General features: G+C 44.5%; 109 protein-coding genes, 4 pseudogenes, 1 riboswitch and 1 other annotated feature (1 of these 115 running past the window's edge). Of the genes and pseudogenes, 42 read left to right on the top strand and 71 right to left on the bottom strand.

The genetic code is table 11. The features are described from left to right. From CVD19_RS15005 to CVD19_RS14985, 5 genes are all read left to right on the top strand, one after another. Positions 1-802 carry the 3' portion of an NAD(P)/FAD-dependent oxidoreductase gene (locus tag CVD19_RS15005; RefSeq protein WP_101582719.1) on the top strand. 362 nt of this gene lie to the left of the window's left edge, so 802 of the gene's 1,164 nt are visible here — the last part of the coding sequence; its start codon lies beyond the left edge, outside the window; its stop codon occupies positions 800-802. Continuing rightward, the gene (locus CVD19_RS15000) at positions 802-1,704 is read left to right on the top strand and encodes an RNA polymerase sigma-70 factor (RefSeq protein WP_180953640.1); all 903 of its coding nucleotides are present in this window, start codon (positions 802-804) and stop codon (positions 1,702-1,704) included. Before CVD19_RS15005 ends, CVD19_RS15000 begins: the two co-directional genes overlap by 1 nt. 103 nt (positions 1,705-1,807) lie before the next feature. Beyond that, positions 1,808-2,182, top strand: a complete 375-nt coding sequence (locus CVD19_RS14995; protein WP_101582713.1) for a hypothetical protein — start codon at positions 1,808-1,810, stop codon at positions 2,180-2,182. A gap of 698 nt (positions 2,183-2,880) precedes the next feature. Next, positions 2,881-3,651: a mechanosensitive ion channel family protein gene (locus CVD19_RS14990; protein WP_257985154.1), complete on the top strand. Its 771-nt coding sequence runs from the start codon at positions 2,881-2,883 to the stop codon at positions 3,649-3,651. Between the two features lie 216 nt (positions 3,652-3,867). Next, positions 3,868-4,170 (top strand): hypothetical protein, encoded by a 303-nt coding sequence (locus CVD19_RS14985; protein ID WP_257985153.1) that lies wholly within the window; start codon positions 3,868-3,870, stop codon positions 4,168-4,170. Positions 4,171-4,471: 301 nt separating this feature from the next. On the opposite strand, the gene CVD19_RS14980 is transcribed toward CVD19_RS14985, so the two are convergent. Next, positions 4,472-4,696, bottom strand: coding sequence for a sulfurtransferase TusA family protein (locus CVD19_RS14980; RefSeq protein WP_101582710.1), 225 nt, complete (start codon positions 4,694-4,696; stop codon positions 4,472-4,474). 12 nt (positions 4,697-4,708) lie between these two features. Further along, positions 4,709-5,776, bottom strand: coding sequence for a YeeE/YedE family protein (locus CVD19_RS14975; RefSeq protein WP_180953639.1), 1,068 nt, complete (start codon positions 5,774-5,776; stop codon positions 4,709-4,711). 393 nt (positions 5,777-6,169) lie between these two features. Between CVD19_RS14975 and CVD19_RS14970 the strand changes: the two genes are divergently transcribed. From CVD19_RS14970 to CVD19_RS24810, 6 genes and pseudogenes are all read left to right on the top strand, one after another. Next, a complete protein-coding gene (locus CVD19_RS14970; protein WP_101582706.1) occupies positions 6,170-6,430 on the top strand; it encodes a metal-sensitive transcriptional regulator in 261 nt (86 codons plus the stop codon). Positions 6,431-6,600: 170 nt separating this feature from the next. Further along, a pseudogene (locus CVD19_RS14965) lies at positions 6,601-7,022 on the top strand (DsrE/DsrF/DrsH-like family protein). After that, entirely contained in the window at positions 7,006-7,140 is a 135-nt protein-coding gene (locus CVD19_RS25525) for a hypothetical protein (protein ID WP_257985152.1), read from the top strand. Before CVD19_RS14965 ends, CVD19_RS25525 begins: the two are co-directional and overlap by 17 nt. A gap of 403 nt (positions 7,141-7,543) precedes the next feature. Next, positions 7,544-8,122, top strand: a complete 579-nt coding sequence (locus CVD19_RS14960) for a cupin domain-containing protein (RefSeq protein ID WP_101582703.1) — start codon at positions 7,544-7,546, stop codon at positions 8,120-8,122. A 395-nt stretch (positions 8,123-8,517) separates the two neighbouring features. Next, positions 8,518-9,698: pseudogene (locus CVD19_RS14955) on the top strand (oxalate decarboxylase family bicupin). 117 nt (positions 9,699-9,815) lie between these two features. Beyond that, entirely contained in the window at positions 9,816-9,989 is a 174-nt protein-coding gene (locus tag CVD19_RS24810; protein WP_180953638.1) for a hypothetical protein, read from the top strand. A 388-nt stretch (positions 9,990-10,377) separates the two neighbouring features. On the opposite strand, the pseudogene CVD19_RS14950 reads toward CVD19_RS24810, so the two are convergent. Next, positions 10,378-11,058 (bottom strand): annotated as a pseudogene (locus CVD19_RS14950) (DUF421 domain-containing protein); the annotation flags it as partial. An 808-nt stretch (positions 11,059-11,866) separates the two neighbouring features. Between CVD19_RS14950 and fdhA the strand changes: the two are divergent. Together fdhA and CVD19_RS14940 are read left to right on the top strand one after the other, a co-directional pair. Next, positions 11,867-13,084 (top strand): formaldehyde dehydrogenase, glutathione-independent, encoded by a 1,218-nt coding sequence (gene fdhA, locus CVD19_RS14945; protein ID WP_101582697.1) that lies wholly within the window; start codon positions 11,867-11,869, stop codon positions 13,082-13,084. A 1,374-nt stretch (positions 13,085-14,458) separates the two neighbouring features. Beyond that, positions 14,459-14,722: a hypothetical protein gene (locus CVD19_RS14940; protein WP_101582695.1), complete on the top strand. Its 264-nt coding sequence runs from the start codon at positions 14,459-14,461 to the stop codon at positions 14,720-14,722. 797 nt (positions 14,723-15,519) lie between these two features. On the opposite strand, the gene CVD19_RS14935 is transcribed toward CVD19_RS14940, so the two are convergent. Both CVD19_RS14935 and CVD19_RS14930 read right to left on the bottom strand, forming a co-directional pair. After that, a complete protein-coding gene (locus CVD19_RS14935) occupies positions 15,520-16,011 on the bottom strand; it encodes a staygreen family protein (RefSeq protein WP_101582691.1) in 492 nt (163 codons plus the stop codon). A 211-nt stretch (positions 16,012-16,222) separates the two neighbouring features. Then, positions 16,223-16,996 carry a hypothetical protein gene (locus CVD19_RS14930; RefSeq protein WP_101582688.1) on the bottom strand — a complete coding sequence of 258 codons (774 nt, stop codon included), beginning with the start codon at positions 16,994-16,996 and terminating at the stop codon, positions 16,223-16,225. A gap of 235 nt (positions 16,997-17,231) precedes the next feature. On the opposite strand from CVD19_RS14930, the gene CVD19_RS14925 reads away from it, so the two are divergent. The 3 genes from CVD19_RS14925 (at position 17,232) to CVD19_RS14915 (ending at position 19,368) form a co-directional block, all read left to right on the top strand. Next, positions 17,232-17,789 (top strand): bifunctional transcriptional activator/DNA repair enzyme AdaA, encoded by a 558-nt coding sequence (locus tag CVD19_RS14925; protein WP_101582685.1) that lies wholly within the window; start codon positions 17,232-17,234, stop codon positions 17,787-17,789. Positions 17,790-17,965: 176 nt separating this feature from the next. Next, positions 17,966-18,868, top strand: coding sequence for a DNA-3-methyladenine glycosylase family protein (locus tag CVD19_RS14920; RefSeq protein ID WP_101582682.1), 903 nt, complete (start codon positions 17,966-17,968; stop codon positions 18,866-18,868). Then, positions 18,868-19,368 (top strand): methylated-DNA--[protein]-cysteine S-methyltransferase, encoded by a 501-nt coding sequence (locus tag CVD19_RS14915; protein WP_142383537.1) that lies wholly within the window; start codon positions 18,868-18,870, stop codon positions 19,366-19,368. Before CVD19_RS14920 ends, CVD19_RS14915 begins: the two co-directional genes overlap by 1 nt. Positions 19,369-19,716: 348 nt before the next feature. On the opposite strand, the gene parC is transcribed toward CVD19_RS14915, so the two are convergent. Both parC and parE read right to left on the bottom strand, forming a co-directional pair. Further along, a complete protein-coding gene (gene parC / locus CVD19_RS14910; protein WP_101582680.1) occupies positions 19,717-22,173 on the bottom strand; it encodes a DNA topoisomerase IV subunit A in 2,457 nt (818 codons plus the stop codon). Then, positions 22,170-24,149, bottom strand: coding sequence for a DNA topoisomerase IV subunit B (gene parE / locus CVD19_RS14905; protein WP_101582678.1), 1,980 nt, complete (start codon positions 24,147-24,149; stop codon positions 22,170-22,172). The genes parC and parE overlap by 4 nt, the downstream gene beginning before the upstream one ends. A gap of 377 nt (positions 24,150-24,526) precedes the next feature. Here parE and CVD19_RS14900 point away from each other — a divergent pair, with 377 nt between their 5' ends. Further along, positions 24,527-25,942, top strand: a complete 1,416-nt coding sequence (locus CVD19_RS14900) for a S8 family peptidase (protein ID WP_101582675.1) — start codon at positions 24,527-24,529, stop codon at positions 25,940-25,942. Between the two features lie 45 nt (positions 25,943-25,987). Here CVD19_RS14900 and helD read toward each other — a convergent pair whose 3' ends face one another. From helD to CVD19_RS14875, 5 genes are all read right to left on the bottom strand, one after another. Beyond that, positions 25,988-28,306 (bottom strand): RNA polymerase recycling motor HelD, encoded by a 2,319-nt coding sequence (gene helD / locus CVD19_RS14895; RefSeq protein WP_101582672.1) that lies wholly within the window; start codon positions 28,304-28,306, stop codon positions 25,988-25,990. A 263-nt stretch (positions 28,307-28,569) separates the two neighbouring features. Further along, entirely contained in the window at positions 28,570-28,977 is a 408-nt protein-coding gene (locus CVD19_RS14890; protein WP_180953646.1) for a CoA-binding protein, read from the bottom strand. Between the two features lie 156 nt (positions 28,978-29,133). Continuing rightward, positions 29,134-30,867, bottom strand: a complete 1,734-nt coding sequence (locus CVD19_RS14885) for a glycosyl hydrolase family 18 protein (protein WP_101582666.1) — start codon at positions 30,865-30,867, stop codon at positions 29,134-29,136. Between the two features lie 131 nt (positions 30,868-30,998). Beyond that, on the bottom strand, positions 30,999-32,180 hold the full coding sequence (gene chrA, locus CVD19_RS14880; protein WP_101582664.1) for a chromate efflux transporter: 1,182 nt from the start codon (positions 32,178-32,180) through the stop codon (positions 30,999-31,001). Positions 32,181-32,287: 107 nt separating this feature from the next. After that, positions 32,288-33,724, bottom strand: coding sequence for a phospholipase D family protein (locus CVD19_RS14875; protein ID WP_257985151.1), 1,437 nt, complete (start codon positions 33,722-33,724; stop codon positions 32,288-32,290). A 182-nt stretch (positions 33,725-33,906) separates the two neighbouring features. On the opposite strand from CVD19_RS14875, the gene CVD19_RS14870 reads away from it, so the two are divergent. Continuing rightward, entirely contained in the window at positions 33,907-34,194 is a 288-nt protein-coding gene (locus CVD19_RS14870) for a hypothetical protein (RefSeq protein ID WP_101582660.1), read from the top strand. A 46-nt stretch (positions 34,195-34,240) separates the two neighbouring features. Here the strand turns inward: CVD19_RS14870 and CVD19_RS14865 are convergent, their stop codons facing one another. Beyond that, positions 34,241-34,567 carry a DUF3243 domain-containing protein gene (locus CVD19_RS14865; RefSeq protein ID WP_101582656.1) on the bottom strand — a complete coding sequence of 109 codons (327 nt, stop codon included), beginning with the start codon at positions 34,565-34,567 and terminating at the stop codon, positions 34,241-34,243. A gap of 322 nt (positions 34,568-34,889) precedes the next feature. Here CVD19_RS14865 and plsY point away from each other — a divergent pair, with 322 nt between their 5' ends. Next, entirely contained in the window at positions 34,890-35,474 is a 585-nt protein-coding gene (gene plsY / locus CVD19_RS14860; RefSeq protein WP_374702894.1) for a glycerol-3-phosphate 1-O-acyltransferase PlsY, read from the top strand. Between the two features lie 131 nt (positions 35,475-35,605). Beyond that, a complete protein-coding gene (locus CVD19_RS14855) occupies positions 35,606-35,794 on the top strand; it encodes a hypothetical protein (RefSeq protein ID WP_101582652.1) in 189 nt (62 codons plus the stop codon). A gap of 130 nt (positions 35,795-35,924) precedes the next feature. Here the strand turns inward: CVD19_RS14855 and CVD19_RS24805 are convergent, their stop codons facing one another. Continuing rightward, a complete protein-coding gene (locus CVD19_RS24805) occupies positions 35,925-36,065 on the bottom strand; it encodes a hypothetical protein (RefSeq protein ID WP_180953637.1) in 141 nt (46 codons plus the stop codon). A 335-nt stretch (positions 36,066-36,400) separates the two neighbouring features. Here CVD19_RS24805 and CVD19_RS14850 point away from each other — a divergent pair, with 335 nt between their 5' ends. Continuing rightward, complete coding sequence (locus tag CVD19_RS14850) at positions 36,401-37,561, top strand: CapA family protein (RefSeq protein WP_101582649.1); 1,161 nt, start codon at positions 36,401-36,403, stop codon at positions 37,559-37,561. A gap of 175 nt (positions 37,562-37,736) precedes the next feature. Next, a complete protein-coding gene (locus tag CVD19_RS14845; RefSeq protein WP_101582647.1) occupies positions 37,737-38,030 on the top strand; it encodes a HesB/YadR/YfhF family protein in 294 nt (97 codons plus the stop codon). A 47-nt stretch (positions 38,031-38,077) separates the two neighbouring features. On the opposite strand, the gene CVD19_RS14840 is transcribed toward CVD19_RS14845, so the two are convergent. The 8 genes from CVD19_RS14840 to acnA form a co-directional block, all read right to left on the bottom strand. Further along, on the bottom strand, positions 38,078-38,368 hold the full coding sequence (locus CVD19_RS14840; RefSeq protein WP_101582644.1) for a hypothetical protein: 291 nt from the start codon (positions 38,366-38,368) through the stop codon (positions 38,078-38,080). A 6-nt stretch (positions 38,369-38,374) separates the two neighbouring features. After that, entirely contained in the window at positions 38,375-38,812 is a 438-nt protein-coding gene (locus CVD19_RS14835; RefSeq protein WP_101582642.1) for an acyl-CoA thioesterase, read from the bottom strand. A gap of 2 nt (positions 38,813-38,814) precedes the next feature. Beyond that, complete coding sequence (locus CVD19_RS14830) at positions 38,815-41,139, bottom strand: AAA family ATPase (protein ID WP_101582638.1); 2,325 nt, start codon at positions 41,137-41,139, stop codon at positions 38,815-38,817. A gap of 119 nt (positions 41,140-41,258) precedes the next feature. Further along, positions 41,259-41,498 carry a small acid-soluble spore protein Tlp gene (tlp, locus tag CVD19_RS14825; RefSeq protein ID WP_101582636.1) on the bottom strand — a complete coding sequence of 80 codons (240 nt, stop codon included), beginning with the start codon at positions 41,496-41,498 and terminating at the stop codon, positions 41,259-41,261. Between the two features lie 140 nt (positions 41,499-41,638). Continuing rightward, complete coding sequence (locus CVD19_RS14820; RefSeq protein WP_101582633.1) at positions 41,639-41,782, bottom strand: acid-soluble spore protein N; 144 nt, start codon at positions 41,780-41,782, stop codon at positions 41,639-41,641. 66 nt (positions 41,783-41,848) lie between these two features. After that, the gene (locus tag CVD19_RS14815; protein WP_101582630.1) at positions 41,849-41,980 is read right to left on the bottom strand and encodes an FbpB family small basic protein; all 132 of its coding nucleotides are present in this window, start codon (positions 41,978-41,980) and stop codon (positions 41,849-41,851) included. Between the two features lie 211 nt (positions 41,981-42,191). Then, positions 42,192-42,671: a redoxin domain-containing protein gene (locus CVD19_RS14810; protein WP_257985150.1), complete on the bottom strand. Its 480-nt coding sequence runs from the start codon at positions 42,669-42,671 to the stop codon at positions 42,192-42,194. Between the two features lie 467 nt (positions 42,672-43,138). Then, entirely contained in the window at positions 43,139-45,847 is a 2,709-nt protein-coding gene (acnA, locus tag CVD19_RS14805) for an aconitate hydratase AcnA (protein WP_101582626.1), read from the bottom strand. 329 nt (positions 45,848-46,176) lie between these two features. On the opposite strand from acnA, the pseudogene sspO reads away from it, so the two are divergent. Then, positions 46,177-46,325: pseudogene (gene sspO, locus CVD19_RS14800) on the top strand (small acid-soluble spore protein O). A 47-nt stretch (positions 46,326-46,372) separates the two neighbouring features. Here sspO and CVD19_RS14795 read toward each other — a convergent pair. Further along, a complete protein-coding gene (locus CVD19_RS14795) occupies positions 46,373-46,630 on the bottom strand; it encodes a hypothetical protein (RefSeq protein ID WP_101582623.1) in 258 nt (85 codons plus the stop codon). Positions 46,631-46,750: 120 nt separating this feature from the next. Between CVD19_RS14795 and CVD19_RS14790 the strand changes: the two genes are divergently transcribed. Then, positions 46,751-46,894, top strand: a complete 144-nt coding sequence (locus tag CVD19_RS14790; protein WP_101582621.1) for a small acid-soluble spore protein P — start codon at positions 46,751-46,753, stop codon at positions 46,892-46,894. Positions 46,895-46,946: 52 nt separating this feature from the next. On the opposite strand, the gene CVD19_RS14785 is transcribed toward CVD19_RS14790, so the two are convergent. After that, the gene (locus CVD19_RS14785) at positions 46,947-48,416 is read right to left on the bottom strand and encodes a sensor domain-containing diguanylate cyclase (protein ID WP_101582619.1); all 1,470 of its coding nucleotides are present in this window, start codon (positions 48,414-48,416) and stop codon (positions 46,947-46,949) included. A 174-nt stretch (positions 48,417-48,590) separates the two neighbouring features. Next, positions 48,591-50,000: an L-seryl-tRNA(Sec) selenium transferase gene (gene selA / locus CVD19_RS14780; protein ID WP_101582617.1), complete on the bottom strand. Its 1,410-nt coding sequence runs from the start codon at positions 49,998-50,000 to the stop codon at positions 48,591-48,593. A 230-nt stretch (positions 50,001-50,230) separates the two neighbouring features. Between selA and CVD19_RS14775 the strand changes: the two genes are divergently transcribed. After that, positions 50,231-50,506 carry a YqhV family protein gene (locus CVD19_RS14775; RefSeq protein WP_101582614.1) on the top strand — a complete coding sequence of 92 codons (276 nt, stop codon included), beginning with the start codon at positions 50,231-50,233 and terminating at the stop codon, positions 50,504-50,506. Positions 50,507-50,549: 43 nt separating this feature from the next. Here the strand turns inward: CVD19_RS14775 and CVD19_RS14770 are convergent, their stop codons facing one another. The 3 genes from CVD19_RS14770 to CVD19_RS14760 are packed head-to-tail and all read right to left on the bottom strand — an operon-like array spanning position 50,550 to position 53,141. Further along, positions 50,550-51,314, bottom strand: coding sequence for an ATP-binding cassette domain-containing protein (locus tag CVD19_RS14770; RefSeq protein ID WP_101582612.1), 765 nt, complete (start codon positions 51,312-51,314; stop codon positions 50,550-50,552). 49 nt (positions 51,315-51,363) lie between these two features. Then, positions 51,364-52,128 carry an ABC transporter permease subunit gene (locus tag CVD19_RS14765; RefSeq protein WP_101582610.1) on the bottom strand — a complete coding sequence of 255 codons (765 nt, stop codon included), beginning with the start codon at positions 52,126-52,128 and terminating at the stop codon, positions 51,364-51,366. 17 nt (positions 52,129-52,145) lie between these two features. Further along, positions 52,146-53,141 (bottom strand): sulfonate ABC transporter substrate-binding protein, encoded by a 996-nt coding sequence (locus CVD19_RS14760; protein ID WP_257985149.1) that lies wholly within the window; start codon positions 53,139-53,141, stop codon positions 52,146-52,148. A gap of 169 nt (positions 53,142-53,310) precedes the next feature. Here CVD19_RS14760 and CVD19_RS14755 point away from each other — a divergent pair, with 169 nt between their 5' ends. Beyond that, positions 53,311-53,811, top strand: a complete 501-nt coding sequence (locus tag CVD19_RS14755) for a DUF3231 family protein (protein WP_101582609.1) — start codon at positions 53,311-53,313, stop codon at positions 53,809-53,811. A 74-nt stretch (positions 53,812-53,885) separates the two neighbouring features. Next, positions 53,886-55,097, top strand: coding sequence for an MFS transporter (locus CVD19_RS14750; protein ID WP_101582855.1), 1,212 nt, complete (start codon positions 53,886-53,888; stop codon positions 55,095-55,097). A 6-nt stretch (positions 55,098-55,103) separates the two neighbouring features. Here CVD19_RS14750 and CVD19_RS14745 read toward each other — a convergent pair whose 3' ends face one another. Beyond that, a complete protein-coding gene (locus CVD19_RS14745; protein WP_101582607.1) occupies positions 55,104-55,715 on the bottom strand; it encodes a YitT family protein in 612 nt (203 codons plus the stop codon). 177 nt (positions 55,716-55,892) lie between these two features. Next, entirely contained in the window at positions 55,893-56,126 is a 234-nt protein-coding gene (locus CVD19_RS25900) for an Rdx family protein (RefSeq protein ID WP_374702893.1), read from the bottom strand. 119 nt (positions 56,127-56,245) lie between these two features. Here CVD19_RS25900 and selD point away from each other — a divergent pair, with 119 nt between their 5' ends. After that, complete coding sequence (gene selD / locus CVD19_RS14735) at positions 56,246-57,313, top strand: selenide, water dikinase SelD (protein ID WP_180953636.1); 1,068 nt, start codon at positions 56,246-56,248, stop codon at positions 57,311-57,313. Positions 57,314-57,401: 88 nt separating this feature from the next. On the opposite strand, the gene CVD19_RS14730 is transcribed toward selD, so the two are convergent. The 3 genes from CVD19_RS14730 to CVD19_RS14720 all read right to left on the bottom strand — a co-directional run bounded on the left by CVD19_RS14730 (position 57,402) and on the right by CVD19_RS14720 (position 60,649). Continuing rightward, complete coding sequence (locus tag CVD19_RS14730) at positions 57,402-58,214, bottom strand: YitT family protein (protein ID WP_101582601.1); 813 nt, start codon at positions 58,212-58,214, stop codon at positions 57,402-57,404. Between the two features lie 151 nt (positions 58,215-58,365). Continuing rightward, positions 58,366-59,325, bottom strand: a complete 960-nt coding sequence (locus CVD19_RS14725; protein ID WP_101582599.1) for an L-threonine 3-dehydrogenase — start codon at positions 59,323-59,325, stop codon at positions 58,366-58,368. A 133-nt stretch (positions 59,326-59,458) separates the two neighbouring features. Continuing rightward, complete coding sequence (locus tag CVD19_RS14720) at positions 59,459-60,649, bottom strand: glycine C-acetyltransferase (protein WP_101582597.1); 1,191 nt, start codon at positions 60,647-60,649, stop codon at positions 59,459-59,461. A 259-nt stretch (positions 60,650-60,908) separates the two neighbouring features. Between CVD19_RS14720 and CVD19_RS24800 the strand changes: the two genes are divergently transcribed. Next, the gene (locus CVD19_RS24800; protein WP_180953635.1) at positions 60,909-61,067 is read left to right on the top strand and encodes a hypothetical protein; all 159 of its coding nucleotides are present in this window, start codon (positions 60,909-60,911) and stop codon (positions 61,065-61,067) included. 353 nt (positions 61,068-61,420) lie between these two features. Next, entirely contained in the window at positions 61,421-62,656 is a 1,236-nt protein-coding gene (gene arcA, locus CVD19_RS14715; RefSeq protein ID WP_101582595.1) for an arginine deiminase, read from the top strand. 44 nt (positions 62,657-62,700) lie between these two features. Here arcA and CVD19_RS14710 read toward each other — a convergent pair whose 3' ends face one another. The 3 genes from CVD19_RS14710 to CVD19_RS14700 form a co-directional block, all read right to left on the bottom strand. After that, on the bottom strand, positions 62,701-62,985 hold the full coding sequence (locus CVD19_RS14710; protein ID WP_101582593.1) for an AbrB/MazE/SpoVT family DNA-binding domain-containing protein: 285 nt from the start codon (positions 62,983-62,985) through the stop codon (positions 62,701-62,703). Positions 62,986-63,139: 154 nt separating this feature from the next. Then, positions 63,140-64,570: a proline--tRNA ligase gene (gene proS, locus CVD19_RS14705; protein WP_101582851.1), complete on the bottom strand. Its 1,431-nt coding sequence runs from the start codon at positions 64,568-64,570 to the stop codon at positions 63,140-63,142. 54 nt (positions 64,571-64,624) lie between these two features. Further along, positions 64,625-64,841 (bottom strand) — a binding site (T-box leader). An 85-nt stretch (positions 64,842-64,926) separates the two neighbouring features. After that, complete coding sequence (locus CVD19_RS14700) at positions 64,927-66,126, bottom strand: alanyl-tRNA editing protein (RefSeq protein ID WP_101582592.1); 1,200 nt, start codon at positions 66,124-66,126, stop codon at positions 64,927-64,929. A gap of 178 nt (positions 66,127-66,304) precedes the next feature. On the opposite strand from CVD19_RS14700, the gene CVD19_RS14695 reads away from it, so the two are divergent. The 5 genes from CVD19_RS14695 (at position 66,305) to CVD19_RS25510 (ending at position 71,306) form a co-directional block, all read left to right on the top strand. Further along, positions 66,305-67,864 (top strand): ABC-F family ATP-binding cassette domain-containing protein, encoded by a 1,560-nt coding sequence (locus CVD19_RS14695; protein WP_101582591.1) that lies wholly within the window; start codon positions 66,305-66,307, stop codon positions 67,862-67,864. 158 nt (positions 67,865-68,022) lie between these two features. After that, positions 68,023-68,910, top strand: coding sequence for a putative selenate ABC transporter substrate-binding protein (locus CVD19_RS14690; RefSeq protein ID WP_101582589.1), 888 nt, complete (start codon positions 68,023-68,025; stop codon positions 68,908-68,910). Positions 68,911-68,919: 9 nt separating this feature from the next. Then, a complete protein-coding gene (locus CVD19_RS14685) occupies positions 68,920-69,672 on the top strand; it encodes a phosphonate ABC transporter ATP-binding protein (RefSeq protein ID WP_101582588.1) in 753 nt (250 codons plus the stop codon). After that, positions 69,673-70,473 (top strand): PhnE/PtxC family ABC transporter permease, encoded by an 801-nt coding sequence (locus CVD19_RS25515; RefSeq protein ID WP_180953634.1) that lies wholly within the window; start codon positions 69,673-69,675, stop codon positions 70,471-70,473. Next, positions 70,470-71,306: a PhnE/PtxC family ABC transporter permease gene (locus CVD19_RS25510; protein WP_180953633.1), complete on the top strand. Its 837-nt coding sequence runs from the start codon at positions 70,470-70,472 to the stop codon at positions 71,304-71,306. The genes CVD19_RS25515 and CVD19_RS25510 overlap by 4 nt, the downstream gene beginning before the upstream one ends. 620 nt (positions 71,307-71,926) lie before the next feature. On the opposite strand, the gene thiE is transcribed toward CVD19_RS25510, so the two are convergent. Genes thiE through CVD19_RS14660 form a run of 4 tightly spaced genes read right to left on the bottom strand, consistent with a single transcriptional unit; the run spans position 71,927 to position 74,999 of the window. Then, complete coding sequence (gene thiE / locus CVD19_RS14675; protein WP_101582586.1) at positions 71,927-72,586, bottom strand: thiamine phosphate synthase; 660 nt, start codon at positions 72,584-72,586, stop codon at positions 71,927-71,929. Then, positions 72,586-73,401 (bottom strand): bifunctional hydroxymethylpyrimidine kinase/phosphomethylpyrimidine kinase, encoded by an 816-nt coding sequence (thiD, locus tag CVD19_RS14670; RefSeq protein WP_101582585.1) that lies wholly within the window; start codon positions 73,399-73,401, stop codon positions 72,586-72,588. Before thiD ends, thiE begins: the two co-directional genes overlap by 1 nt. Before the next feature lie 12 nt (positions 73,402-73,413). After that, positions 73,414-74,220 (bottom strand): hydroxyethylthiazole kinase, encoded by an 807-nt coding sequence (gene thiM / locus CVD19_RS14665; RefSeq protein ID WP_257985148.1) that lies wholly within the window; start codon positions 74,218-74,220, stop codon positions 73,414-73,416. A gap of 17 nt (positions 74,221-74,237) precedes the next feature. Then, positions 74,238-74,999 (bottom strand): 3-oxoacyl-ACP reductase, encoded by a 762-nt coding sequence (locus tag CVD19_RS14660; RefSeq protein ID WP_101582582.1) that lies wholly within the window; start codon positions 74,997-74,999, stop codon positions 74,238-74,240. 74 nt (positions 75,000-75,073) lie between these two features. Then, a riboswitch (TPP riboswitch) is annotated at positions 75,074-75,184 on the bottom strand. 270 nt (positions 75,185-75,454) lie between these two features. Here CVD19_RS14660 and CVD19_RS14655 point away from each other — a divergent pair. Further along, positions 75,455-76,522, top strand: a complete 1,068-nt coding sequence (locus tag CVD19_RS14655; protein ID WP_101582580.1) for an AI-2E family transporter — start codon at positions 75,455-75,457, stop codon at positions 76,520-76,522. A 317-nt stretch (positions 76,523-76,839) separates the two neighbouring features. Here the strand turns inward: CVD19_RS14655 and CVD19_RS14650 are convergent, their stop codons facing one another. From CVD19_RS14650 to CVD19_RS24785, 8 genes are all read right to left on the bottom strand, one after another. Continuing rightward, positions 76,840-77,319 (bottom strand): GNAT family N-acetyltransferase, encoded by a 480-nt coding sequence (locus tag CVD19_RS14650; protein WP_101582578.1) that lies wholly within the window; start codon positions 77,317-77,319, stop codon positions 76,840-76,842. Further along, entirely contained in the window at positions 77,319-77,855 is a 537-nt protein-coding gene (locus tag CVD19_RS14645) for a GNAT family N-acetyltransferase (protein ID WP_101582576.1), read from the bottom strand. Before CVD19_RS14645 ends, CVD19_RS14650 begins: the two co-directional genes overlap by 1 nt. Positions 77,856-77,982: 127 nt before the next feature. Beyond that, positions 77,983-79,185, bottom strand: a complete 1,203-nt coding sequence (locus CVD19_RS14640; RefSeq protein WP_101582574.1) for an MFS transporter — start codon at positions 79,183-79,185, stop codon at positions 77,983-77,985. Between the two features lie 78 nt (positions 79,186-79,263). After that, entirely contained in the window at positions 79,264-82,761 is a 3,498-nt protein-coding gene (locus CVD19_RS14635) for a hypothetical protein (RefSeq protein ID WP_101582572.1), read from the bottom strand. A 537-nt stretch (positions 82,762-83,298) separates the two neighbouring features. Next, a complete protein-coding gene (locus CVD19_RS14630) occupies positions 83,299-84,015 on the bottom strand; it encodes a 3-ketoacyl-ACP reductase (protein ID WP_101582571.1) in 717 nt (238 codons plus the stop codon). A gap of 172 nt (positions 84,016-84,187) precedes the next feature. Continuing rightward, complete coding sequence (locus tag CVD19_RS14625) at positions 84,188-84,859, bottom strand: GNAT family acetyltransferase (RefSeq protein WP_101582570.1); 672 nt, start codon at positions 84,857-84,859, stop codon at positions 84,188-84,190. Positions 84,860-84,881: 22 nt separating this feature from the next. Next, positions 84,882-85,754, bottom strand: a complete 873-nt coding sequence (locus CVD19_RS14620; protein WP_101582569.1) for a carbon-nitrogen hydrolase family protein — start codon at positions 85,752-85,754, stop codon at positions 84,882-84,884. A gap of 148 nt (positions 85,755-85,902) precedes the next feature. Further along, a complete protein-coding gene (locus tag CVD19_RS24785) occupies positions 85,903-86,046 on the bottom strand; it encodes a hypothetical protein (RefSeq protein ID WP_180953632.1) in 144 nt (47 codons plus the stop codon). A gap of 189 nt (positions 86,047-86,235) precedes the next feature. Here CVD19_RS24785 and CVD19_RS14615 point away from each other — a divergent pair, with 189 nt between their 5' ends. From CVD19_RS14615 to CVD19_RS14605, 3 genes are all read left to right on the top strand, one after another. After that, complete coding sequence (locus tag CVD19_RS14615; RefSeq protein ID WP_101582568.1) at positions 86,236-87,459, top strand: MFS transporter; 1,224 nt, start codon at positions 86,236-86,238, stop codon at positions 87,457-87,459. Between the two features lie 115 nt (positions 87,460-87,574). Further along, a complete protein-coding gene (locus tag CVD19_RS14610) occupies positions 87,575-87,865 on the top strand; it encodes a hypothetical protein (RefSeq protein WP_101582567.1) in 291 nt (96 codons plus the stop codon). Between the two features lie 228 nt (positions 87,866-88,093). Then, the gene (locus CVD19_RS14605; RefSeq protein WP_308314873.1) at positions 88,094-88,771 is read left to right on the top strand and encodes an SDR family oxidoreductase; all 678 of its coding nucleotides are present in this window, start codon (positions 88,094-88,096) and stop codon (positions 88,769-88,771) included. A 73-nt stretch (positions 88,772-88,844) separates the two neighbouring features. Here the strand turns inward: CVD19_RS14605 and CVD19_RS24240 are convergent, their stop codons facing one another. From CVD19_RS24240 to CVD19_RS14575, 8 genes are all read right to left on the bottom strand, one after another. Continuing rightward, the gene (locus CVD19_RS24240) at positions 88,845-88,991 is read right to left on the bottom strand and encodes a lmo0937 family membrane protein (RefSeq protein ID WP_142383536.1); all 147 of its coding nucleotides are present in this window, start codon (positions 88,989-88,991) and stop codon (positions 88,845-88,847) included. A 77-nt stretch (positions 88,992-89,068) separates the two neighbouring features. Then, the gene (locus CVD19_RS14600) at positions 89,069-90,397 is read right to left on the bottom strand and encodes an MATE family efflux transporter (protein ID WP_257985147.1); all 1,329 of its coding nucleotides are present in this window, start codon (positions 90,395-90,397) and stop codon (positions 89,069-89,071) included. Between the two features lie 343 nt (positions 90,398-90,740). Then, positions 90,741-91,541 carry a formate dehydrogenase accessory sulfurtransferase FdhD gene (gene fdhD, locus CVD19_RS14595; protein WP_101582564.1) on the bottom strand — a complete coding sequence of 267 codons (801 nt, stop codon included), beginning with the start codon at positions 91,539-91,541 and terminating at the stop codon, positions 90,741-90,743. Positions 91,542-91,647: 106 nt separating this feature from the next. Further along, the gene (locus CVD19_RS24780; RefSeq protein ID WP_180953631.1) at positions 91,648-91,788 is read right to left on the bottom strand and encodes a hypothetical protein; all 141 of its coding nucleotides are present in this window, start codon (positions 91,786-91,788) and stop codon (positions 91,648-91,650) included. A 20-nt stretch (positions 91,789-91,808) separates the two neighbouring features. Further along, positions 91,809-92,048 carry a heavy-metal-associated domain-containing protein gene (locus CVD19_RS14590; protein WP_101582563.1) on the bottom strand — a complete coding sequence of 80 codons (240 nt, stop codon included), beginning with the start codon at positions 92,046-92,048 and terminating at the stop codon, positions 91,809-91,811. Between the two features lie 16 nt (positions 92,049-92,064). Next, positions 92,065-92,562, bottom strand: a complete 498-nt coding sequence (locus CVD19_RS14585) for a DUF1641 domain-containing protein (protein WP_101582562.1) — start codon at positions 92,560-92,562, stop codon at positions 92,065-92,067. Next, entirely contained in the window at positions 92,537-95,518 is a 2,982-nt protein-coding gene (fdhF, locus tag CVD19_RS14580; RefSeq protein WP_101582561.1) for a formate dehydrogenase subunit alpha, read from the bottom strand. Before fdhF ends, CVD19_RS14585 begins: the two co-directional genes overlap by 26 nt. 40 nt (positions 95,519-95,558) lie before the next feature. Beyond that, positions 95,559-96,341 (bottom strand): formate/nitrite transporter family protein, encoded by a 783-nt coding sequence (locus CVD19_RS14575; RefSeq protein WP_101582560.1) that lies wholly within the window; start codon positions 96,339-96,341, stop codon positions 95,559-95,561. A gap of 102 nt (positions 96,342-96,443) precedes the next feature. Here CVD19_RS14575 and CVD19_RS14570 point away from each other — a divergent pair, with 102 nt between their 5' ends. After that, positions 96,444-96,662, top strand: a complete 219-nt coding sequence (locus CVD19_RS14570; protein ID WP_257985146.1) for a hypothetical protein — start codon at positions 96,444-96,446, stop codon at positions 96,660-96,662. Positions 96,663-96,866: 204 nt separating this feature from the next. On the opposite strand, the gene CVD19_RS14565 is transcribed toward CVD19_RS14570, so the two are convergent. The 15 genes from CVD19_RS14565 to CVD19_RS14495 form a co-directional block, all read right to left on the bottom strand. Further along, complete coding sequence (locus CVD19_RS14565; protein ID WP_180953630.1) at positions 96,867-97,652, bottom strand: serine hydrolase; 786 nt, start codon at positions 97,650-97,652, stop codon at positions 96,867-96,869. Between the two features lie 11 nt (positions 97,653-97,663). Further along, complete coding sequence (locus tag CVD19_RS14560) at positions 97,664-98,677, bottom strand: ABC transporter ATP-binding protein (protein WP_101582558.1); 1,014 nt, start codon at positions 98,675-98,677, stop codon at positions 97,664-97,666. A gap of 3 nt (positions 98,678-98,680) precedes the next feature. Beyond that, positions 98,681-99,607: a C40 family peptidase gene (locus CVD19_RS14555; RefSeq protein ID WP_101582557.1), complete on the bottom strand. Its 927-nt coding sequence runs from the start codon at positions 99,605-99,607 to the stop codon at positions 98,681-98,683. Further along, positions 99,597-100,700 (bottom strand): dipeptide epimerase, encoded by a 1,104-nt coding sequence (locus CVD19_RS14550; protein ID WP_101582845.1) that lies wholly within the window; start codon positions 100,698-100,700, stop codon positions 99,597-99,599. Before CVD19_RS14550 ends, CVD19_RS14555 begins: the two co-directional genes overlap by 11 nt. A 14-nt stretch (positions 100,701-100,714) precedes the next feature. Beyond that, positions 100,715-101,635, bottom strand: a complete 921-nt coding sequence (locus CVD19_RS14545) for a S66 peptidase family protein (RefSeq protein WP_101582556.1) — start codon at positions 101,633-101,635, stop codon at positions 100,715-100,717. A gap of 357 nt (positions 101,636-101,992) precedes the next feature. After that, on the bottom strand, positions 101,993-103,624 hold the full coding sequence (locus CVD19_RS14540; RefSeq protein WP_101582555.1) for a peptide ABC transporter substrate-binding protein: 1,632 nt from the start codon (positions 103,622-103,624) through the stop codon (positions 101,993-101,995). Between the two features lie 152 nt (positions 103,625-103,776). After that, positions 103,777-104,775: an ABC transporter ATP-binding protein gene (locus CVD19_RS14535; protein ID WP_101582554.1), complete on the bottom strand. Its 999-nt coding sequence runs from the start codon at positions 104,773-104,775 to the stop codon at positions 103,777-103,779. Positions 104,776-104,780: 5 nt separating this feature from the next. Beyond that, a complete protein-coding gene (locus tag CVD19_RS14530; protein WP_101582553.1) occupies positions 104,781-105,734 on the bottom strand; it encodes an ABC transporter permease in 954 nt (317 codons plus the stop codon). Then, positions 105,734-106,666 (bottom strand): ABC transporter permease, encoded by a 933-nt coding sequence (locus CVD19_RS14525; protein ID WP_101582552.1) that lies wholly within the window; start codon positions 106,664-106,666, stop codon positions 105,734-105,736. Before CVD19_RS14525 ends, CVD19_RS14530 begins: the two co-directional genes overlap by 1 nt. Before the next feature lie 12 nt (positions 106,667-106,678). After that, the gene (locus tag CVD19_RS14520) at positions 106,679-107,503 is read right to left on the bottom strand and encodes a M55 family metallopeptidase (protein WP_101582551.1); all 825 of its coding nucleotides are present in this window, start codon (positions 107,501-107,503) and stop codon (positions 106,679-106,681) included. A gap of 207 nt (positions 107,504-107,710) precedes the next feature. After that, complete coding sequence (locus tag CVD19_RS14515) at positions 107,711-109,066, bottom strand: aspartate kinase (protein ID WP_101582550.1); 1,356 nt, start codon at positions 109,064-109,066, stop codon at positions 107,711-107,713. A 128-nt stretch (positions 109,067-109,194) separates the two neighbouring features. Next, on the bottom strand, positions 109,195-110,187 hold the full coding sequence (locus CVD19_RS14510; RefSeq protein WP_101582549.1) for a GGDEF domain-containing protein: 993 nt from the start codon (positions 110,185-110,187) through the stop codon (positions 109,195-109,197). 15 nt (positions 110,188-110,202) lie between these two features. Then, positions 110,203-110,925, bottom strand: a complete 723-nt coding sequence (locus CVD19_RS14505) for an EAL domain-containing protein (protein ID WP_257985156.1) — start codon at positions 110,923-110,925, stop codon at positions 110,203-110,205. A gap of 210 nt (positions 110,926-111,135) precedes the next feature. Beyond that, entirely contained in the window at positions 111,136-111,834 is a 699-nt protein-coding gene (locus CVD19_RS14500; RefSeq protein ID WP_101582547.1) for a TerC family protein, read from the bottom strand. Positions 111,835-112,040: 206 nt separating this feature from the next. Then, complete coding sequence (locus tag CVD19_RS14495; protein ID WP_101582546.1) at positions 112,041-112,661, bottom strand: NUDIX hydrolase; 621 nt, start codon at positions 112,659-112,661, stop codon at positions 112,041-112,043. 178 nt (positions 112,662-112,839) lie between these two features. Here CVD19_RS14495 and CVD19_RS14490 point away from each other — a divergent pair, with 178 nt between their 5' ends. Both CVD19_RS14490 and CVD19_RS14485 read left to right on the top strand, forming a co-directional pair. After that, positions 112,840-113,628 carry an HAD family hydrolase gene (locus CVD19_RS14490; RefSeq protein WP_101582545.1) on the top strand — a complete coding sequence of 263 codons (789 nt, stop codon included), beginning with the start codon at positions 112,840-112,842 and terminating at the stop codon, positions 113,626-113,628. A gap of 118 nt (positions 113,629-113,746) precedes the next feature. Then, positions 113,747-114,847, top strand: coding sequence for an AbrB family transcriptional regulator (locus CVD19_RS14485; protein WP_257985145.1), 1,101 nt, complete (start codon positions 113,747-113,749; stop codon positions 114,845-114,847). Positions 114,848-115,343 lie beyond the last annotated feature (496 nt).

Raw genomic sequence — 115,343 nt, 5'->3', positions numbered from 1 at the left:
TCATTCAGATTGTGGAGGAATTTCCCTCAGCAACCTGGACAGCGCACAACGTATTCGGCAGCATTTATTGGGGATGCTGGGTTCCTCCAGGCATACAATTCGATTGGTAATCGCCGGAAGTGGAATAACGGGTATTGAAACCGCAGCTGAAGTATCGGCATGGTTGAAAGAAGAAACTAAAAAAGCAGGATTTAAGCACGAAAATGTTGAAGTATTTCTCATTAATCATAAACAGAGATTATTAATGGAAGCTCCATTAAAAGTGAGCGAAAGGCTTGAGCAAAGGTTAATAAACCGGGGTATTACAGTAATTCACAATAAAAAGGCAGAAAAATTTCTAAATGGTAAAGTCTATTTTTCTGACAAGACTATACTTGAAGTGGATGCCTGCATTTGGACCGTGGGATTACAGCCCCATCCTACCCTTATCAACATAGGCCTTCCCCTCAACGAAGAAGGAAAAATAAACGTGGATTCCAGGTACCGCTTAGCCGATAGTGAAAATATATATGCCATTGGAGACTGCGTTCATGTGGTTGACCCTACTAGTGGAAAAGCGGCTGCAATGAGCTGCAAAGAAGCGATTTCCCAAGCACAGCGACTTGCTAAAATTATGCGTGCGCAAATCCAAGGACACCATTCAGCCGCACATCAAAACTACCCTGATTTTCTTTGTATCGGACTAGGTCCAAACGATAGTTTTGTATTGGCGCAAAAATGGGGCATGGATTTTGCATTCTCAGGTAAATTGGCACAAAAAATACGAGAGTATACATGGAATGTTGGCAGCATTGTGCATTAATGATGGAAGGAGCAAAAGGTATGGTGTTACAGGATCTCTATTGCCAATATAAGCCTCTTTTATTTACGATAGCCTATAGAATGCTCGGTACTGTCTCTGACGCAGAAGACATCGTTCATGATGTGTATATACAGGCAAGTGAAAAAACAATTGAGCATATAGAAAAAAAGAAAGCTTACCTTTGTAAAATGGTTACAAACAAATGTATAGATCATTTAAAATCAGCCAGAAACAATCGGCAAGTCTATACTGGCCCCTGGCTGCCGGAACCATTGATTTTACAAGAAAATGATCCAATTCATGAAGTAATAAAAGAAGAAGGAGTATCATTTGCAATTCTGTTGCTGTTTGAAAAACTGAAACCAATGGAGCGGGCCGTTTTCATTCTTAGGGAAGTACTGGACTACGATTATCCGGCAATTTCTCAAATTTTGAATTGTAGCGTTCCTAATTGCAGAAAAATATTAAGCAGGGTTAAAAATAAATTTCCACTTATTACAGAAGAATTGAAGCCAGCATTTGATCCAAAAAAAGATGAAATTATACAGACATTCGTAATTGCCCTGCAGCAGGGGAACATTCAGACGATAGAACAATTATTGTATCAAGATGTTACACTGTATTCTGACGGTGGCGGAAAAGTATATGCTGCTTTGAAGCCTGTATTTTCCAAAGGACTTGTCATTCGTTTTATCAACAACTTAATGTCTCAAAATCGTAATGCCGAGGAACCAGCCATTGTACAAATGGTCAATGTAAACGGGCAAGCCGGCCTGCTGGTAATGGGAGCGGACCAAGTCAAAACGGTCATTTGTTTTCATGTAAAAGACGGTCGAATTTCTGATATCTATATTGTAAGGAATCCAGATAAACTAACACATGTATCATTTAAAGGTTTATAATGAATCTAATGCACACTCTAAACAATCGCGGACTCAGCGTGAAACTTTATTAGAATTTGTGCGTATAATGATAATAATTTAATATAACAGGAGTTGAAAGTTATTGTTCCTCGCAGAGCTCCAGTTAGAGGAGAAAATTGCCTTTCTTGAATTAGCTGCTCTAATTGCTAAAATTGACGGAAATTTGTCTATATATGAAAGTCCAATTATAAACAAGTATAAAAAGGAAATGGGCCTTGAGAATTATAAAATAAAGGGCCTGGTCATTGACAAAATTTTAGGGCTATTCAGAAGTGAACGTGCCAAAAATATTGTCCTGACTGAAATCTTTCGGCTGATCTTTTCAGATGGTGTTTTTAGTGAGGCAGAGAAAGAATCCGTCCGCTTAATAAAGAAGCATTTCGGATTTGACTCAAATGAATTTGAAAACTTAAAGGATTGGATTGGAAAAATAAAAGAATTGTCCATTCCAAGGTAGGATTCCGGCAAATTTCTTGAAGTGTTCTGAGTAATTATTGATTACCCTGGGCTTACCCAAAACTGGGTAGTCTTTTTTATTTTTTCCTCGATAATTTCTTCAACTGGCCGCAATGTCTGTAATATTCGCAAATCCGGGATGGGTAATTTTAACCTTTCACAATTGTTTGAAGTAAATAATTGTCGATAATCTAAGACTTTTGTTGTATTCAAATATATCGTTTATGTAGTTATTATATGAGGATGTATTGGTTTGAATTGCAGGTGTTCAGAAGTTATATTTTTGAACTTACCCTCGATCCTTCTAAGAGCTCTCACTGCTAAAAGTAATATATGAAGAAAGAAGGTAATGTAATGTTAATAAAGTCATCTATCATGGCTTTTTTACCCACGGGGCTGGACTATGATATGTTAAAAAATTTAGGGATTTCCATAGGGATTTTATTGATATTTATTCTTTTTAGAAACATATTTACAAAATATTTGTTTCAATTGATTGTAAAATTATCAAGGAAAACACCCACTGAATTCTTGACACAGATATGTTTAAGCTTTGAACGTCCTTTAGGATGGGCGTTCATTATTGTAGGCCTATACGTAGCTATGGATTATTTTCCTTTTATCGAGCAACATAATACGTTATTTTTAAAGTTTTTGCGGTCGATGGTCATTGTTTTAATTACATGGGGCTTATTCAATTTGTCATCTCCTACCTCAGGGATTTTAATCAGTGTTAACCAAAAAATGAACAACAAAATTGATTTAATTTTGCTTCCGTTCATTTCCAGGACAATCCGTGTCATTCTTATTGCTATCAGTATCAGTATTATTGGGCAGGAATTTGATTATGACGTCAATGGGTTGGTAGCAGGGCTCGGATTAGGGGGACTTGCATTTGCTTTAGCTGCAAAAGAGGCTGTAGGGAATCTCATCGGCGGAATCGTCATTGTTACAGAAAAACCTTTTTCAATTGGAGATTGGATCCTAACTCCGAGCGTCGAAGGGACAGTAGAAGATATTAACTTCAGGAGCACGAAAATCCGGACTTTCAGTCAGGCTCTCGTTACCGTTCCAAATTCAACCCTTGCAAACGAACCCATTACCAATTGGAGCCGTATGGGGAAAAGACGAATCACTTTCCATTTGGGGCTTAACTATAAAACCTCCAAGGTACAAATCCAAAGAGTCGTTAACCGGATTGAATACTTGTTGAGGACTCATGAAGAAGTCCATCCGGATACAATCATGGTCGCATTCGATCATTATAATGACAGCAGCCTAGATATCCTTTTGTACTTTTTCACGAATACTACGGTTTGGGGAGAACACGTTAAAATCAAACATGAAATAAACTTGGAGATTATGGGGATTTTAGAGGATGAGGGAGTAGAAGTCGCGTTTCCAAGCCGAACCATTTACGTATCTCCAGAATCTAATGAATTGGTGCAAACAATGGGTTCTTTTGATTGAAATCAGAATTAGATCCAAGGAAAAATATATTTAAATTTAACTTATTCTAATAATTAATGAACCTCTAGTCCAATAACATGTTATTGTGTATTGGCATAGGTGGTTTGTCTGATTTAATGCTGTCAAACAATACGTTATTGATTCAAAAGACAAAAAGCACAGAAATGCAGTACTATACAGGCCAACATTTATTAATATTTGTATAAGGTTCGTTACATGGATGCACAAGTTCAGCATACCCGAATAAAATGGGATTGTGATATTCAACTATATTTTGAAAAGGATGTTGATATTATGTATCCCACTTACACCATGCCACATGATCTTAAACAAGAAACCTTATCCAGGGTCCAACCATGGGTACAGTATGGTTTATATGAAGCTCAAAAAACATCTTTTCCCCATGCAATGACAGAAGTAGCAGCTATTGCCTATCTGATGGGTAAAGGATACGATCCAAGGTTGGCCCGTCAAATGGTCGAATCATGGGAAGTTGATGAAATGTTTTATCCGAGATAAGTTAATCATGTTGAGCAAGAGTCATTTGAGATATGGATTTTTCGTCAGGATATTCTTATTAATAAAATAGAAGCAACAGTTAATAAAAATCATTTTTTAGATAAAGGACAAATTAGAAACTACATCACACAACTTGTGTCGCTAAAGAACTATTTTTAGTTTTAAGAAATCGCTCTGAATGTCTTCCAAATTTTGTTTTCAATCCAATGTCCGACAAAACCCATAATGTTATGGGTTATATTTTACACAGGAATAAATAAAAGACCTGCACAAGTTTATCATGCAGGTCTTTATGTCATTACTATTTCTTCTGGATGGCAATCTCCCAGGCAGCCTCGCCGAGCTGTTCATAACCAGTAACTGTATGACCGGCTTCCGCAGCCCAGCGTGGCAGGCTTTCGGTCGCCTGTGTGCAGTCAAATTGGATAACCAGCTCATCGCCTGAGTTCAGTTCTTCCATAACTTGTTTTGCTTCAACCAATGGGAAAGGGCATACCTTGCCCATTACTTCCAATGTTTTTTTCATATTGCATTCCTCCTAAGCAGTAATAGCTGGATTCGCCGCTGCATTGCGCCTTTTGGCATGCGGGCGGACGAATACGAAATAAGATGCAGTCCATGTGCCTAAAATGATGAATACAAGGGAAACCCAACCCTGCCATGTCATCATCGCAGTCATGACCAGACCGTTACCGATCGAGCAGCCCCCAGCAAGGGATGCCCCGAAGCCCATAAGATTTCCGCCAATGAAACTTGTGATGCCAGTTTTTGCATCCGGCATACGAAAACGGAATTCGCGGCTTGCTTTTGCGGCAAAGAAAGAGCCCAAGAATATTCCAAGTACGAGGAAAACGCCCCAATTTAACATAGTGACATCTCCACCTACCAGGTATTGAAGAATGTTAGCGGAAGGAGTGGTGATCCCTAATCCGGCCATCCTTCCGGTTGCTTCACTAAGAGGCCATGCCAGGATTGCGATAAGTCCAACCAGCAAAGCAGTGAAAAACGGGTGCCAGCGCTTTTCGAACAATAGATGCGCAAGCCCTGTCCGTTTTGGTTTCATAGAAGGTATGACGACCTTTGGCTTCTTTAGTTCTTTTGCCACAACACCTATGACAAGTAAAGCAAATACAGCGATAAAGATCCAAACCGGTAATCCTGTGCTTTCCGCCATGGAGTTTGAAGGTGCCTGTACGGATTGAATCGCAGTATTAAGCGGCATTAAAGGACCGGTTTTCATAATTGCCGCCATGGTCATATAGCCGAAAAGGGCAATCCAGCTGCCAAGCAGGCCTTCACCTGCACGGTACCAGGTTCCTGTTGCACATCCCCCGGCAAAAACGATTCCGATTCCGAAAATAAACGAACCAACAACAACAGCAATCCAAGGGAATGCCCCTGCTGAAAATTGGATCAGGCCAAGCTCAATCAATGAATATACCCCCACACTCTGTACAGCGATGGCGATAAGAAGGGCATAAAACATCCGGTTATCTTTTGCAATATACATATCCCTGAATCCGCCTGTGAGGCAGAATCGGCCTCTTTGCATAACAAAACCGAGGAGTCCCCCACAAAGCAAACCAGTTAAAATCATCTGTATCATCATAATCCTCCTTAATATCCAAGTAAACAGATAAGGATTATGATAATACGTCTTTGGTTATTAGTCAAATGATTAAGCATGGTAATTTTCTCTTATTTTAGAAACGACAAGTGGAGTTGAAAACTATGCTGAAATTTATCGACTATGTGAACGATAAAATAGTGTATTTTGCTTACGATTAATTCAAGTCATGTAGTGATTCAATAAATATCCCTTATGCTTATCCTTAAACGTTTCTATCAAGAGATCCCCGAGGAGAATGTGCACCTGGTTGCTTCTGACAAACTCGATTGCATTTAGGCTTTCGCTTCTTGGTGTCTAAGGGATTTAAGGTGTCCAGTTATATGCTGACAAAATGTCCTTGCAAAAAAAATAATCGGAGGGTTAAAGATAATGGACTATGATGATGGTGTAAAAAATCGCCTAAAACGTATTGACGGTCAGATTAAAGGTATCCTGGCTATGATGGAGCAGGGAAAGGATTGCCGTGACATCGTCACACAATTGTCTGCAGCCAGAAGTGCCATTAACCGTACTATGGGTCTCATTGTTAGTAAGAACCTAGAACACTGTGTGCGAGAAAGTGTTGAAAAAGGCGAGTCAACAGAACATCTTGTAAAAGAAGCAGTTGAACTGCTGATCAAGAGCAGATAACGAGTTCGTCAACCTTGGATTCCCAAGGCTGAAGGACTTTTTATTAAACCAATAATATACCCACTACCCGTACGGGTAGTTTCTATAAATCTTAAACTATTCAAACTTGGAGGAAATAAGTATGACTGAACAAAAGCAAAAAACCACTATTGTATTATTTAGCGGTGATTATGATAAGGCATGGCTGCCTATATTACGCAAATGGAGCAGCTGCCTACGACCATGACGTCACTATTTTTCATACCTTTTGGGGGTTGAATGCCCTTCGTACAGATGAACAAGTTCCAGTTAAAAAGGGATTTCTTGAAAAAATGTTTGGTAAAATGATGCCTCGTGGGGCCGACAAGATGGGATTGTCCAAAATGAATTTCGCCGGTATGGGTCCTAAAATGATTAAAGAAGTTATTTAAAAGCATAATGCTATGACCCTTCCCCAGCTGATTGAAATGGCACAAGAACAGGGAGTGAATTTAATCGCTTGTACGATGACATGGATCTACTCGGGCTGCAACAGGAAGAATCACTGGATGGACTCGAATATGCAGGTGTCGCAGCATACTTGGGAGAAGCATCAGATGGAAATGTTAATTAATTTATTTAACAAGGCGGCATGGATGCGTGGCATTCACAAGGAGGACAGCGTGATGAAAAACATAACACCAAAAGATGTTGAAGAATTAATGACCAAAAGAAGCAGCTCGAGTAATTGAAATAAATGAATTAGTCGGGTATTTCCTGCATGTAAAATTACAGTATATCGTTCGGGTGAACTAACTAAAATCGGTTTACCGAAACCGATAATTGGTGGTTGGCATGATTGATGATCATCTTCTAAAAGAACTTGCAGAAGATATCGAAGCTACGTTGATAAGTGTACTGGATAGAAGCAAATAAACCTAGAAAGAGCAGCGGCAAAATCTTAGCTCTTTTCTATTGCCCTTTGTGTGGTGGTTGAGTTATTCAACCATAATGAACTCTTTTTAACTTGAGTCCAATATACATTAAAAGTTTCAGGCTAACCAGGATTCCTTTAATAAGTCACCCTAAAGCTAAGTACGTTCCTGTAACAATACGCATAAGATACTTTATCATTGTTATGAAGGGGTTGAAAAAATGTACTATGCTGCTTTTATGTCTCCATTCCCATATCATTATCAAAATGGCTATTATGTTAATGTACCTATGTATAATTATGTGAGGCAGCCTGACTCCTGGACTATTCCTAATGATGCTAACAGATTGGGGTTTTATGAATCATCAAATGAAAGAAATAAAATTCAGTTAAAAGATTATGGTCCGAACCCATTTGTTGTGAATATCAATGAGGCAACGAAGCAAAACAATACTTTTCGTACTGCTTTATGGACTGGAAGTCATCTGCAAGTAACCTTGATGAGTCTTAAAATTGGTGAGGATATTGGCTTAGAAATGCACCCTAACCTTGACCAATTTTTACGCGTTGAACAAGGTCAGGGTATTGTTCAAATGGGGAAGAGAAAAGATAATTTAAATTTTGTAAGAAAAGTCTACGATGATTCTGCCATTATGGTACCGGCCGGAACATGGCACAATGTAACTAATACAGGTAATATCCCTTTAAAACTATATTCAATATATGCTCCTCCACAGCATCCATTTGGTACGGTTCATATAACTAAAGAAGATGCACTGGCTGCAGAAAGCAGAGACTAGTCTGGTTATTGTTGGACTATGACAAACTAGTATCGGGGCTGGCGGAAATCCATATGGAAGCAATGTCTCAGTTAATCAAGACGTCAAAATGATGGAAGACGTCCAAGAAGCAGTTGAACCTAAGCCCTAACGTACTGCTACCGTTGAAGAATGGGTACGGAAAGGGAATCAATGAATCACTAGGAGCTAATGAATTAACTTTTGATTAGCTCTTCTTGTGTTTTATTTAAACTTCTTTAAAAACCTGCTTGAATGGTTCCAGAGGACAAAAATAGGTATTGAAACGTCGTGGTTGATAAATGCTCTTGTGGTTAATTTACTAATTCTCGGGACAGGGACATAGCCCATGCGATTAAGAAATTTCCTATACGTTTCATTAATGGGGTGCATGCTTGATGAAAAACCGATCGATAATTCTAGCTGACGGTCGCGTGCCACAGCCTATCCGACCTGATGGTGCAGGAGCGATTGATGCGGGGCCTTCATAATATTATGAGGGATATTCAAAATCCTGATATGCTCGTTCCACCTATAACTGACGCTGGATTGGTTCCTAATTTAAGGTTCTCATTCTCAGACACTTCCATGGTATTAAAACATGGTGGATGGTCCCGGGAGATACTGTCAGAGAACTGCCGATAGCGACCACTCTTGCGGAGTGAATATGAGCTTAACGGCGGGCGGAGTACGCGAACTCCATTGGCATAAATAAGCCGAATGGTCATATATATGCTGTTGGGACGGGCACGGATCACCGCGGTGGACCAACATGGCCGAAATTTCATTGCTGACGTTGGCCCAGGTGATCTTTGGTACTTTCCTCCAGGTATCCCACATTCCATTCAAGGGTTGCAACATTGCGAATTTCTGCTCGTCTTCGATGACGGAAACTTTTCCGATCTTTCGACCCTATCCATTTCCGATTGGTTTGCACATACTCCAAAAGAGGTTCTTTCGGCTAATTTCGGAGTGCCAGAGAGTGCTTTTAACTCGATTCCTTCTCAACAGGTATATATCTCTCAGGGAGAGGTTCCAGGTCCACTGGAAAATCAGGAAGTCCAGTCACCCTTCGGAGTAGTTCCTTTAACCTTCAAGCACGAGTTGTTGAAACAAACAGCCTTCAGGACTCCTGGTGGTAGTGTACGACTCTTCAAACTTCCCAATTTAAAAAACAATCGCGGCAGCACTCGTTGAGATTGAGCCGGGTGGAATGAGGGAGCTTCATTGGCATCCCAATAACGATGAGTGGCAGTATTACCTTACCGGTCAAGCCCGAATGACTGTATTTATCGGAAACGATACTGCCCGTACATTTGATTATAGAGCTGGCGATGTCGGATATGTCCCCTTTGCTACTGGACACTATATTCAAAACACGGGTACTGAAACGTTATGGTTTTTAGAAATGTTCAAAAGCGACCGATATGAAGACGTGTCGCTGAATCAATGGATGGCATTGACTCCTAAAGAATTAGTTCAAAGTAACTGAAATGTTGGATCAGAATTAAACGCTTCTTTACGCAAGCAGAAGTGGCCTGTTGTGAAATATTCAGGTTCCTCATACAATCTTAGATAAGAAGCACTAGATTGAATACGGTGTTATTGTTTTGATACATTGACATATTCCAAAAATCGACCTGCTCAACCGAAACATGGTAGCATTTAGTTTGATTGCGCTGTAGAGGTGATAACTATGTACAAGACAATTTACGACTATGCAGATGAGATAACACAAGCTGTTATAAAAGCGAGAGGGGAAGCTATTAATGGTGAAAAAGAATTAATAGAAACTTACCTTAGTGATGAAGCTGTTACTAAATTATATAAAAAAATATTTAGAGTTCTATCTGACCCCTTTAACAGTTAATGAGGTAATAGTGGAGGAATGATTTCCTCCCACCATCGAACTTTGTCAACTACATTTAAAAAGTGAACTGTATTTGGTTTTGATTCGCCGTCAGTGGGCTGTGGAACCGGAATATTATGGTTCTTCAAGTCTCGGATGTCGTCTCGCTGACGGATCGGTCACGATTGTTTGCTGGTTCTGCCGATTCTTTACATGGGATCGCTTTTCTTATTGAGGAACATTTGTTTTATCAAAAGTCTAATGTTGGTTTCGAGCATAACTAAAGAACTGAGGAGTGATTGGATGTTTTCACTTTAAAATGGCACCTGTAAAATTTATGATGATGTTGTTTGGATGAGTAAATCTTCACGCTACTACATCAATGTGTTTTCCGGTATGGGAGATTTGTTTTATCATCATAAAGATCGACAGTTAACTCACGATTTGAATCAACTTGAGCCATGAAAACAGTTTCAACTGTTACACCACGCTTTTCAAGTTCAATTTTAAGCCATTCCCTGTTAACCTCCGCTTTTGCAAGCGCGTCATCCAATATTTGGCCATCCATAATAACAGTTTGGGACATTTTTTCAGTTGAGACTCTCATATTCACAGTCTTTGGAGTTAAAGGTTGGTTCTCTTTTTTCAAAAGAACACTAAGCTGTCCGTTTGGCTCTAGTATTGCACACTCTACATCAGCTGCTTTAAACACATTATTCTGCCTCAGTAAAGAGTTTAATTCATCTATAGTATAATGTTCCTTTTTTAAATTATCTTCCATGATTTTTCCATCTTTGATAAAAAGCGTTTCTTTACCTGCCGCAAACTCCCGAAATTTTTTGCTTTTTAAAGAAATAACGTCTACTAAATAGGTAATGCCCCCAAACAGTACAATTCCGATAATACCGTGGAGAAGATTTTTCTCAAGGCCCATCATTACTTCAGCCGCAATGCTACCGATTGTAATACCTGATACATATTCAAAAAAGGAAAGTTGTGAAATTTGTTTTTTTCCTGTTAATTTTGTGATTAAAAATAAAATAGCTATAAATACAATGGAACGGATGCAAACATCTAGCCAGGTTATCATTTTGTCACCTCTTATTTATCTCGCTTTTTCTAGCTCTGGTTGAACCGAAAAATTCCCAGGGTGTCTAAATCGAACCCAGTAGGTGTAGTGACTTGTGCATAATTACACATTCTGAATTAATTTGTTCACTTATGATTGCTGTATTGTCAATAATTGGTGGGCTATGTTAGGCTTTTACCGTGACCAAGCTTTTCTTTTATTGTCTGTACATAAGAAGTAAATATGTGAATAAGAACGTAGAAAACAGTAAACTAATTATGATTTCATACCGTAGAAAAAACCTACTCAAATAATCGATTCAAATTTGCTTTTCCTTATCCAAGCGAATCTGAGGCTGTAGAAGTTGTGTTGGCCTGAAGTTTGACAATGTTAGGCGTAATTCGTTGCCAAAAGCTACACTGCGAGAGAAAGCAGAGCGACAACTTTACCTTGGATATATACAGATACCGTATGTCACAATATCCGTAACTGCAGGGACTCCTTTTGTCAGCGTTCCGTTTTATCAAAAGCAATCGCCTTCAAGGCTACTGCTTGTTCAAGGTAACAAGTGCTATTTGTAGGAGTGGGAACAGGGGCTGAGAGCGAACACCTTCCATATGATGATCTTAAAGTGACAGCAGATATGGTTCGTACATTTGCTGCCTTTCCTATTTTTTATCAAATATTTGGGGTGCTACTCGACTAAATATCTAAAAAATCTACAAAATCTCTATTTGTAATATTTTGAATAAATAGTATAATAAATCATAGAGTGAAAACGCTTACAAAAACTTGTTGCACCATTATTTTTTGGGAGTGTGATTTTTGTATGGCTGGAAATCGTGCTGTAGTCTATGTTAAACCAGGAGAAGTAGAAGTAAGGGATATTAGTTATCCGGAATTGGTTCTACGCGATGGCCCTGGAGTGAATCCATTGAACGTTGGCAGAAAGTGTAATCATGGTGTTATTTTGAAGGTTGTAACAACTAACATCTGTGGAAGCGACCAGCATATGGTAAGGGGAAGGACAACAGCACCGAGTGGTTTAGTTTTAGGCCATGAAATCACAGGAGAGGTTATTGAAGTAGGAAGCGATGTTGAATTCATTAGAAAGGGAGACTTAGTTTCCGTTCCTTTTAACATTGCTTGTGGCCGTTGTAGAAGCTGTAAAGAACTGAACACACATGTGTGTGAAAACGTGAATCCGGATCGTGCAGGATCAGCGTATGGATACGTAGATATGGGAGGCTGGGTTGGCGGTCAATCCGAATATGTAATGGTTCCATATGCAGATTTCCAGCTTTTGAAGTTCCCGGATAAAGACCAAGCCATGGAAAAGATTCTTGATTTGACTATGTTGTCTGATATTTTCCCGACAGGTTTTCATGGTGCCTTTTCTGCTGGGGTAAAACCAGGTGCAACGGTTTATATAGCAGGTGCCGGTCCTGTTGGGTTAGCCGCAGCGCATTCAGCCCAGCTATTAGGGGCATCCAGAGTTATTGTAGGTGATCTGGTAGAAGAACGTTTGGCCCAAGCCCGCAGCTTCGGCTGTGAAACAGTGAATTTACGTGAACATGCAAATCTTGGTGAACAAATTGATCAACTATTGGGATCACCTGAAGTTGATTGCGCTGTAGACTGCGTTGGTTTCGAAGCGCATGGGCATGGTGAAGGATCAGGTGAGGCTCCTGCAACCGTATTGAACTCAGTAATGGAAGTCACCAGAGCAGGGGGAAGATTAGGTATTCCTGGACTGTATGTAACTGGAGACCCAGGAGCAGTTGACGATGATGCCAAACACGGCACATTAAAGATCCGCTTGGGATTAGGCTGGGCGAAGGCTCATACATTTGTTACTGGGCAAACACCAGTTATGAAATATCACAGGGATCTAATGAATGCTATTTTAAGTGGCAGGGCGCAAATCGCCAAAGCTGTTAACGCTACATTAATCTCATTGGATGAAGCTCCAAGTGGATATGCGGAGTTTGACCGTGGAGCATCGAAAAAATTTGTCATCGATCCTCATGGCATGGTGAGAAATTAATTTTAAAATATTTTAGTATTAAAGAAGCTGTTCTGAGGGCAGCTTCTTTTTTTGTGCGACGGGCAGTCGTACCTCGTGCAGGAAACCTGCACGGAATGAGTTGTTAAAGGTTGGAGTACGTTATTTCGGTAAACACGACTCCCTAATCCCAGAAAACTTGTTTTCACGAAGGTGAAACGCTTTCCACTAGAGTGCTGATACAACTAGTTAAGATTAATCTAGGGCATCACCGTGAGGAGATGTGGAAAATCGAGAGACCGCATACCCAAATGCAAAAAGTATGAAGCACGGCGGCAGGATAAGTTGGCGACTATGCGAATATAATGGGAAGTCCTCTACGAATAGTAGTGGTTTTCTGCCCCATGAATCAGCCGGGTAGAAAACCACTTATCAAGTGATGGTGCTGGGCATGTTTAGAAGGAAAGTACGGTGACCCCGTGAGATCTCCTTTCTGACCGCAAGGACATCGCATCTATAAGAGTAATTCGAAGTCATGGATGTGGATGGAGAAGTTTTTTGTTCAACTATGATTTCGAACAGCATTTAGGTTATTTGATAATTATCTGTATATGGCCACACAAAAGTGCCACCTCTGCCATTTTTCAGTGCCACATCGGACAGATTCCAGTGCCACCTCTGCCATAGAGAGAGCCACCCATGAAAGCTCTAACGGACAAGACGTGCACTTTACTTGGAGAGGCGGGCATGATAGCCTAGTTGGCTCAGCCAGCCCTCATGGATGCTGGCTTTTTGGCTGGGGATCCATGCCCGTAGAGGCTCCATGTAAAGTGACAATCTGTCATCAATGACTATTTGCAGAACCCCTTATATTGGTGGCTCTGCCGTTGGCACTAGTGGCACTCAACTTTGGCATAAGTGGCACAAAGTCATGGCAATATACATTATCTTCATTCTTTTGGAGTCGGACCAAAATTCGGCTTCTTTTTATGACCCTTTTCTATCCTCCAAATAATGCGGTTTATATCGGTATTTATTCTCTTCCTGTAAACCTTAATACTTTCCAACCATTAGCCTTTAAATATTCGAAATTACATTCCCAAAGATGAAAAAAGCTGAGTGTCATTTGGAAAGCGAGCGGTTAAGGAATTGTTTGTTCTTTTGAATTACGTTGCCGAACACAATGATGTTCATGCATGATAGTGAGGATGAAATAAACGCTACTATGGCATTAAGGTATAGCAAAATCAAGTGGATAGAATATACTGAACAAATAAATCATAATAACGATCGTAAATTTGCCTGACAAACCGCTAAAGCAAAATGACCAAAAATTTGCCAAATGACAGATACTTTGTTCATAACAGGTTGCAACCAGTTTTCGTGTCTGCTCGGTGAAGAAAAAGGAGGAAACAAATGATGTGTCAGGGTTGTAATAATGTCACTAGAACATTAAGTGACAAATTCGTATTTATCCTCTCAGAAACACTATTGGAAGAATGTAATGGTCTTGGTGCTGGTGTGCTTTTTACCGCGGAATTTGATGGAGGAATTGCATATAAGGTGACATGGGATCAGAAGGTGGAGGGTGTAGAACATGAGCACTCCATCTATACTTACCGTCAGATTCAACAAGCAATTCATGCAGGAAAATTTATCGTCATAAATAATATTGCATAATTAAAATGACAGTATTTTGTTAATTGAGGCCAGGAAGTTAGTTCTGAAAAACACACAGACTGATGGTCATGGATTTAAAAGGGTAATGGTTTTCAGGCGGTGGAAAGAACGAAAAGTAGGCCAGCACGAAAGCGTGCTAGCTTACTTTTTCAGCCTATTTACATTTGAAAGCTCGTCACTAAAAGGGGAATGGCAAAGAGAAATAATCATTTATTAGTTTACATAATATAAATTCTAGGAAGTTCTATATATGAAATCACCAAGTGTCTCATAAGTTGAGTAAACTTAAGATAGTGAGATAAAATTAAAATTGTCGCATTTCTGGAATGAATTTTTTCCTTTTCCTATAACAAACGTTCTTATTTGCTCAGCAACCATTATTTAAAGAAATTTTATTATGGCAGTTGTTTTAACTATCTCATTTGTAGATTTACTCACATTTCGATCGATCTCGTTTGCGATTCAGGTACAGTTTTCTTTTTATACAATTTTGCTGAGTATATCTTCATAAATTCTCCTGTGACAGTTTACTTAATCCTTATCATTATAGATTTGTTAACATAATATTATTATGCGCTTACTTTTTGTTTCGCCAATTTCTGCTTGTATTTCAGGAATGTTTGGCTCCGGCCACTTTTGAATTCGTGCTTACTTACCCTGCATCATCTTTTTGTCAGATAACACGCCGGGCTCGCCATTGGACAGGGAAAGATTATTGCTCCCCTCCCCTTTCTGGCTGATTTGCGGCTGATGCGTCATTAATATTGCGGTTGAATTGTTACAAAAACAAACACAGGCTATACCTGTGTTTGGGGAACAACTTGTTTAAAAGCAGCTGTTAAATATTTTCGCGGTGTTCCAAAATAACCGATTTGGTTGAATTCCGGATAGCTCGATTCGAACTGAACATAGATTGGTGAATCGAGCAGCCATGGATAGTAACTGAACAGGGATTTATCACCGAAAATAATTCCTGTTAAAGCAAGATCCAATTCTCGTTTGAAAATCATGTACCGGATCCGGGAATATTTTTCATCGAATTCCCCGCTGTTGATATATACCTTGCCAAGCAGCAGGTATTCACCGTTTCTTGTTATCCACTCGGCCAGGACTTCGTCACGAATATTTGGATTTACCGCATCAAAATCATATACATTCCCGATACTTAAGAACAGTTCTTTAGTCTTGTCAGAAAAGGTAAGAGAATACTTTCTTTTATCGACAGGCTCGAACGCTGTGGCAGGCGGGATATATTTTATCTTTAAATTCTCAGGAAGAAATTTGCTCATCGCAAGACGCTCCTTTCGTCATCGAATCTTTGGACAACGAGGATTCCCCGAGCGGTACGCCATTTCCTCCCCTGCTGTCACAAAGTTTCAACCTGATTTCACAGCCGGCTGTTTCATAACATCATCAGCGATGGTAACCGGCGGATATAGAGCTCATTTATCCCTTTGTTACTATAACCTATGTTCTTGACCCGATTTGCGTTACACTTGCCTATTTGTTCTTTCGGGGCAGCATTTTCTTCAATGTTGCGTCGATTAAATTCCATTTCCCGTTTTCAAAATTCCATGTAGATTGTAAGTAGGCTATTCCATCAGCGTTGTAAGCCCCGCTTACCCGCTGGACACCCTTCAGCCCATATTGATTGCCACTGACCTTTACGGGTTTTAAAGTTCCGTAAGGTAAAACCATTAGTTCAGTAGGTTCATTCAATTTTCCGTTATGGTACAGGCCTATCCTGTCGTAATCCGCTTTTCGGCTGCTCAAGTCGAATGTATAGGCTTCCCCTGTCTCGTCGATTTTCAGGCTTGCTTTATAGCCATCGTCAAACTGGCTTGTTGTAGCCAGAGGTTCTGGCACAGTGAGGTCAGTTACGGTAAAATCTTTAAGTGAATACAAATAAAAATTCGACAATCCTCCGCTTCCGCCAGTAGGAATGTCAACAAACAGGTCTTTGATTTTGTCATGCTTAAGGTCTTTAAAAGTTATTTTAGGCTCGTAGCCACCTTCCAGGTCTATACGATACATTTTCCTGTCAGAAGCGCTGATTTCCAAAAACACTTCTTTTAAGAACAACGCTCCTTCATCAAAAGGAATTCCTTTTAAATAAACAGTATCTTTAAGGCCATCACCGGTTACATCCACCCGTTTTTTGGAAATTGTCTTGATCCCAGGTTTTTGTTCCTGCTCAACTGCATAGACCCCAGTTATGGCTGATGCAGACATGAAGAAGAATGCAGCAATGGCCAACAAAAATTCTTTTTTCATAAAGCTCCCCCTTACATGCAGTATTTTAATTTACGTTGCCCATTTTTGGAAAAAACATGCAAGTATTCACTGCGAATCTGAATTGAGGGCAATGAACAGCTAAAATATAAAAAGATTTGCATTTTGAAAAAGTGAGCAATATTAAAAGATTGATTGACAATGAAAAATTAAATAGCAAGATTCAGAATGAAAATAGTGATATTCATATGTTAAAAAAGAGTTAGGTGGTGAAGATATGAACGAAGATTTTATGTGGGAGGCTGTTGAAAGATGTGATTCAAAATACGATGGCCTGTTCTTCTATGCAGTAAAAACGACCAACATCTTTTGCAGGCCATCTTGTAAATCAAGAACTCCTGATCGGAAAAATGTCTTGTTCTTCAAAATGTCCAGAGAGGCTATCAATCACGGTTTTCGTCCTTGCAAACGATGCCGGCCGGATTTGCACGAGCTTCCAGACGAAAGAGAGGTTGTAGCTGGAGCGCGCGACATTATAGAAAAGGAGTACTCCTCACCTATTACCCTGGAGAAGCTGTCAAAGGAAGTCGGCATGAGCAAATATTATCTCCAACGAACATTTAAAGAAAAAGTTGGATTAACTCCTAATCAGTATATAGCCAGGATGCGGCTGACAAAGTCCAAGGAATTATTAAAAGAGTCGTCGTTATCGATTTTGCAAATTGCCTATGAGGTCGGGTATCGAAGTTCATCCCACTTCAACGTCATGTTTCGTCAACATTATGGCTGTTCACCAACTGACTACCGGAAAATCTGCCACAGAGAAAACATATAGGTTCTTACTACCGGAATCCAGCCTTGCCATATCATCGTTTGTGCGATATTGAGGGCAGTTTCTTGCATAAATCGTTTTGTGGTGGCATGATTACCTGGCTGACAGAATTTTTACGGAAGTTTTTCAAGGATGGGCATTAACAAGCAAAAAAATATAACGGGGGCCGTTTCAGTATCATGAAAATAACAGATCAGGGTAACAAGGTCCTAATCCAGGCAGATGATATTAACTTTAAAGAATACCTCATTTATTTGGACCGAAACCCTAATGAAATTCTTCATCATATTAAGGACAGGACTATATCAAAAGTTGCAATGCTGAATCATGAACCGGTCATTTTCCAAGTCCAGCAGGACAGCAATGGTCTGGCTGTTTCTTTTCCTCGCATTGTGCCTAGTGTTGAAGCACGGAATGCAACCGCCCTCTATACCGTTGAATGGCTGGACCTCGACCGTAATCTTGAGCCTTTTTATGATATGGCACGTACAGACCCAATCCTTCAGCATGTCGTCGAGCGGTTTAAAGGGCATCGGCTTGTTGGCGTGCCCGATTTATTCGAGGCGCTCTGCTGGGCAATCATGGGCCAGCAGGTCAGCCTGCATGTTGCCTATTTGTTGAAAAAACGTTTTGTTGAGACCTTTGGGCAGTCAGTGGCATTTGAAGGAACACTTTATTGGTTATTCCCAACATTCGAACACATTGCCAAATTAACAGTACATGACCTCACCTCTCTTAAATTCACACAGAAAAAGGCCGAGTATATTATTGGTATCGCCCAGCGAATGGCATACGGGCAATTATCCAAAGAATCTTTATTACAGCGCGGCAATATAGGAGAAATGGAGAAATACTTAACGGAAATCAGGGGAATAGGAAACTGGACAGCCAACTATGTCATGATGAGGTGCCTCCGGCAGCAAGATGCATTTCCACTGGCAGATGCCGGATTGCACAACGCTCTAAAAAGAATACTCCACCTGGAGAAAAAACCTGGTTTGGATGAAATCAATGCATGGTCCGGCAATTGGTCCGGATGGAAAGCTTACGCAACTTTTTATTTATGGAGGTCGTTATTGTAATGATATACACAGGTTATTACAAATCACCGATCGGGCTGATCGAAATTGAAGCATCAGACCGGGGTTTATTATCTTTGTTGTTCACTTCCAATCCCCGGCAGGATGACTCAAACGATCATCCCATCATCAATCAGGCAATCATGCAATTAGATGAATACTTTAAAGGAAGCCGCACGGATTTCTCCCTTCAACTTGAAACACATGGAACGGATTTTCAAAAACAAGTCTGGCAGACACTAAAAGGGATTCCTTTTGCACAGACCTATTCTTACAGTGAAATTGCGGCTATGCTGGGAAAAGAAAAGGCAGTGAGGGCGGTCGGCAATGCGAATAGCAAAAACAAGATTTTCATTGTGATTCCCTGTCACCGCGTGCTTGGGTCCAAAGGACAGCTGACAGGCTATACGGGAGAATTATGGCGCAAAGAGTGGCTTTTAAACCATGAGAAAAATATTGCAAATTCCCCTATAGGTGAGGTGTTAAGCAGCACATCAAAGTAGCATCTTCCAATGATGTTACTTTGAAATAACAAATGGCGCTGGGGATTGGTAGTTTCGCTTAATCGGGCTCGATATTCGCGTAAGTAATTGTTTTTTCGCTTAATTAGTTGCTTCTTCGCTTAATTCATGCCCGTTTTCGCTTAATTAATAGTGCCTGGGTTGATTCACGTGTGGTGATTAACAAAAAATGTAAGTTTTTATGTTTATTCCGGAAAGAATGTCCTCTATTAAGATTTTGTAAGCAAAAACCCCGATCAACCATGGTGGTGATCGGGGTTTTGTTCTGTCCGTGCATAAAGCTGCACTAGCCATTGTTCTGCCTCTTGATGAAGCCCAATGTTTTGAACATCATGAACCATTGTTCGCTGGTTCAGTTGGATCAGCTAGTTTCTCGACTGTCCACAAACCAGTAATCTTTCCGGTTTCACTTTCATCTACAAGGAAGGAGCCGTTTGAGTAACGGTCGCTAAATCTCAGCTCTGCTGCCGGGAAGGATACCGCCTGGGCCTTTTCGGTTTGGACAAATACCAGGTCTTCCCCTTTGACTACTTCAAAGCCGGTCACGCGGTGCGGATTTGATTTCAGCTCCCTTAGCATGACAACACCCCGCTTGGCCCGGGATGATTTCTCGAATTCGGAGAGCTTCATCCTCTTGGCTGCACCACGCTGGGTTGTGATAATCACAGACTGCTTTACTGGATCGTCGATTACTTTCCCGCCGATCACGAAGTCTCCCTCTTTCAGGTTCATCCCTTTGACACCAGCGGCTCTTATGCCAATCGGTGCAGCCTCCTCTTCATTGAACCAGAGTGCATACCCAAGATTGCTGGCCATAATGATGTCTTTTGTGCCATCTGTCACATGAACGTCGACGACCTCGTCACCACTTTTGACATTGATTGCAGTCAAAGCCTTGGAGTAACGCTGCGCTTTGTATTGTCTTAATTCGGTTTTCTTGACCATGCCGTTCTTTGTCACAAACAGGAGATAGGCATCCTGTTCAAAATCTGTCACAGGAACCGCTTTTATGATTTGCTCATCCCGCTCAATCGGCACAAGGTTGGCGACATGCTGGCCAAGATCCTTCCAGCGGATGTCAGGAAGCTCATGCACTGGCAGATATAAATAATTTCCTTTGCTGGTGAACAGCAGCAGCACATTCGTTGTGTTCATATTAAGCTGCGCCTGGAGCCGGTCGGTATCCTTCATCGCAAAGTCCAGGCCGTTTGAGGCGGCAAACGAACGCTGGCTGGTCCGCTTCACGTATCCATCCTTTGTCACAGTGACGATGACATCTTCGTTGCCGACAAGCACTTCAAGATTTATTTTGATCTCCTCGATCTCAGCCTCGATTTTGGTCCGGCGTCCGTCTGCAAATCGCTTACGGACGTCCTTCAATTCTTTTTTAATGACAGAAAATAATTTTTTCTCACTGTCGAGTATCGCTGCCAGTTCGTCAATTTTCTTTGCAAGCTCCTCAGATTCGGCCCTGAGGGCAGTGATATCGGTATTTGTCAATCGATAAAGCTGCAAAGAAACAATCGCTTCAGCCTGTGGTTCTGTGAACGCGAATTCCTTGATCAAATTATCTTTCGCGTCACGCTTGTCCTTTGAAGCCCTGATCGTGGCGATGACCTGATCGAGAATCGACAGTGCCTTCATCAATCCTTCGACGATATGCTGCCTTTCTCTCGCTTTTTGCAGATCATACTGTGAACGCTTGGTCACGACTTCCTTCTGGTGCTCGATGTATGCGTCCAGAAGCTCAGCAAGTCCCATCAGTTTGGGCCGCTTTTTATGGATGGCCACCATATTAAAGTTATAAGTCACCTGCAGGTCGCTGTTTTTATAAAGATAATTCAGCACTCCAGCGGCATCGGCATCTTTTTTAAGCTCTACCACAATACGAAGGCCCGTACGGTCCGTTTCATCCCTGACTTCGGCGATTCCTTCCACTTTACGGTCGAGGCGGAATTCATCAATTCTTTTTACCAGGTTTGCTTTGTTTACTTCATAAGGGATTTCCGTTACAACAATTTGCTGTTTGCTGCCCCGGATATCTTCAATTTCGGCTTTGCCGCGGATGATGATTTTGCCTTTGCCTGTCTGGTAGGCTTTAAGGATTCCATCAACCCCCTGGATGATCCCGCCAGTAGGGAAATCAGGTCCCTTAATGACTGTCATCAAGTCTTCAATCGTACATTCAGGCTTGTCCATTCGCATGATGACACCGTCAATCACTTCCTCCAGTGAATGGGGCGGGATATCGGTCGCGTACCCTGCAGATATTCCTGTAGAACCATTGACGAGCAGGTTCGGAAACATGGCCGGCAGTACAGTTGGCTCCTTGGAGGTGTCATCGAAATTCGGTATGAAATCAACCGTTTTCTTGTCAATGTCCCTTAACAGCTCCGATGATATCGCAGACAGCCTGGCCTCCGTGTAACGCATTGCCGCCGGCGGGTCACCATCGATGCTTCCGTTGTTTCCGTGCATTTCGACGAGCAGGTTGCGGACCTTCCACTCCTGGCTCATCCGCACCATCGCATCATAAACAGAGCTGTCGCCGTGCGGGTGGTAGTTACCGATTACGTTTCCGACGGTTTTCGCAGATTTCCTGAATCCTTTTTCGTGCGTGTTACCTTCAACATGCATTGCGTAAAGAATCCTGCGCTGCACCGGTTTCAGTCCGTCCCTTGCATCAGGCAGCGCACGTTCCTGGATAATGTATTTACTATAACGCCCAAACCGGTCTCCTAGTACATCTTCTAAAGGGAGGTCACGAAATTGCTCTACTGAGCTCATAGGTCAGTTACCTCCTCTGTCACAAAAATATTTTCATTTTCGAGAATATTGCCTTCCTCTTCAAGCCCAAAGGCCACATTTGATTCAATCCACTTGCGCCGGGGCTCTACTTTATCGCCCATCAGCGTGGTAACCCTTCGTTCAGCGCGCGCAGTATCATCAATCCGGACGCGGATCAATGTCCGGGTGTCAGGATTCATCGTTGTTTCCCAGAGCTGGTCGGCATTCATTTCGCCAAGACCTTTATAGCGCTGGATCATATAGCCCTTTCCCACTTTCTTGATTGCTGCCTGGAGTTCTTCGTCACTCCAGGAATACTCGATTACTTCTTTCTTTCCACTGCCTTTGCTGACTTTATAAAGCGGAGGCAAGGCAATGAAAACTTTGCCGGCTTCCACCAGCGGCTTCATGTAGCGGTAAAAGAAGGTCAACAGCAGTACCTGGATATGGGCTCCGTCTGTATCGGCATCGGTCATGATCACAATTTTATCGTAATTTACGTCTTCAAGACTGAAGTCGGTGCCTACCCCTGCTCCAATCGCATGGATAATCGTATTGATCTCTTCGTTTTTAAAAATGTCCTGAAGTTTGGCTTTCTCCGTATTGATGACTTTTCCACGCAAAGGAAGGACGGCCTGGAATTTGCGGTCGCGCCCCTGCTTCGCGGATCCTCCGGCGGAATCACCCTCAACGAGATACAATTCATTTTTAGAAGGATTTTTTGACTGGGCTGGAGTAAGCTTTCCTGAAAGCATGGCATCAGAGCGTTTTTTCTTTTTGCCGCTGCGCGCATCCTCGCGTGCTTTTCGGGCTGCTTCCCGCGCCTGGTAGGCTTTGATTGCTTTACGAATTAACAGGGAGCTGATATCAGGGTTTTCTTCCAAAAAGTAAGATAGTTGTTCAGATACGACCGAATCCACGGCGGAGCGGGCTTCACTCGTTCCTAGCTTTCCTTTTGTCTGGCCCTCGAATTGAAGCAGCTCTTCAGGAATCCGGACCGATACGATACCGGCTAGCCCTTCACGAATGTCAGCCCCTTCAGGATTTTTGTCCTTTTCTTTTAACAAGCCGACTTTCCTGGCATATTCATTGAACACCCTTGTCATCGCCGTTTTAGCACCGGCTTCATGTGTTCCTCCGTCCTTGGTGCGCACATTATTGACAAAAGAAAGGACGTTTTCGGAGTATCCGTCATTAAATTGGAAAGCAAAATCAACTTCAATGCCCCCAAATGCAGACTCGAAGCTGACAACAGGGTGCAACACATCTTTTTCTTCATTTAAATACTCAACAAACGCCTGGATTCCCGTCTCAAAGTGGAAAACATCCTTCACATTATGGCGTTCATCGATGATTTCGATTTTTAGTCCTTTTAGAAGGAATGCCGATTCCCGCAGGCGTTCTGACAGCGTGTCATAGTTGTAAGTGAGTGTGGAGAAAATCTCCGGATCCGGTTTGAAATGGATCGTCGTCCCAGTCTGGTTTGTTTTTCCGGTTTTCTCAAGAGTGGTAACCGGCTTCCCGCCGTTTGCGAACCGCTGCTCATATATGAAACCGTCCCTTTTTATCGTTACAACAAGCCACTCTGAAAGGGCGTTCACCACCGAAGCACCTACGCCATGGAGCCCTCCGCTCGTTTTATACCCACCCTGCCCGAATTTTCCCCCGGCATGGAGCACAGTAAGAATGACTTCAGGCGTAGGTTTTCCGAGCTTATGCATTCCGGTCGGCATGCCCCGCCCTTTATCCTGGACGCTGATCGAATTGTCCTTGTGTATTTTAACAATGATATGGTTGCCGAATCCTCCAAGAGCCTCGTCCACCGAGTTGTCAACGATCTCATAAACAAGGTGGTGAAGGCCTCTAGTATCAGTGCTGCCTATATACATCCCCGGCCTTTTACGGACCGCTTCAAGGCCCTCGAGGACCTGGATGGCATCATCGTTGTAATCAAAAGCTTGCAGATTTCGTGCCACAATAATACCCCTTTCATAACTAACAGACGAGCATTGACATTTTTATCTATGTTGTCAATGATTTGTTTAACTATTCGTTTCAAGGACATATGAATCCTTTAAAAAAACAACAATTAAATGAATGGAACGTTTGTTCTCGCAGTATATTTTACCACATCTTGAAAAGACGTCTATGCTTAATTGTAGCGATTTATAAAGATTTGGCAAATTGATTTTCTAAATTTGTAATAAATCGTAACGATTTTGGGTACGATTTTTCGGGATTCTCCAGTGGATATGTTATTTTTTGCCGCAATAAGGATTCCAGACATTCCCTTCGTTAAATTCCCCCCTGCTTTTGCAAGCTAATGACAAGAAGAACATAACGGGGTGGAAACATGGGAAAAAACAGAGCTTATTTACTTGCGGGTGTGCTCGTTATACTGGTTATTGCCGCGTCGTCACTCCTTTTCAAGGAAGAAGACGCGGGGGAAGACTGGGAGAGTGGCGCGACAGTCCAATCAGGTGAGCAAATCGCCAGGCTACAAAACAATTCAGGGAACCTGGTAAATATGAGCGTCAATAACATACAGAATGGAGAAAATATTAAAAACAGATTAAACCAAAATCCAGAAATCAAGGCCATTTACCATAACAAAAGAGATGCAAGCCACTATTATGACCATGAAGCGGCAGTCGATTTTATCGAAGAGCCGACTTCTGACGAATTGGATGACATAACAAACGACATTAACGGAAAAGTGGTCAAACGCCTGAATTCGACATATATTTTCCGGTCCGAAAGCCTTGATACTCCCGCCCTGCTTGATTATTTTAACACAAGGCCGAATGTCGAGTTTGCTGAAGCTAACTTTATTCTTATGCAAAATGATATAAAGATGCCCAATGACGTGTATTACAGGGAAAAATATCAGTGGAACCTGCCTGCCATCGAAACCGAAAAGGGCTGGAACATATCCAGGGGCAACAAGCGTATTGAAATCGCGATTGTGGACACTGGGGTTGACCTGGATCACCCCGATTTAAAAAACAGGCTTGTAAAAGGATATAATGTCCTGGAAAACAACAGTCATCCGGATGATGATAATGGCCATGGTACCCATGTTGCAGGAATTATTGCCTCTGAAACGAATAACAAGGAGGGAATCGCCGGAATTACCTGGTTTAATAAGATTATGCCTATTAAAGCAATGGGTGCAGAAGGATATGGGAGCACATTTGACATCGCCAGGGGATTGTTCTGGGCGGTAGACCATGGAGCTGACGTCATCAACCTCAGCCTTGGCAATTACCAGCGTTCGGAGGTTCTTGAGGAAGCTATCCGGTATGCTTATAAACACAATGTGGTATTGGTGGCGGCTGCAGGGAATGACAATTCAAGCCAGCCAACATATCCTGCTTCTTATCCGGAAGTGCTTAGTGTCTCAGCGCTTAATTTTGACGGCAAAAGGGCAGACTTTTCCAACTACGGCGATTATATCGATGTCGCGGCTCCAGGTGTTTATATTCCAAGCACTTATTTCAAAAAACAGTATGCTGCCCTCTCTGGGACTTCAATGGCGGCGCCTCATGTTGCTGGCCTGGCCGGCCTGATCCTGTCAGCAAATTCCGAGCTTTCAAACAGAGAAGTGATGAAAATCATCAAAAACTCTGCAATTGACATGGGCGGCCGTGGACCAGACAATGATTTCGGGTCTGGGCTGATCGATGTCAACAACTCGTTAAAATCAGCAGAAGACAGCAAATCCCGGCGACAAAAATTCAGGGAAAGGCTGCGGGATTTATTTCAGTAAAAAAAGCGCTCTTCCGGAGTTGAAGGAAGAGCGCTTTGGTTTTGCCTATAAAACCTCATAGGAATCTTCTTTGACGTCAGCCAGCAGTGGTGTCAAGCTTTGTTCCGCAAAGAGATGGAGCTCATGCATCGCCCTGGTGCAAGCAGTATAAAACAGCTTTCGTTCGCTTTCCTTTGAATACCGGGATGAATCAAAAATGAGGACAGCATCAAATTCGATTCCTTTTGCAAGATAAGCGGGAATCACCGTAATTCCGCTTTCATAGTTAAGGGTCCCTTTTTCGATCAGACGTGCGTCAAATTCCCTTTTTATTGCTTCATAAGCCTTTTTGCTTTCTTCTGCCGTTTTGCAGATGACCGCGATCGTATTGTGGCCTGTGATTTGGAGAAGCTTGATGCGGCGGCTCACATTAGCGATTAAATCAGCCCGATTTTCAGAAACTGCAATCGTTGGTTTGCTGCCACTTCTGTTAAACGGTTCTATTTGCTCGCCACCCTGGATCAGCTGCCTCGTAAATTCTACAATTGGCTTTGTAGAGCGATATGTTTTCGTTAGAATATACGTTTCCTTATCATCATAATCGAGCCCTTCACCGGATAAAATCGACTCCGATCCAGCCGGGCCTGAATAAATAGCCTGGTTCAAGTCGCCAAGAAGAGTCATTTTGCTATACGGAAAAAGCATCCTGATGAACGCGAATTGAAATGGAGTATAATCCTGGGCCTCGTCGATGAACACATGGCGGATCGCTGTATTCGATTTTCTCCCTTCTATCAAATCCTGCATATAAATCAATGGAGTCGCATCTTCGTAAGGTAGCAGACCTTCGATTAAATTTTTTATAGTAAGGGTTCCAATTTCCTGCCATTTCTCGGGAAGCATTTTGTCAGTTATTTCAAATACCCTGAGATAGGTTGATTTTATGTCAAGGAAATGCAATTTTTTCACAGAGGAAATGAGTGGCTTGAATCGTTTATTGACAACCATTTCAGCCAGAATTCGCTGTTCCCTGTCAAAATCGTCAAACGTGTCCTGGCTAAACCTGTTTTTCTCGAGAAGGTGATTGAAAGCCTCCATATACTCTTCTTTTTCCAACAGCTGGATCTCATTTTCGACCCATTCCTTCGTCCTTTCCTGCTTTGCCAGCTTCCTCAATTCCTTTAAAAGCCACTCTTTCACCAGCTGAATCCGGTTGGGAATCGAAATATCAGCATTCAGAGAGTAAAAGTATGTTGACAGTTCTTCTTTGCTGACCAGCACCCGCTTCCTGAATCTAATATCTTTAAACATCAGGCCCTCCACGGACAAATGCCCGACGTATTGATCAATCAGTTTTTTAAATTCGAGGGAGGTCTTGAACCGGATACTTTCAATTCTTGTTTCATAGTTTTCATCTACTGTGTCAGCAAGCAGGTATTCCATTTGGCTGAACGGATCCTCGACATCGTAATCGCTGCCGAGACGAGAATTCAGGAACTCCTGAAAGGTAGCCTGCTGCATATTTTCTTCACCCAGCTCCGGCAGGACTGTGGCTACGTAACTGTTGAAAAGCGGATTAGGAGAGAAAAGCATGATATTTTCGGACTTAATGATGTTCCGGTACCTGTACAGCAAATATGCGACCCGCTGCATTGCAGCAGAGGTCTTGCCGCTTCCGGCAACGCCATGGACAACGACCAGCTGGTTCTTTTCGTTCCTGATGATCTGGTTCTGTTCCCTCTGGATCGTCGCTACAATCGATTTCATTTGGGCATCTGCATTGTTGCCGAGCACTTCCTGTAGCATTTCATCACGGATTGTAACACCTGTATCAAACATCGCTTTAATATTGGAGTTGCGAATCACGAATTGCCTTTTTAAAGCCATCTCGCCCTTAATTGTTTCAGTCCGGGTTTCATACTGTGCCGGCCCTGGTCCATAATCGTAATACATGCTGGAAATCGGGGCGCGCCAGTCATAAATGAGGAAATTTTCATCAGATTCGTCCATGAAAGATGAGATGCCCAGATAAATCATTTCCGCTGATGCTTGCCCTTCTTCCGCGAAGTCAATCCTTCCAAAGTAGGGTGCATTCCGAAGCCTGTCAAGTGTCCGCAGCTGTTTATCGATCTGGGTATGGGTGCGTTCCCTCTCTGAAAGCAATTCTGCCTGTTGTTTCATGCTGGCAAATGTTTCGATAACATCGTCCAGTTCCTCCAGGTTCACAGTGACATCTTCCCAGAATGTTTTTCTGAGGTGGAGCGTATCCGATCCTACTTTGCTGGCATACTTCTGCAGTCTTTGCTGTTTTCTTCCGATTTCGTTTACAATGGCATTGACCCTTTGCTGTTCCTGTTGAAGCTCATTATTGGTTGTTTCACCCATCAAGACCACTCCCAAGAAAAAATAAGTCATCGTATTTGACATTTGCATACATATATGATAATGTTATTATAGGTAATTATATATGTATGCATTTTTCGATCAAAAAAATGCACAGACTATGTCTCATAGTACCACGCACTTGCCTGACAATCAAGTGTATTTTTTATGCCCAAAATCGGCCTCCATGCTGCCTTTCAATCATATCTTCTCCTTTTCTAATATTTTACAAAAAAAACGCGGGAGCGAATATCCCGCGGTACATGTTATTTCGTCAACGCATGCTCTACCTTTATGCAGCGGTCCATGATGACTGTATAACCCTTTTCTTTTAAAAATTCGTATGCCTCTTCGTTGGCGAGACCCAGCTGGGCCCAGAATACATCCGCATCGATTTCAGCAAATTCTTTTGCGACACCTGGCAAATATTCGGATCGGCGGAATACGTTGACAATGTCGATATGTCCCTCGATTTCTTTAAGTGATGCGGCAGATTTTACACCAAGGATTTCATCAGCTGTCGGATTGACCGGTATAATTTCATACCCTGCATCCTGCATTGCTTTTGAAACCATATAGGAAGTACGCTCCGGATTATCGCTCAATCCTACAACAGCAATCCTTTTTGCTTTTTTTAATATTTTCCCGATCTCTTCCCTGCTTGGATTTTCAATTGCCATAAAAACCACTCCTCAAGATAAGGTGCTTTCATCCCTATTTTACCCTATGAATATGATTTGAGGCAGAAATATGCCTGTTTGTTAGTCTGACTTGTATATGGGGCGGGTTTTCGAAAAAAACGACAACCATCTGGATTTTTTTCCTGATGGCTATTTTTTGGTCACTGTGCTTCCATCCGGTACCTGGAGGGCAACCCATGCGGACTGGTCAGCAAAATAACGGGACCATGTTGCAATCCCTGCCAGCTCATAGACTTGTGCCAGCTCTGCCCTTTTTTGTAAGGAAAGCTCGTCTTCAAGCCATATCTTATAGGTCACATTCTCATTTTCAACAAAGAGCTCAGCATAATTCTGGCCGCTTTCTGTATCGTACACTGGCTTTATTTTGTTGTCAGACAGCCATTTTTTTGCTTTTTCCATAGCCATTGCTTCAGAAGTCACTTGCATGCTGCCATCTTGCGCCTGCTGCTCCTTCCACAGTCTTGCAAACAGCGGCACGCCAAGGATTAACCGTTCATTTGGGACAACTTTAAGCAGCTCGGCAAGGTTTTCTTCGACCCATGGAAGGCTTGATACGCTTCCGGCCACCTGTGAAGTCCCCCAATGCTCATCGTAGGCCATCACTATCAAATAATCGACAACCTCGGCAAGCTTTTCACGCTCATAAAAGGCGGACCAATTGCCGCTGCTCGACATAAATGTAATATCCATGGAAACAATCAAGCCTGCTTGATGAAAATACGGAGTAGCCTCTCTCACAAATTGGGTGACTAGTGGCCCATCCTCTTTGTTTACATTTTCTATATCCAGGTTTATGCCGTCAAGATGGAACATTTCGCTGTAATGAAGCAGTTGCCGGATGATCTTTTGCCTTGTTTCATAGTCCTTGAATGCTTCATGGGTCATGACAGGGTCAAACGAATTGCTGAACAGGCCCCAAATCTGGTATCCCCGCTGCTTTGCCCATTGCACATACTCAGGAGAGCCCATATTTTTTACATTCCCATCAGAAGATGATAAATGGAACCATGTTGGTGAAACGACATTCACCCCCGGCATCTCCGGCAATGTTCCAGGATCCGGGTTCTTTGTGTACACTGCCTCCCATGTTAAATGGATGGGTCCTTTTATTTTCGGGAGAGTTATGCTGTTTTGTGCATGTTTGATAGAAATTTTAGTTGAATCACCATGTTGGATTAATTCCTTCTCCATATACCCGGCAACACCGTCTTTCCTCCTGATAAAATAGTAGTCTTCTTTTTCGCCTTCTATAAAGATAGTTTCATTGTTTTTAAGCTGGGCAGTGTAAGATGATTGAAGGCTGGGGCTCTTACGGAGCCTGAGTTTTTCTTTATTTATGTCTTTTGGCGTGATTTTCCCGGACTGAAGCTGTTCCCCGTCGCGGTTGATCCAGACGGCATTCGTTCCTTCTATAATTTCATACTGGATCGGATAAAAGCTTAAAATGGGATCAAGCGCCACATACAGGCTGCCATCCTTCGCCTTTAAAGGCGGAACCTGTAATTGTACCGGATTTTGATTAACGAAATAGGTCAAAGAATCGGTTGGCATCTGCACCACTTTGTCAGAAGTGGTAATAATGAGGGAGTTTGACTTGTTGTCAAAAAATATTGTTTCATCCAGCTTTGTCATGAAATTAAGTGGAACATACACCGAATTGCCCTCGATAACAGCGTTTCCGGCCTGTTTGCCCTTGTAGATAACCGGATTTTCTCCTTTAAAGTAATTCTCTTTCACTGATGAAGCAAATGGATAGAAAACAATCAAAATACTAATTATGATTAATAGAAAAGTGGCTGATAAGCCAGCTAAAATAAACCTTCTTTGGACCACCCTGTTTCTTTTATCAACAACTTGAACCATCGTTTTTCCCCCTTGAAACTATCGTACTCAAACCCGCTGTCAAAGAGAAGGAAAACTTTTTAATATTTATGACGATGTTTTATCTGTCAAAGTTGCAGAAAAAGTAGATTTGATCAGTCGATGAAGGCATCCTAAAAAAGCAGTAATCCCCCGCTTGCTCCAAGCAGCGCGATCAGCCATGGCGGGAGTTTCCAAAAATGAATGAGCCCGAACAAGACTGCACCAAATGCAAAGTCGGCCGGGCTGCGGACGGTGCTGGTAAAAATCGGGTCATATAGGGCGGCCAGCAGTATTCCAACAACTGAAGCATTGACTCCGGCCAGAGCCCGTTGTACAGAGCCCTTCTGCCTTAACATCCCCCAAAAAGGAAGGGCTGCCATGATCAACAGGAAGCCGGGCAGGAATATCCCGGCCGTAGCAATTATGGCCCCCTTCCACCCTCCAATAACCATCCCGAGATATGAAGCAAAAGTGAACAGCGGCCCTGGTACAGCCTGGGCAGCCCCGTATCCCGCAAGGAAAGCCTCTTCACTGATCAGGCCCTCGGGAACAAGCTCCCGCTCCAGCAATGGCAGGACAACATGCCCGCCCCCAAACACAAGTGCCCCGCTCCTGTAAAAGCTGTCAAAAAGGGTTATTTCTATCATGTTGCCTGTCTTTCCGGCAAAAGGAAGTATTAAAAAAATGGCTAAAAACAAACCAAGTGCAAGCAAACCTGATTTCTGTTTTATTGGAACTGCTATTTTGACTGGCACTGGGCCAGCATTTCTTTTTAAAAACATCAAGCCAGCAATGCCAGCGATAATAATTACCAGGATTTGTGTCAAATTCGTTTGCCATAACAGTACAGCTGATGCTGAGGCGACTGCGATGGATGCAGTTGCTCTTTCTGACGCAAGATTTTTACCCATCCCAAGGACGGCCTGCAGCACCACCACTACCGCAACAATTTTCAATCCATGAAGCCAGCCGCTGCCTGCAAAATGAAATTCGTTTATAAATAAAGCAAACACAGTCAACGCAACGGCCGAGGGCAGGGTGAATCCGGCAAAAGATATGAGACCCCCGATAATCCCTCCTCGCATAATCCCGATCCCCATTCCAACCTGGCTGCTTGCAGGTCCGGGCAGGAACTGGCATAAAGCTACTAAATCACTGTATGTCCGTTCATCGACCCATTTTCTTTTCTGCACATACTCATTGTGAAAATAGCCAAGGTGGGCAACAGGGCCTCCAAATGAAGTCAAGCCGAGCTTCAATGAAACAAGGAATATCTGGGCCAGCAGTGAACGGCGATTATATTTATCAGCCAATGAAGAGCCCCCTATTTTTTACGTTTCTTTTCATTTTAGCAAATAGCCTATGTTGTTTGCATATTAAAATACAGTAAAGGATAAACAACGCCTGGCCTACTGGCCTGTCAAAAGGTTGTAAACTGGAAAATATTTTGCAGCCAATAACCAATATATTTTATCGGTGTCAGTGTGTTTTGATTTTCCTTGTAGTGTACAGTGAATTTGCCGCCCTTATTGTTCCATAGCCGGGTAAAATACTGACCTACATCCTGCATGACAGGTGCAGTTGAAGGGCCCCATATTTTTACATCGGTCTCAAGATTGTAATCGTCCAGATTCCGTCTTGTGAAGTTCGCTGATCCGCCAATTACTACGTCCTCGTTATCTCTTTGAAAATAAATGAGCTTGGAATGGTATTGTTCCTTGCCTGTGTTATACCAGCGGATGTGAAGGTTATCATTTCCCCGTTCGATTAATTCAGCAGCAACAGGTATATTCGGCAGCCCTGCTTTTTGCGTGCCGAACGCATTAGTATTCGGGTCAAGAATGATATTGACAGTAGCGCCTCTCTGTCCTGCTGCATCCATTGCCTCAATCACGTCACGGTCTGCGAGGTAAAACATCCCAACCCATATGGTATCTCCTTCAGCAGATTTGTCGATTTCTCTCAAAATATGCTTCTGGATCTTCCCTTCTGTAAGTACCTGTACGTTCAGTTCTCCAGTCTTTGGAACCCCTTTTAATGCCGGCAGCCTCCCGCTTTCTGATAAGTCCAGCGCAGCCTGCTCTGACGTTAAAAGATCGCCAATCACAGTACCCCCCATCTCAAAGGCGATATTGGAATTGAACCCGCTTTCGTCATGTGGATTCGCCGAGGATACAATTGCCGTTTTATCAGAAATAAATACCTTCCGGTGGTTTGCTTTTAAATTGAGCAGCTCCAAACAAGCCCTTACAGTGACATCCGGGGCATTTTCAGCAAGCGGATTGGGAAGCCACCCTTTGCCAGACTGCCCAAACCATTGAAAAAAGATTCTCCAAAATCCAGAGTAAATCGGATTGGAATCCCGCAAAGGTTCCAGGTTTGTATAAACTACATTGAAACCTTCTTTTTCAAATCGTTCAAGATGGCTGGTCTTGTGGGAACCATATGTGATATTGATTTCGTCCGTAATGATCCAGACATCCAAATTCTTGTGTTTTTGTTTTTGCGTAATCAATGCGTTGGCAATGGTATCAGTTATTTTAGGGTAGTCTCCGTCTTGCTTGTAGTAAGCATTAAACAGGAACATATCAAGTACGATGAATTTATCTGCTTCCGTTATGGCAGAATTGATCCTTTCAAAAATTTCATGCTCCATTTTTAGCTTGCCATTATCATCCATATAAGTCAGGTCGGAGAGGAAACGGACATGATCGGTGGTATGGACTGTTCCTTCGTACGACAGACCGGGAGGAAGCTCTTTGAGTGCATGAACCATTATGTTGGAACTGACCAATAAAATGAGGAACAACGGAACCATTACTCTTTTTTTCTTTACAACCCTGTTAATGGCTAGCAAACAACTTCCTCCCTTTCGCAGCTTTTACTATATTAATAGACGTTCAAAGCAACTCATAAACCAGGCAGGGAAATTGCCGTGCCTTTCAAGCTTTAGGTTCGACAGATCAAGGCAGAAGAAAATATACGGATTGGCTTCAGGAATTGGGAGAAACTAAAGGATAGCAGAAAGGAGAATTCAGAATGGAATGGAAAATCGATGAAATCATTGAAGGCATGCCCGATTTTACGAGCCATGAAGAAGCGCTCGACTGGTTCACGAATCAATATAAGGACAGGTTTTTATTGCGGACGAGCGATATTATCGAAGGTACACGGGTTTACTTTTATCATTTCGTTAAGGATTTTGAAGTGTATGAACAATATATGGACAGTCTTGCCAATAATGAGGAAATTATCAGCGCGACCCCTTTTCATAGCTACTCAACTATTGAAATCAGCGAGGATGGGCAAATCAGCATCACCATTTAATGGCCAAGGGCAAAGCGTAACGATGCTTTGCCCTCGTTTCCGGCATTTAGTCGATAAGCTTGATCAGCATATGTGACAGCATGTGCCTTTCTTCCTCGGACCCCGCTTTCCACAGCTCTTGCAACAGCTTTTCCTCCCGGTTCTGAGGCTCTACTTTTGCTGCCAGATAGTCCCCCACTTTTTGGGCAGCGTTTGCAAGCTGTTCTTCGCTTAATCCCATTGATTTTCCCATCGAAACTTTAGAGCCAAGATATTCTTTAAATTTTTCAAAGTTTGCCAGAATCTCTTCCTTCTGCCCTGCGCTAATGTTTTCGAGCTTATGGTTTAACTTTTCGGCGGCATTACCATCCAAGGAATTCATATTGTGTTCCATCCTGAATCTGTCCTCCTGTAAATATTTTGGCCGTGCATTCACCCCATTCCCCGTCTGGGTAAAATAAAACATGAACGCCGGCCGACATTTTAGCAAACCTGTATTACCGTGGGAATTTGCTATTATTAACAGGGTATATGCTATAATTCATCATGGAGAATTTATGATTTCATGGTAAAATAAAATGAAAAATGCATGCTCGTTAACAGCAAGTCGATACACCATATTGGACATGTTGGTTGATATACATAATGAGACGAGGATTAGTGGGGCATGCTTTCCATGGATGAGGCATTAATAGTTGGATGAAGGGGAAATCATTATGCTGGATGAAGGACTGGTTGTACTGTTGGCTTATTTGCTCGGATCGATTCCTTCGGGATTGATAGTGGGCAAATTATTTTATGGAAAAGATATTCGTGAACATGGAAGCGGCAATCTCGGGGGAACCAATACGTTCAGGACACTTGGGGTTAAAGCGGGAATTGCGGTGACACTTGCAGATATTCTAAAAGGCACTCTTGCTGCTTGCCTCCCACTGCTGCTCGATGCGGACATGCACAGGCTGCTTGCCGGCATATTTGCGGTGATTGGCCATATGTACCCGGTGTTTGCCGGCTTCCGCGGAGGTAAGGCTGTTGCCACCTCGGGCGGCATACTGCTTGCATATGAACCGCTGTTATTCATATTCATGCTGACATTCTTTTTCATTGGTTTATATACAACAAAATATGTTTCGCTATCTTCGATTCTTACCGCGGTTGCAACATTTATCTATTCCCTGTTCACCAGGGATTTGGCCCTGATTTCAGTGGTATCCGTACTGGCCATCTTTGTTATCTATCGGCACAGGGCAAACCTGAAAAGGATTCGCGATAAAACCGAACCAAAGATCAAATGGTTATAACAAAAAGGCCTCCATCTATTTGGAGGCCTTTATCAATTGAATTCAACAGATTGTCATAAAACCCAGCTCAAAATTTGATAAGAATTGGTAAAATAATTATTAAGAAATAATCGGGAAAGAAGGTAGTTTGCATGGAAAAAATAAAATCAAAAACCGAGAACTATCTTTTCTCAACCACAGTATCGGAGGATGAATTTCTTATAGAATTTTTCCCGTATCAAACAGATCCAGCCCCCAACGAGCGTCCCCTCAAGGTTACAAAATCGGTGGATGAGCTTCTGGATTTCCTTGAAGAAACAGAAAAAAACCTGTCGGAATAGAAAAAAGATCCAGTATTAACTTGTTTTTTAACTTATTGTCATCAGATTTTGCCGAAAAAACAGCGGATACTTTAGGTAACCGCTGTTTTTATTGTATGCCGCCAGAATCTGAAATGTTTCTGGTCCGGTTTCACACCTTCAACAGCTGAAACCGCCCGGACCCGAAAACATCTTTTACATAGTCCAGCTTTGTATTCTCGAAATAAACCTTGTCCTTTTCGTTTATCAGGATCGATATGTCCTCAATTTCAAAAGTACGGTCTTCAGGCAACGGCTGCTCTTCCAGAGACAGCTTAAGCTGAGGGCCTCCTCAGCCGATGCCCATTGCAACCCGGACATACAGTTGTTCTTCCTCGTTCTGCTTTTCTTTTTTGAGCGCCTGTTCAAGAATATTATAGGCGCTCCCGGTTAATTTAAACATAAACTCACCTCGCTGATTGCCTTCACTAATGTTATACCCAATATACATCATGCCGACACAAATACAAAATAATAGATTTTGCGACAGAATTAAGAAAAATTTATCACAATTCATCCATTTTGCACCAAAAATATAATATATTATCCTTAGGGGCTTGGAAAGAGTCCCGTCCAAAGGAGAAAGCAATGAATACCAACAAGACCATAATTCTGACCGTTATCAGTTTTGTTTTAATTTTGTCGGCGGCAGCCCTTGTTTATAGCATGTACAGAGAATCGGCAGTACAAGTTGATGCCAAAGCGAGAAACCCCGTCTTCCATCAAGGGCGCAGCCTGTCGGTAAGTGGAAAGCATGCAGAGGAAAAAGTGGCGATTGCGGCAATCGGTGATATCCTGATCCACGATACAGTTTACATGGATGCCCAAACAAATAATGGTTATGATTTTAAGCCGATGCTCGCACACGTAAAAGAAGAGCTCCTTAAGCCTGACCTGCTTCTGGCCAACCAGGAAACAGTCCTTGGGGGCGTAGAGCTCGGGCTATCGGGCTATCCGACATTTAACAGCCCCCGCGAGGTAGGTGACGCACTTATCGACGCGGGAGTCGACATCGTTTCGACCGCCAACAACCATACGCTCGATAAGTCTGAACGAGGAATACAAAGCGCTATACGGTATCTGGACAGCACAGGCCTGCCGTATGTGGGTGCTTTTAAAAATGAAGATGACAGAAAAACCTTAAGGATCCTGAATAAAAATGGTGTCAGAATTGCTTTCCTGTCTTATACGTACGGGACAAACGGGATTCCTGTCCCGGAGGGCAAGGATTTTCTCGTCAACCTCATTGACAAAGGCATCATGCAGGAGGAAATCACCCGTGCCAGACAAGAGGCGGATGTCATAGTGATGAGCATTCACTGGGGCAACGAATATCAGCGCCAGCCGAATGACTATCAGCGGGAGCTCGCCCATTTCCTTGTCGACCAGGGAGTAGACGTCATTTTTGGCCATCATCCCCATGTGCTGCAGCCTATTGAATGGATGGAAACAGTTGACGGCAGACAGGCCCTGGTTGTCTTTTCATTAGGAAACTTTTTATCAGGGCAAGTCAGGGATTATAAAGATATAGGAGGGATGGCTTCAGTTGAGATCACGAAGCATATTGGACCAAATGGCAACAGAATAACGCTTTCCAACCCACAATTTATGCCAACGTATGTAGCCAGCCACAGACAAAGAAATTATCAGGTTGTCCCCCTCCAGGATGCCGGCATGTTCGGAATGCCCAACGCAGAAGCAAAGTACGGGGAAATCATGCTGCACATGACCAGCCAGTTGAATAGATAAGTAAAGACTCTCCACATTTGCCGAAGAGTTTTTTCCGTCAACAGGAAACAGGTTATAGCGCATGAAAATGGCCCTTTTATGAAAACTTAACAAAGGGCTTTTGCAGCAGAAAGTTCGACATACCTTATATATATCTTCTATAATTAAATTATCGCAACTTGGAGGGAGTCCTATCATGAAAATTGTAGTAAGTGATGAGGCAGCGGCCTGGTATGAAAATGAAATGGACCTGGAAAAAGGCAGCTATGTCCGTTTTTTTGCCCGCTACGGTGGCTGCAGCACCGTTCAGCAGGGATTTTCACTCGGTGTCTCGAATGAAGAGCCTGCCGATATAGGTGCGAAGTCCGAGAAAAACGGCATAACCTACTATATTGAGGAAAAAGACATGTGGTATTTTGACAATCATGACCTAGAGGTAGGTTTTAATAAGGCTGCAAACGAACCCGTTTTCAATTATGCAAACCATTAAGTATCGCTATAGAAAAAGCAGTCGCCGCCGCGCCTGCTTTTTTGTTTTTACCAAATATGGTCGTCCAGTCCTTCACTTCTTAAGATTTCCTTCTGCCTCTCACCCAGCAGGTCAAAATGTGGATAGCCGTTTTTCCTCTGATGGATCCATTCAGGCTTGAGGCCATAATGTTTTCCCCATTCAATCAGCTTTGACAGGTCGTTGCAGCCTGCCTTCGTAACAGTTTTGCAGCCTGGGAAACGGTCGTCCAGCCAGTAATGCGTCAGAAAAGCAATCTCACCCTTTTCCATTTTCTTCTTCCAGTCATTCAGTTGATCCCTTGAGATCCCGAAGGCCATGTCCAGTTACCCCCGGCCATCTTCTGGCTGTCGTTTCGCACGGTTATATGCTTCATGCCAGTCTGGGAAGCACCTCTTGATGGAAATCGGCCGGAAGCTCTCCTTTTTCACGCAAACATGCTTCGACATCCCAGTGAGTGACAATTCTCCCGCTTCATTATATATCTCATATCCATAACACACACGCATGCCATCGTACTCGGCAATCCACGTTTTTATCGTCGTTTTTTCACCATATCTTACGGGTTTTTTATATGAAGCTTGAATATCGATCACCGGTGAAATGACCCCTTCCTCCTCCATCCGGGCATAGTTAAAGCCAAGGTCTTCAATCAGTTTTGTGCGCCCAAGCTCCATCCAGATTAAATAATTTGCATGATAGACAACGCCCATCTGGTCTGTTTCGGCATAGCGGACTTCAATTTCTTTAGTTGAAATGTGCATCATTATTCCCCTTTTTTCACTTTATTGAACGCAGACTGAAAATCTGCTTTTTCCAGGAAAACCGCATCATCAGTCAGACTGGGTGCCGCAGCCTCGGACATTAGCCGGAATGCCTGTGCCTGTATGGCCTCGTCAATCACATTGGTTGCAAATCGCCCATTGCCGCTTGTGTCGGTTACTTGCAACATAGTGGTCAGGTAATCCTTTGCCTCTGGAGTGATTTGATATTGGTAACCGGCAGCGTAATTTTCCATGATTAGCAGCAGTTCTTCTGGAGAGTAATCCAGATAATGGAAAAACTTTTTAAAACGTGACCGCAGGCCGGGATTGCTTTCGAGAAGGTTCTCCATTTCTTTCGGATAACCCGCAAGGATGACGACAAGGTTTTCGTTATGCTTTGTCATTTCATCAACTAGGGTATCAATGACCTCCTTGCCAAAATCACCTGAACTGTGTCCAAGCAGCGAATAGGCTTCATCTATAAACAGCACTCCGCCGAGGGCCTCGCGAATTTTTTTCTTCGTTTTAATCGCTGTTTGCCCAACATAGGCGGCGACAAAATCCGACCGGCTTCCGACGATTAAATGGCCCCGTTTGAGCATGCCGCATTCCTTAAGAAGACCTGAATATATTTGCGCTACGGTTGTTTTCCCTGTTCCGGGATTTCCGGTAAAAACAGCATGCAATTGGATTGGGACAGCTGGAAACCCCTTCTCCCTTCTAAGCTGCTGCATCCTGGCAAAAGAGGCAAGTGAAGTGACTTCCTCCTTCACATTTTCAAGACCGACCAGACGGCCGAGCTGCCCGGTATAGTCAAAAGGACGTGATTCCTCAGAGGCAAAATCTTCTTTTTCAAGGAGCGTATAGGCGGTGAAATTTTCTCCCTCTGTTCCCTTTGCCCCCTTGTTAAAAATTGCTTCGCGCACGAGATTGATTACGGTCCGTGCGTTGCCAAACGTGTCATCGACGCGCTCTTTTTCAATTCGTTTCTCAAGCTCCAGCTTGGCGTCCCCACTAAGCACATAATCATTGTCAAGCGCAGCCTGCTCTGCTATTGATAGAAGCTGCCCATTTGTATAATCAGGAAGCTCAAACTGGTTCGAGTTCGGAAACCGGCTTCGGAGGCCTTGATTCGCATCAAGGAACTGGCGCATTTCCTCCGGATACCCTGCCAGAATGACTGCAAATTTTCCACCGTATTCACTCCCGGTCATCAGTGAAACCAATGTGTCAATTGCGGTCTGGCCGTAATCATTGCCTGACTGGCCTTCCCTTTTTAGGCTGTAGGCTTCATCAATGAACAGAACCCCGCCAAGGGCTCTTTCGACGGCCTTCCGGACATTTTCCTCCGTTTGGCCAACGTACGCCCCGACAAGCTGTGACCGGTCAGTTTCGATTACCTCCTTGCTTGGAAGCACTCCGAGTTGATGATAAATTTTTGCGAACAATCTGGCGAGCGAAGTTTTTCCGGTTCCCGGATTTCCGGTCAGAATCATATTAAGGCTAAGCTCATCCTTTGTTTGAAACCCAAGCGACTTTCTTTTTTTCTGGTAAAGCAGAAAGCGGTAAAAAGCGTTGACCCTGTCCTTCACCTGGTCAAGCCCGACCATTTTTTTTAAGTCTTCAGGCGGGTCTGTCTCTGTCGTGTCTGCATTCTCCTCTGCATTGAATTCGCTAGACCACGATGACTTGATTTCCTCAAGCCTTAGCAGGTGAAGCTTCATCTCTTCAAAATGGACCGAAGTATGGAATACACCGGATATGGACTGTTCGTATTCCTTTGCCGCTTTCAAAAGGGATGCAGTTTGTTCGATTCCGTCCTTAAGCAATCCAATCAGGGAATCGTACTTGTCTGTTGTATCGTTGTCCGAGCCGGCCTTATGCTGTTCCAATTGATCCAGATGATCCTCGGCGCTGTTTAAGAATTGCCGGCAGATATCAATATATTGTTCTGCCGTTTTCCGTTTCGCCGCCCTATTGTCCGTTTCCCTGATAGGCGGGAAAGCGAGGGTTTCGAAAAGTGCCGCTTTGCTTTTCCATTCATTTTGCGCTAGAAAGCTATTCGCACGCTTGTTTTCAGGGTCCAATACCAGTGCCTTTTCCATCCAGCCAACGACATTCTCTTTTTTCATGCTTTTTGCAGAAAGGGAGAGTGCCGCAAGAGAAAGCAATTGGGACAGTTCCCTCGGGTAGACGGATTCTGGAAGGGATTTTATATATGAAAATAGCAGTCCTTCATCAGCAATAACTCCATGGCTGTCCAATTCTTGCTCCCATTTCAGGATCTGCTTCACCACATCTTCTTTATTCAGTTGAAAAAGTTCCATTTCTTATCACTTCTTTAAATATTATTTATCCTGATCCCATAACAGTTATCTTACCATAACTAATGCCCTGAATTGAAAAAACCCGCCTCAAGCGGCGGGAATCATGTCATTAATATCGATTAAGGCTGGTTGTGCCGGGCATTAAACTCATCTCTTACTTCTTGTCGCAGGGATTCCAGGCTTTCCTGGCGCCTTTCATTTTTGGCTTCAATCTGTGCGCGCTCCTCTGGTGAGGAAAACTGCAAAGATTCCTCCGCTTCTTCCATATTTTCTATGGTATGCACAATCATCGATTGCAGTTTTTCAACATTGTCACTTCTGTCATCCGGCTTCGGAGTCAAGTTCTTACCGCCTGCCATTTTGATGCCTCCTTTTGTAAAAATACAGAGTTAGTTTGCTTCTGCTGCAAAAAAATATGACTGTGGAACACATGGAAAGAAATTTTCACCGAAGTAAAGCTAAAAACCCGCCACATATTGGGCGGGTTTGCGCAATTATTTCATTCACCTTTAGTCTGGATCACCTGTGCGTGTTCACCTGATGTGTCCTGCATTTTTTTTCCTTTGTTTCCGCCGAACCCTCTAGGTTGTGTTCCGAGGTGGCTTGGAACAAAATGCTTGCTGTCTCGCTTTGGATTTCCCATATAAACTCCCCCTTTGACCATAGTTTTTCCTGGCCATGGAGGAAACATTAATGGAAAAGACTGAAATTATTCAGCTTTGCCAAGCCGTTTTTGTTCAAGTCGGGCTTCAAGCTTTTCCATAGCGGCACGATCGTTTAAAATCTGGCGTTTATTTTCCAAAACAAGTTCTTCAAAAGAACGTTTTCGCGGCTTTCTCATTAGGGCTCACCTTCCTTTAATATCATTGTAACAGTTATTATGTCCGGAAACGGTTTCAATTATTACAACTTTTTGAAAATTATAACCTAAATGTCTTTACCCCGATGTAAAATGGATTTCACGAGTAAAATTTTAACAATATGGACTTTCAGCAACGGACACCCAGCACAATAATTAATTAAAAAAGACACCAGGGCTTAGCCTGATGCCATTACTTCAGCTTATGAACGTATTCTTCCATTTGTTCCAATGTCATCGAGCCATTGTGCTTTTGGCGGATTATTCCTTGTTCATCGATAAAAAAACTGGTCGGAATCGAAAAAATTGAATATGCCTTACTCACTTGTTCAGATTCGTCAAGCAAAACGGGGAAAGTTAACCCATGTTCAGCTACATATCCCGCAACGTCATTTTTAGGGTCCATATTAACGGCAAGAATTTCGATTTCTCCGTTCATTTTTGTATATAGCTCTTGCATGGCCGGCATTTCAGCTTTACATGGTCCACACCAGGTCGCCCAGAAGTTCAGCATAACCTTCCTGCCTTTATAATCAGACAGATCCACTGCCTTGCCAGATAGGTCGGACAGGGTGAAATTCGGAGCTGATGCGCCGATTTCAACTAATTTGGCATTACTTGAGGCTACCAGCGTGTCGTCCTTTCCCATTGCCTGCACAATGACTATAGTCAACAAGACAACGAGGACGGCAACAGGTACAATTTTTTTGATGATGGTGTTCCCCCTTCTGTTATGTAATCGACCTTAGCAGTATTTTAACCTAAATAATGAGATAAAATAAAGTTGATAAGATATTAAAACCGGGCCGAAATGTGACAAAACAGCAAACAGTGTACATAACACACCGTATATAGCGGGAGAATTTGCCTGACCAGCTTCAAATCACCACAAAAGAAAGATCCGAAGAATCCCAGGGAAGTAAACAAAAAAAGCTGGTCTCCAGAGCGGCCGGCAATTTTTTTCGATATTATTTGTGAAATGACCATTTTGACCTATTCTTCTCTCTTCAGTCTTCCAGCTTCCTTTAAGGCCTTTTTCAACAGAAGCTCAATCTGCGCGATCCAATGGAATATTTTTCTTTTGTTGGATAAAGATAAAAAAAGCAAGCCCCTATGCAGCTGCATAGGGCTTGCTTTTTTTCACGCTTTTAATTTTTCCCGGAGAACCATTTGGAGTATTCCGCCGTGGCGGTAGTAATCTATTTCCACCTCTGAGTCAAACCGGACAAGCGCCTCGAACGTCCTCTTGTTTCCGGATTCGTCTGTCGCAGTAACTGTGACGATGTCGCGAGGGCGTACACTTTCATCAACTTGAACATCAAATGTTTCTTTTCCTGTAAGGCCGAGTGTTTCTGCGCTCTCACCTTGCTTGAATTGCAGCGGAAGCACGCCCATCAGCACAAGGTTTGAACGATGGATACGCTCGAAGCTTTCGGCGATGACGGTCTTGATGCCAAGCAGGTTAGTTCCTTTCGCGGCCCAGTCGCGGGAAGATCCCATGCCGTAATCTTTACCTGCAATAACCATTAAACCTGTTCCCTGGTCTTTATACTTCATGCAGGCATCATAAATGGACATGACTTCGCTGGTTGGCCAGTAGGTGGTGAAGCCACCCTCTGTGCCAGGAGCGATCTGGTTGCGGATACGGATATTGGCAAATGTGCCGCGCATCATTACTTCATGGTTGCCGCGGCGGGAACCATAAGAGTTGAAGTCACGTGGTTCCACACCTTTTTCGCGCAAATATTTTCCTGCAGGTGTATCTTTGCCGATGGCCCCTGCCGGTGAAATATGGTCGGTTGTTACTGAATCACCGAACTTGCCGACAACCCGCAATCCGGTCAAGGGCGCGACTTGACCCGGATCAGGTGTCAAGCCTTCGAAGAATGGCGGATTTGCAATGTAAGTTGAATCGTCATCCCATGTATAAAGAGGCTCGTTGCTAGTCTGGATCTCGTTCCAACGCTCGTTGTCGCTGAATACATGCTCATATTCCCTGCGGAACAGTTCAGGTGTCACGACTTTGTTAACCACTTCATTTACCTCGGAAGTAGAAGGCCAAATATCCTTGAAATATACTTCATTGCCATTCCTGTCTCTGCCGATACAATCGTTCTGAAGATCAATGTCCACTGTTCCGGCAAGCGCGTATGCTACAACAAGCGGTGGAGAAGCAAGGTAGTTAGCCTTGACAAGGGGGTGAATCCGCCCTTCAAAGTTTCGGTTCCCTGAAAGGACAGAAGTCACAAGCAAGTCGTTTTCAGCAACTGATTTCTCGATCTCAGGCCGCAACGGTCCTGAGTTCCCGATGCATGTCGTACAGCCGTAGCCAACAAGGTTGAATCCAATCGCTTCTAAATATGGAAGCAAACCTGAATCGCGAAGGTAACCAGTAACAACCTTGGAGCCTGGTGCCAATGAAGTTTTAACGAATTTAGGAACTTCCATGCCGAGTTCCACTGCCTTTTTAGCCACTAATCCGGCACCGACCAGCACATACGGGTTGGAGGTGTTCGTGCAGCTCGTAATTGCAGCGATTGCAATTGAGCCGGTTTTCATTGTTGTCTTATCGCCGTTTGCGAATTCGACAACCGCCTCTTTATTGATTTCTTTTTTACCGAGGCCAAACCCCTGATTTCCGATTGGTGCAGTTAAAGCATCGTTAAAAGATTGTTTCATTTGTGAAAGCGGGATTAAATCCTGCGGCCGCTTAGGGCCGGACAGATTGGCTTCAATCTCGGAAAGATTGATTTCAACAACATCCGTGTAAACAGGATCCAAATCCGGATTAAAGAACAATCCATTTTCTTTGCAATATGCTTCGACAACTTTAATATGTTCCTCAGGACGTCCAGTGAGGCGTAAATATTCAATTGCTTCATCATCCACCGGGAAGAATCCGCAAGTTGCTCCATACTCAGGCGCCATGTTGGCAACGGTTGCCCGGTCGGCAAGGGGCAGCGTTACTACTCCCGGCCCGAAAAATTCGACGAATTTACCAACAACCCCTTTGCTGCGAAGGACTTGGGTTACTTTCAAAGCTAAATCAGTCGCAGTCGATCCGTTAGGCATATCGCCTGTCAGCTTGACACCAATGACTTCAGGGACCGGGAAGTATGAAGGCTGCCCCAGCATTCCTGCTTCAGCTTCAATACCGCCGACACCCCAGCCGAGAACACCGATACCGTTGATCATCGTCGTATGGGAGTCGGTTCCTACGAGTGAATCAGGGAATGTTTCGAACTCACCATCAGCATTTTCCACGGCGTGGACAACGCTTGCAAGATACTCAAGGTTAACCTGGTGCACAATGCCAGTTGCAGGAGGAACTGCCCGGTAGTTGTCGAATGCCTTTTGGGCCCAGCTTAAAAACTGGTAACGTTCAGCGTTCCTTTCAAATTCCAGTTCCATATTGACAGTAAGTGAATCAGGCGTTCCGTACTTATCAACCTGGACAGAGTGGTCGATTACGAGGTCGACTGGTTTTTCGGGATTGATTTTGTCTGGATCTCCGCCCAAATCTGCCATCGCCTTGCGCAATGAGGCAAGATCAACAACGGCTGGAACACCAGTGAAGTCCTGGAGAATGACCCGCGAAGGCTTGAATGGCACATCAATTTCCTTTACTCCGGAAGTCCCCCATTTTGCGAGATTTTCAACATGCTCTTTTGTAATGACACGGCCGTCCAATTGGCGGAGGACAGATTCAAGCAGTACCTTTACTGAGTAAGGAAGCTTGGAAACTTGCCCTGCACCCGCTTCTTCCAAAGCGGAAAGACGGTAAAAATGATAGCGTTTCCCGTCAATTTCAAACGAACTGCGGGCGTTAAAAACATCATTCGTTGACATATGTTTACCCCCTTCTTTCGTAAACATCATAAACTAAATATAAGTAATTGTCGAAAAGTTTGAATTCTTTGCCATCCGAACTTTTCTCACAATTCTAATCTTAATATAACCTTCTAGATAAGTAAATAACAAGAAAGTTATTGTCCTTGATAAGTATATCTTATAGATTTATATTTTCATAACGTGCAGATGTACCAAACAAAGGTTTTTATGTCATTCAGAACTTCGTTTAGTTTCCCGGTCTCCGACGGGATTGTTATGGCAGCAAAATTATTTAGGGGAATTCATGCTCCCTATATGGAAAAAGTAGCAGCACGGAGGTGAGAAAATTGGCAAAACGGAAGGCCAATCATGTTATCCCGGGAATGAACTCCGCGAGCTCCCAGGGAAAAGGTGCGGGATTTAACGAGGAGCTGTCAAATGAGCCGCTCACAGAAGCCCAAAGCAAAACAACAAAAAGCGGAAGAAAAATCAGTGAATTAAATAGAAGCGGAGGGTTGCCCCTTCCGCTTCACTTATTTCATATTATGCATGGTTTACTTCGGCGACAATCCGGCGCAAATCGTTCTGGAACCTTTCCAGCTGTTCACGCTGATGTTCGGATGCTACTTCAAGGGCGTTTTCAATTTGTTGGAACGCCTCGTTTACTTCATTTTTCAAGTGTTTCAGCTGGTGCCCGTAGCTCGCGCTGTCACGGACGATATCAACATAAAGGCCCTGTGCTTCCTCATACCCCTGCTGGGCTGCCTGAAAAGCCTGCTGTTTGTCTTTGTTGTAAGGCATTTGTATTCCTCCTGGATATTTGAAAAAAACTGTACCTATAAAATGCGCCGAACAGAAAGAATATATACAGTATAAAATTTCAGCTGCATACAAACATAATAAATAGGAGGGAAATGTGAAATGAACAAAAATAACCAGAGGGACATGCATAAAAACGCACCTAAAGGTGACAATCCCAGCCAACCGGCACCACTCAGCGGCTCACACAAGGTGAAGAACAGGAACCATAGCCGCCAAAAGCATAATTCCGGCCACGATATGTAGTGAGTCTGCAGCAATAAGAGGAGGCCACCTGATCGCGGCCTCCTGATCCATCCTACGAGCTCAAATTACAATGCTCCAACTGCCCAGCCCGGTTCCTGCCTGTGTGCTTAGCATGGTATAACGAGCGGTCGGCGAGTGAAATTAGTTCACCCGGCAAAGAATCCTGCTCGGGAATGAAACTTGCGACACCAATGCTGATCGTCAAATAAGGTGAAATTTCAGACACGGAATGTGGAATCCGCAGGGACTCAATTTCCCTTCGGAGAATTTCTGCTACTCTTGACGCTCCTGCCAAATTCGTCTCCGGCAGTATGACGGCAAATTCCTCTCCCCCGTACCTTGCGGAATAATCCCCTGGGCGCAGCAATTTTTCGTTTATTGTTTTGGCGACCATAATGAGTGCGTTGTCGCCTTGCTGGTGCCCGTAGGTGTCGTTGTACAATTTGAAATAGTCGATGTCTATTAACAGCAGCCCCAGCCATTCATTGTTCCGTGCAGCCCGGCGGAATTCGCGTTCGAGCGTTTCATCAAAGGAACGGCGGTTCGGGATGCCTGACAGCCCGTCAAGCTGGGATAGATTTTGAAGAATTTTGTTTGCTTCCTTCAATTTTTGTTCTACCTGTTTAGTTTTCGTAATATCATGGACCACGCCCAAAATGGCAGGCTTATTGTTAAACTCGATCAACGTGCTCCTGATCTCCCCTACCATCTCCACCCCTTTTCTGTTAATGAAACGGTATTCAGATTTTGAATTGTTAACGGGTGTATTTTGGAAAAGCATCATTAAATGGTATGCGACTTTTTCTTTGTCGTCCTCGTGTAAAAAATCAAACACAGTTTTACCTGCTATTTCCTCTATGCTTTCGGCTCCGGCGTAACGAAGGCCCGCCTGGTTTACGAATTCTATTTGGTCTTTGGAATGGACAAAAACAATCTGCGGAGACAGTTCGACCAGATTCCGGTATCTTCCGAGATTGTCCATCGTCTCTTTTTTATGTTCATGCGAACCTGTTATATCATTGGCCAGCCCAATGCACCCTGTAATCTCTCCATTGATGACCACGGGACATGCATTCACCCAAGTCGTTCTCTTGCTTCCCTCCATGCCAATTAAAGTTGTTTCGAAGTTCACCGATTTTCCTTTAAGTATTTCTTTATATTGAATTGCTGCCTCTTCAAGTTCGTCCCGGGCGATAAATGGTGCTAACGTCGACCCGATTATTTCGAATTTACTGTATCCAAGCAGTCTCTCTGCTGAATCATTTAGATCGACGATATGGCCCTGTGCGTCAAGGATGAAGCCGGCACAACGATTATATTCGAAAAGGGACTGATATTTTTCACGTTGTTGAACAAGGTTTAGAGAACTGACGGGACCAGAATCGATTATCGGAGATGCTGGAAGCCTGGCTTCCTCCCTATGGGGAGTTGTTCTGCCAAATGATTTGATATAGTTAAACAGGACATGGAATAAAAGTAATGAAAAAAACGCCAGCATGTATATAAATAAGTCACGTATCATTACGTTACCCCCTTTTCAAAAAAATACAAAAAAAGGAAAAATTCTAAGCTTCATTCAGTCCTTTGTACCTATTATATTTGTTACGATTGTGTCAAATTTATGATGATAGTGATTAATTAAACACTGTTTCGTTCATAAAATGACGATGCCCTTATAAAATGTGATAATTACGTATCACTCGTTCATCTTAAGGGCGGACAAAATCAATTCTTCTTCCTCTGGTGAAACCGTCCGCAAATCAAAATGCAGTTCATGCCTTTGGATCCTGCAAACGATCGACGGGGAAAAATCCGTGCGCAGCCTTGCAGCCAACTGCTCGGCTGTTATTGAATGATGCGAAACTACCGCGATGAAAGCAGGAAGTTCTACATCAGGCATTGTCCCGCCGCCAACCTGGCTTGTCCCGGACTCCGTTCTGGCATCATAGGAATCCGACAGGCCGGTAAGCCGTTTGACAAAGTTTTCAGTCCTGTTTTTAAGCTCATTGGGAGTCGCAAGCAAATCTCTGACGGTCGGGATATTCTCCAATCCTGGCCTGCCTTTGAAATAATCCATTAATGTCCCTTCAAGGGCTGCAAGTGTCATCTTGTCCACCCGGACTACCCTGGCAAGCTGGTGCTTTTTCAGCTTGTCGACCAATATTTTTTTACCGGCGATGATTCCTGCCTGCGGCCCACCGAGCAGCTTGTCCCCGCTGAACGAGACAATGTCCGCCCCCATCTTCAGCACTTCGCTTACAACCGGCTCATCTCCTATGCCGTGCCGGCGGAAATCATGCAGCACACCACTTCCGAGGTCTTCATAAAAAATGGTTTGTTCATGCTTGCCCGCTAATCGGGCCAATTCGTCCGTCTCTACAGATTTAGTAAAACCGATTACTTTGAAATTACTTGTATGTACCTTGAGGATCATCGCTGTTTCTTCGTTGATGGCATCTTCATAATCGGATAAATGGGTTTTATTTGTCGTGCCAATCTCCACAAGCTTGGCGCCACTTTCTTCCATAATAGAGGAAATCCTGAAAGATCCTCCGATTTCAACGAGTTGGCCGCGGGAAACGACCACTTCTTTATTTTTGGCAAGGGCAGTTAAAATAAGGAACACGGCGGCAGCATTGTTATTGACTACCATGGCTGACTCTGCCCCGGTTATCTGCTTCAGGAGTGATTCAACATGGCTGTGCCGTGATCCGCGCTCACCTTCTTCCAGCCTGTATTCGAGGTTTGAATAGTTTTGTGCTGTTTCAATGACATGCCGAATGGCCCTGTCACTCAACCGGGCGCGTCCGAGATTCGTATGTAAAATGGTTCCTGTCGCATTTATAACCCGCTTTAAAGTGTAGCTAAGCTGAATGTTCAATGCAGATTCAATTTTTATGAAAAGGGCATCTTCGAAAGCAGCATTTCCCGGCTTTGGACCTGTCCAGCTCCCAGCTGAAATTGATGTTCTTACCTGGCTGAGGACATCTTTTACCACATTCGTTAAATGGCTGGAATCCACTCCTGCACCGTCCATCAGCTTTTTGAAGCGGGGATTTTTTTGCAGCTCGTGAACTGGCGGTATTAATCTTAATAACTGCTTCAATGCTTTACCTCCCAAAACTGTTGTCCGTGACTATTATATCATTTTAGTTATGAGAAAATCGAAACACATAAATAAAAAGATGATCATTATCGGCTGAAAAGTAAAGTGCGGACTGCCATGCTTTATGGCGGGAACTTGAGACCCATTTAAAAAAAGTGGGCGGTCTTGTCCTTGACTGGCCGATTCGAGCATATAATGGTCATGAAGATGGAATCGTACAGGAGGAGCGCATGTTCACAATACTGGAAAAAGCAGTCCTTGGAATGGCAGTCTTAAGGTTATTATCAGGCAGCATAGAAATTTTTGCGGCATTATTAATGATTAAATTGAATGATATTGAAAAAGCCCTCATTGTAAACAGTTCACTTGCTTTTGTGGGGCCGATTATCCTTATAGTCACCACATCGATCGGTCTGTTGGGGCTGGCTGATAAAATTTCTTTTATTAAAATGTTCTGGATATTCCTCGGTGTCGGCTTTATCTTGTATGGCGTAAAGAGCGGTTAATCATTCCTTTATGAAGCGCGGGTTTTGACGGCCATTCTTTTCATCAATTTTCCGCTGCAAGCTGCAAATCGTTATCCTTGTTCCGTTTCAAAATATGATCCAGGATTTCTTCAACGAATACGGCAAAACCGGATGACGCCCTCTGCCGGGGCCTGGGCAAGTTAATCGGTACGTCCAGCACAACCGAACCTTCCTCAATGATGAAGACGCGGTCCGCAAGCGCAACGGCTTCCTCCACATCATGGGTGACTAATAGGGTAGTGATTTTTCGTAAATTCCACAGGGATTCTATCAATGCCTGCATTTCGAGCCTTGTCAATGCGTCGAGTGCGCCGAGAGGTTCATCAAGCAAAAGCAGTTCAGGTTCATGGACAAGCGCCCTGGCGAGAGCCACGCGCTGTTTCTGTCCGCCTGAAAGGGTTGCTGGCCAGTGTCTGCCACGGTCTTCAAGACCGACACTTTTTAATGCCGAAACTGCCTTCTCTTTCCAGTTGCCTGCCAGTCCAAGGCCTACATTGGCGATGACGTGTTTCCACGGAAGAAGGCGGCCATCCTGGAACATGATCCTGGCAGCTTTATTTAAGCTTTTCAATTGCTTGCCATCAATGAAAATGGTTCCACCGTCCACTTTTTCAAGGCCGGCAATCAGTCGCAGCAGGGTGCTCTTTCCGCACCCGCTTTTGCCGACAATCGCAACAAATTCTCCTTGTAAAATTTTAAGATCGATATTTTTCAGGACTGCACGGTCTTCATATGATTTCCAAATTCCTTGCAATTGAACATGTATGCCAGTGGATCCAGAGCACATTCCTTTACCCTCCTTATGGTTGAAAATGCGATAATAGTCTCTCTTGCCGCTAATTGTTCCACACAAGCCATCTCCTTTCCAGGAAACGTGCAATCACATCGGACAGTTTCCCGAATAAAGCATACAACACAATGCTTAAAACAATGATATCCATTTGCATGAATTCCCTCGCATTCATGGCCATATAGCCGATCCCGGCATGGGCTGAAATGGTTTCGGCCACAATCAGTGTCAGCCACATGACTCCAAGGGAAAAACGGATACCAACCAATACTGATGACAACGCTCCTGGCAGGATGATTTTAAAGAATAACCCCGAACCATTTAAACCGTATGCTTTCCCCATTTCTATAAGCGACTTGTCAACGGATTTGATCCCATGGTAGGTATTGATATACACAGGGAAAAGCACTCCGAGAGACACAAGGAATATTTTTGAAATTTCATCAATTCCAAACCATAAAATAACGAGTGGAATCATCGCCAAATGGGGTATGTTCCTAAGCATCTGGATGGAAGTGTCAAACAAAAGCTCCGATGTGCGCGATATTCCGTTAAACAACCCTAATAAAAAGCCGATTGTCCCCCCGATTAAAAAACCGGTAACGGCCCTTTTCAAGCTTATCGCAATATGGCCAAACAGTTCTCCCGTTTGATACAACACGATGGCGGCCTTGAAAACATCGATTGGTGCCGGAAGAATCCGCGCCGGAATAATTCCCTTCCTCGATAATACTTGCCAGGTGACCAGAAGGAGCAGCGGTATGCCCCAGGATACCAGTTGTTTTCCGATTCCTTTTATGGCAGTCTTCACTGGATGCCCTCCTTTCTTCACTTCGGCATAGCTTCATGAACATCGATTTTTTTCGGGATGATTTTCAGTGTGGCAAACAAATCAGCAATTTGCTGCTGTTCGCCGATTATTTCTTCATTAATTTTTTCAACACCGTAAACACGCCGGTCAATCGCTTGTGCAACGGATTTTTCATCAAGCTTCAACGCTGGAGCGAGCAATTTTACAAGAGCGTCGTGATTCGAATTTGCCCAGTCAGATGAATTGTCTACTTCCTCTATAATGGCTTCAAGAACCGGTTTGTGGTGCTTGGCAAACTGTTCATGGGCCAAAAAGAAGTCCCTGTCTGTAGTGATGCCTTCCCCGTTCACAAGAAGCCTGGCATCTGAATTGATTTCCGTGGCAGCCACGAACGGATCCCATACCGCCCATGCGTCGATATTTCCCTGTTCAAACGCCACCCTCGCATCTCCAGGCTGTAAAAATGCAGGAGTTATATCACTGTAAGACAGGCTGGCCTGCTTAAGCGCCTTCACAACGAGATAATGGGAGCTCGATCCATTCGCAAACCCAATTTTCTTTCCTTTTAAATCCTCCAGTGACTTTATAGGCGAATCCTTTGGCACAAGTATCCCGCTTCCTTCTAATTTCGAATTCCCGGCTGCCACATAAACGAACGGCGCCCCCGCCGCCTGCGAGAATATAGGCGGCGTGTTCCCGGTCCTGCCGAAATCGATGCTGCCTGCATTTAAAGCCTCAACCAGTGGCGGTCCTGCCTGAAATTCTTTCCATTCAACTGAATAGCCCATTTTTTTCAGCCGCTTTTCGAGCGTTCCCAACGATTTCAAAATTAAAAGCGGACAATTTTTCTGGTACCCGATCCGGACTGCATGTTCAGCATCAGTGGTTTCATCTTTTGACCCGATGGTGTCCGAGTTTGATTTTTGATCGCTGCAGGCAGCCAACAGCAACCCGCCAATTAAAAAGATACAACATAGTTTAACAAGCATTCTTAATCGCTTTTTATCGGCCATCTTGTACCAGTCCTTTAGATTTTTTGATATATTAAAATATTCCAGTCCGTAATAGCCTATGACTGTTAAAAAGGTTCGTTCATGTCCCTGCCCAAATTTTATTTGGAGTAATAATTTCGCAATCGCAACAAACACTATCAAAGAGAAATTTTTCAGGAGGGAAAAACAAATGGGAGTTTTAAGCGGAAATCCGCAAGATGAGCCACTACACTCAGGAGAAGTGTTCGCATTATGGTCACATTTACTATCGACAAAGGGTTTTCTCGTAACACTGCAGATATTTACCAATCACACCGGCGACCATGATTTGAAAATATTTTTAGGAGATCTGTCGGAAAATTGCATTAAGCAGGAGGAACAGCAGGTTGAGGCGATCCTGTCACAGAACGGGATCCGCATTCCCCCGGCGCCCCCTGCCAGGCCAGAGGTCCAGCTAGAGGATATACCGGCCGGTGCAAGGTTCAACGATCCTGAAATTGCTTCAATGGTAGCTAAAGATTTGATGGCAGGCAAAATCCTGTCCAGCTATATCACTGGAATTTCAATACGTGAAGACATTGCTGCGATGTATGAAGAGTTTTATACGAAGAAAAGTGAATATGGCGCAAAACTTTTAAAAATAAACAAGGAAAAAGGCTGGCTGGTTCCTCCTCCATTAATGGTGAAATGAAAAAGGTTCCAGAAATGAAGCCATCATTAATTATGAAGGATGTGTGATAGAAGTTGGCTTCTCAAAATAAGGGAATGGCGATTGCAGCGATCGGGTCGATCCCGTTAATCATGACGCTGGGCAACTCGATGCTGATTCCGATATTGCCCGCTATGAAATCAGAATTGCAGCTTTCACAGCTTCAAGTCAGTTTAACAATTACTGTCTTTTCAATTGCCGCAGCATTGTCCATACCGGTGCTCGGTTATCTATCTGACCGTCTGTCCCGAAAGGCAATCATCATACCTGCCGTTATTCTGTATGGTGCCGGAGCGTTGCTTGCAGGCTTCGGTGCGTCCATGTTTGAGTCCTATGGAGTGATTTTGACCGGACGTACACTGCAGGGCATCGGGGCGGCCGGTACTGCACCACTTGCGATGGCGCTCACTGGCGATCTGTTCAAAGGAGGCGAAGAGAGCCGGGTATTGGGGATTGTAGAAGCATCGAACGGGATGGGTAAAGTGTTATCTCCGATACTTGGGTCATTGCTTGCTCTCATTACTTGGTACGCCCCGTTTTTTGCGTTTCCGATCTTTTGTATTTTGTCAATATTGCTGACTTGGTTTTTCGTGCACGAAAAAAAGATCAAAAAAGAACAGCCGCCGTTCGCGAATTATGTGCACGGCTTGGCCAGTGTGTTCAAAGAACAAGGACGCTGGCTTTTTACAACCTATTTAGCCGGGGCTACTTGTTTATTCACCCTGTTCGGGATCCTCTTTTATCTATCGGACGTGCTGGAACAATCATATAAGATTGACGGGGTAATTAAAGGGATGATTCTCGCGATTCCTCTACTTATAATGGGCATCACTTCTTATATTACTGGTGCAAAGATTGGAAAAAACATGTACCAGATGAAACGCCTGATTGTTTTGGGATTTGTCTTGATGACTATTTCATATGCCTTGCTGACAATGACGGAAAAACTGGTTCCTTTTCTGTTTGTATTGACGCTCAGCAGCATTGGATCAGGCCTGGTCCTCCCGTGCATCAACAGCCTTATCACCGGCTCTGTCGGAAAGGAAAAGCGCGGGTTTGTCACATCTTTGTATGGGTCTGTCCGGTTTTTGGGGGTTGCGATTGGCCCTCCGATTTTCACAAGGCTGATGGAATGGTCACGGCCAGGCATGTTTTTTGTCATTGCCGCCTGGACACTTGTCGTAGGCCTTCTGGCGTTAACAATGATCCATGTTGCTAAGGATGAAGGGAACAAGAAAAAAGGGCGGGTTCATTATAAGTACGTTTAGAGCCGCTCATTTCTTTCTCCAGCCAAGCGTATAGACCTGGTAAAAATCGATTCCGCACACATAGTCGACCATTTTTGTGGATATCCACTGGCTTAACAGGGCCTGAAAAATGATATCCCAGCTGATGACGGACGCTGTAAGGATGAAAATGAATCCATTGATCAAAAATAACGGCTTGCCTGGCAGTGTGTTTCTAGAGGATGAGATGATTAGGGCGATCACGCCGACGCCCCCATTTGAAACACCCTGCCTTAACAGGAGCCCTATACCCGTCCCGAGAAATATCGAACCGAGCAGCAGGTCGACCCAGATAATCCTATCAGGGAGATGCAATACCTGCTGGAAAAGATAAATGGAAAAGGAGGTTGCAGTTATGGACACCATCGTCCATAACGCAACCCGGTTCCCTAAAAATCTGACTGCCAGAACGAGCATGGAAAAATTCACGATCCATAGGGCGATGCCCATATTGAGCCCAACCAGGTGATTCAGGAGTACGGCAATTCCCCCTGCACCTCCTGAGGGAATGGCGTGCGGAAACAAAAAGACTCCCATCCCAAATCCCTGAATGGTGCCTCCCGCCAGAACTATGCTGTTTTTTCTGAAAAAACCTTTCATTCATATCAGTCCGCCATTTCAGTGCAATATGCTTGGAGCCCTTATAAAAATTTGGATAAGCTGCCCCTTTAAATCTATTCAAGCTGTTTTTTTATTATGTGCTTTTGTTGAACAAGCCATATATGAAATGTAAAAAAGCGCCGGGCTTGCAGCCAGGCGCTTTCAATCCATATTGGATTATTCCATTTTCGAGATGATTTCTTCAGAAGCCGGGAATACGCCAGTATCCAGCTTGGAGTAAACCTTCTCCCCGTTGACGGTTACCTCGAAGGCTCCTCCGGAAATCGGAACCAGCTCCATGTTTTCGATATTTGAACGGAAATGGGTGAATAAATCTTCCGCGAGACCCGCGGCTTTTGGTGCGTAGTTTCACATCATGCAAAATTCGATTTTTACCTTGTACTTGCTCATAGTTGGACTCCTTCCGATATTTGCGTTTTTCAAGGTAATTTTAGTGCAAACTGTGAGGGCAGGCAAACATAATGGTTCAATAGAGATGCTTTTCTAAATAATAAAGAGTATACTTGGTTATGGAGGTGGAGAAATTGAGCGAGCAAGAAAAAATTCGCCTGACAACATTGTCAACAAAAGCCGGCTGAGGCTGTAAAATAAGTCCAGAGGACCTGACGCAAGTTTTGCGTCTTTTACCAAAGCAGGAACCAATACCTGAATTGCTGGTCGGCCACGAAACATCTGATGATGCCGGAGTTTACAAGCTGTCCGAGTCAGTGGCATTGATCCAGACTGTTGATTATTTTACACCGATCGTCGACGATCCATACATGTTCGGCCAGATTGCCGCAGCAAATGCATTGAGCGATGTATATGCGATGGGCGGGGATCCGAAAACGGTCCTTAATATTGTCGGTTATCCTGTGAAGAAACTGGGGCCTGATATGCTCGCAGAAATTCTTCGCGGTGCCGGTGATAAAGTGAAGGAATCAGGGGCGGTCACTGTTGGCGGACACTCAGTTGATGACCAGGAGCCGAAATTCGGCCTGTCCGTGACTGGCATAGCCCACCCGGATAAAATCTGGAAGAATGTCGGCGCCAAGCCTGGTGATGTGCTTGTTTTGTCAAAGCCAATCGGAGTCGGCATCCTGACAACAGGAATTAAACGCGGCGCGGTGACGGAGGAGCAGGAGCTTGCAGTAACAGAAACGATGGCATTGTTAAATAAATCTGCAGCCGAGGCCTTGAAGGATTTTAATCCAAATGCAGTAACAGATGTGACTGGATTTGGATTGCTCGGCCATGGCAGCGAGATGGCCCGGGGCAGTAATGTAAGCCTTGAAATCAGCTTTTCAAGTGTTCCGGTTCTGGACGGAACTTTTGAGCTAGCCGCTCAAGGCATAGTGCCTGGCGGATCAAAGTCTAACCATAAGTGGCTCGAGAATGAAGTTGCCTACGAAGAAATTTCTTTTGAGGGACAGCTTGTGCTGTGTGATGCAATTACATCCGGAGGCCTGTTGGTGGCAATCGATAGTTCTGAAGCAGGTCAATATGTGGAAAAGCTCCATCGAAATGGCCTGGCTCAAGCAGCCATTGTGGGCAAGGTTACAGAGAAAAAGGACAAACTCATTTATGTAAAAAGATAAGGTGAAATCATTGCGATTTCACCTTTTTCCGTGTGCAACAGCCTGGATTTCCCCGGCATTTGCACTCGTTTTTACTTAAGTTCTGAGGTCAAGTTTGCGGTTTGTAAAACAATCCCATTACTTCTATTGTTTCAGTTATATTTACAAAGGCTGAAGGATCAACTTCTGCAATTAATGATTTAACCTCTGCCAGCTCATACCTGGAAATGACGGTCAACAGCACATTCCGCTTTTCGTTTGAGTAGCCTCCTACTCCATCCAGTACGGTCATGCCGCGGTAAACATTCGTCAGCAGATGCTGCCGCAGCTCTTCACCTTTTTCAGTGATAATCATCAATGTCAGTTTAACATGATGAGTGTACACAGCATCAATCACCTTGCCAGTGACAAATATCGATACCATTGTATTCAAAGCCGAATCCCAGTTAAAGAGAAAGCCGCTTATGATTACCACCACTGCGTTCATGCCTGAAAGCAGCGCTCCAAGCGGGAAATCCCTTTTCCTCGCCACCAGCATTCCAATAATGTCAAATCCTCCAGTGGAACCAGCACATCTGAAGACCAGGCCGATGCCGAGCCCCGCCACCACTCCGCCGAAAATAGACGATAAAATGGGGTTGTCTGCGACAGGAAACACTGGGAAAACGTACAATCCAACGGAAATAACGAGGACAGATAAAATGGAATTCCTGATGAATTTCCTGCCCAGCTTCATATATCCAATGATCAGCAAAGGAAAATTAAGCAGAAAGTTCGCAATCCCAGTATCCAATGGTGTAACCATTCCAATGATCATTGAGATTCCGCTCATCCCGCTGCTTAGCACTTCGTGAGGGATCAAAAACAAGTTAAAGGCAATGGCAACGATGAGTGATCCAATGATGACTCCAAAAACCTGCATTTTTATCTCCTCCCCGTTCGAAACTCATATATAAAGAGAATACCGACTCTTGATTGATAAGTAAATTTAATAGTTTTTTATAATAATTAAAAGAAATCTGTTATTTTTCAGCAGGAAAAAGGACAGAACATTATTCTGTCCCCCTGCCCTTTTATTTGGCTGTCTGCCCAAGTTTCAGCTTCAGCTTCTCAAGCATGTCGGCTGTCATTTTTTGCAAATCATATTTTGTGTTGAAGCCCCACTGTTTTGTTGCTTCAGATGAATCGATTGAATTTGGCCAGCTGTCCGCGATACGCTGCCGGACAGGGTCTATTTCATAATCAATCGTAAACCCGGGCACGTGCTTCCTGATTTCAGCTGCTATTTGCCCAGGCTCAAAACTCATCGCAGTAACATTAAAGGAATTGCGGTGCTTCAGCCTTGTTGGATCAGCTTCCATCAGCTGCACGATCGCCTCCAGCGCATCCGGCATATACATCATATCCATAAAGGTGCCTTTGCCAATGTATGAAGTGTAGCTGCCGTTCTTCACTGCTTCATAGAAAATTTTTACAGCATAATCGGTTGTGCCGCCCCCTGGAGGCGCGACGTATGAAATCAATCCTGGGAATCTCAAGCCTCTTGTATCGACTCCAAACCGGTGAAAATAGTAATCGGCAAGCAGCTCGCCAGCTACTTTATTTACCCCGTACATCGTTGTTGGCCGCTGCAGTGTATCCTGTGGTGTGTTGTCTTTTGGTGTGGTTGGACCGAAAGCCCCAATTGAGCTAGGGGTGAAGAATTGGCAATTAAACTCTCTTGCTGCCTCAAGGGCATTCATTAAGCCGCCCATGTTCAGGTTCCATGCCATGACAGGGTTCGATTCTGCAGTTGCAGAAAGCAGGGCTGCCATATGGATGATTGTATCTGCCTTATGCTTCTGTGCCTGCTCGCACATTGCCCCGGCATCGGTAACATCAAGGATTTCAAACGGGCCGGATTGTGCCGCTTCACTATCATTTGAGCGGATGTCTGTTGCCAGCACATTTTCTGAGCCGTACAAGTGCCTTAGTTTTACTGTCAATTCCGAACCGATCTGGCCAAGAGCCCCAGTGATCAAAATTCTTTTCATGATCCCCACTTCCTCCAAATTTATCCATAAACTCATCCGTTGCCCATAAGCTTGGAGCAATTGTGCTGCTGAGCTACATTCTCGTGAACTGGAAAACTTGTAATATGGCTTACTGTCTGGCAACGGGGATTTATCAGATAATTCCCATTTCCTTGCCCACTTTTTCGTAAACGGCAAGCGCCCGGTCAAGCATTTCTTTCGTATGTGCAGCAGATGGCATATTCCTGACCCTTCCTGTTCCGGCTGGCACCGTTGGAAACACAATTGCTTTTGCATACACGCCCTCTTCATTTAGGCGTTTGCTGAATTGCTGTGTGTTCACCTCATCGCCGATAATGCAAGGGGTAATCGGCGTTTCACTTTGGCCGGTATCAAAGCCAAGCTGCTGGAGGCCTTGTTTTAAGTATTTCGAGTTGTCCCATAGTCGTTCATTCAGCTCAGTGCTTTCCGAAAGAATTTCTATAGCCTTGATGCTGGCAGCCACGTCGGCAGGTGTCAATGAGGTAGAGAACAAGAATGGACGGCTTCTTACTTTCAGCCAGTCTATTAACTGCTTTTTCCCGGCAACATAGCCGCCTACCACCCCAATTGCTTTAGACAACGTGCCAATCTGGAAATCGATTTTGTCCGACAGCCCAAAATGTTTCACCGTTCCTGCACCGCCCCCCAGGACTCCTGATCCGTGCGCGTCATCGACATAAGTGATCAAATCGAACTCCTCGGCAATTTTAACAATTTCCGGAAGCTTTGCAATATCTCCGTCCATGGAGAAAACGCCGTCAGTGATGACCATAATTTTATTATATTGGCCTGATTCCTTTGCCTCTCGCGCTTTTCCCCTCAGGTCTGCCATGTCGGAGTGGTTGAACCGGATGATTTTAGCTCTTGATAGACGGCATCCATCAATGATTGACGCATGGTTCAACTCATCGGACAAAATCGCGTCATTTTTATCCATCACAGCCGAAATTGCAGCCATATTGCAGTTAAAACCCGATTGATAAGCAATTGCTGCCTCTGTTTTTTTGAATTTGGCGAGCTTTTCTTCAAGCTCAACATGGATTTTTAACGTTCCATTAATGGTCCTGACCGCACCGGCACCTACTCCGTAACGGATAACCGCCGCAGACGCAGCATCCTTTAGACGTTCATCGGTTGCTAGCCCTAGATAATTATTTGATGACAGGTTCACCAGTTCTTTTCCATTGATGGTGATGACAGGACCGTTAGCGCTTTCAAGCGGGTCAATCACATTGTAGAGGCCTTTTCCTTTTAGATCCTCAAGATTTTGCTGAAGAAATTGATCAAGTACTTTGCTGGACATAAAAATCCTCCTTCCGCCGCAGGCAGTGTATTGGTTTTGAATACATTTGTCTTTTTCACAAGGACACAGGTTTATGCTGAAGTCCTCTTTATTATTCATTTCTATTATTTACACTTTATCATATTTTTGACTGTTGTACATATATGAAGGACAACCAGTTTTCTATAATGTCAGTATTTTTTTAACAATTTCCTATTTTAAAAGCATTCAATTTAGGGTAAGTGGGAAAAATAAAATACTTATTTTATGGAGGTTCAATATGGGCAACCGAAAAATTCCAAAGGCAGTGCTCGCTGCTTTTGTCATGACCCTCTCACTTTCTGCCTGTTCTTCCGACGGGGATAGCGATAAGGAGAAACCGGTCATGGAGGAAAAGACCGAAAAGGATGACCGGCCCTCAAACGATACTGGGCAGTAAATGGTTCAGTTATATGACAGCTAACTTAGGCGGCCGTTTAGGGCCGTTTTTTTTATACGTTAGGTAAATGGGCAGCGGGAGGAAGCTGGATATTAATGCCAGTCTTCGTCTGAACAAAAGTGCAACTATGCCTCTGTCTGCACCTTTCGGGATCCTTCCAATCGGCGAGTTTCCTTAATTATCACAGACGATTTTCTTAACGTACGCAATCGGCTAAAATGTCCCATTCAATACCAGGTTTGAAACCAATTTTTAGGGTATATATAACTGTTAGTAATTGGCGTTTTGCTTGGTAGCTTCCTACGACTGGGGAAATAGTCCGCTAGATAAATAGACAGGAGAATCAAACTAATATGAATTCACCCTTATATATAAATTCAGAGATTGGGTATTTAAAAACAGTGATGCTGCACCGGCCGGGAAAAGAGGTTGAGAATTTAACACCAAAGTATCTGGAGCATCTTTTATTTGATGATATTCCTTATTTGCCTGCGATACAAAAAGAACATGATTATTTTGCAGATGCACTAAGGTCGAGGGGCGTCGAAGTGCTCTATCTTGAAAAACTGGTTGTTGAAGCCCTGCATTCCGATGAAATCCGCAATTCGTTTATTCAGCAAATATTGGATGAAAGCAATAATAACCTGAACGGATCCAGGCAGACAGTGGAAGAATACCTTCATTCCTTTTCAACTGAAGAGCTTGTCAGGACCGTTATGCAAGGGGTATTGAATTCGGAAATAAGCGAGGATAAAAAAGGCCATCTGCATGAGTTTATGGAAGACTATTATCCTTTCTTCCTGGATCCAATGCCAAACTTGTATTTCACCCGTGATCCAGCGGCGGTGATTGGCGACGGAATCTCCATCAATAAAATGTGTGAAGGCGCACGCAGGCGGGAATCCCTGTTTATGGATTACATTGCCCGCTATCATCCGAGATTTTGCAATGCAGACATCCCGCGTTTGTACAACCGTGAGGAATACTTTCCTATTGAGGGTGGCGACACGATCGTATTGTCACCTGAAGTGATTGCCATAGGCGTTAGTGCCAGGACGTCTGCACAGGCGATTGAGAAGCTTGCCCGCCGCGCCTTTTCCGGTCAGCATGCTATTAAGAAAGTAATCGCGGTTGAAATACCGAAGCTTAGGGCGTACATGCATCTGGATACCGTTTTTACAATGGTAGATTACGATAAATTCACCTATCATCCTGGTATGATGGGGGCTGGCGGAAACATGAACATATATATATTGGAAAAGGGATCCAATCCTGAAGAATTGGCTATTTCGCATCGAAATAATTTAACTGAAACAATAAAGGAAGTTCTGAACTTGAAGGAAATCGTAATGATTCCATGTGGAGGCGGCCATGAAATCGCTTCAGCCAGGGAGCAATGGAATGACGGATCCAATACACTCGCAATCGCCCCTGGCGTGGTCGTGACATATGATCGGAATTATGTTTCAAACCAGCATTTGCGTGAACATGGTGTCGAGGTAATCGAAGTCCTGAGCTCTGAGCTTTCCAGAGGGCGCGGTGGCCCTCGCTGTATGAGCATGCCGATGGTACGAGACAATTTAGAATAAAAAAATGGCGTTCCTGTTCATGGAACGCCGTTTTTATTCGTTTATCATGGCTGCTTTGAAAAAGAAGCTTTAATTTCGTTCATTAAATGCTCGGCCCCTTCAAGGCTTAATGTGATTTTGCCACCGGCAAGCATGAGATTATCCTTGCTGACTATGCCTGTTACCATACAGGTTTTGTCGGGCAAGTATTTCTGGAGGATGATGGAGTCTTCGTCTACGAAAATTTCTAAGGGGTCATTCTCATTGATTTCAAACTTTTTCCTTACTTCCTTAGGTATGACAATACGGCCCAATTGATCGGTTTTCCGAACAATACCGGTTGCTTTCATAGTAAATCCCTCCTTTATTATTAGATACAATTATATCAAACATAGGGATTTATTTACAGTATAATAGATTGCTTAGCCTATTTTTTATATAAAACGGTAAAAAATGTTCGCAGTTAAGAACCCTCTCCCCATTTTAGCGGGAGAGGGTCCTTTTTTAGTATGCTTTCGCCCAATAAACCAGCTTGTCGGCTTTCCTGCCGCAGCATACACATTTGTCTGAAACAGCTTCCTGGTCGAATGGCATGCATCTTGAGGTTGCACCAGTTTCTTCTTTAATATTATCTTCGCATTCACGGTCCCCGCACCACATTGCTTTTATGAAGCCCTGCTCTTTTTCAAGGATATTCTCAAGCTCCAATAAGTCCTTTGCAATCGATGTCTTATTTTCGCGATGCTGCTTTGCTCTATCGAACAGGTTCTGCTGGATCTGTTCGAGTATTGCCGGGACTTTCGTTTCAAGATCCTCAAGAGGCACCGTGATTTTTTCGCCAGTATCCCGCCTTGCGAGTATCACATGGCCCTGTTCGATATCCTTCGGCCCGACTTCCAGGCGCAGTGGAATTCCCTTCATCTCATATTCGTTGAATTTCCAGCCCGGTTTTTTGTCACTCGCGTCGATGTCAACCCGGGCAATGCCGGACAGCCTTTCTTTCAGGTCGTATGCGAAATCAAAAACGCCTTCCTTATGCTGGGCAATCGGAACGATCATCAACTGGACCGGGGCAGCTTTTGGTGGGACGACCAAACCGCGGTCATCCCCGTGGACCATGATCATCGCACCAATGATCCTTGTTGTGAATCCCCACGATGTCTGATGCACGTATTGAAGCTTTCCATCCTTGTCAGTGTACTGGATTCCGAATGCCTTTGCGAAACCATCGCCGAAATGGTGGGATGTGCCGGCCTGAAGGGCTTTACCATCATGCATCAGGCTTTCGATCGTATAGGTGAACTTTGCCCCTGCGAATTTTTCCTTCTCGGTTTTCTGTCCCTTAACTACCGGAATGGCCAGTACGTTTTCGCAAACATCCGCGTACACATTCAGCATTTTGATCGTCTCTTGGAGGGCCTCTTCGTCAGTAGCATGGGCAGTGTGCCCTTCCTGCCACAGGAATTCAAGCGTCCGCAAAAACGGCCGGGTCGTTTTTTCCCATCTCACCACATTCGCCCATTGATTATAAAGCTTGGGCAAATCCCTGTAGGAATGGATAATATTTTTATAATGCTCGCAAAACAGCACCTCTGAGGTCGGCCTGACAACGAGTCGTTCTGCCAGCGGCTCGGATCCGCCCTGGGTGACCCAGGCCACTTCCGGAGCAAACCCCTCAACATGGTCCTTCTCTTTTTGGAGCAGGCTTTCTGGAATAAACAGCGGCATATACACATTTTCATGCCCTGTTTCTTTTATTCGTGCATCCAGTTCCTGTTTGATATTTTCCCATAGGGCGTATCCGTACGGTCGGATAATCATCGACCCCCGGACACTGGAATAATCAATTAAGTCGGCCTTTGTGACGACATCGGTATACCACTGCGCAAAATCAACGTCCATGGCAGTGATATCTTTTACAAATTCTTTTCCCATTTCTGCACCTCGGATTGAAATTTTTGGACAAATAAAAAAACCACGATCCCATAAAAAAGGGACCATGGCCTGGCGGTACCACCCTAATTTGCAGGGCATGGCCCTGCACTCTTTGACATGATAACGGAAATGATCCGCAGAGATCTTCACAAACGTCCGATCCAGAACTCGGAGGCAGGTTCAACTGGCTGTCAATGGGAACCTTCCAGCTTGCGGCTCCCTCTCTGGCAAAGACATGCACCAATCTACTGATCCTCGTCATTGTTTCAACTTGTGTTTTTGAAAATTATACAAAGAGTAGCATTTAATGTCAATATTTGTACTTGTTATGTGTTATTACTGGAAAACGCTATGGGTTACACCGTCGTTAGTTGCTCATGTTGTGACAGAATTTGCTTAAGAAATTGTTGCCCGTCCATAACGGTTGCCCCGCCGCCTTGAGCAAATGAATCGTTGCCTCCGCCTTTCCCGTTGATTAACGGAAGGACTTGTCCCACCAGCTTCTTCATGCTGCCGGGTGCGGCTTTACCCCTTGCGCAGACAAACTGCAGGCGGCCATCCATTTCCGAAACAAAATAGACAGTTACATCATCAGCACCGGCGGTAACGAGCCTTGCCAGATTCTGAAGCTCCTGCACTGTCCGGTTATTAAAAACCTTGCCGACCAGTTTTTCATCCGTCCCGAGCAACTCCCGGGCCTCAAATTGGAGCAATCTGTCCTGTGCCGCTTCAAGCGACTTTTCAGTTTCCTTTTTGCTATGTAAGAGCTGTTCCAGAACCCCAGGCATGTCCTGCTCAGGTGAATTTAAAAGGGGGCCTAGCTCCCGGAGTATCCGGTGCTTCCTGTCAAGCTGCTCCAATACACGGCTGCCGCAAACAAACTGGACACGAACCTTTTTCTTCTGCCTCTCCCAATCCAATAGTTTAATTGAAGCCACTTGGCCAGTGGCACGAGGATGCGTTCCCCCACAGCCATTGTAATCGAAATCCGGGATAATGACGAGGCGGATATTTTCAGTTACGGACGGCTGTTTTCGCAAGGGATAGGCCGATAATTGTCCGGCCGTCACCCATTTCGTTTCAATCGGGCGGTTTTCCAAGATGATTTCGTTAGCCAGCTTTTCCACCTTTTCAGCATCTTCCACAGCCAATTCCTCGATGTCCAAATCAATCGTCAATGTTTCTTTGCCAAGATGAAAGCTTATTGTTTGGCAGCCAAGCAGCCTTTCAAAGGCGGCCGATAAAATATGCTGGCCAGCATGCTGCTGCATATGGTCAAAGCGTCTTTTCCAATTGATCTCCCCCGTCGCTTTTCCCTCGGTTTCCGACAGCTGTGAGTCAAGATAATGCCGGATTTCCCCGTCGATTTCTTCAACCCCGATAACTTTGACGCCATTAATGGTGCCAGTGTCATGCGGCTGGCCGCCGCCAGTCGGATAGAAAGCAGTTGCACTTAAGACTGCATATATCCGGCCGTCTTCCTCCTGTTGCTGTTTTACTACAGTTGCTGTAAAGGATGTTAAATATGGGTCGTGATAGTACAGTTTGTTTTGCATATATAACACAGCTCCCCATTTTAAGTCATTATGTCTCTGTTTAGTTTATCAGAAAGTCCACGTCACCCCAACAATTTCCCAGTGAAAAAAACTGGTCGAAAGCGCGTGAATTTAGTAAAATCCAATAATGAGTGTATTTTTTAAAAACTACTTTTAACACTTAGCGAGGTTATCATAAATGAGTTTATTGACAGTTGAAAACTTAAGCCATACATTTGGGGACCGGACATTGTTTAAGGATGTTACCTTCCGTTTGCTCGCCGAAGACCATGTCGGCCTTGTAGGTGCCAACGGTGTCGGAAAATCGACATTGATGAATATTATCACTGGGCAGTTAATCCATGACTCAGGAAAGGTCGAATGGACCCCGGGCACCCATTACGGCTACCTTGACCAGCACACCGTCCTGACTCCGGGAAAATCGATCCGTGACATCCTGAGGGATGCCTTCCTTCCCTTGTTTAGAAAGGAAGAAGAGCTAAACGAAGTGACGGCAAAAATGGCGGAAGCCACTCCTGAAGAGCTTGAAGTGCTGCTGGAGAAAATGGGTGAAATCCAGGACGAGCTTGATGCAGGCGGATTTTACTCGCTCGACATAAAAGTTGAAGAAGCCGCGCGCGGGCTTGGGCTTGACGCGATCGGGCTTGAGCGGGACGTTTCAGCATTGAGCGGCGGTCAGCGCACAAAAGTCCTGCTTGCAAAGCTATTACTTGAGCAGCCAAAAGTCCTGCTGCTCGATGAGCCGACGAACTATCTTGACGTCGAACATATCCGCTGGCTGTCCGGCTATTTAAAAGAATATCCTTATGCGTTCCTGTTAATCTCTCACGATACTGAATTCATGAACCAGGTTTCAAACGTGATTTTCCAGCTGGAATTTTCCAAGCTGACGCGGTATACGGCAAGCTATGAAAAATTCCTGGAGCTGGCAGAGATCAATAAAAACCAGCATATCAATGCGTACGAGAAACAGAAGGAATTCATCAAGAAGCAGGAAGATTTCATCGCTAAAAATAAAGCCCGATACTCTACTACCGGCCGTGCAAAAAGCCGCCAAAAGCAGCTTGACCGCATGGAGCGGATCGACCGTCCGGAAACTGCAATGAAGCCAACGTTCGAATTTAAGGAGTCCCGTTCAAGCAGCCGCTACGTATTTGAAGGCACGGATTTTGAGATTGGATATACCCATCCACTGCTGCCGAAAATGTCAATCACGATAGAACGCGGTGAAAAAATCGCGATAGTCGGCTGCAACGGTGTTGGAAAATCGACGCTTTTAAAAACGATGCTTGGAAAAATACAGCCGCTAAACGGCAAAATTGAGCGCGGGGATTTCCTCTTCCCGTCTTATTTTGAACAGGAAGTAAAAGCTGAAGGCATCACGCCGATTGATGATGTCTGGAACGCCTTCCCTTCACTTGATCAGCACCAGGTGCGTGCGGCACTTGCACGATGCGGGCTGAAAAACGAACACATTTCCCGTCCGTTGAACCAGCTGAGCGGAGGCGAGCAAGCGAAAGTCCGCCTGTGCAAGCTGTTGATGAACGAAAGCAATTGGCTCCTTTTCGATGAGCCGACCAACCACCTTGACATTACAGCAAAAGCCGAACTTAAGCGGGCCTTAAAAGCCTATAAGGGCACGATTGTCCTTGTCAGCCACGAACCTGATTTCTATGAGGACTGGGTAACGAAGGTCTGGAACGTAGAGGAATGGGCTGGAAAGTCCATTGAAGCGTAAATACAAAAATACGGGAGAACCTGCACACATTCTGTCAGGTTTTCTTTTTATTGAAATTATCAATAGGTTCTTATCTTTTTCATCGATTAAATGAATTGTTTTATTCCCGGACAAATGTAAAATTGGGGAAGGAGTTCATATAAAAAGGAGATGCATCCATGAAAAAATATTTCGCCACCTTGTTGGCCATGCTCGTGATCTTTACGATTGCGGCGTGTTCCGGAAACCAGGAGGATAACGCCAGCGAAGACAATAAGGAACCTAAAAAGCAAGAAACGTTAAAGATTGGTGCCATTCCCGACCAGAATGCGGCAGACCTGAACAGGAGCATGGAACACTTCGCAAAAGACCTCGGCGAAAAAACCGGGCTTAAGGTTGAGTATATTCCTTCTGTAGATTACGCCGCCCTCGTTACTGCTTTTGAGCGCGGCGAAATTCAGCTTGCATGGTTTGGCGGCCTCACTGGTGTCCAGGCGCGAAGCCTTGTGCCTGAGGCTGAAGCAATCGCCCAGAGACCGATTGACGAGCAATTCAAATCCGTTTTTATTGCCCAGAAAGATCTTGAGATAAATAGCTTGGAAGAGTTAAAAGGAAAAACCTTCACCTTTGGAAGTGAAAGCTCAACATCCGGCCATTTAATGCCCCGGTATTTTATGATGGAATCCGGCGTCAATCCTGATAAAGACCTTGACGGCGTGCCAAACTATTCAGGTTCACACGACAAAACATACAAGCTCGTTGAATCAGGGGCGTTCCAGACAGGTGCCTTGAATATTTCTGTCTGGGAAGCAACTGTCAAGGAAGGCAAAGTTGATGTGAATAAGGTGAAAGTTTTCTATACCACTCCTGAATACTTTGACTACAACTGGACGATCAACAAGGTCGATGGCGACACGAAGAAAAAAGTGACGGACGCGATCCTTTCGATGAAAGCTGAAGACAATGAGGTCATGAAGCTGCTCCAGACAGATAAATTTATTGAAACCAACAATGACAACTATAAGTCGATCGAAAAGGTCGCAAAGGAATTAAAGATCATCAAGTAGGTGACATGAATGTCCTCAAAGGAAATTATTAAACTGAATAATATATCTAAAACTTTTGAGCGGAAGATAGCATTATCTTCCCTTTCTTTTGTTGTAAAAAAAGGTGAGCAGGTCGCCCTGATCGGACCTAGCGGCGCGGGGAAAACCACCCTGCTAAATATCATGTCTGCCATTGTGGCACCGGATCAAGGCGAAGTGTGGATAGACGGTAAACCTATCGGCCAATACAAGGATCAAAAAAGCCGTGCCAAAAAAATCGGCATCATCAGACAGCAGTTCGACCTGGTCGGCCAGCTTCCGGTCATCCATAACGTGCTTGCAGGACGACTCTCCGACTGGGGTTTTTTCAAATCCCTCCTTTCCCTTCTCGTCCCCCAGGAAAAAGAGCTGGCTGTGCACTCGCTCGCCAGGGTGGGCCTTGAGGAAAAACTGCATGAGCAGACATCGAACCTGTCCGGAGGCGAACAGCAGCGAGTTGCAATGGCACGGCTGTTAGTCCAAGAACCGGAAATCATCCTTGCAGATGAACCTGTCGCATCCCTGGATCCATCCCGTGCAGAGGATATCCTGTCAATGCTTACAACATTGGTAAAGGAAGAAAAACAGACTTTGATTGCATCCCTCCATTCGGTGGAATATGCGAAAAAATATTTTACAAGGCTGATTGCCCTGAAAAACGGAGAAATCTTTTTCGACATGCCCGCTGAAGAGGTTACGGACGAACAGCTTAGGAACCTGTATCAGCTAAAGGGGATGTCTTAAATGGGCAGAATTAAGGTTTCGAACGGCCTTCATAAAAGAAAGATTCTTTCTCTATTTTTGTTCCTGGTGTTCATTTGGAGTTTGTTTGCTGTCAATTGGAATGCGGATTTGCTTCATGCTGGCGGGCTGCATGCAGCAGCACAAATTTTTGAAGCGTTGTTCCGCCCCGATCTGTCAGCTGACATTCTTAAACTGGCAATCGAATCTTCCTGGATCACCCTTGCGTATGCGACAGCTGGAATGAGCCTGGCGCTTGCCCTGGCATTCTTCCTTGGAATCATGGCGTCAGGGGTCCTTGCTTCAGGAAGCAGATCGAGGTTCGTTGTAAAGGGAACATTCAGAGGCCTGCTTGGTTTTATGAGGGCCATTCATGAACTTGTATGGGCCTGGCTGTTTGTGGCGTCTTTTGGACTGTCTCCCTATGCGGCCGTTTTCGCTCTTGCTATACCATATGGCGGCATACTGGGAAGAATTTTTGCAGATATGCTGAATGATGCTCCGGAAGAACCAGTAAAAGCCCTTCGTGCTTCCGGGGCTTCGAAGCTGCAGCTTCTTCTGTATGGTTATCTCCCTCAGGTGAGGTCCGGCATTATCAGCTATTCGATGTACCGGTTTGAATGTGCGGTCAGGTCGTCCGCTATCATGAGTTTCATCGGGCTGGGCGGCCTTGGCTACCAGATCCAGCTGTCACTTGATGACCTTCAATATTCTGAGGTATGGACCTTTATGTTCTTTTTGATTGCTCTGGTCGTATTCATTGACTATTGGAGCAGTCTCCTGCGAAGGAGGCTCACTGCATGAAAAAGCGCAAATTTACTTTTGTACAGTTTTCAATCCTGTTTGCCATCTTGTTAACAGCAGGTTCATGGTTTTTTATTATCGGAATTGAGAAAGCAAGCATTACTGAACTATTCAGCCAGAATAACCTGGAGTATGCCGGGAAGTTCTTCAAAGGGCTTTTTGGGGTCGGTGAAAAAGACCCTGCCTTCCTGCAAAAGGATAGCTGGGAGCATGCCGCAAAGCTTACTGCTGAAACACTGCAAATGAGCATCATGGCGATCGGTTTTGCGACAATGACCATGTTTCTGACCGTTATTCCCGCAGCCCGCAATGTCGCGGAAGGCTCTCTCACCCTGTCAAAGAAATGGTATCGCTGGATTTCATTCGGGGTTGTGCGTGTTTCCTATATTTTCAGCCGCGCAATTCCGGAACTTGTCTGGGCGATGATCATCATATTTATTTTTAAGCCGGGCATCCTGCCTGGTGCGGTTGCCCTGGCACTGCATAACTTCGGGATTCTCGGCAAGCTTTGTGCAGAGGTCATCGAGGACCTGGATTCAAGGCCAATACGCAACCTAGCAGCAAGTGGTGCGGGCCGTGCGCAGATCCTTTTATATGGAGTGCTTCCTGCGGTTCTGCCGCAATTCTTGAGCTATATCCTGTATCGCTGGGAAGTGATCATGCGGACGACAATCGTCGTCGGATTTGTCGGAGCTGGCGGTCTCGGCCATCAATTCAAGCTTAGCATGAGCTTCTTCCATCACACGGAAATCAGCCTGATACTGATTTGTTACCTGATTCTCGTTACCATCGCAGATTATGTATCTGAAAAATCACGGAGATTTGTAAAATAGGTTGTGAAGGGGATAATCCCTAGTTAAATAGGTAAACTGTCCATCATAATGGTATGATGGACAAAGTCCCCCGGTAAAAGGTCATACTGTCCATCATATTGGTTATGATGGACAGTGTGGCCATGGTGAAAGTAAAAACTGTCCATCATATCGGTTATGATGGACAAAATGGCCTTGTGAAAAGTAAAAACTGTCCATCATATTGGTTATGATGGACAAAATGGCCTTGTGAAAAGTAAAAACTGTCCATCATATTGGTTATGATGGACAAAATGGCCTTGTGAAAAGTAAAAAGTGTCCATCATTTTGGTTATGATGGACAATGTGGCCGTGGTGAAAGTAAAAACTGTCCATCATTTTGGTTATGATGGACAATGTGGCCGTGGTGAAAGTAAAAACTGTCCATCATATTGGTTATGATGGACAATGTGGCCGTGGTGAAAGTAAAAACTGTCCATCATATTGGTTATGATGGACAAAATGGCCTTGTGAAAAGTAAAAAGTGTCCATCATATCGGTCCCCGAGTAAAAAGAAAAACTGTCCATCATATCGGTCCCCGAGTAAAAAGAAAAACTGTCCATCATAAAGGCAACACAGTTATCCATTCCTCCATGTCACTTCAAAATTGAAATTCAGTAGCTCTCCTTAATTTCTGTGCCGCTTCAAATGCTGACGGTGCTTTGCTGATAGCCGTGATGACTGAGACGCCATCTGCACCGGCTTCTATTACACTCCGGGCGTTATATTCGGTGATCCCTCCGATCCCCACTATTGGAATCTTTAAACCCTTCCCGCGGAATTCCTGAATAAGTGAAACACCCTGAACAGCTGTGGCATCGGTTTTTGTACTGGTTGGAAAAATCGGGCCAAGTCCGAAATAGTCTGCCCCTGCTTCAATTGCTATCAGCCCTTCGTGATAAGAATGGACGGAGACACCGAGGATTTTATCGCCAATCTTTTCCCTTACTTTTTGTGCCGGCTCGTCCTCCTGCCCGATATGGACACCGTCAGCCCCTATCAAGATCGCTAGTTCAATATCATCATTTACAATGAACGGTATCCTGTTCTCATTACAAATGCCATTCAATTCCTTTGCCAACGCAACTTTAGCGTCACCATGCACCGCGCCCTCTCCTTTTTCCCTGAACTGAAAAAGGGTGATGCCGCCCCGTATCGCTTCATTAAGAACATCAGCCGGCTTTTTCGTGCAATTTGCACTGCCCATAATAAAATATAACTTAATTGCTTGTCTCAACGCTTCCCTGCTCATTCTTCCCATCACTTTGCCTGCCCTTTTTCGAGGCTCTTTCTCCTATAGGCCCAATGGTTTGTGGGCCCATGCCCGGAACCGATCTGGACCTGGTTTTCAATAGCAGCCTGAATAAACCTTTTTGCTTTTGAGACGGCATCCTTTACAGACGAGCCCTTTGCGAGCTCAGCTGTAATCGCTGAGGAAAATGTGCATCCAGTGCCGTGTGTATTTTTTGTATCCACCCTGCTGCTCCGAAAAGTGATGAACTCATTTCCTTCAAATAATAAATCGGCTGATTCAGCGCTATCATCATCGTGTCCGCCCTTTATCACTACATTCTTTACCCCGAAATTTGCAAGTGTTTTGGCAGCTTCTTTTTTATCCGCCGCAGTTTTTATCGTCAGCCCTGTGAGGACTTCAGCTTCGGGAATATTGGGGGTTATGATGAACGCCAAGGGCAGTAAATCACGTTTTAATGCTGAAATGGCTTCCGTCTGCAATAATGAAGCGCCCCCTTTCGCAATCATGACCGGGTCAACTACGACATTTGTCCATCCATAGTCTTTAATTTTTTCTGAAACAGTCCTGATGATTTCCGCATTGAAAAGCATCCCGGTTTTTAATGCATCAGTACCGATATCTTCCCCTATGGCTTCAATCTGTTTTCCAACAGCATCTGCCGCCATTGGATAGACTGCATTTACCCCCTGTGTGTTCTGGGCGGTCACCGCGGTAATCGCCGACATTCCGAATACGTCCAATTCCTGAAAAGTTTTAATGTCTGCCTGAATGCCTGCACCGCCTCCACTGTCGGAGCCGGCGATCGTCAAAGCCCTCCTCATGGCTCTACCTCCTTATATTTTTGCGAACGATGCCAGTTCGGCAATTTCACTGTCTGATACAAGTGACAATTGATTTAAAAATTCAATTTGAAAACTGCCCGGCCCAAGATCGGCAGTTTTCGCCGCGGCCAATTCAGCTGCAACTCCGTAATAAACCAACGCGGAAACTGCAGCCCGTCCCAACTTCTTTTCGACAGCTGCGAATGCCCCTATTACCGATGTCAACAGGCACCCGGTTCCCGTGACTTTCGTCAGGATCGGATGGCCGTTTCGGACCATGAACGTCGTTTGTCCGTCTGTCACAATATCCTCCTTGCCAGTAATCACGACAGTGGTATTCATGGATGCTGCCGCTGATACCGCCAAATCGGCAAAGCTACCTTTTGCTTCACCGGCGTCCACCCCTTTGATGTCCCACTTTTTACCGGCAACATTCGCGATTTCGGCCGCATTTCCCCTCAGGATTGAAATCTTTACCTCTTTCATGATTTGCTGGGCTGTTTCAGTACGGTAACGGGTTGCTCCGGCGCCGACCGGATCGAAAATGACAGGTACGCCATGTTCATTTGCAGATTTCCCCGCCATGATCATCGATTCAACCTCAGCACGGTTCAAGGTACCTATATTTAAAACAAGCGCACCCGCAATCTTTGCCATATCTGCCGTTTCTTCTGGAGCATACGCCATGACCGGGGATGCACCGAGCGACAGGAGCCCGTTTGCTGTAAAATTTGTCACCACGACGTTGGTGATGTTATGTATTAACGGATTTTCCATCCTTACTTTTTGTAGCGTACTGCTTATAGTTGTTTTATCCATTTTCATTCCTCCCTGTTTTAATCCATGACCAAGCCGCCGTCGACAACCAGGTTCTGCCCAGTGACAGCCCTTGCCCAAGGCGATGCAAAAAACAGGATGACATCAGCTGCCTCAGCGGGATCTGTCACTTTCCTGAGCGGTGTCGAGGACTTGATCAATCCAAAAACCTCCTCGGAAGTTGCGGAACTGGCATCGGTTGTTTTCAACAAGCCGCCGGAAACCATGTTTACCGTAATTCCATATTGCCCTAGCTCATTTGCCATGTTTCTTGTAAAACCAAGCAGTGCCGCCTTGCTTGTTGTGTAATCATGGTAGGCGACCACCGGGTTTTGGAACAGGTTTGTCCCAATATTGATGATGCGGCCAAAACCTATCTCCTTCATATCTGTGAGGCCGGCCTGGACCGTATTCAATGAGCCGCGGATCGAGCTTTCAAATTGTTCTCTGTAATCCTCCCAGGATATTGATGCCGCATCTTTTTTTGATACAGGATCAAAGCGGAAATTGACGAGCGCATTGTTGACAATTGTAGTAACAGGTTTACCGAAATAATTTTTCGCCTCTTCAAAAACAGTTCTTATCTGGTCAATATTGCGGACATCTGCCTGAAGGGCGATCGCGTTCTCCCCGATCGATTCCTTTAGTTCCTGCGCCCGCTCTGCACTGCTGTAATAATTGATTACGACATGTGCCCCTTCCCTTGCAAATGCTTTAACTGTTTGGCTTCCCAAGCCCCGGCTTCCGCCTGTCACCAATACAACTTGTTCCTTAAGGTTCATCACAATCTTCCTCCTTAAAAATAAAAAGCCAGATCCATAAAAGGACCTGGCTAGTAAGTAAGTGAAAAAAACTTTCCGCTAACATACTACTTTCCTACGCTGGTATGATCCAGATCAGGTCCAAAGGGTTAAAAAACGTACCGTTTTTCTCTCAGCCCCAAATCCGGGCACCCCTAGTAGTGAAGAACATATTCTTTTAAACTATCATAGTTCTTGGATTCAAATAAGTAAAGCATGAACATGGATTTTTTCATGGCAGAACACTGATAAGTGATTGATGCCACAGAATAACAATTCATTGACAATGTGCCGGGATTTTTTTACTTAAATGGGGAGAAGATTTTAGCCATTCCTTGCCTGTTTGTCAATCAAGCGCATACATTTTGTTTAACTCTTAAATAACAGGAAACTATTATAGTATTCATTTTAACTTGGAACTTACAGGAGGCTCGGATATGTGGATTCATAAACCGTTTTTTAAATATGCAGCAGGCGCCATACTGCTATTGGTAATTATTTTCCTGCTGGGTAAAATTGATTACTTGGTGGGTCCGCTCCATAAGTTTATAGCGGCCATTTTCTTCCCTGTGTTGATAGCAGGGCTGTTTTATTATATATTGCGGCCTGTTGTCCGCCTGCTGGCAAACCGAATTCCGAGGGTGCCCGCGATCTTGATTGTATTTGCAGCTGTGGCCGGCCTGTTTCTTACCTTATTTTATTTTGCCGGTTCCATGATAGGTGAACAATTGAGTGATTTGTCCAAGAATTTTCCTGAAAAAGTCGAGAAAATCTCTTCAGAGTCCAAAGAGGTGATAAATAAAAATGACATGGGAATCATCAGTGCAGAAAAAATCGAGGACAGGTCCCTTTCCTATTTTCGTTCAATGTCAGAAAAACTAAGCGGTAATGTTGTCAACATTGTTTCTGGTATCACAAGCGTTGCGACGGTGCTTGTTGTCGTTCCGTTCCTGCTATTTTTCTTTCTCAAGGATGAGGGACATCTAAGGCTGTATATTTTAAAACTGATTCCGTCCGAGCATGAAGATGAGGGCGGTAAAATCCTGTCAGATATAGATAAGACGCTATTTACCTATGTTACCGGGCAGTTTATTATAGCTTTAGTAGATGGAGTTTTAATGTATATTGGCTATCTGATCATCGGGCTCGATTTTGCCCTGATACTTGCCTTGTTTGCGATGTCACTCACGATTGTCCCGTTCTTCGGCCCGCTGATCGGTGTGATTCCAGCCATATTTGTGGCTTTGCTTCACAGCCCGATGATGGTCTTAAAAGTATTGATCGTACTTGTTGTTGTCCAGCAGCTGGAAGGAAACCTCGTTACACCCAATGTAATGGGAAAGCGGCTCCATATACACCCGGTAACAGTGATCCTTCTGTTGATTGCGGCAGGCTCCCTTTATGGATTCATCGGCATTTTAATCGCAATTCCCTTGTATTCCGTCCTAAAAGCCATCATTAAAAACGTAAGAAAGTTTTATTTGCTGCGCTACCGAAAAGTATAGTTGTTTCAAAATGATTCCCCGAATACGACGTTTAGGGGAATTATTTTTGGTTGAGTCGAAATAAATTTTAAACCAGCTGAAAAAACATTCATCCAAATGTGAAACATAATTATTCGGGAAAGAAACTATGTTCACATCGCTGAATTTTTGTTCAGAATGCTTGTCCAAAATTAAAACTATAGGTGGAACAATTTTTAGCGAAAAAAAGCATTTGTTCATGGTCATCCAGCCTATAGAAAGTGCATAAAAAATGACCCAGTCTGTCTGGGTCTCAATTTTATTTCTATCTCCATCATTTTTTCTGATCTTTGAAATGCTTAAACAAGCAGCTTTTCCAGAACTATTTCATCTCTGATGGGAATTCCGTCATTTCCGGTCATTGGAATTTCAGGCTTCAGCCGCCTGGCAACCGAGACGGCATTTCTTTTTATTTCTGCTAACCTATAGCCTCGTTTCTGATAAAATCTTAATGCGTTAAGGTTGTCGTTTGTTGTGATTAATATTATCCTTCCGGCCTGTTTTTCCCTGGCATAATTCTCAACAGCCTGGAGCAAACTGCTTCCGATTCCCTTGCCTTCTTCAATACTGTCGAGAGAAATGATCTCGCACTCGCCGGGCCGAAAAAAGTATGTAATCAGCCCTGCAATCTTTCCTGCATCATCAATCACAGCGTAACCAGGCAATTCATCGCAGCTATAGATCCCGGTTGAAATAATCATTTCTGGACTTCCCCAATGCTGTATGAAAAAATTACGAATTAAATCTTTTGAAATGACCTCTGTCGGCACAACCTTCATTATATCCTCCTTTCTTTTATTTTCGCATATATGTTCACATCATATGGATTTCCATTCTGGATCATGTAATCTCTCAAAATACCTTCTTTTTGAAAGCCAAGCTTGATTAACATTTCGTTTGAGGCTTCATTTTGAAGGAATACGACAGCACCAATCCGGTTCAATTCGAGATCATTAAAGCCGTAGGAGATGACCTCCAGAACAGCTTCCCTCGCATAACCATTTCTCCAATGATCAGGGTGTATTTCATAGCCAATTTCAGCCCGTTTGTGCTTGGGCGACCAGGCATTGAATCCGACGGTGCCGACGAGCCCTTTCTTCTGCTTCCTTTCTATCCCCCACCGGATCCCGCGTCTTTCTAGGAAGCTGTTCTTGAAAAACTCCACAAACCCCTCGGCCTGTTCCTCGCTTGTCAATGTATCCTGGCCATAAAACCTGGTGACGGCATCCCGTGAAAAGCAGGCAAAAATATCTTTCGCATCCGTCTTCTCTATTTCCCTCAAAATCAGCCTTTCCGTTTCTAAAACAGGAAACATCCATATTTCCCCCTTGTTAAAAAACATAAATATATATCAATTCTCCTGCTAATGTGATTTTCCTTTAACTACAGACAAAATCCACACAAAAAAAAGCGAATTTTCTTCAGAAAATCGCTCCTCTCAATCAATTATTCGGATTTGCTGCCTCTTTCTTCAATAAGTAAAGATAATACAAAATCGAAATGCCTACTGAAATGGCAGATGTGATATAAATGCTATAATAACCGAGCCAGTGGCCGATTTGGCCAAAAACAATTGCGCCAACTCCTACCCCGAGGTCGAAAAATGAAAAAAAGGTCGCATTTGCCATGCCTCTCCTGTGCACTGGGGCTTTTTCTATAGACCAGGCCTGCAGGGCCGGCTGCAAAGTTCCAAACCCCAACCCGTAAAGAGTGGCCGCGCTGTAAAGGATGAGGCTGTTTGGAAGCCAGGCCAGTAAAAGCATGGCCGCAAATATCAAGAGTGCACCGGGGATAAATACAGCACGATGGCCTTTTTCATCATATAATTTTCCAGCAAATGTCCTTGTCAGCATCAGGGCGAGGGCGTATATCAAGAAATACCACTGGATGCCTTCAACCCCTTTTTGGGCCGTGAACAAAGGCAGGAATGACGCGATGCCTCCAAAGGTAAGTGTGATAAAAAATAACAGAATGGATGGTTGCAATGCGCTCTTTTCATAAAAGTCCCACTTCACATTTACTGTTTTTTGCGGATTTTTTTCGACCCTTTTGTAATTGATCCGAGACGACAGGACAAAAGCTGCCAGTCCAAGGCCTGAACATATTAAAAATAAATGCTCATATGGCAAAACCTCGGCCAGTGCCAGTCCAAGGGATGGGCCGAATGCAAGTGCGATGTTTCCGGAAAGCCCAAAGTATCCCATACCTTCACCACGCCGGCGGGGCGGTATCATATCAGTGGCAATTGTACCCGAAGCAGTGGTTGAAAATCCCCATCCAACACCTTGGACGATCCTCATGGCAAAAAGAAAGATGATGCTTGTCAAAAAACCAAATGAAGCGACGGAAAGGAAATAAATTCCAAGTCCAAGGAGATACACAAACCCCCTTCCTTTTGATTCAAGGGCGTGTCCTGCGTATGGGCGCAGCAGCAAAGCCGAAAACGTAAATATCCCCACAACAAATCCGATTAATTGGTCATTGCCTCCAAGATGCTCGACGAAAAGGGGAATCGTGGGCAGTGTCATTTGAAAGCCGAGAAAAATGAAAAAATTCGCCAAACAAATCAGGATAAAGTCCCTGGTCCATATGGTTTCGCGGGCGGCCTGCTTTTTAATAGATTCTTTATGCAACGGTTCAGCCATAGTGTGTCTCCTCACTGTGTATCAAATCTATTTTTTATCATACAACAATGAAGCCCGGCTTACTATTGTCACCTTATACTATTTCCAATGCCTCAGTCCGCCAGTTATTTTATCCCTAATCCTGACAAGAAAAGTGACATCACCTTTTGCGGTTTTTTGCTTGTTCCATTCATTAAAGCTTGCAACGATGATTAATATCGATCCGGCCACGAGCAGATAAGCCCACCACGGCATGTTCCCCCAAAAAGGGCGGGTTTGCAGGATGACGTTAAGAAGCAGTACTCCTGCCCCTACAAAGAAATATGATTTGACCCTCAGCCACATGCCAGCGAGCATCGAAATAAGTGACAGAGACCCGAGGATGAGCGCGTCATAAACGGTTGAACTTGCCAGCCCATCTTGGACCAGCAAGATCGCCACCATGATGAGAACCCCCCACTGGATTTGGCCCGTCATTCGTGTTTTCAATACATGGCGAAGAAATATAGAGAGCATGACCACAGGCAAGACTAATGCTTCTCTGTACCATAATGGCGGAATATCAAGCTCTCCGACTACTGAATAGTATGGCTGGAACAAGTATGCTCCTGCCAAAAATATAACTGCTGATGAATATCTGGCCTGGACTCGATCGCGCTGCAGCCATAGTGCACCGGAAATCAATATCCCCGGGATCATTTTGGCCCACAATGTCTCCATATCCAGAAAATAAATAGAAACAAAGAAAACAAAGGCAACTGCACTATACGCATCGAACGTTTTAACACCGAGCTGTCCGCCTGACGTCCAGATAGCTGTATAAAAGAACCGGCCTGCGGCTAACAGGACAGCACCTATGGCCGCAAAGAGCAGGATTTCCTGGGCCCACCCAATAGACACAAGGCTTACCAGCTCAGTTGTTCCCGCAAACAGCAGCAGTAAAGGGATAACTGCCATTAGATCCCATTTTACTTTATGGAGAAGCGCAAGCAATCCGGCTGTATAAACCAGGACGATAACGTAAAGAGTCAGGCTGAATGGGTAAGTGGTCAGGAATGAACCAATTCCTAGCAGTGAAAATGGGATGAGATAAAAAATGGTTCTATTCTTAAACTCATTATTTGAAAACAACCAGAACAGGGCCATGATGATGCTTGATGATAAAAAGGCAAATTGGCTGTTCGCCCCTTCTGTATATAGCTCAATTCCTGTCTGCAATGCCAAAAATAATGTGGTAAATGCCCCGTAAAGCAGTGCTTTCGACTTCCACTCCAGACTGACGAAACGGATGTTCATTGCATAGGCAGCAAGTGCAAATATAAACGCCCACACAGAATCCTGTCCAAACACAATCAACGTAATAAGTATGGCAAACACAAGATATGCATGCGCCACCCAAGCAAAACCAGCGGACAGTATCCTGTCTTTTTTATTCAGGGCAAGAGCAGTGACAAGCAACACCAGTCCTCCTCCAACTGGCATGAAGGTTTCCATTAATCTCGTAAAAAAGAGAACAAAACTCAAGCCATCCAAAATCGAAAAGTACGACAATAAGGCAACGGCTCCAGTGACAAAAGACAGCCATTTAAAATGTGTGAACCTGTAAAAGCCAACATATAAGCCAACCCCTGTCAGCCATGCAGCCGGTTTTGCCCATAAAACGTCCATTGGACACGCAGCTGTCAGTAACAGCCCAACCGAGTAAAAGAGAACGGCGGTGTAGGAAGAACTGCTGGTCAGCCGGCTATGTCCGGACCGTTTCCATAAAAAGCTTGTTAAGAGGAGCACGAATCCAGCCATTATGAAATGCCCAGGCAGACCAAGGTTTGCTGCATAAAAATTTGACCACTGCCTGATTTCTTCTCCAAAGGCTAAAACCGACATTCCAGCGGAAATTGGGATCAGCCAACGGGCCGCTTCTTTAAAGCCCCTCCTCTCTTCCCTTTTAAATATGAGGAAAAATATCCCGGCAAGAGCGGTGAACATACATCCAAGCTCTGCCCATTGGAACAGCCCTGCTGCGGCCAGCGCTGCCAACACCATAATTGCCAGGCCAATATCTCTTGAACTTAGCCTGACCGCTTTCATATACTGAACCTTGATCAACCAGCCAAACACTATATTTAAAATGAACCCGGTCAGGAATGCAGGCAACGCAAATGATTGAAATCCAATCCACATATCCAGGTGCCGCACTATTTCAAACAAAGCTGATGCCAGGAAAAATGAGCTTAAATATATAAACAGCCAATTCATGTCTGTATTGGCAAGGTAAATGAAGTTTGCTGCAATCACAAAATACGCGAGAATAAGGAAAACGGATGGCTCTGCCGACCTCAGCATGATGCCCTCCATAGTGATGAACAAAAAGGAAAGGCCTGACACAATTCCACTCGTCCAATGAAACACTTTATTCAATTGGAGCTGTTTGCCAAGCATGGCCGAAACAGCCAAGAACACAAAACCGAGAAGCGAATAACCGACCTGGCTTGCTTCTCTGAAATTCCAACTGTCAAAGATTTGGTAGGCTCCATAAACAAGCATTGCTGTAAAAACAAAATGGTATTCTTTTTTGCCGCTGACATATATCATCGACATGTACACGGCCGCTGTCAAAAGAAGATTGAAACCATAAAATACATGATTCTCATAAAATAGAACCATTAAAAGCGTGGAAAGAACCAGATTCACCTGGGCGAATGGCGCCAGCTCTTTAGTGAATAGCTGGAATGCACCTTTTTTCCTTATGAAATAGAAGCTTACGACCAGTAGCGAATTGTACACCATGATCCCCATAAAGAATGCGTCTGCTTCACCTGCGATTTGCCTTAATAAGAAGCCTGCCCCCACTGTCAGGGATACAAGGGAAAACCACACGAACAGCCGTGATTTCAGCCTGTTTGCTATTAAAGAATATACGGGCACAAGTGGCAGGCTCCCGAGCATTCCGAGTACATAACGCCCATCTCCTGAAAACGAGAGGAACGAACCAAGCAGTTCGAACCAGCCGAGTGACAGAATGAAGATTGGCAGGAACAAACTCCCCAGCACTATAAAAGCGAAAGCGGTCTTTTCTATTCTCAATATGCGCCAGGCAATATAAGCTATCCCATAAAAAAGGACGGATACCAGAGCAATTGAGCAAGATTTCATGAGGTCAGTCATTGTTGCCCAGTTGCTTGTCGCCACAAACAGGCCGCCTATCAACAAAAAGATTACGCCCAGGTTCAAAGACCAAGAAATATTCCGCTCGCGGAATTCTTCCGGAGAAAGCTTTTTCTTCGCCGTTTGGATTGTTGATTTGCCCCTTTCAGCTTGTCGATTTTTTACTGCCACCTCTGCCAGTTGATCCGTATTAGCCTCGACTTGCCGCAAATTGTGGAGCTGAGCCACAGCTCTTTCGGCATCCGGGTTTTTTGAGGCCAATGCCTTGTAGCTCTCATCCTTCTGATTTTTAACTGTTTCTAAAAAATGGATGTAGGACACATGGGCATTGCTCACAATTGTATAATCTTCCGCTGTTATATAACCGTGCTTTTTTAAGGCCGCTAGTTCAGTCCGGAAAATATGTTTCCTCTCCTCTTTTGAAACTTCCATGCCACTCCCTGCCCTTCCCTTTATCATCTTTTAGTGTAATTTTACACTATATTGAAATTGATTCAACATTTTTTTATGGTTGGATTCAAATTTAAGGGCAGTGTATTACCTCCGGTGAAAAAAATCACACCTACCACAATGTGGAAATGGAGGAAAATTAAAAAAGGAAACTGGTTTAGTTTTAAGTCAATTCCATCGTGGTAAACAAATAATGCAACGCCAATAACAAAACGGAAGGGACTGGTTAAGTTGCAAGACGTAACAGCGACTTCAAGGTTAGTCTTTGGCATTGCAAAAGAGGGATCTTATGCTGACAGGGTGACAGGAACTCTTGTCATGAATCGATATACTTTAGATCGATAAGATCCCAGGATTGGATTCCCCAGTTTTCCTTTTAGTTGGAATGAAAAAAAGGTGCGAACCGGATGGTTGGCACCTTTTTTCATGGGGGCGGAACAATATGCTCTATTTACATAATATTATTATGTAATCCCCTTTTGCTTATGGAAACGAGTCACCTTGTATAGACTATCAATACTACGGATTTGTAGACCATAATCCTGCATTTTTGACAAACACCCTCGGATGAAGCTTCAGCTGGGCTACCATGATTTCTGCGAGGTCCTCAGGCTGCATCACTCTTTCTGTATTTTCACCGACCAGGTTTGTTTCAACCGCGAGATCTGTTGCGACTGTGCTTGGAGTCAGGGCACTCACACGAATATTGTGCTTTCTGACTTCGAGCATAAGGGATTCGGTAAGGCCGAGGACTGCAAACTTTGATGCGCTGTAAGCACTGGTAACTGGTGCGCCTCTAAGGCCCGCGCTTGAAGAAATATTGATGATATCCCCTGTTTTCCGCTCGATCATTTCTGGAAGTACAGCTCTCGTAACATGATAAACGCCCATCAAGTTGACCTTGATAATTTGTTCCCATTCTTCGGGATCCAGCTCCATAAAACCGCCGAATTTTGCAATTCCTGCATTGTTAATGAGTATATCAATTGGACCGATCTCCTCCCTCACATGGCCTAATGCATGCTGGACTGATTCAGGGTCTGATACATCGGCGGCCGCACCTGAAACATTCACCCCATATTGTGCTAGTTCATGTGTCACTTTTTCTAGATTTGACAAAGTCCGCCCAATAAGCCCGATATTGACGCCTTCTTTTGCAAGTGCAATTGCGGTGGCCCGTCCAATTCCTCTGCCTGCGCCTGTTATTAATGCTGTTTTTCCTTTTAATGATTGCATTTAAACAACTCCTTTCAAGGTTGATCTTTATTATATGCAAACATGAAACTCTTAACAAAATTACCCGTGGGTTCATCTATCAGTCGAAAATACGCGAACGTACTTCAAAATGGTCATTTACTGCAAAAAAACCGCCCTTCTCTATCAAGACAGAAAGGCGACCCTTAAAAAATCATAATGGCAGCAAACTTACAGTATCCCTGCTCTTAAGATTCTTAATCATATCCAGCCATTCCTGAGGCTTATTCGGCAGCACTGCATAATAGGTTGTCAGAAAATCAACGATGAGGGCGGCAGGAAGTTCACCGGTCTCATCGTTTCCCGGCAAAAAGCACAGATCAAGCCCTTCGACTGCTGTGCCGTCGTTTTCCCATGACGGATGGACATAAGGGATGTCGAGGCGACGGTATCCTAAATGAGATAGCACTTCCCGCCTTACGAAAGGATCCATCGTTTTTACTCCGCCGAAATCATGATCATCACGTCTGTATGGATCATAGATCTCAGCAAACATGCCAAACAAATCATCCCCGTTATCCCTCGCCAGGCTTTGGAGGTCTTCCTGGCGCTTCGAGGCAAGGAATCGGCCAAGGCTCAAGCCCGGCTTGCCAACAATGGTGAAATCAGTCATGGCGATATTCCAATCGGGATAGTAACGGTATTCAGTAACACCAACTACCTCTCCTTCATGGACAGCCACAAATACCCTGATTCCCGGATCTTGAAGCGGTTCCTTCCATAAACTGAACTCAAGCACTTCTTCCGGCGGAAATACTTCCTTCATTAAATTATGAAGCTTCGTAAAGAGTGGATCATCAATGCTGGTGACTCTGATATATTCCAAGTTTAATGCCCCCATTTTCGCCTTATTTTTTTTCAGCTTCTTCCCAGTCTGTGTACAAATCAGTCCTACGGTCACGCCACGTTGTGACTGAACCACGTTCGCGCACCTCGAACAAAAGTTCAAGGTCCAAATCAGCGGTAACGATCATGTCGTGGTTAATCTCGCCTTCCACCATAATCCCTTTCGGCGGAAATGGTATGTCGTTAGGCGTAATCACGGCCGCCTGCCCGAAGTTTGCCCTCATAAAGTCGACTGTCGGCAGCGATCCGACTGTTCCGGTGACAACAACATAAACTTGGTTTTCTACAGCCCGTGCATGGCTTGTGTAGCGGACACGATGGAACCCATGCCTATCATCCGTACATGAAGGACAGAAAATGACATCAGCGCCCTTTGCTTTAGCCATCCGCACGATTTCCGGGAATTCAATGTCATAACAGGTTAACATGGCAATTCTGCCTTTATCCGTATCAAAAACACGGAAGTCATCGCCACGGGACATATTCCATTCATCGACTTCTGTCGGTGTGATATGAAGTTTCGCCTGCTCTTCGACTCTTCCATCCGGATAGAACAAATGGGCTACGTTATACAAATGCCCGTTTTGGGAAACAACATGCGTTCCGCCGATGATATGCATATTTGTCTCTTTGGCAAAGTTCGAAAACAGCTCTGTGTATTGTTCAGTAAACCCGGGAAGATCATTTATTGTCAGGCTGTCCCCTTTCCCGTTTCCAATCGAAAGCAGCTGTGTCGTAAAAAATTCAGGGAACAGAACAAACTCGGCGCCGTACTCCTGGGCATTTTTAATGTAATGTTCGCACTGGGCTGCAAATTCATCAAACGAGCTGATTGTATGCAAATGGTACTGTACCGCCGATACCCTCATTTTCATTGCTTTACCTCCTCACTTTGTTCGCTGCATGGCAGTTATCAATATCGGACTTATTATATAGTATTTCACTTCAATAACAAACTAACTTTGCTTGAGAAAACAAAAAACCTGACAGGCGGTATTGCCGTCAGGTTTACTGCGTGGGAATTCAATCTGAATCCTCCTCCAGCAAATGGCTTACAGCTTGATATTCGATGCCCCTGCTTTCAGTCAGGCTCATAAATGCACTTTGAATTTCCTCTTGTGTAAATCTCTCTTTTTTTAAAATTTCGATAGCCTTGGTCAATTCCATCGTTTTCCCTCCTTTTGTCTTTTTTATAATCATTTACACCGAGTGCTCCATTTTGAAACTTACAATAATTGGTAATACATTTTTAGCGAAAATCATTTTAATAAAAATGATTTACTTCAACAACAATTTAGAATAATATCTAATTAGATTAAAATCTAATTAGATGGATGTCTTAATGGAGGCCTAATTATGTTTAATGTAATCAGGATTGAAAACTCTTATAGAAAATTGTTTGTTGCGGGAGTGATAAATGGCATTGGTGACAGGTTCAGCCAAGTCGCCATTTTAACGCTGATACTCCAGCTCACTGGATCAGGGTTGTCCGTGGGGCTCACGCTCGCACTCAGGGTCATACCGTTCTTGTTGTTCGGGCCAATCAGCAGCCGGGCTGCAGAAAAATTCTCACGTAAAAAGCTGCTGATCTTCACCGATTTCATGCGGGCAGCCCTTGCCTGTTTATTTTTATGGGTAAAAGGGCCAGACGATTTATGGATCATCTATATAGGCTCTTTTTTGCTAGCGACGGGGGAAGCTTTTTATGCGCCGACGAGGAAAGCGAGTATTCCGTCGGTCATCGAAGAAATAAATATTAAAGAAGTCAATTCATGGGAGCAGGTATCATTGGGCTTTGTTCTGATCATCGGAGCGTTCAGCGGGGGCATTGTCTCATATTTGTTCGGTGCTCCAGCAGCATTTGTAATTAACATCCTGTCATTTGTATGTGCAGGGCTGATCATTTGCACAATCCCAACCCTTGAAGCTGACGGCCATGCAGAGAATCACACGCCAGGTAAACGGCGTTCCCAGATTGTTTCGTTAATCGCCGCATCGTCCTTTTTACTGATGCTCGTTTCATTTGAATTTATGGTGCCGTTGATCAGCGGTATTGAAAATGTTCTGATCAGCGTATACGCAGTAGAAACATTTAAAGCAGCTGACCTGGGTGTCGGGATTCTCTACAGTGTACTCGGCATGGGATTAATGATCAGCCCTTTGGTCGTGAAACATATTAAAGGCCGCTTTCTTCCAATCGCATTCTTATGCCTGGCCATGGAAGGAGTTTTTCTTGCCTGCATCAGCCAGGCCCAGTCATTTGCAGTTGTCATCCTGTTATTCGGCTTCTTATCGATTTTCGGCGGTGTTGGAAACACACTGCTTGACACCGCTGCAATGGAGACAATCCCCTCGAGATGGCATGGTGACTATTTCGGGTTGACAGCGACTTTATCTAATACATGCATTGGCATCTCGATGTTTGCAACAGGAGCGGTACTTGAAATCTTTTCCCCTCGGCAAATGGGGCTTGCGGCAGGGGTCGGTTATATCGGCCTCGGATTGTTATTTTTTATGTGCTCCTTGTCATTCAACCTGGCCCATGAACGAAAAAAGCTTGGAGACAAATCGGCTGCTTAACCACTCTGGAGCGCGGTGCATAATTGTCGCCGTCCTGTGTCCGAGGCCGAATAAACCTTATTGAGATGGTCAAAATACGTATGGACACTGACTTTGAAAGAAATGAGGGGACGAAGTGAAAGAAGTTTTACAGCATGTAAAAGAAGTATTGGAGTATTCGTTTGACCATCCGGAATCGAATGAGCTTGATGTGTGCATCCGCGAGCTTGAGCAGGCAAAAGAGTCTGCTGGTGACAAAACAGTGATGATCGAGGACGTGATCCGAGCTGTCACCCACGCGAGAAATGCGCAGACTGAACTTCGCATCACAGGTGACATTCCTGCTACGAACGCCTTCGGAGGAGCATTCCGTGCCCTTGACCAGGCAATAGAATCTTACACTGACGTTAATAACGACCCGTTTTAAAGAGTATCAGCCATTCCCCGGTTTAGCTCGGATCGGGGAGATTTTTTTTCGTATAACAAATATATCGCAATCAGAGTATGACAGAGTTCGACTCTGGATTTCTGCATTTCCTATCGAATTGACAGTTTATGTCTGTTCCTGCGCTTGCCCGAGAAATAACCGACAATTATATGAACAAGAATTAGGACGAACCGGTTTCTTTTAAATAAAATCGAGGTATTTGGTAAAATGGACCAAACAAATGAACAAAGGCGGAATTTGATGAACATCCTGATTGTAGGGGCCAACGGTCAAATTGGCAGGCATGTTGTGCGTAAGCTTTCCGGCACTGAACATAAGTCTGTAGCTATGGTCCGAAAACAAGAGCAAGCCGCTGAATTGAAAGGCATCGGTGCTGACCAGGTCGTCATCGCTGACCTGGAGAAAGACTTCTCGCACGCCTTCGAAGGTGCAGATGCAGTCATATTCACTGCCGGTTCCGGGGGCCATACTGGCGCTGACAAAATAATGTTGATCGATTTATGGGCAGCGATCAAAACGATTGATGAGGCGGTGGCCAGGAGCATCAACAGGTTCCTAATTGTAAGTTCCATGAATGCCGATACACCCGACAAAGGCCCGGAAAGCATGCGCCATTACTTTGTGGCCAAAAAGCTTGCAGACGACCATCTGAAATCCACTAATTTAAACTATACGATCATTCGGCCTGGGATATTAACAAATGAACCGGAAACCGGCAAGATTAACCTTGAGGAAAAAATTATGCACTATGAAAAGCGTGAAATCACCCGTGAAGATGTCGCCGAAGTCATTATTGAAACAATTGACCGCAGCAATACCTTCCGAAAGACTTTTGAAATTTTGAACGGGAAGGAACCGATTCCGCAAGCTTTGGCCCGGATCTAAAGCAAAAAAATCCAACCCTGCTGAGGTTGGATTTTTTTAAAAAATAGCCTGTGTAATATTACTGTATATAGTACTATCCGGTTGTCCTCCCTTTAATCACCTTAAATGCGACCACAATCAATGCGATGACAAGCAGGATATGGATGATTCCGCCTGCTATTTCAAATATCAGGCCGAGCACCCAGAGTGCAATAAGAATACCTACAATACTCCAGAGCATAATGCTATCATCCTTTCGAATTTCTTGCTGTTAAAATACCCTTACGGAACGAGGGACAAACAATTTTCACATGAGTTTTAAAAAATCTCCTTGCCACGCCACTTACCGTACCTGTAATAGGCAAAGGCGATCATGCTGCTGGCCAGGAAGCTTATGCCCATACCGAAGGCGATACCTTCATCACCTAGCAGTCGTGCCCCTAAAAACGTCAACGGGTAACGAAGCACCCAGAAGGAGATGATATTCAGGACCAGTACCTGAAACATAGCGCCGGCACCACGCACCACTCCATTGAGGATGAAATTGATGCCCAGAAAAGGATAGAAAAAGGCAATCAGGCGCAAATATTCTGCACCGAAATCAACAGCGTCCGGATTACGGATGAAAAGGCTGATCCCGTATCTGGCGAATAAGACAATTAAAATACCAATGGCAAGCATGATGGCAAAATTGTAAATAACACCATACAGCGCAATCTTATTTACCCTGTCCCAGCGGCCCGCTCCTATATTCTGCCCAGCCATGCTGTTTACTGCTGTTCCAAGTGCGTGTGCCGGCAGCATGATGATGCTGTCGATTCGCTGGGCAGCACCAAAACCGGCCACGACGTCGCTGCCAAAAGAGTTTACCACACTCATGATCGCCATTACTCCTGCCGAAATGACCGCCATCTGCAGGCCTGATGGGATTCCAAGCTTAAAGATAAGGGCAGCTTCGTCCCTTTTCGGAAGCGACGGAACTTTAAACGGGGCAAGCTTCCGGCGCATGGAATAATGCAGCCCGTACAAGAAGGCTAGTCCCTGCGCCAGGACGGTCGCGTATGCCGCGCCTTCGAAGCCCCATCCGAAAACAGCTATGAATAAAGGGTCAAGAATCGCATTCAGGACCACGGCCGCCACAACGAAATAAAGAGGCGACTTGCTGTCGCCAATGGCCCTTAAAATCGTGCTGATAAAATTATATCCAAGCAGGAACAAAATCCCGATAAAGTTAATCTGCAGGTAATCGGTAGCCATCGGTACCATGTCCGCCGGCGTGCCCAGCATAACAAGAATTGTTTCAGAGAAGAAATAACCAATCAGTCCCAGAGTAATGGAAAAAAGGGATAAAATGACGACAAACGCATTTAAATAGTTCGATAAAGCTGATTTGTCATCCTTGCCTTTCTGCTGGGAAAGAATTGTCAAAGCAGCATTATTGATGCCGATGATAAAGGACAGAACCGTAAAAATTACGGTGCCGGAAACAGCTACTGCACCAAGGGCATCGGCGCCGATGAGATTTCCGACCCACAGGCTGTCTATAAATTGAAACGATACCTGTAAGAGATTTGTTAAAATGATCGGAGTCGAAAAAACGTAGATCTGTTTAAATATTTTTCCTTCCGTGAAATCGTGATGAGCCAATTTATCACCATCTTCTGCTTTTATTTTCATTACTATTATTATTGAATTTACCAGTGAGTTCTAATAATTTGATTGGTGCTTACAAAAATAACCTGAATCCGGGATGGTCGAACATTATTTTTCTGGGTATCAGTCTGGTATCACTTGCTAGCAAATAAATAGCTGTTCACTTTCTTTTATTTAGCGGACACTTCCTTTCTGTATTTTGCCAAAATGCACAAAAAAACAGACAAAAGGATATCCTTTTGCCTTTCAGGTTACAACGTGTTATACAGAGAATAACATTCGCAGCAATCAGCCAGCGGTAACATTACTGAGTTTACTACTGTGGATGAACTGTACCCTAGCCAGATGCCATGATCAATCGTTCAGGACAGGTGTAGACATTCAGCGATCCCTCCCGGATGAATCCAATTGTAGTAATTCCCAGCTCTTCGGCTAATTGCAGGGCAAGTTCTGTCGGTGCTGACTTGGACAGCACAATTTCACAGCCTATTTTCGCTGCCTTCACCAAAATTTCAGATGAGATACGGCCGCTGAAGACGAGAAGCTTGTCAGATAATGCAATTTCATTTTTCAAACAATGTCCATAAATTTTATCGAGAGCATTATGCCTGCCAATATCCATTCTGCTCAGCACGACCTTCCCGTCTTTACATAATGCAGCATTATGTACACCGCCGGTGTTTTGAAACGTTTTTGAGGATTGCTGTAATTTTTTCATTAACTCAAAGCAGTCATCGAGTGAGACCTTTACACGATAGCTGTCAATTTTTTTCGTAATCATGGCATCATTAACAAAGACAAATGCCTGCCGCCCCAGTCCGCAGCATGAAGTAATGTACCGCTTGTTCACAAAGGACTCATAATAGGGATTGACTCTGATAGCTGTTATGTTAACGATTCCGTTTTTTTCATCCACCCACAGGTCGTCAATTTCCTGATAGGTCCTTATAATTCCTTCGGACGCCAGGAATCCTGCCGCTAAATCTTCGATATAATCAGGGGTGCAGACGAGCGTGGCCACTTCTTTCCCGTTCAATTTAATGGTAACTGGGTATTCCGTAACGATTGCATCTTCGATTCTTTGCGCTTCACCGTTTCCGAACCGGAGAATTTCCCTTTTTACTTCGATAGGCTTCACCACTGCACCCCCTTGTGTTTCATCCCTGCCAGCGCCCGGCCGGCACGCAACTGCTCGCATAAGCTGACTATTCAAACGTGTTATGATTTGACTTCTGCAGGAGATACTAGAAAACCCAATTTTCGATCGGGTTCATTTTACGGTCTTCCCGGCAGCTTTCACACACATGCAGGATCACATGTTCCATGACCTCTGTTTCACGTCCATCCATCTCTTCTTTGGTGCCGCAAACTTCACATAATCTCATTATGTTCTCACTCCCTGTACTTATGTTAAATGCTTTACATTTGAATCTGGCTCATGGTAAATGTCATAGCCTGTATCAATGATGGCCTGTTCAATGTCAACAATGGACGCCATCCGTTTGTCATAGGTGAACAGCGCCTCGCCTTTGGATAAATTGATTTCGGCCCTGAGGACACCCCACACATCAAGGAGGGCATGGAGCACCTTGTCGGCATCATGCTGATTGGCCATATCCTTCACGTTTACAACACCGTTTTCCACAGCTTCAAGCCTCCTTTTAATGACTTTCTTTTCTGTTGCCTAAGAAAGCTTCACCCATTCCCTCAAGAAAATCTACCATGGTGGTCATGGCAGCCCGGATTTCAGGACTCCTGAGCCGTCTTCTCATTTTCCATATGCTTTGCTTTTTACCCTTCTCCCCGGTTTTGGACAGACGCTCCAACCCCAGGCCCACACCCTGGAATATGGTGTCAAGCTGCCCTGGCTGCATCGAACCTAAAAATTTCAGCATATTCATGCCTGACTTGATCATATTGTGGACAGCAGGCTGGTTGATCTGCTGAATGGCGATTGCCCCAACCTCGTCGCGCTGGTCTAAAAGGCCATGCACTGTCTCTAGAACCCTCGCGTCATGCAACCCCCTCAAAATTCCAATGACCTGCATGACTGCTTCACGGTTTTCGGTAAGCTCTTGTACGATGTCGGCCATTGCTTTAGCCTGTTCTTCAGCGGGATTCGGTGTTTCTTTTCTAATTTGCCTGATTGCTTTCGCCATATTCATCCCCCTCTAGTTGGAACAGCTCCGGTATTGCGGTGAAATCAGAACGTTTCCATTTTTCTTCGACTTTAACACTGATCTGAGGAACCCTGTTGCCATATCGGTGGTTGTGGTCTGGCAGCGGTGGAGCGCCTTCCACTTCCAGAATTTCCATTTTGACACCCATTTCTTTGTATGCAGGCGTATGGGTGAGATAATCATGTTCACTGCTTGTCAAGTAGTTGACAGCTTTTTGGTCATCAAATGTATTCATCGGGAGCCACAGCTCATTGCCTTTTACCCGGTCGGTAACGATTACCCGGACCTCGACTTGTCCATATGGAGATGTCAGGCGGACGAGCGAGCCGTCCTCAAGGCCGCGTTCCTTGGCGAGTTCCAATGAAACTTCCAGCCATGTGTCTGGCACTTTATGCCGCAGACCTTCATTCCGGTAAGTCAGATTGCCCTCATGGAAATGTTCGAGGATACGCCCGTTATTCAAGTGCAGATCATAATCAGCGCCTGCTTCAAACGGCGGTGTCCAGTCGACTGGAAAAAGCCTTGCTTTTCCATCCGGGAATGCGAACCTCTCAGTATAAAGCAGTGGCGTATCCTGCCCGTCCGGCATGACTGGCCATACTTGGGAATTCCAGCCCTCGAGCCGGTCGTAGCTAACCCCGGCAAACAACGGTGCAAGTCTTGCGGCTTCATCCATGATTTCCCCGGGATGCTGGTAGTTCCATTCGGCGCCAAGGCGGTTGGCGAGCTCCTGGAAAATCATCCAGTCGGGCTTTGCGTCGCCCAGCGGCTCAAATACCTTATAGAAACGCTGAATCCGGCGCTCTGTGTTGACGAAGGTACCGTCTTTTTCAAGGCTCGGTGCAGCGGGAAGCACGACATCGGCAAATTGTGCCGTTTTACTGAAGAAGATATCCTGCACCACGAAGAAGTCCAGCTTTTGCAATGCTTCCTGTACGTGATTGGCATTTGCATCGACAAGGGCCATTTCCTCACCGAACAGATACATAGCCTTGATTTCACCTTTATGGATTGCTTCAACCATGTGATGGTTGTCATGTCCTGGTTCGGCCGGCAGTGATACGCCCCACGCTTTCTCGAATTTTTCGCGGACACTTGGATCCTGTACCGGCTGATAGCCTGGGAACCACGCAGGCATCGTGCCAAAATCGCAGGCTCCCTGCACATTATTATGACCCCGGAGCGGATACCCACCTGTCCCGGGGCGTCCGTAATTCCCAGTAAGCAACAACAAATTGGATATCGCCGTGCTTGCATCGGTAGCGCCGCTGTGCTGTGTGATGCCCATAGCCCATAAAATGCTCACAGACTTGGCCTCATGGATCATTGTGGCCATTTTGATCAGCTCTTCTTTGCTTAAGCCGGTTTTCTCTTCAGCATATTCAAGCGTAAATTTTTCGAGTGATTTGGCATATTCTTCAAACCCGTTGACGCGTTTGTCAAGGAATTCCCGGTCTTCCCAGCCCTGGTCAAGAATATATTTCGATACCGCATTAAGCCAAATTAAATCAGTGCTTGGTATTGGATGGACCAGCATGTCGGCACGCTGTGCAAGCTCATGCTCCCGAAGATCAGCTACGATTAATTTCTGGCCGTGCAGCTTATGTGCCCGTTTTACCCGTGTCGCAAGAACAGGATGGGACTCAGCCGGGTTTGCGCCGATAACGAAAACGAGGTCGGCGGCCATGATATCCTGCATCGTGCCTGCATCGCCGCCGAGGCCGACCGTTCTCAACAATGCTGCTGTTGCAGGCGACTGGCAATACCTTGAACAGTTGTCGACATTGTTGGTTCCCATGACAGCCCGGACAAATTTTTGGAACAGATAATTTTCCTCATTCGAACATTTTGAAGAAGCGATATACCCAATTGAATGGGGCCCCAGCTCTTCTTTCATCCCGCCGAGCTTTTCAGCAACAAGCGATAAAGCCTCATCCCAGGTTGCTTCGATAAACTCTTCTCCTTTGCGGATCAGTGGTTTTGTCAGACGTTCAGGGCTGTTGATGAATTCCCAGCCCCATTTTCCTTTCACACATGTGGAAATCCCGTTAACAGGCGCCTCTTCAGTTGGCTGGATCCTTAAAATGTCGCGGTCCTTCGTCCATACCTCAAAGCTGCAGCCGACACCGCAATATGTACAAACCGTTTTAGTGATGTTGATACGAGCTTTTCGCATTGCCGCTTCCATTTCAGATATGGCAAAAATCTCTCTGTAACCAGGCTCCACTTCCTTCGTTAAATCAATCATCGGTCCTAATATTTTTGGTGGGATGCCCGTCAAATATCCGGCTTCACCAAGCATCGATTTTTCCATCAAAGCGTTGCACGGACAAACATTGACACAATGACCGCATGACACGCATGATGATTCGTCAATAGGCACATCGTTGTCCCATATGACGCGCGGCACTTCACGGCTCCAATCAATTGTCAGTGTCTCGTTCACCTGAACATCCTGGCAGGCCTCCACACAGCGCCCGCACAGGATGCACTGGTCCGGTTCATACCGGTAAAATGGATGTGAGTTATCTGGCGGATAAGGCTTGGCTTCAAATGGATATTTCTGATGGGCAAGTCCCATGTGTTCCACTGTATTATGGACAGTACAGTTCCCGTTATTGTTGTCACATACGGTGCAGTAAAGCTCGTGATTTTTTAAGATTCTGGAAATGCCTTCATACTGGGCATCTTTTACAGGTTCGGACAAAGTGTCCACATTCATGCCTGGTACAACCTTGGTCGTGCAGGAGCGGACGAGTTCCCCTCCTACATTCACAAAGCATGTATCACATGTTTGGATGCTTCCCAGGTTCGGGTGAAAACAGATAGCCGGAATAAAAAAGTCCTGGTCCCGCGCCGCCTCCACAATTGTCTGGCCAGGGTTTGCTTTATATTCTTTTCCGTTGATCCTAAACGAAAAAGCATTGTCCTTCATGTTGCGTTCCTCCTTAATATGTCAGTTCTAGGTCGTCCTTCTACGCTTTGGATGAGTCGATGCCGGGATAGGCCAGATAATAAGCCAGTGCAACAAAGATGCTCCCGCCTATAGCATTTCCGATAAATACAGGTATGAAGTTGTTCAGGAAATCAAGCCAGCTGAAATGGCCTGCAAAAATGGCCGCAGGAATGACAAACATGTTCGCCACCACGTGCTGGAAGCCAATCGCGACGAATCCCATGATCGGGAACCAAATGGCAAGAATTTTGCCGCTGAATTCATCTGACCCGTAGGAAAGCCATACCGCAAGCCCGACCAGCCAATTGCATCCCACTGCAGAAGCAAGGCTCTCAATAAACCCCTCTTCCAGCTTCGCGTGGGCGATTGCCACGGTCTTTTCCAAATATGGGCCGTGGTCTGTCAGGCCTGCTACATGCCCAAAAAAATATGCAACGAACAGCGCGCCAATCAAATTGCTTAACGTGATCCAAAACCAATTATGAAGAAGCCTGCCGGGACTGACCTTTTTGGCGAAAAAAGCCATTGACACCGCCATCATATTGCCGGTTAAAAGCTCTCCTCCTGCAAGAATGATCAGCACCAATCCCAACGGGAAAACTGCGGCACCCAAAAAGGAGCCAAACGTCCCCCATTCTTCCGGCAAATTGGCAATGACCCTGATATCAAGCAAATACCCGATTGAGATGAAAGCGCCCGCGAGAAATCCTAAAATCAACATGCTCCTCATTGGAAGCCCGGCCTTTTTTGCACCAGCTTCGACCGCCAATTTCGCTATATCTTTCGGGGGATGATAACCCATGGCTGTCCCTCCTAGTCGTTAAGAATAATATCCACTTTTCTTGGAATTTTATTAAAGAAAATCAACATTTGTTAAATAATCCTTAGAAAGAAGGTGTCTGTTTTGGATAAAGAGAGCTTCCGCGACTATGTGCATACGATGATCGCTGCCTCATCAAAAAAACCAAAATACATGTCGATATCAATCGTAAAAGTTGCTGATCTGCTTGGTGAAAAGCCATCAGTAATTGAAGAGCGTCTGCAGGAACTTGTTACTGAAGGCAGCCTCGTAAAATCTAAGCTGACCGACCCCCCTTATCATGAAATTTATTTATTGCCTTAAATTCCCTATAGAATTGGCTGGCAAACAGAAACGGCCAGGAAACCTGTGGCGGTTTCCTGGCCGATATGACAATATCGTTTTTATCCCCTCGATGCATGCGCGAGGGTGGGTTATGTGGTTTTTCAAATTTACCTGCTATGTCAAGGGAATTGTGTCTTTGATCGACCTTCATATGTGTTTTTTCATATACAAGGAAATCAACATTCAGCATTGTTTTTCGGAAATGAAATCGAAGACAAGTTTTCCTATTTTCCTGATTGTCTGCCTGCCATCCTCGTGGCTGCGCAGCTGGTCAGTTAAAACTGCCACAATGGCGGTTTTATCATTACATTGAATGATTGCGCAATCATGTTGGACGCCTGGAAGCTCGCCAGTTTTATTCGCAGTTGTGACTACACCGGGATCCATCAAGGCCGGCAGCTTATCCTTGAATTGCTGCATTTGCAGGATATTCAGCATCTCGCTTCTGCTATCCTTAGATAGAAACATGCCGTTGTTGATTGTCATCAGGCATTCCACAACATCGTCTGCACATGTGTAATTGTCCCTTCCCTGCTGGAGTGCGGCAAAAGCCATCATGTGCCGGTTCAGTGAAGTCTTTGCCAAGCCAAGCTTTACAAGGCAATCGTTGATGGACTCCATTCCAATCTCATTGATTAATAGATTCGTAGCGGAGTTGTCCGAAACAATGATCATGAGTGTCAGCAAATCCTTAATGGTGTAAGACAGGTTTCCCGACAATGCCTGCAACACCCCTGCGCCACCCACGGTTTTTCCGGCGGCAACTGTTATCCTCCTTTGATGGTCAAGCAGTCCGAGCTCCTTTTGCCGGTAGGCAGCTATTAGTATAGGAATTTTAATGAGGCTGGCCGACGGAAATGGCTCCTGGCTATCTACTTTTAGAATGTAATTATCAATAACTAGTTTAATACTGGCCCTGCCTTTGCATTTTTTAATTTCATTGATGATTGATTCCTCAAACTCTATCATTTTATTATTAATCATCTGATTGTAATTAACGGCAGGGTCTGTTTTGCTGAGGGTTTATTTTTATCATAGAGATGGCAGGCGACAAAATGGTTCGATTCAATTTCCTGCCAGGCAGGCTTCTGCCCGGCACACACATCCATCGCGTACTGGCATCGTGTCCTGAAAACACAGCCGCTTGGAGGATCCATCGGGCTTGGCAGGTCTCCTTTTAAAATGATCCGTTCCCGCCTGTCCTCAACGTCCGGATCCGGAATCGGGATGGCAGATAAAAGTGCCTGTGTATATGGATGCAGCGGATTTTTATAAAGTTTGGCGCTGTCTGTCAGCTCAACAAAATGCCCCAGATACATGACGCCGATCCGGTCACTGATTTGCTTCACCATGGACAGGTCATGGGCGATGAATAAAAATGTCAGGCCTTTTTCCTTTTGCAGCCGTTTCAGCAGATTTACCACCTGAGCCTGGACAGAGACATCAAGAGCTGAAATCGGTTCATCAGCAATAATGAATTCAGGATCAAGTGCGAGCGAGCGGGCAATGCCTATTCGCTGCCGCTGCCCACCGCTGAATTCATGGGGATAACGGTTGGCATGGTCCCGGTTAAGCCCAACATCCTCCAGCAGCTGATAAACACGCTGAAGCCGTGCTTTCTTATTGGAGGCATATAAACCGTGCACCTCCATTGGCTCAGAAATGATTTCCCGGACAGTTGACCTCGGGTTCAGCGAGGCATACGGATCCTGGAAAATCATCTGCATCTGCCTGTGAAAAGCAAACTTTTCTTTTTCGTTCATTGTATGGACATTTCGCCCGTTGTATAAAACCTCGCCATCCGTCCTTTCATACAGGCCAATGATCGTCCTGCCGGCGGTCGACTTTCCGCATCCAGATTCCCCGACAAGCCCGAATGTTTCACCTTTGTATATTTTAAAAGAAACTCCGTCCACCGCTTTCAGCGTTTCCCCTTTGTCGAGATAAAAATGCTTCTTCAAATCTTTTACTTCCAATACAGCTTGTTTTTCCATCCGTTACTCCTCCGCATCTTGCCAGTATCTCCTTGCTGCACAAAGTTCTTTTTCATAAATCGTACCTTCGAGGCTGATAATTTCTATCGTTTTTCCCGTGTTTGGAGAATGAAGCATTTTACCGTTGCCATAATAGATTGCAACATGGTGGATCCGGCCTTTTCCTTCTTTATAGGCGAAAAACAGCAAATCTCCGGGTTTCAGACTGTTTAGGTCAACTTCCTTTCCAGCCTGGGCCTGATCATGGGCATCCCTTGGGATAGTACAACCATTCGCCTTGTACATTGAATGGCTGAATCCTGAACAATCATAGCCGAAGCTGCTCATTCCACCCCACAGATACGGGAGGCCAATGAATTTCTCGCCTGCAGAGACAATATCAGCGCCATCGCCTTTACGAATATTTGGAGAAGGATAAACGGTTATGTCTTTCATTTTTAAACGGCCTGTTCCAGATGGTATTTTCACTCTAACCTGATCATCCAGCTCTTCGATGACAGGCAGGGCTGTCAAAAAGCTCAATTCCAGCATAAGCTTGTCATCTTCATGGTATAATTCCGCCTTTGTGGATGTGACGACAGCAACAGGACCTTCTTTCACATACCATTCTGATTGCTGTAAAAGCTGGATTTTTGGCAGCCATCCGGGGTAGCCTCTTTCATCCTTTGAAGAAGGCTGCCCGGGAATCAGTACTTTGGCCCAGTCATCTTTTTCATCTATGATTAACAATGGCTGGCCAAAGAGCACCTGCGTCTGGACAAGATTATCATTACAAAGACCAAGCTGCGCCTCATGTGTCATTCCTTTAAGCCAGGCTTCCATATCGGCCGGATTCGTTATTGCAGGCTCATCTAATTGTCTTGGTGAATCATAAGATGTCCAGACGGTTGCGACCGGTACATTTACTAGCCAGATATTGTTACTTTCCATCAGGAATCCCTCCTTTAGTTTCGACACTCTCAATGCCTAACCCCGGTGCTTTCGGGAAAGCGATCTCCCTGCCGGTATAAACGATGCCACCTCGGACGATATCCTTTGCAAGCATTAAGGGAGCGTCAAAATCAAACCTGGTGATGTTTTTCTTGCTTGCCGCAAAATGAGCAGCAGCAGTAATTCCCAGCCGGGTCTCTATCATGCTTCCGACCATGCATTCCACCCCTGCGACCTGGGCAAGCTGGCTGATTGTCTGTGCCTGGTAGATTCCTCCAGACTTCATGAGCTTGATGTTGATCAAATCGGCACTTCTCGTTTGCACTACTTCAAATGCCTGTTTTGGGGTAAAAACGCTCTCATCGGCCATGATTAATGTGTCCACTGAGTCTGTTACTTGTTTAAGACCTTCAATGTCATCGGCATGCACCGGCTGTTCAACAAGCTCGATATGAAGGCCGCTGTCTTCCATTTTCCTGATTGCCCGGATGGCATCCTTGGCAGTCCAGCCCTGGTTGGCATCAAGTCTGACTTTAATATTGTTCCCAACACGCTTTCTGATTTCCTGAATTCTTTCAATATCTGTAAAAATGTCATCTTTGCCGACTTTGACCTTAAGTACATTGAAACCGTTTGTAACGTATGAAACTGCATCTTCACCCATTTCTTCGGGGCTATTGACGCTGACGGTAAAATCGGTTTCAATCCGGTTTTTGTAGCCGCCCAAATATTGATAAAGCGGAAGCCGGGAATATTGGGCGAGGCAATCATACACTGCCATATCGACCGCGGCTTTCGGGCTTGGATTGCCAACAAGGACCATGTGCATACCGTGGAAAACAGATTCGTAATCAAGAAGGTTTTTTTTCAGCAAAAAAGGTTTGAGAACCCCCTGGATGACTGCTTCAATGCTGCCCAGGCTGTCCCCGGTAATGATATGGGTAGGGGGCGCTTCCCCCCAGCCTGTGATCCCATTGTCGCAAGTGATTTTTACAATGACCGCTTCGGCCACAGTCACTGTCCTTAATGCGGTCTTAAATGGCTTATTTAGCGGGACGGCGACCCGGCAGCTTTCTATTTTTTCGATAATCATCATCAAGCATCCTTCTACTGAACGCCGGCTTCGACAATCAGCTGTTTTTTATTTGTATCAAGTGTGGCATTCACTCCTAACGGGACAGAAACATGGGGTGAACAGTGGCCGATTTTGAAACCTTTTAACGCAGGCTTTGCGGCCAATTCGATGTAATGATTTATCGCATCATCCAGCGTTAATGATTGCTCCCTTTGGGCAACGCAATTATTGAAATCACCAATGACAATGCCGGCTGCGTCATCGAGCTTTCCTGCCATGTACAGATGGTTGAGCATCCGGTCTACTGAACGTGGTTCCTCATTAATGTCTTCAATCAGAAGCAATTTTCCCCTGGTGTCGATTTCAAATGGTGTTCCAATTGTGGAAACGAGCAGGGACAGGTTCCCGCCGGCGAGCTGGCCGGATGCATTTCCATCAACAAGCACTTCGAGTGGAGAGTATTTTTCGGTATAGATCATTTGTTGTGGCTCAAATAACTGCTGCAGCAGCCGTTTCGAAATGGGGTCGGCATCCTCCTTTCCCAGATCCGACGCAAGCATCGGCCCATGAAACGTGACAATGCCGGCTTTTTGCAGAAAAGCTGTATGTAAAAACGTAATATCACTGTAACCCCAGAAAATCTTCGGGTTATTCTTGATTAGACCATAATCAATCGCAGATGCAATTCGTCCAGTTCCGTAGCCGCCCCCGGCGCAAATGACCGCGTTCACTGCGTCATCAAGGAACATATTATGTAAATCTTCCAATCTTTCTTCATCGTTTCCGGCAAGATATCCATATTCCTTCTGAACATGGCGGCCCAGTTTGACCTTGAGACCTAATTCTTGAAGAAAATGAAGTGACCGTTTAAGATTCTCCTGGTTTGGCGGGCTCGCGGGGGCTATAATCCCGACAATGTCACCTTTTTTGAGGCGATTAGGTTTGATATTCATATTATCATCCTTTTTTATATGAAAATTTTGATAGAAAAGGTCAATATCAATAGTCTTTAAGATTTAAAGAATATTAGTGTTGGATATCCGCTAAGTTTATTAGCCTGTGTTTATTTTTATTAGTCAATTGTAATTTATTATGGTAATGTTCTGATTTCGATTTTTCAGCTAATTTATTTATTAGCCGGAATGCTATATTTATTAGCCGGATTTGTATGTTTATTAGCCAAGAATCGATATTTATTAGCCAGTATTCCATAATTATTAGCAGGAAACTCAATTAGATTAGCCAAACCATTTTAATCCCGCTCAGTTGAGAAAAAAGGGATGTTCGGTTGAACACCCCCTCTGATTCTGTTACTTCTTATCTGCCCATTTTAACTCGTGATAGCCTACAGGATGGCGGACGATCCCTGTTACATCTTTATTTTGTAAAAATACATGGTTATAGAAGTGGATTGTGAATATTGGAGCTTCTTCAAACAGGATTTTCTCTGCTTCATACATCATGTCGAAGCGTTTTTTCTCATCCGCTTCGTTCTTGGCATCTTTAATCAGCTGGTCGTATTTCGCGTTGCTCCAGCCTGTACGGTTCATCGAATGTCCAGTCTGGAAGTTCTCCAGGAAGTTGATCGGGTCTGCGTAGTCTGCAAGGAAAGAACTGCGGGACAGCTGGAATTTCAAAGCCTTTTGTTCTGATGCAAACACGTTCAATTCCATATTTGCCAGTTTCACGTCCACACCCAGGTTTTCTTTGAACATCTGCTGGAGTGCTTCGGCGATTTTCTTGTGAACATCATCGGTACTGTAAGTCAGCGTCACTTCCGGAAGCTTGTCATAGCCTTCCTCTTCCATTCCCTTTTTCAACAATGCTTTAGCTTCATCAAGATTTGTTTTGTTGAAATTGCCGTTCTTTTCACGGAAGTCTTTTCCGGACGGATCTTTAAAACCGTAGGACACAAAGCCATAAGCCGGTTTTTCCTTGCTTTTCGTCACAAAATCGACAATTTGCTTCTGATCCACTGCAAGCGCAAATGCTTTACGGATGTTGGCATTTTGAAACGGCTCCATGTTTACGTTAAAACGATAGAAGTAGGTACCGGCCTGGTCCTGTACCTTTACCTTGCCTTCTTTGAACAATTGGTCACTCATTTCAGCCGGAACGTCAGATGAATCTAGCTTTCCTGTCTGGAACATTTGATACTCTGTGTTTGTGTCATCGATAATCGCCCAGTCTATTTTATCCAGCTTCACATTTTTTGCATCCCAGTACTGATCATTCTTTTCCATGACAAACTTGCTGTCATGGTCCCAGACGGTCAGATTGAACGGGCCGTTGCCGACAAACGATTCAGCTTCTGCAAACCATTCAGGATTCTCTGTCGCCACTTTTTCGTTGATCGGGAAGAAACAAGGGTTGGCGATGACGTTCAAAAAGTAAGCCTGCGGGCTTGTCAAAGTTACTTCAAACGTTTTGTCGTCAACTGCTCTCGCTTTAACCTGGTCCGCAGTTCCTGTACCGCTGTTGAATGCTTCTGCTCCTTCAATAAAATAGCCTAAAAATGCTGCGGAAGAACCGGTCGCAGGGTCTAACATCCGCTTCCAGGCAAACTCAAAATCACCTGCTGTGACATCATCTCCATTTGACCACTTTGCATCTTTTCGAATATGGAAGGTATAGGTTTTCCCATCATCAGAAACATCCCAGCTTTCAGCAGTCGCCGATTCTGCCTCATGCTCGGGACTTAAGCGGGTCAGCCCTTCCATCAGGTTGTTCAGCGCATTCCAGGAAACAGAATCAAATCCGATTGGAGGATCGAAGGAGGTTGGTTCCGACCCATTGTTCAGGTAAAGGACCTTTTCCCCGCCTTTGTCTTTGTTGCCGGAATCCTTTCCATCTGCTTCGTTGCCTGCATTCTCATTAGCGGTACAGGCGGCAAGGGCAAATACTAGCATCGTTGCCATCAGCATTGTCAAAAGCTTTTTCATCTCGTTTCCCCCTCTATTCTTACCTGATTTTTATTGGACTGCCTGTCTTGCCGGCAACTTTCAGCCAAACAGGCAGAAATTACAGATTTGTATTTTTTTGTGCAGGGTTGGCCGTCAACTTTCAGCCAAACAGGGAAAGTTACAAATGTCAGCTACTTTTGTGCGGCCAACATTTTCTGAGCACGTTCGTCCTGGAGCCAGCAATCGACATGGTGACCGGTGCTTAACCGGGTCTCGTATGGATAAATCCTGTCGCACACTTCCATGGTAAATTGGCAGCGGGGTGAGAACGGGCATCCACCCGGAGGCGAGAATAAATCCGGCGGTGAGCCGGCAATAGGGATCAGTGGCGCTCCCTCGACATCCAACCGCGGCACAGAATTCAATAATCCTTGAGTATAAGGATGCTGTGGCTTATAAAAAATTTCCCTCCTTGTCCCGGTTTCTACGATTTTACCGGCGTACATGACAGCAATTCTGTCTGCTACCTGCGCGACGACCCCAAGATCATGGGTAATCAAAATGATTGAAACACTTGTTTTCTTTTGAATATCCCTGAACAAGTCGAGAATTTGCGCCTGGATCGTTACATCGAGCGCTGTCGTTGGTTCATCAGCAATCAACACCTCCGGCTGGCAAACAAGTGCCATCGCGATAACAATCCGCTGGCGCATCCCGCCGCTGAACTCGTGAGGATATTGTTTAAGCCGCAGCCTTGGACTAGGAATTCCCACTAAATCCAGCATTTCAAGGGCAATATTTTTTGCCTGGGCCCTGGACATGTTCATGTGCTGCAAAATTCCCTCGATGATCTGGTCGCCGACAGTAAGTGTAGGATTGAGCGCTGTCATCGGATCCTGGAAGATCATTGAAATGTCTTTGCCGCGGATCTTCCTCATTTTCGGCTCTTTTAATTTGGTCAGATCCCTTCCTTTGAAAAGAATGGAGCCATTTGTTATTTTACCGGGAGGATTTGGAATCAGGCGCATGATGGTTTGGGATGTCACGCTTTTCCCGCACCCTGATTCACCGACAATGGCCAGTGTCTCCCCTTTATACAGGTCGAAGTTTACACCCCGGACTGCTTTTACTTCACCTCCATATGTGGTAAAAGAGACATGGAGCTCATTGATTTCAAGTACTTTTTCCATGTTGCTTACCTCCTCAGCTTCGGATCCAGTGCATCCTGCAGCCCGTCGCCTAATACGTTAAAAGAAAACATCGTGAGGGAAATGAAAAGTGCCGGGAAGAATAATCGCCACCAATGTCCTGACAGGATCACCGGCAGGGCGTCACTTGCCATTGACCCCCAGCTGGCAAATGGCGGCTGGATACCTAGCCCAAGGAAGCTCAAAAAGGCTTCGGCAAAAATTGCTGACGGCACAGTCAGAGTCATCTGCACAATGATCGGACCCATTGTATTCGGAAGCAGGTTTTTCCTGATAATCCTTCGAGTCTTCGTGCCGAATGTCTTGGATGCGAGCACAAATTCATAGTTTTTTATTTGAAGCACCTGCCCCCGCACGATCCTTGCCATCCCGATCCAGCCTGTGACCGACAATGCTACAATGATCGTCGCCAGGCTTGGCCCCATGACAACGCTGATCAAGATGACGACAAGCAAATACGGAAGCCCGTATAAAATTTCCGCAATCCGCATCATGATATTGTCAGTTCGGCCGCCTTTGTAACCGGAAATGCCTCCATAAATGACACCAATTGTAAAGTCGATCAACGCCGCCATAATTCCGACAAAAAGGGAAATCCGCGCCCCAAACCATGTCCTTGTGAAAACATCCCGCCCAAGTTCATCCGTACCGAACCAGTGCTCACTGGATGGAGGAAGGTTCTGCCGCAGGAGTGATTGCTTTTCGACCGAATGCTGTGACATCATAGGTCCAAACACTGCCATAACAGCCAGGAAGGTTAAAAACAGCAAACCGAGCATCGCCAGTTTATTTTTTAATAGGCGCCGCCAGGCATCCTGCCAGTAAGACAGGCTTGGCCTGACTACCGATTCCGCTTCCTTCAGGTCTTTTGCTTTTGGCGTAAACCATTCATCGGGAATGTCATAAACAGCATGGGAGTCGTTAAGTTTACGTAAAGCCACTACCTTCCCTCCTTTTTATGAAGCTTGATGCGCGGGTCCAACATGCCATAAGCCACATCGACCAGGAAAAGCATGGCGATCAGGACAGTGCTGTAAAAGACAGTGGTGCCCATAATGACAGGGTAGTCACGCTGGTTGATGCTTTCGACAAAGTATTTGCCCATGCCGGGGATGGCAAATATTTTTTCAATGACAAACGTCCCTGTCAGGATGCTCGCTGCCAGAGCCCCTAAAATAGTGACGACGGGAAGCAGCGCATTTTTCAGCGCATGCTTCAGGACAACTTTTGCCGGGGAAAGACCCTTTGCCTTGGCAGTCCGGATATAGTCCTGGGTCAGTACCTCCAGCATGCTAGACCGTGTAAGCCGGGCAATAATGGCCATCGGCCCTGTTGCAAGGGCCAGGGTGGGCAGGATCATATGTTTTGGGCTCGCCCAGGTTGCGACAGGGAGTATTCCCCAGTTGACGGCCACCTGCTGGATCAAAAGTGTGGCCATGACAAAGTTTGGAATCGAAATCCCGAGAACCGCTATGGTCATTGCAAGATAATCGATAAAGCCATTATGGCGAAGGGCGGCAATGATGCCGAGGGTGATACCGGAAAAAACCGCGACAATGAGGGTGACCATACCCAGCTCAAATGAGACCGGGAACCCCCTTCCAAGCAATTCGTTCACAGTTTGTGAGGATTTTTTTATCGACGGTCCGAAATCAAAGGTGATGACCGATTTTAAATACTGCAAGTACTGGACAAACAGTGGCTCATCAAGGTGGTAGTAGGCCTCAAGATTTTTCTGGACTGCCTCACTCGTTGCCCTTTCCTCATTAAATGGTGAGCCCGGAATGGAGTGCATTAAGAAAAATGTAAGGGTGATAATGACCCAGAGCGTGATAACCATTGCAATGAGCCTTTTTAACAAATACAGAAGCATTGTCCACACGTCCTAACAAAATGAAGTTCTCATTGCAAGTTCAGTCATCACAAGCATCGCCTGATAGGCTTCAAGGATGTCCTTCGCCTGGAAACGCACAATCGTGGTCCCTTCTTCAATTTCTGTTCCGGGCATTAAATTCGCCCACTCGGCTTGTCCGTAGTTGGCAAACTCGATTCTTAAAAGAGGCTTTTCGGGGGGAACGAGCGGTTTCACAAGATGCCGGTTTTCTATCGCATTTGCTGTCTTTTCGCTTAACAGTTTCCCAGCTTTATCTGGGGTCAACGATAAGGCTGCCGACCGGGAAATCGATTTTTTTACCACTGCGGTTGTGACATTGGGGATAAGCTCTTCAGCCTCATAGGCTGCCTGGTCATCGCCGGCAACCATTATGACAGGAACCCCATAATGGCCGGCAACATAGGCATTGAATCCCAGTTCACCTACAGCGACATCGTTTATGTACATATGGCGCACGCCAAAAATCATTGAGTGGGACATCACACCCTTCATCGAGGCGCGCGCATGGTATCCGACAAATACGGCACCTGCAAAAGTATCATCAAGCCCCTGTACCATGGATAATGGCTTCACATCTCCGGTAATCAGCTGGGTCTCTGGATGAAGGAACTCAATAATCAAGTTATTCATTTTCGAATGGCTGTCGTTTACGATTACTTCTGTACAGCCATTCCCAAAGGCTGATTCGATGACATAGTTCGTCTCTGCCGTCATGATGGTCCGGCCTGTCTCGTAATTATGTTTGGAAGAATCCACTTGGGTATGGTCAACCAGCCCTGTTATTCCCTCCATGTCAACTGATATGTATAGCTTCACCCCCAAATGCCTCCTTGTGTGAATATTGATAATTATTGTAATATTATGACACAAATAACTGTCAACTTCTACTAGAATCAGTGAAATTACTAAAAATATGGTAGTTTAGACCTTGCCAACAATAAAAAAATGGCACTGCCCGCGCCGGGCAATGCCAAAGTCGTCCTACTATTCTCCCGTTATAGTTTCATTAAAAACAAGTACCGGTCAGGATTCTATGAAGAATTCTTCATAGAATGCCCGGACGGCCCGCATCTCGTCATCTTCTTTGACACCGAACATCATGCTTACCTCTGAAGAACCCTGGTTGATCATTTCTATATTCACTTTTGCCCGTGCAAGCGCTTTTGAAGCCCGTGCCATGGTCCCGATATTGTGGCGCATCCCCTCGCCCACTACCATGATCAGTGCCAGATTATATTCTATCTTGACTTCATCTGCGTCAAGTTCCTCACTGATCCTTTTTAAAACCAATTCTTCTACCTTGGCGTCAAGCTGGTTCTGCCGCAAAATGACAGATATATCATCAATCCCTGACGGGGTGTGCTCATAGGAGAGCCCTGTTTCCTCTAAAATATGAAGCAGCTTCCTCCCGAATCCGATTTCCCGGTTCATCAAATATTTGCTTACATAGATGCTGCAAAATCCCTGGTCGCTGGCGATCCCGATCGCAGGGCCATTCGTGCTGGAGCGTTCATTGACAATTCTCGTCCCGGGAGCATTTGGGTTATTGGTGTTTTTTACATTCACGGGGATTCCCGCCCGGAAGGCAGGTATGAGCGCTTCCTCATGAAAAACAGAGAATCCGGCATAGGACAGCTCCCTCATTTCGCGGTACGTCAGCTCGCGGATTTCTTTTGGATTATGTACAATATTCGGATTCACGGCATAAACGGCATCAACATCGGTGAAATTTTCATATACCTCGGCCTTTGTTGCATTGGCCAAAATTGAACCGGTGATATCCGAACCGCTTCGGGAAAAAGTAACGACATCACCGCCACTATTGATACCGAAAAATCCCGGGAAAATCACTATGCCGGGCCGCTCTCTAAGGGAAAATAATTTTTCGTACGATTCAGGTAAAACCTGGGCATTTCCAGGCTCGTCACTCACGAGCATCCCCGCCTCTCCCGGATGGACATAAGCTGCTTCCGCACCCCGGCTCCGAAAATAGGCTGCAACCAGCTTGGCATGATTATCTTCACCGCTCGCTTTCACCATGTCCATAAATTTCTCTGGCTTCGTTCGATCCCCGTTCAGCACATCTAGTAGATCATCGTGTATCTTATCAATGATTTCATGTGAAAGGCTAAGCTCCTTTGCGATTGAAGAGTATCTTTCAATTACTTCCCCAAAAGCATTCTCTGTTTTTTCGTGCCGTAATGCCCGTTCGGCCAGGCCAATCAATAAATCTGTGACTTTGGCATCTTCAGTGTTCCGTTTACCGGGTGCGGACACCACGACAATTTTTCGGTCTGGATCCGAGGCTACGATTTGATAGACTTTTTTGATCTGTTCCCCTGACGCTAAAGATGAGCCGCCGAACTTCACCACTTTCATGCTTTACATCCCCTGTTCGTTACGCAAATTGTAGCTATTATTATCACTCTAAAGCAGAAAAGAATCAAGAGTTTTTTCCTTTATATGTGAACAAATGTGTTTTTGATGCGTACACCGTGTTAAAAATATTATTCATTCGGCGACATGTACGAATATCTCTCTTCCAAAGAGTCATCAAGGGTTAGATAAACGCTTTTTTTAATCTCCTTGCACCTTTTTTTCAGTTTAGCGGCGTCCTTGCTTAAATGCTTCACCGACAGATATGAACGTGTTTTATTTTGGATGACTGCAATCGAAATGCTTACTAACGGAAATTCCTCCAGCTTGCCCCGCCTGCTGATCGCCTGGACGTAACCTTTTCGGAGTTCTTCATCAGAGTAAAACCGCCGTACCATCTGATCAAAGCGTGTGATGATCGTCTTGCAAATCCATTCATGTTCATAATGGGGAATGACAGCGATAAAATCGTCGCCGCCAATATGTCCAACAAATGAGGATTTTACAGAATTTTTTAAAACTGTTTCACTGACAATATTGGCTGTTTCCCTTATTAATTCGTCGCCTTCCTTAAACCCGTATGTGTCGTTAAAAACTTTAAATGTATCAATATCAATATACAGCACACTATATTTTTCATAGGCCAATACTTCCTGTAATGTCTCTTCGATAAAAAAATTACCCGGCAGACCCGTCAGCGGGTTGGAATACTTGGCGATGCTCACCTGAACCTCGGCGAGCTTCATCAGAAGATTTTTAATGCTGACAATGCCATGAATCCGGTCCCGCATGGTGACGATCACATAGTCATAGAGGTTATCCTGCTTACGCTGCATGGCCAGGGCGCTCGCTTCAGCGACGGGAACAGAATAATCCACAACCAGTGTCTCTCTATTCATCACAAGGTCTATTGTTCGTTTCATAAAAAGATCAAATCCATATTTAGTAGAAAGCTTTTGATAAAACTGGGTCTTCATCACTAAACCGACAGGCTGCTGATTGGTGCAAACGACAATTCCTTCCATCGAAGAATTGTCCTTGAAAATTGTATAGACGTCCTCACACTTTGTGGCAGGAGTGATAGTTGTTGCTTCCTCCGCGATGTCTCCAATTGTAATTTGCATACTTCCACCTTCATTCTATATAAGTGGTTTCGGTCTTCCGAGAAAATATCCCTGTCCAAAGTCAATTCCTGTTTGCCTCGCTATCGTCAATTGTGACTCTGTTTCAATACCTTCAAGTGTGACAGATACTCCTTCTTCCCTAAAGTACGAAGCAATCCAATTTAAAAACCGCTGTTTTTTGATGGAATTCTGCAAATCGTCACAGAAATAACGGTCAAGCTTCACTGCATCTGGTTCCAGTTCCAGCGCAATCCGTAACGAGGATTGCCCTTTTCCAAGATCATCAAGCGCGATAATGAATCCCGCTTTTTTTAAATACCGGATGATTTCCTGCAGTTTGTGTACGTAAGTCACAGTTTCTGACTCATTCAGTTCCAGCATTATTTTTTGAGGTGGAATGTCCACCTTCCTCATTACTTTTTCAAGCTTCCAAAGAAAAGACGGATTCAATAATGTTGAAGGAAACACATTAACTGTGAGATGAAGGTCTTTCTGCTTTGGCAACCCAAATTCATCATAGGTGAAAATACTTTGCATCATTGAAGCCATATCCAGATCAAACAGTTTTTTTTGCTGTACTGCCATCTCAAACAGCATTTCAGGATTCTGTACATGATCACCTCTCAGCAAGCTTTCATAACCATAAACCCTATTATTTTGCAGTGAAAAAATCGGTTGGAATACGTGGGAAAATATTAGATTTTCTGAAGTTTCCAAGGTGGGGAAATGCAATTTCATGGCTGTTTTCATGGAAAAATCCCATCCTCATTCTTGTTTTTAAACCTTAGCTTTAATGTAACGCTAAATTATTAATTATTTGTGAAATTGATGTAAATATTGGTAATTTATAAAACTTTTCTCCTATTACTATAGGTAGTATCCTTTCGCGAAAAGCAAAAATCCCTTCTGCAGCAAAGCAGAAGGGATTACTTTTTGCCTGTATCCGATTCAAGCAGTACCAGGAGCTTCGACTTTGTTATTTTGCCTTCTTTTTATATAACCAATCCCGACAACGAGAATAACCAATACTATTGGCAGTCCTATATGGATGGCGTCGACCATGTTTGGTGCTGCGCTATGCAGGAACTCATTTACTTTTTCATCTTCAACAATCATTTCACCGGCTGTATAAGCTAATAAGCCAGCCCCGGCAAAAATGATGAGCGGAAATCGTTCCATCGCTCTCAAAATGATCTGGCTGCCCCACACAATGATTGGTATGGATATTAATATTCCAACCAAGATTGGAAAGAATCCGTGTGCAACACCTGCCAAAGCCAAAACGTTATCGAGCGACATCACAGCATCTGCGATAATGATCGTCCTGACGGCTGATGCAACAGTCGTCCCCCCGGCTTTGTGCTCTTTTTCTTTTCCTGCAAGCAGCCTGTAAGCAATTTGGACAAGCAAAAGTCCTCCGATTGCAGAGATTAATGGTATCTTTAATAAAGACACAATGATAGCTGCAAACAACAATCTTAATATGATTGCCCCGAACGTTCCCCAGAAGATTGCTTTTTTTCGATGCTCTATCGGAACATTCCTGGCTGCCAATGCAATCACTATTGCATTGTCACCGCTGAGAACAAGATCAACCCCAATCACCTTGATAAGGGTTGCCATATCCATCCCTAATATTTCCACTATTTATCCTCCTATGTACTCATTGATGTAAGAGAATTCCCCAGTTGTCTATAAGATGGGGTTATGATATTAGTGTATGTTTGCAACATGGCAATCATATTGCAATTCTTTATTGCATTCGTTTTCATCCGGTATAAGTATTATTTGGCTAATGCACAAATTTATGTGCGCCTTTTCACCATAAAAAAACCCGGCTGTTGTCAGCCGGTTTACCCCCTGTCAGTCAATTCGAGGAAATGGCTTAGCACCCGGGCGGTCAATCCCCAAATTACTTTATTGCCATATCGGTAAAAGTATTCATCCATTTGCCTGGTTTGCCAGTTATAGTTTTCGCCGCCAATGATCAAGTCAAATGGAAAGCCCTCCTCCGGGTGAACCTGGAAGTTGATTTTATACCGGTCGGGTGCTTTTTTACGGAAATAATCGAGAGGCACAGTGAAAATTTCGCCGACTTCATCGACATTTGGCCTGATTTTATCTGGCTCGTCGATTGTGCCTGCAAATGGATAAATGACCGTTCCAAATGCTGACACTATATAATCGAGAGGAACCACATTGCTTATTTTTGACTTCGGGATTCCGAGTTCCTCTGACGTTTCACGGACTGCACATTCTTGCTCGTTCCGGTCGCCCGCATCAATTCTCCCCCCTGGGAAACAAATCTCACCCGGCTGCCTTCGTAACCCTTGTGCCCTTACTTCAAACAGGACATGCACTTCATTATTTTTTTCTATTAAAGGCAGCAGAACCGAGAACTTCATAAAATTTTCATGCCCCAATATATCAGGTTTCCGGCCTTTCAGGCTGCCCAGAAGTGATTCAAGACTCATTTACGGAACCCCCCGCTTGTTTTTGTATGGACCGTTCATTATGTTCTTATTATAACTGTTTATCCAATGCTAAAAAAAGAAAACCGCCGGGTCCAAAAACTAATCGCTTTAAACATTGGAAATTTCCCATTGGGTATGTAACACTATAAAAGGAAGAACTGATAAGGAGAAAACAGCAATGGACAAATACAGAATCTTGTTTTTGGATATAGACGGCACCATACTAAGGCCTGACGATACAATCGAAGAGTCGACTAAACTCGCGGTTTCAAAGATGCACGACAAAGGGATTGAGGTAGTGCTTGCAACCGGTCGGCCACTCCATGAAATTTCTGAGATTGCCGAAGAGCTCCAGATAGAATCATTCATCGGCTATAACGGAGCGCTGGCGATTTATAAAGGGAAGACGATCTACAACGAGCCTATGGGGCGTGATAGCGTCCAGTACATTCTGGATGTAGCAAAGGAAAGCAATCACGAGGTGGTGCTATACACCAGCCAAAAAAACTATGTGACGACAATGGATTCACCAGCAGTGAAAGAATTTTTTGCCAAATTCCATTTGCGGAAAAATGATCTGTTTACCCAGTCTGTCATTGATGACATTCTCGGTATTACGGTCATCACAACTGGGAAAGATGGACATTCCGTTTATCAGATGAAAGAAGGCATCCACTTCTCACAGGTCAATATCGAAGGCATGCAGCATTGCTTTGATGTGATCAGGGACAATGTCAATAAAGGCGTGGGCGTGAAGTTCCTGCTGGAGCGATTGGGCATTCCGAGAGAAAGCTCCATCGCTTTCGGTGATGGAATGAATGACAAAGAAATGCTCCAATATGCGGGTGAAGGTTTCGCGATGGGAAATGCACATCCCGACCTGTTCCAATATGCAGACCGCAGGACCACAGAAGTCACTGATTCCGGTATTTTTAACGGATTGAAACAATTGGGCCTGGTCCGCTAGTTGCCGAAGGGAGAGTACTGTTTTTTGCTGGCCAGCCTATCCTGGTGTGATGATTACATTCCTTTTTTAATTTTCAAAAAAATGGCAGCTTTATCTAATATAAAAGAAGGTTTTTAAATTGAATATCAAGCATCTTGACAAGGAAAATAAATGGTTACGTTTCTTGGCGGCTTTACTGACAGCACTTGCCGGCGGAATAGTGTTCAGCTTTTTGCAAACCCCGATTCCTTGGCTGCTTGGGCCGATGGCAGCTATACTGATTACTGCGCGTTTCAGGAAGATTGAATTTTATTGGCCACCTGGCATTCGGGACACAGGCCTTATAGTTGTAGGGTATTCAATCGGGCTTTCGTTCACACAAGATGCCCTTGTCCAGATTGTACATAAGCTTCCTTCAATGCTGGTTATGACGGTGTTAATCGTGTCCTTCTGTGCAGGGATCGCTTTTGTTGTATCCAGGCTTACCGGGGTGGACTATCCGACTGTTTTGACGGGAAGCATACCTGGAGGCCTATCACAAATGATCCTGTTTGCCGAAGAAGTAAAAGGGATCGACATTACAACCGTGACTTTTCTCCAGGTTGCGAGGTTGTTGATGATTGTCTTCTTTGTTCCATTTATTATTTTTGGCCCATTGTTGGGCGGCGTAAATCCCGGTGCCCGGTTCGCTTCGGCACCAGGCGGGCAAATTGATTCCTTATTTCCTAACGGTATTGTTTTTGCCGTTATTTGCGTCGTTTTTGCCATCCTGGGCAAAAAACTTAAGTTTCCTACTCCGTTCCTGCTCGGTCCTATACTGGGCACAGCGATTTTGAATATTGCAGACCTCAAGGGCCCTGCCCTTCACCCGTATATATTGGATATTTCGCAGTTTATGATTGGCGGTTATATTGGATTATTGCTGAAACCTGAAAAACTGCACCATAAGGCCAGAGTCATCACGCTAGCGCTCATAAGCGGCATGTTAATGATCATCGCTTCATTATGCTTTAGTCTGTACCTCGTTCATCGTTACGGTATATCCCCCGGGACCAGTTTTTTAAGCTTGGCTCCCGGCGGCATGGACCAGATGGGAATCCTCGCCCATGAAGTTAATGCAGATCTGTCAATGGTGACTGGTTATCAACTATTCCGGCTATTTTTTATTTATTTCGCCGTCCCCCCGTTGCTGAGGCTGTTTTTCAGATACAGGGAACGGCATCGCGGCAATCACATATAGACAAAAACAGGACCGTCTTGCCTGCGGTCCTGTTTGCTGTATGAGTTCAGTTCGAAACGGCCTTCCGAATCGTCCGCAACCTGGCTTAGGAACACCAGTCGAATTGCCAGAACTTAACTTCACGAATAGATTCCGATCCGCTTGAAAGTGGTTTACGGAGCCCCTCCGAATGTTTCGAAACCGCATTCTGGAAAAGTTTTGAACCGTACAAAACGACATACCGAAAACGTTTCAAAGGCGGTACGAACCGTTCGAAACCTGACTTCGGCGTCATTCCCTGTTCGAAACCACCTTCCGAAAAATGTTGTGAAGGCGTTTCGATCTGTTCGAAACGAGACTTCGGCGACATTCCGATCTGTTCGAAACCACCTTACGAGCTCAAATTTAAACCTTACTATTCGCCCCAATCTGGGAGTTGAGTATGCCTAAAGTCGATTAGAACTTTTCTATTCGACCTTTTCCAGGAGTTGAGTATGCCTAAAGTTGATTAGAACTT

It is taken from the genome of Bacillus sp. T33-2 (genome assembly GCF_002860205.1).
In the GTDB taxonomy this organism is placed as follows: Bacteria; Bacillota; Bacilli; order Bacillales; family Cytobacillaceae; genus T33-2.
This window is presented reverse-complemented; position numbering and strand designations above follow the sequence as displayed.

What these genes read in the sequence shown, in the direction of transcription:
- CVD19_RS14560 (WP_101582558.1), bottom strand. Translation starts at nt 98,677, where the DNA reads ATGGAAAAACAAGCTGTATTGGAAGTAAAAGATTTGAAGAAGCATTTT.
- CVD19_RS14555 (WP_101582557.1), bottom strand. Translation starts at nt 99,607, where the DNA reads ATGGAAAGTAACAATATCTGGCTAGTAAATGTACCGGTCGCAACCGTC.
- tlp (WP_101582636.1), bottom strand. Translation starts at nt 41,498, where the DNA reads ATGGCAGGCGGTAAGAACTTGACTCCGAAGCCGGATGACAGAAGTGAC.
- CVD19_RS14635 (WP_101582572.1), bottom strand. Translation starts at nt 82,761, where the DNA reads ATGGAAGTTTCAAAAGAGGAGAGGAAACATATTTTCCGGACTGAACTA.
- CVD19_RS14725 (WP_101582599.1), bottom strand. Translation starts at nt 59,325, where the DNA reads ATGAAAAGAATTTTGATCACTGGGGCTCTTGGCCAGATCGGTTCGGAA.
- CVD19_RS14700 (WP_101582592.1), bottom strand. Translation starts at nt 66,126, where the DNA reads ATGCAAAACAAACTGTACTATCACGACCCATATTTAACATCCTTTACA.
- thiE (WP_101582586.1), bottom strand. Translation starts at nt 72,586, where the DNA reads ATGGGAAGAATGAGCAGGGAAGCGTTGAGACAAGCAATTAAGTTATAT.
- acnA (WP_101582626.1), bottom strand. Translation starts at nt 45,847, where the DNA reads ATGTCAACGAATGATGTTTTTAACGCCCGCAGTTCGTTTGAAATTGAC.
- CVD19_RS14490 (WP_101582545.1), top strand. Translation starts at nt 112,840, where the DNA reads ATGGACAAATACAGAATCTTGTTTTTGGATATAGACGGCACCATACTA.
- CVD19_RS14755 (WP_101582609.1), top strand. Translation starts at nt 53,311, where the DNA reads ATGGGAGTTTTAAGCGGAAATCCGCAAGATGAGCCACTACACTCAGGA.
- CVD19_RS14865 (WP_101582656.1), bottom strand. Translation starts at nt 34,567, where the DNA reads ATGGAACACAATATGAATTCCTTGGATGGTAATGCCGCCGAAAAGTTA.
- CVD19_RS25510 (WP_180953633.1), top strand. Translation starts at nt 70,470, where the DNA reads ATGAAAAAGCGCAAATTTACTTTTGTACAGTTTTCAATCCTGTTTGCC.
- fdhA (WP_101582697.1), top strand. Translation starts at nt 11,867, where the DNA reads ATGGCTGGAAATCGTGCTGTAGTCTATGTTAAACCAGGAGAAGTAGAA.
- arcA (WP_101582595.1), top strand. Translation starts at nt 61,421, where the DNA reads ATGAATTCACCCTTATATATAAATTCAGAGATTGGGTATTTAAAAACA.
- CVD19_RS14565 (WP_180953630.1), bottom strand. Translation starts at nt 97,652, where the DNA reads ATGATAGAGTTTGAGGAATCAATCATCAATGAAATTAAAAAATGCAAA.
- CVD19_RS14930 (WP_101582688.1), bottom strand. Translation starts at nt 16,996, where the DNA reads ATGAAAAAAGAATTTTTGTTGGCCATTGCTGCATTCTTCTTCATGTCT.
- parC (WP_101582680.1), bottom strand. Translation starts at nt 22,173, where the DNA reads ATGAGCTCAGTAGAGCAATTTCGTGACCTCCCTTTAGAAGATGTACTA.
- CVD19_RS24800 (WP_180953635.1), top strand. Translation starts at nt 60,909, where the DNA reads ATGGGCAACCGAAAAATTCCAAAGGCAGTGCTCGCTGCTTTTGTCATG.
- CVD19_RS14730 (WP_101582601.1), bottom strand. Translation starts at nt 58,214, where the DNA reads ATGCAGGTTTTTGGAGTCATCATTGGATCACTCATCGTTGCCATTGCC.
- CVD19_RS25515 (WP_180953634.1), top strand. Translation starts at nt 69,673, where the DNA reads ATGGGCAGAATTAAGGTTTCGAACGGCCTTCATAAAAGAAAGATTCTT.
- CVD19_RS14790 (WP_101582621.1), top strand. Translation starts at nt 46,751, where the DNA reads ATGAACAAAAATAACCAGAGGGACATGCATAAAAACGCACCTAAAGGT.
- CVD19_RS14980 (WP_101582710.1), bottom strand. Translation starts at nt 4,696, where the DNA reads ATGAAAAAAACATTGGAAGTAATGGGCAAGGTATGCCCTTTCCCATTG.
- CVD19_RS14505 (WP_257985156.1), bottom strand. Translation starts at nt 110,925, where the DNA reads ATGAAATTGCATTTCCCCACCTTGGAAACTTCAGAAAATCTAATATTT.
- CVD19_RS14935 (WP_101582691.1), bottom strand. Translation starts at nt 16,011, where the DNA reads ATGAGCAAATTTCTTCCTGAGAATTTAAAGATAAAATATATCCCGCCT.
- CVD19_RS14605 (WP_308314873.1), top strand. Translation starts at nt 88,094, where the DNA reads ATGGACCAAACAAATGAACAAAGGCGGAATTTGATGAACATCCTGATT.
- CVD19_RS14920 (WP_101582682.1), top strand. Translation starts at nt 17,966, where the DNA reads ATGAAAATAACAGATCAGGGTAACAAGGTCCTAATCCAGGCAGATGAT.
- CVD19_RS14585 (WP_101582562.1), bottom strand. Translation starts at nt 92,562, where the DNA reads ATGGCGAAAGCAATCAGGCAAATTAGAAAAGAAACACCGAATCCCGCT.
- CVD19_RS14830 (WP_101582638.1), bottom strand. Translation starts at nt 41,139, where the DNA reads ATGGAACTTTTTCAACTGAATAAAGAAGATGTGGTGAAGCAGATCCTG.
- CVD19_RS14785 (WP_101582619.1), bottom strand. Translation starts at nt 48,416, where the DNA reads ATGATACGTGACTTATTTATATACATGCTGGCGTTTTTTTCATTACTT.
- CVD19_RS14985 (WP_257985153.1), top strand. Translation starts at nt 3,868, where the DNA reads ATGGATGCACAAGTTCAGCATACCCGAATAAAATGGGATTGTGATATT.
- CVD19_RS14685 (WP_101582588.1), top strand. Translation starts at nt 68,920, where the DNA reads ATGTCCTCAAAGGAAATTATTAAACTGAATAATATATCTAAAACTTTT.
- thiM (WP_257985148.1), bottom strand. Translation starts at nt 74,220, where the DNA reads ATGGATAAAACAACTATAAGCAGTACGCTACAAAAAGTAAGGATGGAA.
- CVD19_RS14855 (WP_101582652.1), top strand. Translation starts at nt 35,606, where the DNA reads ATGGAAAAAATAAAATCAAAAACCGAGAACTATCTTTTCTCAACCACA.
- CVD19_RS14660 (WP_101582582.1), bottom strand. Translation starts at nt 74,999, where the DNA reads ATGAACCTTAAGGAACAAGTTGTATTGGTGACAGGCGGAAGCCGGGGC.
- CVD19_RS14835 (WP_101582642.1), bottom strand. Translation starts at nt 38,812, where the DNA reads ATGCACATTTCAACTAAAGAAATTGAAGTCCGCTATGCCGAAACAGAC.
- CVD19_RS14510 (WP_101582549.1), bottom strand. Translation starts at nt 110,187, where the DNA reads ATGCAAATTACAATTGGAGACATCGCGGAGGAAGCAACAACTATCACT.
- CVD19_RS14720 (WP_101582597.1), bottom strand. Translation starts at nt 60,649, where the DNA reads ATGTCCAGCAAAGTACTTGATCAATTTCTTCAGCAAAATCTTGAGGAT.
- CVD19_RS25525 (WP_257985152.1), top strand. Translation starts at nt 7,006, where the DNA reads ATGGAAATGTTAATTAATTTATTTAACAAGGCGGCATGGATGCGTGGC.
- CVD19_RS14975 (WP_180953639.1), bottom strand. Translation starts at nt 5,776, where the DNA reads ATGATACAGATGATTTTAACTGGTTTGCTTTGTGGGGGACTCCTCGGT.
- CVD19_RS14550 (WP_101582845.1), bottom strand. Translation starts at nt 100,700, where the DNA reads ATGATTATCGAAAAAATAGAAAGCTGCCGGGTCGCCGTCCCGCTAAAT.
- CVD19_RS15000 (WP_180953640.1), top strand. Translation starts at nt 802, where the DNA reads ATGATGGAAGGAGCAAAAGGTATGGTGTTACAGGATCTCTATTGCCAA.
- CVD19_RS14870 (WP_101582660.1), top strand. Translation starts at nt 33,907, where the DNA reads ATGGAATGGAAAATCGATGAAATCATTGAAGGCATGCCCGATTTTACG.
- CVD19_RS14940 (WP_101582695.1), top strand. Translation starts at nt 14,459, where the DNA reads ATGATGTGTCAGGGTTGTAATAATGTCACTAGAACATTAAGTGACAAA.
- CVD19_RS14970 (WP_101582706.1), top strand. Translation starts at nt 6,170, where the DNA reads ATGGACTATGATGATGGTGTAAAAAATCGCCTAAAACGTATTGACGGT.
- CVD19_RS14695 (WP_101582591.1), top strand. Translation starts at nt 66,305, where the DNA reads ATGAGTTTATTGACAGTTGAAAACTTAAGCCATACATTTGGGGACCGG.
- CVD19_RS24810 (WP_180953638.1), top strand. Translation starts at nt 9,816, where the DNA reads ATGTACAAGACAATTTACGACTATGCAGATGAGATAACACAAGCTGTT.
- CVD19_RS14535 (WP_101582554.1), bottom strand. Translation starts at nt 104,775, where the DNA reads ATGGAAAAAGTACTTGAAATCAATGAGCTCCATGTCTCTTTTACCACA.
- CVD19_RS14540 (WP_101582555.1), bottom strand. Translation starts at nt 103,624, where the DNA reads ATGAAAAAGCTTTTGACAATGCTGATGGCAACGATGCTAGTATTTGCC.
- CVD19_RS14615 (WP_101582568.1), top strand. Translation starts at nt 86,236, where the DNA reads ATGTTTAATGTAATCAGGATTGAAAACTCTTATAGAAAATTGTTTGTT.
- CVD19_RS14495 (WP_101582546.1), bottom strand. Translation starts at nt 112,661, where the DNA reads ATGAGTCTTGAATCACTTCTGGGCAGCCTGAAAGGCCGGAAACCTGAT.
- CVD19_RS14750 (WP_101582855.1), top strand. Translation starts at nt 53,886, where the DNA reads ATGGCGATTGCAGCGATCGGGTCGATCCCGTTAATCATGACGCTGGGC.
- CVD19_RS14650 (WP_101582578.1), bottom strand. Translation starts at nt 77,319, where the DNA reads ATGAAGGTTGTGCCGACAGAGGTCATTTCAAAAGATTTAATTCGTAAT.
- CVD19_RS14645 (WP_101582576.1), bottom strand. Translation starts at nt 77,855, where the DNA reads ATGTTTCCTGTTTTAGAAACGGAAAGGCTGATTTTGAGGGAAATAGAG.
- thiD (WP_101582585.1), bottom strand. Translation starts at nt 73,401, where the DNA reads ATGAGGAGGGCTTTGACGATCGCCGGCTCCGACAGTGGAGGCGGTGCA.
- CVD19_RS14575 (WP_101582560.1), bottom strand. Translation starts at nt 96,341, where the DNA reads ATGGGTTATCATCCCCCGAAAGATATAGCGAAATTGGCGGTCGAAGCT.
- CVD19_RS14915 (WP_142383537.1), top strand. Translation starts at nt 18,868, where the DNA reads ATGATATACACAGGTTATTACAAATCACCGATCGGGCTGATCGAAATT.
- CVD19_RS14795 (WP_101582623.1), bottom strand. Translation starts at nt 46,630, where the DNA reads ATGCCTTACAACAAAGACAAACAGCAGGCTTTTCAGGCAGCCCAGCAG.
- CVD19_RS14770 (WP_101582612.1), bottom strand. Translation starts at nt 51,314, where the DNA reads ATGTGCTCTGGATCCACTGGCATACATGTTCAATTGCAAGGAATTTGG.
- proS (WP_101582851.1), bottom strand. Translation starts at nt 64,570, where the DNA reads ATGGGAAAAGAATTTGTAAAAGATATCACTGCCATGGACGTTGATTTT.
- CVD19_RS14630 (WP_101582571.1), bottom strand. Translation starts at nt 84,015, where the DNA reads ATGCAATCATTAAAAGGAAAAACAGCATTAATAACAGGCGCAGGCAGA.
- CVD19_RS14850 (WP_101582649.1), top strand. Translation starts at nt 36,401, where the DNA reads ATGAATACCAACAAGACCATAATTCTGACCGTTATCAGTTTTGTTTTA.
- CVD19_RS14545 (WP_101582556.1), bottom strand. Translation starts at nt 101,635, where the DNA reads ATGAATATCAAACCTAATCGCCTCAAAAAAGGTGACATTGTCGGGATT.
- CVD19_RS14655 (WP_101582580.1), top strand. Translation starts at nt 75,455, where the DNA reads ATGTGGATTCATAAACCGTTTTTTAAATATGCAGCAGGCGCCATACTG.
- CVD19_RS14745 (WP_101582607.1), bottom strand. Translation starts at nt 55,715, where the DNA reads ATGAAAGGTTTTTTCAGAAAAAACAGCATAGTTCTGGCGGGAGGCACC.
- fdhF (WP_101582561.1), bottom strand. Translation starts at nt 95,518, where the DNA reads ATGAAGGACAATGCTTTTTCGTTTAGGATCAACGGAAAAGAATATAAA.
- CVD19_RS14925 (WP_101582685.1), top strand. Translation starts at nt 17,232, where the DNA reads ATGAACGAAGATTTTATGTGGGAGGCTGTTGAAAGATGTGATTCAAAA.
- CVD19_RS14760 (WP_257985149.1), bottom strand. Translation starts at nt 53,141, where the DNA reads ATGGCCGATAAAAAGCGATTAAGAATGCTTGTTAAACTATGTTGTATC.
- CVD19_RS14820 (WP_101582633.1), bottom strand. Translation starts at nt 41,782, where the DNA reads ATGGGAAATCCAAAGCGAGACAGCAAGCATTTTGTTCCAAGCCACCTC.
- helD (WP_101582672.1), bottom strand. Translation starts at nt 28,306, where the DNA reads ATGGGTGAAACAACCAATAATGAGCTTCAACAGGAACAGCAAAGGGTC.
- CVD19_RS24240 (WP_142383536.1), bottom strand. Translation starts at nt 88,991, where the DNA reads ATGCTCTGGAGTATTGTAGGTATTCTTATTGCACTCTGGGTGCTCGGC.
- CVD19_RS14840 (WP_101582644.1), bottom strand. Translation starts at nt 38,368, where the DNA reads ATGGCCTTCGGGATCTCAAGGGATCAACTGAATGACTGGAAGAAGAAA.
- CVD19_RS14710 (WP_101582593.1), bottom strand. Translation starts at nt 62,985, where the DNA reads ATGAAAGCAACCGGTATTGTTCGGAAAACCGATCAATTGGGCCGTATT.
- CVD19_RS14690 (WP_101582589.1), top strand. Translation starts at nt 68,023, where the DNA reads ATGAAAAAATATTTCGCCACCTTGTTGGCCATGCTCGTGATCTTTACG.
- CVD19_RS14525 (WP_101582552.1), bottom strand. Translation starts at nt 106,666, where the DNA reads ATGCTTCTGTATTTGTTAAAAAGGCTCATTGCAATGGTTATCACGCTC.
- plsY (WP_374702894.1), top strand. Translation starts at nt 34,890, where the DNA reads ATGCTGGATGAAGGACTGGTTGTACTGTTGGCTTATTTGCTCGGATCG.
- CVD19_RS14640 (WP_101582574.1), bottom strand. Translation starts at nt 79,185, where the DNA reads ATGGCTGAACCGTTGCATAAAGAATCTATTAAAAAGCAGGCCGCCCGC.
- CVD19_RS14845 (WP_101582647.1), top strand. Translation starts at nt 37,737, where the DNA reads ATGAAAATTGTAGTAAGTGATGAGGCAGCGGCCTGGTATGAAAATGAA.
- CVD19_RS14620 (WP_101582569.1), bottom strand. Translation starts at nt 85,754, where the DNA reads ATGAAAATGAGGGTATCGGCGGTACAGTACCATTTGCATACAATCAGC.
- CVD19_RS14960 (WP_101582703.1), top strand. Translation starts at nt 7,544, where the DNA reads ATGTACTATGCTGCTTTTATGTCTCCATTCCCATATCATTATCAAAAT.
- CVD19_RS24780 (WP_180953631.1), bottom strand. Translation starts at nt 91,788, where the DNA reads ATGAGATTATGTGAAGTTTGCGGCACCAAAGAAGAGATGGATGGACGT.
- CVD19_RS14900 (WP_101582675.1), top strand. Translation starts at nt 24,527, where the DNA reads ATGGGAAAAAACAGAGCTTATTTACTTGCGGGTGTGCTCGTTATACTG.
- CVD19_RS14515 (WP_101582550.1), bottom strand. Translation starts at nt 109,066, where the DNA reads ATGAAAGTGGTGAAGTTCGGCGGCTCATCTTTAGCGTCAGGGGAACAG.
- CVD19_RS14885 (WP_101582666.1), bottom strand. Translation starts at nt 30,867, where the DNA reads ATGGTTCAAGTTGTTGATAAAAGAAACAGGGTGGTCCAAAGAAGGTTT.
- CVD19_RS24785 (WP_180953632.1), bottom strand. Translation starts at nt 86,046, where the DNA reads ATGGAATTGACCAAGGCTATCGAAATTTTAAAAAAAGAGAGATTTACA.
- CVD19_RS14815 (WP_101582630.1), bottom strand. Translation starts at nt 41,980, where the DNA reads ATGAGAAAGCCGCGAAAACGTTCTTTTGAAGAACTTGTTTTGGAAAAT.
- CVD19_RS14775 (WP_101582614.1), top strand. Translation starts at nt 50,231, where the DNA reads ATGTTCACAATACTGGAAAAAGCAGTCCTTGGAATGGCAGTCTTAAGG.